The following is a 115,343-nucleotide window of genomic DNA, read 5'->3' on the forward strand; positions in this document are numbered from 1 at the left end:
GCGGTTTAAACTCTTTCGAAACCAGCAATTGGTTCAACATTCCAGCTTCATTGTTTGGAACTGTTGCAGGTGGGTTGACTCAACCTCTTTTAAATAACAAAAGAGTGAGAACGCAATATAATATTGCTGTCGCGGAAAGAGAAAAAGCGGTTTTAAGTTTTAGACAAGCTGTTTTGGTTGCGGTAAGCGAAGTTTCGGATGCTTTGGTTAAAGTAGAGAAATTACAACAGCAAGAAACTTTCTTAAAAGAAAAAGTAAAAACATTGCAACAAGCGATTAAAAATGCCAACTTATTGTTCAAAAATGGTATGGCAGAATATCTTGAAGTTTTAACGGCTCAGGCGAATTTATTGCAAAGCGAATTGGAACTTGCTGATATCAAAAGACAACAACTTACAGCCAATACAGATTTGTACCGTGCTCTAGGTGGCGGCTGGAAATAATACCTGTTACATTTACCCGTTAATTATTTATTTTTTGAGATGAAAACGCTGTGAGACCTTTGGGTTTCATGGCGTTTTTTGTTTTTTAAATTTGCTGCTAAGACGCTAGGACGCAAAGTTTTTTTTAAAAAGTTTCTCTTAGTCTCAATGTTTTTGGGATTGAAGATTAAGTGGATTTCTATCCTATTTTGTGTCCATTTAAGTACAATTGAAGGACATGAAAAGTAATCGCTAGAAACGACAGATCTTCTCTGGAAGCTCTAAACAGCAATTAAATCGTCTTGTCTAATTTCGTGCGATTTCTCTTTCTCAAAAAACAATAAATCTTAACTTATTTTCTTACTTTTGACAAAGAAAACTTAGTGTTTTAGCGCCTTCATGGCAAAAACTATTAATTAAACAAATTTAAACTAATGAAGAAAATAGCATTTTTTGCGCTTTTGGCTTTACTATTTACAAATTGCAAACAAAACAGTTCAGAGCAAGAATTAGAATCAGCTAAAACTCCAGCCGATACTATTACCAAAGAAAAAATAAAAGAAGAGACTCCAGTAGCAGACGAAGATTGTAAGGATATAGAAGTTGAAATGGGTTCTGGAAGAGAATGCATTATCAAAAATACAGATATTAATCAGGTTTATCTAAATATCATAAAAAACAAAGAAGTAGATGAATCAGAATACTATTTAACCACTCTTCCAACAGAAAAAAAATCTGTCGAAGTAAATAAAGATGGATTAATGTCTATTGATTATGAGATCACTAAAGACAAAGTAGCCATTTCGATGAACTATGCAGGTGGTGTAACCGAAGTAACGCTAGAAAAAATAGATAATACAGTTAAAAGAAGTATTTATCATTATGCTGATTAATGCAAATAATATTCTCTTAAGAAACCGCTATAAAGCTTTTTGTTTTTTAGCGGTTTTTTATTTTGCCACCAAGGCACTAAGGTTCCAAGTGTCTGATTCCTGCAGATTTCAAAGATTTAGCAGATTTATTTTCTCTCATTTATGTCTTTATGAGCGAAGCCGAAGGATCGTAAGTTAAATCCATTACAGTGTTTTTAACTGCGGAACTTTCAATGTGATTTATCATTTCTCAAATGACAAATTGAACTTATTTATTTATTTTTGAAAAAGAAAACTTTGTGTCCTAGCGCCTTCGTGGCAACCCTAAAAAAATGACTTTCAATAAAGAAATATACCTCAACAATCTAAAACAAACCATCGAAAGTTACTACCCGCTTTCCGATCAGTCTTGGAAACATATTGAAAGTACCACACATTTTCAAACGCTTAAAAAAGGAGAAACGTTATTGCAAAATGGAGAAATTGCTAAAAATCTTCATTTCGTTGCGAAAGGTGTTTTAAGAGCTTTTATAACAGATCTGCACGGGAATTTCTATAATAAAAATCTTTTTCTTGAAAATTATTTTGCGGGTTCTAAAGTTTCGTTGATGCTTCAAACTCCCTCTAATTTTACTATTGAAGCTTTAGAAGATTCTATTGTAATCAACATCAACTATAAAAAATATATGGAGCTGATTTACCAAAACGACGATCTCAAAAACTTTTATATTGCCCATTTGGAGAAAAACTGGATTATCGAAAAGGAACAAAGAGAAGTCGCCTTAGTAATGCAAAATGCTACCGAAAGATATATTAATCTTTTGGAGAAACATCCAAGTATCGCAGATCGAGTTCCGTTGCTGCATATCGCCTCTCATTTGGGAATTACGCCAACACAGTTAAGCCGAATCAGAAAAAGTCTAGAAAAAGATTTGTAAATCAACATATGTAAAGGTTTTTCAGGAAAGCTCGTTTTATCTTTGCTTTAGATTTAATTCGATATCCCAAAAAAAATGAAAAATACAGATCTCATCAAAGACAATATTGACAATCTTACCGCACTTTGGAAAACTGTTGCAACTCCACTCCTTTCCTATCATAAAATTGATCCATTCCAATTCAGTCAAATAAAAAATTCAGGCTGGCCAAATAGATTATGGTTTAGAGAAGATATTACCGAAAAAAACTTTCCGCAGATTATGGAAATCATGGATAAAAACCCAAGTTTGGTTATTCCATACTGGGATATTTTTGGCAGCAATTCAAAATCATTTTTTGAAAAAAACGGATTTAATATCCGCATTCAACTTGTAGCAATGGCTTTAAAATTAGGTGAAAAATTTACGCTTCAAAACAATCTTACTTTTAAAAGAGTTTTAAATGAAGAAGATGCCAAAACCTGGTCAGATATTTATCCGCTATCTTTTAGTTATATCATTAGCAAAGAAACACTGGTTCATAATTATGAAAATGTCAAATTTTATTTGGTTCATTTTGAAGGAAAAGCGATTGGAACGCTTACACTTTTTCAAACTGGAGATATAATGGGAATTCATGGCGTCGGTGTTATTCCAGAAATGCGTAAAAGAGGTTTTGCAGAAGAAATCATGAAATTCGCCATCAACGAAGCCATAGATGCTGATTGTAAATATGCGCAACTGCAAGCTTCTGCCCTAGGAAAAGGCATTTACACCAGATTAGGTTTTGAGGATTTGTTTACGATCACGAATTATCAATTGGCGTAAATTCCAAATCATATCGACAAACCTTTGTCAAATTTTAAAACTTTGACAAAGGTTTTTTTAATTCTATTCTACATTCTATATTCTACATTCTATATTCTACATTCTATATTCTACATTCTATATTCTATATTCTATATTCTATATTCTATATTCTATATTCTATATTCTATATTCTATATTCTATATTCTATATTCTATATTCTATATTCTATATTCTATATTCTACATTCTATATTCTATATTCTATATTCTAAAATCTTAAATCTAAAATCTTAAATCTAAAATCTAAAATCATCATCTTGTCCCAAATGCCCCCAAAATAGTCATAAATAGGTATTTCATGAAAAAATAAGAATAGTACATTTGTAATACATTAACTAATAACTATTTAAAACAAATACCCAATGAAGACAACAAAAATTATTTTTTGGACTACCACTATTTTAATCTTTTTATTCGAAGGCGTTATGCCCGCTTTAACATCTCAAACTGAATTGGCTAAGGAAGGAATCAGACATCTAGGATATCCAGAATATTTTGGAAATGCATTAGTTGTATTTAAAATTCTTGGAGTTTTAGCTTTAATCATTCCACAAGTTCCGGGACGAATAAAAGAATGGGCTTATGCAGGATTTGCTTTCGATTTTATTTTTGCTTCGATAAGCCATTTTGCAGTAGACGGAATAGATTTTCAAGGATTCTTCCCTCTAATCGTTTTTGCTATTTTAATTGTATCCTATGTAACATATCATAGAATACATCGTTATAAAAACATAGCACTCTAACAACCAAAACTTTATGATTGAAGTTTTTAAAACAAATGTTCAAGAAGCTACTCAATGTTCGATCCTCATTGAGAAGCTCCTTGAGCATTATCCAGACAGCTCGATCAACTTCGATTTAGAAGATTGCGACAAAATCCTTCGTATTCACGCACCCCATTTTTCGAATACAAAAATTATCGATATTTTAAATTCGCACGGTTATTTCTGCGAAGCGCTTCCTTAAAAAATTAACACTTCTCAAATACCTGATTTATAGTATTTTAATATTTTTTATTGTATATTTGAAGGAGTACCAGATTCCCTAATTCTATAAATTTAATTTCACAGATAATGTACTGAGGTTTTTTAATAAACCAATCGGTAAACATAAACTGTTGAATTTTCTATTTCTAAAAATCAAAAAAATGAAGAGCGCTATTCAAAATACCATACTGGAAACCTACACTAAATTGCACGATTTAGTTTCCTCTTTTTCAAAAGAAGAAATCAATATTGTTCCGTTTGAAGGGAGCTGGACTGCTGGTCAAACCACACAGCATATTATTCTGGCCTGCTCTGGTCTAACTATGCTTTTTGCAGGAAAAACAGAAAAAACAACTAGAGAACCCGATGAAAATGTAAAAGCTCTAGACGCTATATTTTTAGACTTCGCTACCAAATACCAATCACCAGAAAATATAAAGCCCCCTGATATCGAATATGAAAAAAGCACTCTGTTAGCTTCGATCAAAAAAATACAAAATGATTTGTTTGAAGCAGCAGAAACATACGATTTAACGCTTATTTGTCGAGATGCTAAAGTACCTGGATTTGAACATTTCACCATTTATGAATGGATTCATTTTGCTATTGTACATACGCAGAGACATACACATCAGTTAAAATCGATTTACGAATACATTAAAAAACAATAGAGCAGTATAATTCAAAACTATTTTTATGAGATCAAAAGTTAGAACCATTGTTTCATCTGGTTTAGTTGCAGGGACATTAGACATTACTGCCGCAATTTTGATTTATGCAGGAATATTACATAAAACAACAGCAGAAAAAATTTTACAATCTATTGCAAGCGGTATTTTTAAAAAAGAAGCCTACACAGCAGGAACAGAAATGACTTTTGTGGGCTTGGGACTTCATTTCTTAATTGCTTTTATTTTTGCTTGGTTTTATTTTAAGATTTTCCCTTATATCCCATTTTTTAAAATAAATACTTTACTGTCGGGAGTCTCTTATGGTTTTTTTATTTGGGTAATTATGAATCTAGTTGTTCTGCCAATTGTATTTCCAGTTTTACCTGAGAAGAATTTAGATTTTCCGCTTTTGCTTTCTATTCTTATTGTAATTTGCTGTGTCGGGATTCCGATTGCTTTTATAACGAGAAAGTATTACGCGAAATGGTACTGAAGTAAAGTTGTAAAAGAACAAAGGTTCAGAGTTACAAAGGCTAAACTTTGAACCTTTGTAACTCTGAACCTTTGAACCTTTAAAATTAAACTTTTCTTCTTCCTGTAATTAATGAAATGATAAACAGGACTAAAAAAATGAAGAATAAAATTTTCGCAATGCTTGCGGCTCCGGCAGCAATACCACCAAAACCAAAAATTCCAGCTATAATAGCAAGAATTATAAATATAACTGTCCAACGTAACATAGTATTGATTTTTTAAGTTCTTAATATGACTGTTTTATAAGCCCTCTTGTTTATTTCAAAGTTCTTTTATTCCTACAAATCTTATTAACTCTATACGCTTAATTGTTATCCCTATAAAATTAAACTAAAGCCAGAGTGCACAGCACTTTCACTATTATTTGCAAGCCTTACACAATTACCATGTTTATGCTTTTGAGTTAATTTTTTGATCGATTGGATTAATTGTCGCTTTTATACTAAAGTAATTTTAGATAAAATTTTTAAACATAATAATGGAAGCTAAAAAACATGGTGTCATTTTAGAAAAAACAGATCGAACTTTTGAAGAATTGGGTGTTTTAAATCCTGCAATTTATCAAGACGGAAATACTGTTCACATGTTTTACAGAGCTGCAAAGAGAGGGAATTTTTCGACTATTGGTTATTGTCGTTTTGAAGGACCAACCACTTTAGTTGAAAGAAATTCACAGCCGATTTTTGTACCAGATTATATTTATGAAATTCATGGTGTAGAAGATCCGAGAATTACCAAAATTGATGATAGGTTTTACATGACTTATGTCACTTATGACGGAATTAATGCCTGTGCTGCATTGGCAGTTTCAAAAGATTTAAAAGTTTTTAAAAAGAAGGGAATTATAACGCCAAAATTCATCCTTAACGAATTTACAAATTTGATTCGAAAGCATTTGCAGAATCCAAGTGTTGCTAAGATTTTGGCTTTTAATACAGAAAGAAATTATCCGCTGACGGAAACTATTAAAGAGAACCTGTTCGTGTGGGATAAAAATGTAGTTCTTTTTCCGAAAAAATTCAATGGAAAATTTGTTGCCTTGCATCGCATATTTCCATCTATTCAAATTTTTTCGTTTGAAAAGAAATCAGAATTAACAGAAGATTTTTGGAAAAACTATTTAAAAAATCTTCCAGATTACATTGTAATGGAACCTAAATATGATCACGAAACAAGTCATATCGGTCCAGGAGCCCCGCCAATAGAAACAGCAGATGGCTGGCTTTTAATATATCATGCTGCCGAAAGAAGAGAAAAAGGATTGGTTTATCACGCCGCCGCTGTTTTACTGGATTTAGAAGATCCTTCAAAAGTTATAGCGCGACTGTCAAAACCCATTATTACTCCTTCTGAATATTATGAAAGACATGGTTATGTCAATTATGTAGTTTTCCCGACAGGAACAGCCATTTTTGATGACCAACTATATATTTACTATGGCGCTGCCGATGATAAGATTGCGGTAGCCTCCTTGAACCTGAACGAGTTATTAACCGAGCTAAAAAAGAATCCTCATGAAAACAATATCAAATAAATCAAAAATAGTTTTTTTATCTACTTTTCCGCCAACGCAATGCGGCATAGCAACTTATACGCAAGATACCATAAAAGGAATTACAGATGTTTACGGTAAATCTATAAAATGTGAAATATGCGAACTGGTTAATGAACCAAAGGAGCATCCGACACAGGCATATACTTTAAACACAAAAAATAAAGCAGAATATGCTAAAGTTGCAGAAGAAATCAATAAGGATGAAGCTGTGAAATTAGTTCATATTCAGCATGAATTTGGTTTGTTTTCAGGAAATTACGGAGATGATCTTTTAGACTTTTTAAATGTTATTAAAGCCCCTGTTACTTACACTTTCCACAGTGTTATCCCGAATCCGAATGACGAATTGAGAACATTCGTAAGACTATTATTGAGTTACAGCAATTCGGCTTTTGTAATGACTAATAAATCTAAAGAAATTCTAATTAACGACTATGCTATTAATGAAGAAATAATTACTTGCGTACCCCACGGAACCCACATTGTAATATATGAAACTCCAGAAAAGGCAAAAGAAAAATTAAATATTCAGGACAGATTAGTTTTATCAACTTTCGGACTTTTGGGCGAAGGTAAAAATATAGAAACAGGCTTACAAGCTTTACCAAAAATCATCGAAAAGGCACCAAATGCTTTATATCTGATAATCGGAAAAACACATCCGAATTTAATAAAAGACGGTGTTGATGCTTATAGAGACAAATTAGAAGGTTTAGTGAAAGAATTGAATCTTCAGGATAATGTTCGTTTTATCAATCAATATTTAGATACCGATCAACTTTTAGAATATCTACAAGCAACAGATATTTATATGTTTACATCCAAAGACCCGAATCAGGCGGTAAGCGGCACATTTGCCTATGCAATGAGCTGCGCATGTCCGATTGTGGCTTCTAAAATTCCACATACCAAAGAAGTATTAACTCCAGATTCTGGTATTTTAGTTGATATTGGAAATGTCGATCAATTTGCTGAGGCGGCAATAAAATTGATTGGAGATGAGAATTTGAGACACGAAATGGGCATCAATTCTTTTACAAAAATGCGTGCCTCTTCTTGGGAAAATGCTGCAATAACCCATATGAATACATATAAAAACCTGATTAAAAATCCGTCAGAAATAAAATACAGCTATCCTCCTATTCAGTTAAAACATATCAAAAAACTAACTACCGAATTAGGAATTATTCAGTTCAGTAAGATTTCTATTCCAGATTTAGATTCAGGATATACTTTAGATGATAATGCCAGAGCTTTAATTGCGTTCTGTATGCATTACAAACAAACACAGGATAAAGACGATCTAGCTTATATTTTAATTTATTTGGACTTCATTCAGCGCTGTCAAAAACCAAAAGGAGACTTTATCAATTATGTCGATCAGGAAAACCGCGAACATATTGAGCAAAATGCCGAAGTAAATTTAGAAGACTCAAATGCAAGAGCTATTTGGGCGCTGGGAACCGTGGTTTCAATGTCAGATATTCTTCCTGAAGCTATTACCAAAAAAGCAACAAAATGTTTATTGAATTCTTTAAAATGGGCCGAAAATATTCAGTCGCCACGTTCTATTGGTTTTGCAACAAAAGGTTTGTATCTGTACCATTCTACAGTTCCTAATTTATATGTTGCAGCGATCATCAATAAATTGAATGCTAAACTTTTGGCAAACTATGAAGACACCGCAACAGAAGATTGGCAATGGTTTGAAAATTATCTGACTTACGGAAACGGAACTCTTCCAGAATCGATGCTGTATGCTTATTTAATTACCAATAAACCGGTGTATAAAAAAGTAGCTTTGGATTCTCTAGACTTCTTGATTTCTAAAACATTTATCGATGGAAACTTTAAAGCCATTTCAAATCAAAGTTGGCATCATAAAGGTTCAGAGCCCGATCAATACGGCGAACAGCCAATTGATGTTACTTACACAATTCAAACTTTAAATGCATTTTACAATGCCTTCAAAATACCAGAATACAAAAAGAAAATGAAAGCGGCGTTTAACTGGTTTTTAGGCAAAAATCATTTGAATCAGATTATGTATAATCCTGTAAGTGGCGGCGGTTATGACGGACTTGAGAAACACAATGTAAACTTAAACCAAGGTGCAGAATCGACCGTTTGTTACTTAACTGCAAGATTATTGATGGAAAAACTAGCCATGTCACAATCGCGTGTTATTCCGTTGCAAAAATCTCGAAGTGGCATTGCTATAAATTTATAAGAAAAAATATTGAAGCTAACCAAATACTTCACTTTTTAAACCCTGAAAATCCCTTTCTTAATGAAAGGGATTTTTTGTTTGCGAACACTAACGTCAAACTGTTTTAATTATTGTGAGCTTATGAAAATTATATAAGGCTGATGAAAAGTTGTGTAATATATTTTAACAAGTATTGGGCTAACTTTCCTATATAATTTAATGATTTGAAAAAACTGTTAAATAATTGATTTTCATTTCACATCATTCACCTTAAAACCAAAACATTTTGATCCTTGCTATTAAAAATACATTCGCCGAAATTGGAGAGACCACCTTATTCGCCAAAAGGTTTTTTAAGGAGGTTTTTATTCCGCCTTATGAGACCAAGGAGTTTCTAAAACAATGCTATGTTATAGGATATAAATCTTTGCCATTGGTTGCCATTACCGGTTTTATAATGGGATTGGTACTTACACTGCAATCGCGTCCGACTTTGGTAAAATTTGGTGCAGAATCGTGGCTTCCTGGTATGGTTGCGCTTTCGCTGATAAGAGAAATCGCACCCGTAATTACTGCATTGATTTGTGCCGGAAAAATTTCATCTGGAATTGGAGCCGAATTAGGATCAATGAAAGTGACCGAACAGATTGATGCTATGGAAGTTTCAGCCGTCAATCCGTATAACTATCTGGTTGTAACAAGAGTGCTAGCCTGTACTTTGATGGTTCCGCTTTTGGTATTTTTTGCCGATGCTGTCGGAATCATTGGCGGTTATGTAGGCATTAACATTCATGGCGATGTCAACTTCTATAGATTTTTAACCCAGATCATTCAATCCTTAGAATTCTTAGATCTCTTTCCAGCCACTCTTAAAACTTTCTTTTTTGGGTTTTTTATCGGAATGATTGGCTGTTATAAAGGTTTTAATGCTTCTAACGGAACAGAGAGTGTGGGTCAGGCTGCCAATTCTGCTGTTGTAACAGCGTCGTTGAGCATTTTTATTATAGATATGGTTGCTGTTCAAATAACCGATTTATTCTTTTAAAATGATGAAGGAAAAACTACATAAAGAACCCAAAACAAAAGAGAAAGATCAAACTCCGATTATCGAGATTAAAGATCTTCATAAAACTTTTGGAAAAGATAATGCTGTTTTAAAAGGCGTAAATCTCACTTTGAATAAAGGCGAAGATTTAGTGGTTTTAGGACGTTCAGGCTCTGGAAAATCAGTCACAATAAAATGTATCGTTGGATTGATTGAACCAGACAAAGGCGAAATTAAAGTTTTTGATGAAAACGTTCTTAATATTTCAAAAAGCGAGCTGAATGAAATTAGAGTCAGAATCGGATTTTTGTTCCAAAGTGGAGCACTTTACGATTCAATGTCCGTTAGAGAAAATCTCGCTTTTACATTGACCAAACACCAACGCGATTTAAGCCGAGAAGAAGTGGATAATGAAGTAATGGAAGCACTAGAAAGTGTTGGTTTGGCCGATGCAGTAGACAAAATGCCCTCTGAACTTTCTGGTGGTATGAAAAAAAGAATTGGTCTGGCGCGAACGCTAATCTTAAAACCAGAGATTATTTTGTATGACGAACCCACAACGGGTTTGGACACGATAACTTCAAGAGAAATCAGCGAATTGATCTTGGATATTAAACACAAACAAAAAACTTCTTCAATCATTATTACTCACGATATGGCCTGTGCAAAAATGACAGCCGATCGAATTGTGGTTTTAAAAGACGGTGTGATTCATGCCGAAGGAACATATGAAGAATTAGAAAAAGACGAAGACGAATGGGTGCGCTCATTTTTTGAATAAAGCAAAATAAATAATAGAAATCATGGAAAAGGAATCTGGATACACTTGGAAATTAGGAATGTTTGTAACGATTGGTTTACTGCTTTTTATTATGGCTGTCTATTTTATCGGAAAACAGCAAAATCTTTTTGGTTCAACCTTTCATATTAGTTCTCAGTTTAAAACTGTAAGCGGTTTAGAAGTCGGAAATAATGTTCGCTTTTCTGGGATTAATGTGGGAACAGTAGAACAAATTCAGTTGAAAAATGACTCGACTGTGAGAGTTGTTTTAGTAATGAAAGAAGAAGTTCGAAAATTCATTAAAACTGACGCCACTGCCAGCATTGGTTCAGACGGTTTAATGGGCGATAAAGTTTTGACCATTTCTCCAGGCGCTAAATCTCAAAAAGAGATTGAAGATAACGGGCAGATTGCTTCGGTTGATGGAATTGAAATGCACGATATTATGAAAAGCGTTAAGAAAAGTGTGGATAATATCGGCGTGATTTCAGACGAAATAGCCATTTTTAGCCACAGCATGAACAATGGAAACGGTGCTTTGGCAAGATTGGTTAAAGACGATAAAATGGCCAACAGCGTTTCGAATACGCTTTCTAATCTAGAAACAGGTACAAAAGGTTTCAGTGAAAATATGGAAGCGGCAAAAAGCAATTTCCTTTTTAGAGGCTACTTCAAGAAAAAAGAAAAAGAGAAAAAAGAGAAGCAGGAAGAAAAGAAAGAGAAGCAAGAAGAAAGAAAAGAGAAACAAGAGGAAAAGAAAGAAGAAGCTAAAAAAGAGAAAGAAGAAAAAGCTGCTAAAGAAAAGGAACAAAAAGAGAAAGAAGAAAAGCAAAAGCAGGAAGAGGCTAAAAAAGCAGAAGCAGAGAAAAAATAAAAAGATAATAAATCTCAAGTTTTAAGTTGCTCCGGCTGTTCACTATCTCCCGAGTCTAAATTCCAATTCTCATTTTATGTTCTCCTGAGCAATCCCGACGCTTCGGGAGGCTCAGGAGGACAAGCTTAAAAAAAACAAAATCCAGCATTTCACATTTTACAATTTACAATTAAAACTATATGCCCAGTTCAATCAAACATACCGCCTTAAAAGTTTTAAAAATTACTGGAATTACGATTGCGGTAATTTTGTTTTTGCTATTTATTATTCCGCTGCTTTTTCCTGGAAAAATTGCTTCGGAAGTGAAGAAAATTGCAAACGAGCGTTTGGATACTAAATTGGAATTTACAAAATCTAAACTTTCTTTTTTCACACACTTTCCATCATTGACTGTTTCGCTAGACGATTTGTCTTTAACCGGCTCTAAACCTTTCAGCAATGATACTTTATTAAGAGCCGATCAGGTTGCATTTGGAATTGATATCAAAAGGTTGCTTTTTGATAACGAAGTTAAAATCAACAAACTTTATGTTTCTGACGCTTTAATAAATGTAATGGTCAACACAAAAGGTCAGGCCAATTATAATATTTATATGGCACCTGAAGATCGAAACAAAAAAGAAGATCCGAATGCTCCAGAAGAAGGAACAGCAATTAGATTGGAACGCATCGATTTACAAAACTGCCATGTAAAATATAATGACCGTTCGGCAAAGATTCTAGTAGATGCAAAAGGCTTTAATTATATTGGAAAAGGAAATTTGAGCGAAGATATTTTTGACTTGGCAACCGATGCCAAAATTGATGAACTAGATTTCTATTATGACCGAACTGGCTACTTAAGAAAGAAAAAAGTCAGTGCCGATTTAATTACCCGAATCAATACACACGCACTTTCCTTTATTCTTCAGAAAAATGAACTTCACATCAATAAACTGCCTTTAAAATTTACTGGTCTTTTTACCATTTTAAGAGATGGTTATAAAATCAATATTAAAGCGGCTTCAGAAAATACAACGGTAAAAGATTTATTGTCTGTAATGCCTCCAGAATATTTAACGTGGCTGGATAGAACAGAGATTTCAGGACGTAGTGACTTACTACTCACTTTTAAAGGAGACTACAACGTTCAGAAAAAACAAAAACCAAACTTGGCTTTCAATTTAAAAATTAATGAAGGTTCGGTAAATTATAAAAATGCGCCCGTTCCTTTAACCGATTTTCAAATGGATTTAAATGCCATGCTTCCGTCTCTAGATACCGAACAATTGCTGGTTAATTTGAGAACCTTGAAATTTAAGGTGGGTGAAAAAGATTATTTTAATGCTTATCTGCACAGCAAAGGTTTAAGCGAAATGTCGATTAATGCGAGCGTGAAGGGCGCTTTAGACCTTGCTGTTGTTGATGCTGCTTTAGGATTGGAAAATATGGATTTGAAAGGAATTTTGAAAACCGATATTCAGGCTCGAGGAGTTTTTAGCACCACTAAAAAATTATTTCCTAAAACAATTGGCGGCATTTCTTTGAGAAACGGATGGCTTAAAACAAAATATTACCCAAATCCTATTACCAATATCACTTTTATAGCCAATATGCTGAATAAAGCGGGAACCTATCAGGATTTAATCGTTGCAGTAGCGCCTTTTTCTTTTGTTTTTGAAGGAAATCCGGTTTACGTCAATGCCACTTTATCCGATTTTAGCAATTTAGCTTATAATGCCAAAATTAAAGGAGAACTCAATGTAGGCAGAATCTATCAGGTTTTCTCGCAAAAAGGTTTGGATTTAACGGGTTACGCAAAAGCAGATCTTTCTTTAAAAGGAAAACAAAGCTATGCTACAACTGGCCAATATGATAAATTGGATAACAGAGGAACATTGCTGCTGAAAAACATAAAGGCGACTTCAGAATTGTTTCCAAAAGCTTTCTATATCAAACAAGGGAATTTCCGTTTTCAGAATGAAAAAATGTGGTTTGAAAAATTCAATGCTTCGTACGGAAAATCCGATTTTGACATCAACGGTTATCTGCTCAATACCATCAATTATTTCTTAGAATCAAAAGGGACTTTGAGCGGCAATTTCAACTTAAAATCAAAACTAATTAATGTTGATGAATTTATGGCGCTCGAAGAAGGCGAAAATAAAGATCGAAACCTAGAAGTTGAATATGCGAAAGAAGATCATCCGAAAATGAGCGGCGTGGTCATTATTCCGGAAAACCTGAATGTCACTTTAAATGCAAATGCTGACAAAATAGAATACAATAAATTGATATTTAACAAACTGAATGGAAAAATAGGCGTAAAAAAAGAAGGATTTTACTTAGAAAATATTACCTTTAATATCATTGACTGTATTCTAGGGATTAATGCACTGTATAAAGACGAGTCTCCGACCTCTGCCCATTTTGATGCTCATTTTACAGCAAAAGACTTTGATGTTCAGAGAGCTTATAAAGAAATCCCGATGTTTCATGATATGGTTACTGCCGCTGAAAAAGCGCACGGAATAATCTCTGTTGACTATAACGTAAGAGGAGATTTGAACGGAAATATGGGGCCAATTTATGAATCTCTGCAAGGCGGAGGAACCCTTAATTTACGTGATGTTCAAATTAAGGGACTGAAACTTTTCGATGGAATTAGTTCTAAAACAGGACAAAATGGTTTGAATAATCCTGACATGAAAGGAATTGAAATCAAATCGACTATAGATAAGAATCTTATAAACATTGAGCCATTTACCTTTAGTGTAGCCAGTTTTAGGCCAACTATTAAAGGAACTACAAGCTTTGACGGACTTCTGGATTTAAGAATGCGTTTAGGTCTTCCGCTTTTCGGAATTATAGGTTTTCCGATTGTTATTACCGGAACACATGACGCACCAAAAATTAAAATATTCAGTAAAACAGGACAAGAAATTAATCCAGCTGTTTATGATGAAAAGAAAAATAAAGTGATTCGAAAAGAAAAAGTTAGCAAATCCAAAACAAAATAGGTAATGAATTCAAAATCTCAACATAAAAGCAGTTCATTTGAGAAGTTTGCTTCAAAAGTTTCTAAAGCCGCTGGAAGCACGCCAGCTTTTATTGGAGCTCTTTTTCTTGTTATTGGCTGGGCTATTTCAGGGCCAATTTTCGATTATTCTGAAACTTGGCAATTGGTAATCAATACTGGCACAACGATCATCACTTTTTTAATGGTATTCTTGATTCAAAAAGCACAAAATAAAGATTCGCTTGCCATTCAGTTAAAATTAAACGAGCTAGTGGCATCCAATGATTTATCGAGTAATAGTCTTGTTGATATCGAAAATATGACCGAAGAAGAGATGATGATTGTTCAGAAATATTACCATCATTTAAGCCAATTGGCAAAAAAAGACAAAACGATTAGAACATCGCATTCTATTGCTGAAGCAGAAGAAGTGCATAGTCGTAAAAAAGAAAAAAAAAGTAAACCAGATAATACTAAAAAGACTACCAAAAACACCTCTAAAAAAATAACCAAAAAATGAAATTGAGCTCTACTGAAACGTATTGGCCATTAAAAAATGCCATAAAACAAAGTTATCCTTCAATAGATTCTGATATCCACACCGACATTTTGATTATTGGTGGCGGCATAACAGGAGCTTTAACAGCTTATAAATTATTAAATGAAGGAAAAAAAATTGTTCTTGTAGACCGCAGGGATGTCTGCGGCGGAAGCACTTCTGGCAGTACAGCCTTATTACAGTATGAAATTGATGTTCCGTTGCATCAACTCATAAAACTTCGTGGCGCTAAATGTGCCATAGACAGCTATCAAAATGGAAAAAAAGCTATTTTCGATCTTCGAAATATAATTGATACTGTGGGATGCAATTGTGGTTTTGAGTTTAAAAAAAGCGTCTATTTTACTACTCTAAAAAAAGATGTTCCTTTTTTAAAAAATGAATTTAAAGCTAGAAAACAGCATGGTTTCGAAATCAGCTGGTTAAGCAGATCAGAATTGCAAAAAATGGGATTGAATGCAATTGCGGGCGTAGAATCTAAAACCGCTGCTGTTATGGATCCGTTTAAACTGGCAACCGATCTTTTATTTCATTGCCATGAAAAAGGAATGCAGATTTTTGACCGAACTAATATCGCTTCTATTCAGCATCAAAAAGGCAAAATTATTGCAACTACTGATTCTAAATTTTCTATCACAGCAGATCATATTATACATTGCACAGGTTACGAAAGCACAGAAACGCTAAAAGAAAAAGTGGTTGATTTAAAAAGTACTTATGTTATCACTTCTGAAAGTCAGTCAGATCTTCCTGAGAACTTTAAAAACACCATTTTTTGGGATACAGCATCTCCTTATCATTACATTCGAACTACAGATGACAATCGCATCATAATGGGCGGCGGAGATGAAGATTTTAAAGACGCAGCGAAACGAGATAAATTGCTTCCTAAAAAAGAAACGTATCTTTTAAAACAATTCTTTAAAAGATTTCCTGATTTAAATTTTAAAATTGATTATTCCTGGGCAGGCACTTTCGGAGAAACCAAAGATGGTCTTCCCTATTTCGGAAAACCTAATCCGAGAAAAAACGAACATTACATTTTGGGTTTCGGAGGTAACGGAATCACCTTTAGCGTCATTGGAATGAATTCGATCTTGGATTCCCTTAATAATAAAAAAAATATAGATTTAGATTATTATCGATTTGGAAGGTAGAAAGTTACTAAGGTTCTAAGATACTAAGTTGCTAAGTTTTTTCTTAGAGTCTTAGCATCTTAGAACCTTAGCAACTTAAACAAGCACCAACTCCATCTGAATATTACATCTTTTATAAGGTGTTTCTAAACCGAAAACTTTTTCAAAACCTAATTTGTAATACAGGTTTATTGCAGGTTTTAAAATGGTGTTGCTTTCTAAATAAATCTTCTTTGCTCCGAGCTCTTTTGCTTTCTCTGTGATAGCTTTACCTAAAAGCCAACCAATGCTTTTTCCTTGTGCTTTTGGAGAAACAGCCATTTTTGCCATCTCAAAATCATATTCAGCATTATTCATTTTAATTAAAGCGCAGACTCCCACGGGTTCGTTTTCATACAAAGCCACGAGAATTTTTCCTCCTTTTTTCAGAATGTAATCTTCAGGATTATCGAGCGCTTTATAATCGGCTTCTTCCATTTCGAAATAAGTTGAAATCCATTCTACATTCAACGCCCTAAAAGCTTCCTGATATTCTGCTTTATAATCTACAATTTTTACGTCTTTGCTTTCTCTCTTTTTCTTTTGTTCGCTAACTCTCTTAATTAAAGATTTTTGCTCCAGTAAAAACTCCCATTCTTCTAATGCTGCCCAAAGATTATGTTTGCTTTCAGCAATTATTTCATCAATTGCAACATCAATATCTTGCAATTGCTGTTTGATTTTCTTTGAAATTGCAATTCCTTTTTCAGTAAGAATGACATTATTCTTTCTTTTATCCTCTGTTTTTGCGCTTTCTTCAATCAACCCAGCACCAATCATTTCCTGAATAATTTTGCTTACAGAGGGCTGAGAATGTCCAATTTCATTAGCGATTTCGGTAATCGTAATTTCGCGTTCTTCTGCCAAGGTATAAAACACCGGAAACCATTTCGGTACAAATTCAACCCCATACAATTCATATATTTTCGCAGCATCATCTGTAACAACAGCAGTCATTAAACGTAAACGGCTACCTAGAGCCGCTTTTCCAACTTTATCAAAAAAATCCATAACAAATAATTAATTATATAACTAGTTATGTAAATGTATAAAAAAATCTTTTTGCTAAAGATTTTTTAGGTTCAAAGTTTCAAAGGTGCAGAGGTGCAAAGTTTTTTCAAAAAAAAAGACTAAGATTTATAAATCTTAGTCTTTGTATATATATTGCTTAATAGCTAACTACATTACTTTGCAAAAAACTTTGTACCTTAAACTCTGAACCTTTGCACCTTCACTAAGCCGTTATTGCCAACGAATTCAAATTAAACTTATATTCTTTTGGGCTGCAGTTGAATTTTTGCTTGAATATTTTAGAGAAATAACTTCTGCTGGTAAAACCAATACAGTAAACAATTTCTGAAATATTTAGGTCGGATGTTCTAATTAGAATTTCGGCTTTAAGAACGCGCATGTGTGTGATGTAATCGTTTACTGTACGATTATGAATCATTTTGAAACCCTCTTGAAGTTTATTTGGAGACAAACCAGATCTTTTACTTAAGGCTTTAATAGAAAATGCCTCTTCTGGACTTGTTTTTATAAACTCTGATAGTTCTTTTATTTCTTCCATTTCTCTCAACGTTAATCCGTTTGATTCATTTGCAAAAGCATGCAAATCATCTGAATGCTGTTGAATTTCCATTGCCAAAATAATTCTCATAATTCCTTCTTTCAGCAAATTTCTCACAATTCCTTTTTGTGTAATGGAATTAAGCTGTTCAATTTTTTCTGCGATCTGCAAATTATACGAACCAATGTAAAAGAAATCAGTTACTTGATTATTTTCAAAAAAAGTATCTTTTACCTGCTGATTTAAAGAATGAGTTTGATTAGTAGCATCAATCTGAGTGCCAACAATAATTAATGTAAGTTTTGTCTTTTTACCTTTTTCAAAAAAGAGAACATTATCCTGGTTTTGCTTAGAGGTTACAATTGCGGTTTGAAACGTTTTTAATTTTCGTTCCTCACCATTTAATCCAAAACTATGCGAAAGGTTTCCTTTAGAACAATAAGCAAAATAAATAGGAGACGATTTTACATTTAAAAAATCCAATCTCACATCTGCAGAAAATGTCATATCAAACTGAACGTAGGAGATATTATCATTAAAGGAAGCGCCAATAATAGAACCTTCTGCAAAACTGTTTTCTACTTCGAGTGCATATTCGTCTAAATCAAAATTCACTTTTCCGCCAAAACTAGTCTGAAGTTCATCAAATATATTTTGAGTTTTTTCTGTATTTATAGTAACTATTTTCATGGTTTGCCGGATTTAAAATTATAATTTGCCAAACAGATTATTTTCTAGAAATCTGAAAGTCAAAGTTCGTTTAAAGACAAGCCAAAAATGTTATATAATTTTTCGGTTTTGTTTTATAATTCCTTATAAATGTTTATTTTAACATATCTATTTTTTCCAGCATGAAAAGTTTTTCCTTTGCCCCTATTAGTTCTCCAAATTCTAAAATTCTTATTTTAGGCACAATGCCTGGAACAAAATCTTTAGAGCTAAATCAGTATTATGGTCATAATCAGAATAACTTTTGGAAGTTTATGTTTCCCATTCTAGGCGAAGAGTTTTCTAATGATTACGAAATGCGAAAAAACTTATTAATCAAAAATAATATTGCGCTTTGGGATGTCTTACAATTTTGCGATCGAGTTGGAAGTTTGGACAGTGCCATAAAAAATGAAATAGCAAATGACTTTGAAGATTTCTTGGCAACACATCCTCAAATAGAAAGCATTCTTTTTAACGGACAAAAAGCAGCCGCATTTTTTAAAAAATATGTTCACTTAACAAAAGAATACAAAACATTTACACTTCCATCCACAAGTCCGGCCAATGCTGGCAAGACTTTTCAGGATAAATTACACGAATGGAACATCATTAAAAACCTATTATAAAGACCTGCATTTTATATAATTAAAATGCAAATATTGAAATCATGTAACTTTTTCTGTTTAAAGTATAACAAAAAGCATCCACTCTCAATGTAATTTTACATCAAAGAAAAATAAGCCATAGTGAAGATTTAATGAACGAAATGGAAAGGCTTTCTTCTTATTAAAATTGACAAAGCAAACTGTAAAAAGTTTAGTCTATAAAGAGAACATTGGTTATGTTAGTTTATTTTTGGGAAAAAGCTACTCTATAGAAATATAGAGTAGTTTTGTTTTTATAGGCTGCCATTTAAAGACAAAAACATGAAAATTCAGACATATTATAATCATATACGGTTTTATACTCCGCAGCATTTTATATATTATCCCGTTTTAATTTTATTCTTGGCTGCCAGTATTTATTTAGGCATTACGACAGAAGATCATTTAATATGGGCATTTATTAGCGTAGCTTTTGTATTTCTTTTTGCCCTCGCTTATATGCTGCGTCAGCATTATGCTTTGACACTGCAAAACAGAATTGTGCGCTTAGAAATGCGCTACCGCTATTTCACCCTTACAGGCAAAAGATTTGAAGAATTTGAATACAAACTTACAGACGATCAAATTTTTGCTTTACGCTTTGCGCCAGATGACGAATTGGTTCCTCTTGTTGAGGATACTTTAAAAAACAGCTTAACAGGTGATGCAATCAAAAAAGCAATTGTGCATTGGAAAGCAGATTATCATAGGGTTTAATAATAACATTGTCAAAAATCAATAGCAATTACAATAGCAAAGTTCAATAATAATATCAATTTTTAATTTTTAAAATTAATTATTGAATTTTGCCATTGACATTGATTTTTTGCCATTGACATTGACTTTTGACATTGACTTTTGACATTGATTTTTGACATTGACATTGATTTTTGCCATTGACATTGATTTTTGCCATTGACATTGATTTTTGAAATTGTTATTGAACTTTCTTTCTATTAAAAATAAGATAAAACAGAAATAACAGTGCGCCAACCGCAACAATTACAGCAAAATAGATTGCAGCAATATTGGGGTGCAAGAAATTGGGCTCGTAAAATAATTTATCTAGTGTTTTAAATTTTTCTCCTAAAGCTTTTCTATCAAAATTATTTCTAATTCCATTAAGCGGTTCGTCTTGATTTTCTCTATAGTGATATACATCTTGAGTCAGTAACTTCGGAATCAGGTTTGTTTCTATATTGTATTTTCTTAAAAGCGTATCTAATCTTTGAAAAGTATACGTTAACGAATCTTTCTTAGCATTGTATAGCAATTTATAGCGATCTACAGCCGCTTTATATTTTTGCTTATCTACAGAATCTCCTTTTACAGGATTAAATAGAGACTTATTTTCTAAGAAAATACAAATATCTTTATCATGTTCTGGATGCACAGCAACACTCTTAAAAATAATTTCTGTACTATCTCCCACAATTCTTTTTGAAATCACTCTTTTGTGCAATTCCTCTTTATCAAAACCAATAATATCAAAAATACTATCCGCTTTACTTTTCGTTTTATCAAAAGTGCTCGTTAAAGCTTTTATAGTGTCAATGCTATAATAATTGGTTTCTATAATCGGAAATTCACCAGGTACAATTGTATCGTCTTCCTTAATTACCGGATAAGGTTTTGGGTATAAAATATTCTCATAATTAAAAAGTTTTTCAGAACTATAAGAAGTATATCCGTATAAAAACGGATTTAAGACATTGATCAGTTTTTTGTCATTATTAAAATCATTTTCAGACAATTCTGATTTCAGTTTAGCATTCATTCCAAAACTATAGCTAATAAAAAACGAAAATGTCAGAAATGAAATAAAAAGCAGACAACCCGCAATTTTAAGCAGATTCCCTCCTTTATAGCCTTCTCTAGAATGATTTCGAATCAAAAAAATTAAAAAGAAAAGCAAAAACAAACCACTTACAAAAAAGTGCGAAATCGAAACATCATCGTAAAATTTGAATCGATAAAACTCGGTGTAGATGTTAATATTCTTTAGCCCTTTAAAAGTAAAATAACCGTATAAAAAGTACGCTAGATGAATTAAGGCTAATATAATAACTGATTTTATGAAATAACGTTTTAGATTTTTGGTCATTTTTAAAAGGTTCTAAGGTTTTGGGATGCTAAGATACTAAGGTTCTAATATACTTAAAATTTATTTTGCCTTTCATAAAAATATATTTATAAAATTAAAAGTAAAATCTGGGCGTGCCACCATTATAAAAAAAGGGCAAATAATAGCAACGCTTATTCGCCCTTTTTTTATAATGCTGTCGGGCTGTCCATACTGCTTCGGCAGCTTATTCCCATCCCTCACGCAATCACGATTACAAAACAAGTTTCCGAAACATTTAGTCATTTATAAACCCAATCGGCAATGAATTTCTGCCAATCTTTGGTTAGATGCACTGGAGTGTATCTCTGCAGTATAACTGAATTTGATTTCGACGAAAAAAACCTTATAACCTTATAACCTTATAACCTTAGTATCTTAGCATCTTAGCATCTCAGAACTTTAGCTCCTTTTATTTCGAAATATCAAACCCTTCCTTCACTATTTCGCTTTCCACTTTATCAATCAGTTTATTCGTTTTACCGGTAAGCCTTTCTTTCTTCCAATCGCCTTTTGCGTATATAATAACAGTGATTAAAGCCGTTACAACGGAAGCAATCGGGAAAGCCCACCAAATTCCGATTTTACCTAAAGAAGTATTATGTGACAAAATAAAAGCCAGCGGAAACTGTATTACCCATTGCGAAACCAAAGTCAGAATCATAGGAAGTTTGGTATTTCCAACGGCACGAAAAACACCTGTTAAACAAAGCTGCAGACCGAGAAATCCCCAAGAGAGGCAAGTAATTCTCAATAACTCCGTTCCGCCTTCGATAACCGCCTGATCATTTGGAACAAAAAATGCGATTAGATACGGTGCAAAAATAAAAGCGATAATTCCGAGACCTGTCAATAAGCCGAAACCAAGATACGCTCCTAGTTTTGAAATTTCGGCTGCACGATCAATATTTCCAGCTCCAATATTTTGCCCAACAAGAGTTGCAATCGCCATTGATAAACCCAAAGCTGGAATTAAAATGAGCTGAATCAAATTGGAACCCGCACCATAAGAAGCAACCGTCAAGGTACCAAAACGAACAATCAAAAATGTAATTGCCATCATTCCCAACGCACGCATTGACTGCTCGATTGAAGATGGAAATCCAATTTCAAAAGCCCTTTTAATATGTTTATAATCAGGCTTAAAATCGGCAATGCGAAGATGAATTCCATGTTTACCTCTAAACAAAATTGCAAATCCGATGATAATCGCCAGAAGCTGTGTGAATAAAGTTGCCAAAGCCGCACCTTTAACACCTAAAGCTGGAATAAATTTCCATCCGTAAATAAACAGCGGATCTAGGGCAAAATTCAAGATAACAGTTCCTAAAACAATATAAACTGGAAGCGTTACACGCCCAACTCCACGCATAATCGATTGGAAAATCATAAATCCGAAGCTAAAAACCAGTCCCACAAATGCCACACGCATAAAGCCTAACGCATCAACATAAACTGCAGGCTCTACCTTTAGCAGATACAAAAAGTACGGACTTAAAATATAACCTATAATAGACAAGAAAACAGAAACAATAATAACCATCGACAAAGTCTGTGCCGCCACGTGATTGACCATTTTCTGATTTCCTGCTCCAAAATATTGTGCAATTAAAATAGAACCAGCAATAGCCAGTCCAGTTCCTAAAGCAATGGTTAAAAATATTACAGGTGTGCTTATCGAGACCGCGGCAACGGCATCTCCGCCCAAACGCCCAACCCAAAAAGCATCTACCAACTGATATGCGGCTTGCAAAAGATTAGCAATCATAATTGGAACTGCTAATTTTAATAATGAAGAAAGGATTGGCCCTTCTAATAATTCGTTTTTTTTCATTTTTTCAAAATAATTATTCAAAAATCAGTTGACATATCAACTTTTAAAGTTCAAAAAAAATTAAAGAGTTTCTAGCTTGTCTGCATAAAATCTTACTGCATTCAACGCTTCAATTCTTTCTTTTGGAGAAAAAACGGACATTACTTCTTCTTCTGCCCTTTTCATCAGCGAGCGAATGCTTTTTGCTAACGAAATTCCTTCATCTGTAAGACTTACAATATTTTTACGTTTGTCTATTTTATCTTTTACCACCTCAACAAGATTCTTTTTTTCAAGTGCTGATATACTTCTTAAAATAGACGATTTGTCACGCATTGTTTTATCGGACAATTCTCTTTGCGAAAGACTTTTGTGATGCAAAATCATCAGCAATGGCAACTGTTCTAGCTGTAATGTGATTCCGGATTCGTTCATTAACGCATTTGTACGTCTGAAAATTGCACGTTTGATACGATGAATCTGAAAGAAGAAGCTATCTGATATTTCTTCTTTCCAAAAATTTGAAAAACTTTCTTTATCGGCATGTTTTTTTTCCATGATGCAAAATTACAAAAAAGATTGACATGTCAACTATTTTTAAAACAAATCCTTATTTTACTGATATACAATTCATTCACTAAAATAATTCCGATTAAAAAAGAAAATTGAACGATTATTTTTACTAACTTTAAATGTTAAATATTGCCTAATAAAAACTTAAAAATTACTCTGATGAAACAATTATTTATTTTTTTGGTAATGATGCTCCTTTGGATTCCGTTAAACGCTCAAACTGTTGCTGAAGGCAATAAAGAGGAAAGTTTAACAACTTTTAAAACTGAAAAAGACGATTTTCAAGATAGTTCTCTAGATGATCTTCCGTGGCACAATAGACGCTTTAAAGTTACTGCCGGTGGTTTTTTTCCTGTAAATAATACTCAGGTTAAAGTTGAAGGCAACAACGGAAATATAGGAACTGAAATTGATCTTGAGAGTGATTTAGGATTTTCTAAATCAACTGTATCATTTTTAGGGACATTTGACTGGCGTATATCCAAAAGATCCCGATTAGGTTTTGAATATTTTGTACTAGACAGAACTGCAACAAAAACGCTGCAAAGAGATATTAATTTCGGAGACCATACTTACCCTTTGGACGGAAGAGTTCAAGGTACTTTTAATGTACAGATTGCTAGAATTGCTTATGGCTACGCTATTTTATCTAAACCTAAATATCAAGCAGGTCTATTGATTGGGGCGCATGTTCTTTTCGCAGATTTAGGTCTACGATTAGATGCCAATACACAAACTGTAGAATATCATGATACTTTTGATTTTACTGCGCCACTGCCCGATATTGGAATTTGGGGCGAATTTGTTCTTGGAAAACGCTGGGGTTTATATGCCAACGTAAATTATCTTGCCGTAAAAATTAATGACACTGATGGCCGAATAATAAGCTACAATTTATCGGTTTTATATAATGTGGTTCAAAACTTTAGTCTTACTGCTGGTTACACTGGTTTGAATTTTAGAATAGATACGGTTCAAGACCGATTAAATGGTTTCTTAAAATGGGGATATAACGGCCCAACAATTACAGCAGTGTATACTTTTGGAAAGCACGTTAAAGTTACTAAATAAAGCTTCTGAGTTTTTTTTACCGCAAAGAGCGCAAAGGATTACGCAAAGTTCGCAAAGTTTTTATACAAAGCTTTGCGAATTTTATGTTTTTACAAAACCTCACAAAAAGACCATTGCGAAAAAATTTTGCGCTCTTTGCGGTAAAATTATACTCAACGTTTCTCAAACCTGAAACCTGAAACTTGAAACAAAAAAAAAAACCCGATAACTCTCCAGCTATCGGGTTTATTACCAAACTTAAACTTACTTAACTTAACTCAAAATAAAACTTAACTAATTTATTTTTCGATTGGAGTGAATTTTACCGCTGTTCCTCCTCCAGCTGCCAATTTGATATTGAGAACGGTTTTGTTGTTTACTTTTTGTTTAGAGATTGTAACTGGATACGGATTGGTTTTATAATTTGCTCCAGGTCCGTCTGCATAGATTTCTGCTTCGTATTCTTTGTTTTTATCTAAAAATGAAAGCGTTACTTTTAGGTCTCTCGCATCTCTATTGGTAATCGAACCTAAATACCAATTTTTCTCGTCCCAATCTTTACGGGCAATTGTTGCATATTCTCCAATTTTAGAATCTAAAACTTTAGTATCCGACCAAGTGCAAGGCACGTCTTTTACGAATTGAAATTCTGGTTTTTCTTCATAGTTTTCAGGTAAATCAGAAGCCATTTGCAACGGACTGAAAATAATCACATACAATGCCAATTGATTTGCCAAAGTGGTCTGTACTTTTGCTCCAGATGGTGTTTTGTAATCAAAATTGAAATTCCCTGGTGTGTAATCAAACGGTCCAGAAAGCATTCTGGTAAAAGGCAAAGTCGTTAAATGCTCTGGCGTATTTCCTCCATCTACAGACCATGCATTGTATTCCTGTCCTCTTCCGCCTTCTTGCGACATAAAGTTCGGATACGTACGCTGTAACCCCGTTCCTTTCATTGGTTCGTGGTTATCGATCATGATATGATATTTTGCCGCAGTCTCAATTACTTTTCTGTAATGACGTGCACCGTACTGGCTGTCATGCCATTCTTTTTTATCCAAATATTTATTTACGTAACCTGTTTTAACCGAATTCACTCCCATTTTCTGATACAGTTTGAAAGCCTCTTCCAACTGGTTCTCATAATTTTTGGTTGCGCCTGCTGTTTCATGATGTCCTATTAAACGAACATTTTTTACAGCCGCATATTTGGTAATTTCTTCCAAATTAAAGTCTGGATATGCTTTTACAAAACTAAAGGCAGAACCATCGGCAGTCCAATCGCCGTCCCAACCTTCATTCCATCCTTCTACTAAAACTCCGTCAAAACCATTTTTCGCAGCAAAATCAATATATTCTTTTGTATTTTTGGTTGTTGCACCGTGTTTTGGACCTTGTCCCCAAGTATATTTTTCCAAATGCATGCCCCACCAAATTCCAACATATTTTGAAGGAGTGATCCAAGATAAATCTTCAATTTTTGAAGGCTCATTTAAATTCAGCATAATGGTTGAAGTTGCTACTTGTCCAGGATTTTTTCCAACCACAATAGTTCTCCAAGGTGTTTTAAAAGGTGTTTCTGCATATACTTTTACACCATCTGCCCACGGCACCAAATCACTTTTGTATTGTTTGTCTGTAGTTTTTAGAAGCGTCATTGAGGCAAAATCTGTTAAATTGGCTTCGTGAATCGCTACATACAATTTGTTTTTGGTTTCAAAGGTTGCCGGAGTATTGATAGTATCTGTTTTACTCATTAACGTTTTACGGTATTCACTTTCGTAATAACTATTTTCACGATGAACAGGAATCCACCAAACCTCGTTATTATCTTTAAAAGTAAATTGTGTTACTTCGTTAGAGATTTTTACTTTTCCTAAATGAGGCTGTTTTGGAAACTCATAACGAAATCCTACTCCATCATCAAAAACTCTAAAGATAATATCGACCAAACGTTCCTCGCCTTTTGCTTCTTTTAAGTGAACAATCAGTTCATTATGATGATCTCTAACTTTTTTAAATTCGCCCCAAGGCTGTTCCCAAGTTTCATCTGCCGATTTTTCTTCGGTCGAAACGACTTCAAAACCATCCGTCATTTTAGCTAAACCTTGAAATTCAAATCCCATGAGAGATGGTTCAATAACCGATTTTCCGTTAGAAGAAAAACTATATTGAGGCTGTCCAGAAGGCGTTAATTCAAAAGTTAATTCAGAGATTTTTTCAGGAGAACTGATTTTATACGTTTTTTTAGTACTGCAAGCCATAACGAGCATTGTGGCAAAAGCTATTAGACAGTATCTATATTTTCTGTTTTTCATTATTTAAATTGTATTAATTACAGCTCTATTTTATTTCGCTTAATGTTTGTTTTGCTTTTGCTGGCTGCATAGAAACAAAATAATTAAACACTTGATCGAGTTTTTTCTGGGCTTCGACATTTCCTTTTTTCTGTACGCGTAAATCATACAATTTGCTAATATCTGGAAATACGCTTTCTGTATTTTTTACTCCAGCAAAAGCTTTGATTTTTTCGACAAAAGAATATCCAAATTCAACTGTTGGCTCAATCATGGTTCCTTCTCCGAAATCATTCCATGTAATCAGCTGCAAGTAATTTATATTGGCATTTTTTGCCAAAGTCAAAGTTTCGTCAAGTGTCGCTCCATTGTTATGTTCGATCGTCCATCCAATTGCTGCTCCACCTCCGCCTGCGGCATAAAAATCTTTAAAACCAGGATAAGCGCTACCCATTGCAACACCCAATTTTGGTTTTGTGTTGGTATAAAAATTAGTTAGATAACTATTGTCTTTATATACCCACGCATATTCTCCAGAAGCATTTTCTCCTGCCATTGAAGAGTGATCCCAAAGTGTCAAGAAAGTTGGTTTTGCTGTTAAAGTATTAAAGACATTTGTCCATTCAGCTGGGGTCTGTAGCACAATTGGTCCAAAATTCATTAACAGCGGTTTACCATTAATCTTAATATAATTAGCATCAGAAAAATAATTCTTCTCTACATAAGCCAAATCTGTTTTTGCTGCACTAGTTACCGAAATTGCTTTTCCAGCATTCACAACATTAGTCAAAAATCGGTCTTCGTATACAATAGCATATTCTAAACCTACTTTATCAAGCATTTCGATTAATTGATCAGTATTCTCTTTAATCATTCCGTAATCGTTCACATCATAAGTGCCGTACCAATCAATAAGAATTCCATCAATTCCTGAATATTTCATCAACAGTAAATGATTTTCGATCACATTTTTATCGCCTGAGTGATAAGGTCCAATCAGCGGATAATAGTACGATGCAATTTCTCTTCTTCCGTTTGCTCCTACGTTGTTCGGATTTTTATTGGCCATTGTCCAATGATATCCCCATTTTTTATCGGCACTACTTTCGTTGGTTTCAAACCACGGCATGTAATGCATATAAATTTTAGTGCTGTTGGTTTTCTCAATCGCAACAGGGTCTGTTTTCTCTGGTTCTACCGGTTTATCTGAACCTTTGTCATCGCTGCTGCAACCGGCAACCATGGCAATGCTCATCAAACCAAAAACCAACGATGTGATATATCTTTTCATACTGAGAATATTTTATTTATACTTAATAATTTAAACACATAGAAACATAGCTTTTGAGACTTCGTAAAAGGCGTTTCACTCACATACATACACATAGCTATGTGTGAGAAACTAGTTTCTTTCCTTCTCCTTTTTTACACATAAAAATCTATGTTTCTATGTGTTAAATATATTTTAAGCATTGTAGATCTATTTGAATGCAATTCTTAAAAACATGTCAGCCTTCCACGACTAACCAACATGGAAGACTGACATTCTAGTAACCTAATTTGGATACCCAGGATTTTGTTTAAGGTTTTTGTTAGTAGTTAAAACAGTACTTGGAATTGGAAAAATTGCTCTGTATTTCTCTGTTGTACCTTTTGACCACCATGGTTCGAAGAATGTTCCAAAACGAATATTGTCTGTTCTTCTTCTTCCTTCAAATGTAAATTCTTTCAACAATTCTTGATTTATAAATTCAAGGTCAATTGTTGCTGGCAACTCTTCACCTGCACGAGATGCTACTTGCTGTACAAATGGTCTTGCTAAATCTGGCGAACCTAAACGAACGTAACATTCTGCTTGCATCATCAAAATTTCTGAATAACGTATTAAAACGAAATCGTGATCACGCTCCCATTGTTCTCCTGCTTTCATTTCATATTTTGCCAATCGAACCCCTTCATTCTCCTTTGCATCTTCCAAACTTGTTAGATTCTCTGTATAGGTAAGCGGTTCTCCATTGTCCATCATAATTACAGTTCCTGTCGCAAGATTGATCTGATCACCTTCTAGCATGCATTTTTTTCTCTTGTCTGTGTCTGCAAATGCAGAATAAACTCCAGGCTGTGCGCACATACCGTTTGCGCTCCAAGGATAATTGTTTGGAATGGCAGAAATAGCTAATTTTTGATTATAATGACAAGACATTGAGTTCATGTAGTTTCCAACTGTTCCAGCTTTTGAATCGTAAGGAATAGCGAAAATAATTTCTGTTGAAGTCTGATTTTCTGTCACGAAATTCGAAAAGAAATCTGGTGTCAAACTGTATCCTGTAACCTTTTGGCACATATTGATACAATCTTGCCAACGTGGCTGACCGATAAACGCTTCTGAATTAAGATATAATCTAGCCAAAATAGAATACGCAACATTTCTAGTCATTTTAGAATACACCACATTTGGATTTAAATGCGGAATAGCGTCTGTCAATTCTTTTTCAACAAAATCATAAACCTCTTTTCTTGTTGAATTGGTTGGAAGAGCTGTATCTTCGAAATCGGTTACAATTGGCACATTTCCGAATAAATCTAAAAGATTGTAGTAGTAATAAGCTCTAAGTGCTTTTAATTCTGCATAAATTGGCTCTTTTGATTTATCACTAAGAGATGATTTATCGATTTGATAAATAATGGCATTGATCTTAGCAATTCCAGTATAATTGTAACGCCAAGCCGAAAGAATCATTCTGTTATCCGATTTCCAAGTATGCTTTTGCGCGTCTTGATATTGTCCGCCATCGTACCAGTTTGTACCTCTTGTTGGAATTGTTGCTTCATCTGAAACTACTTCATTCAAAAAGAAAACATACTCACAAGTTGGAAAATTATTTGAGATTGCATCAGAGAATCCTCTTAACGAAGAATAAGCTCCACCTACCAACGCATCAATCTCTTTGGTTGTATTTCCGAAATTTCCATCTTCTACCTGATCATACAACTGTTCGTTCAAATCAGTACAGGATACCGTAAAAAGCATGCTTAAAAGTATTGCTGCTGTTATTTTGATTTTCATTGTTAATATTTTATGGTTATCAATTCGCTTAGTTATTCAGCGTAAAATTTAATCCAACAGAAATTGTAGTTGGTCGAGGATAATTATTGTATCTGTCAATTCCAGGAGCTGCCAAACCAGTTTGATCCATTACTCCAGTCTGACCAATTCCGTCCTGAGCATTTAAACCAATCTCTGGATCTACACCTTTATAGCCTGTGATTACAAATAAGTTTTCGCCCATTACATACATTCTAAATTTCGATTTTTTGTATTTCAATGGTAAAGTATAACCAAAAGTCAATGTCTGAAGTCTGAAGAAAGAAGCATCTTCGATCCAGTAATCTGAATATTTTGGAGACGAAGTAATACCGCTGCTCAAGAAAGAATCTGGCACATTAAAAGCTGGCAATCTATTCGGATCGTTTAACATCATGTTTGTCGCATTTAATGCTTTTTGTCCAAACATTCCGTATCCAGAAAATCCAAGGTCAAAGTTTCCATACGTAAAATTCATCCCGATACCTAAAGTCAAATCTGGCTGAATATTTCCTAAATCTCTTTTATCAGCATCAACCAAAGCACTTTCAGCGACTACTTCATTTGCAGCGTTGTAGTACTGAATTTTCCCATCAGCATCTAAACCAGCATTTTTGAATCCCCAGAAAGTTCCAACTGGATATCCTTCTGCAATAATTTGAGAATATTGTCCAGACATACCTGCCAAACCATGAAGAGATCCGCTGTAGATCACGTCTGTTTTATACGTTGGGTTAGAAAGTTTTTCAATTTTCTGAACGTTATGTCCAAGTGTCAAATTAGCATTCCAGTTGAATTTATCCCCTTTAATGATATCTGCATTCAAAGTTAACTCTACCCCTTTGTTTGACATTTCGCCAACGTTAGCCAACATTGTTCCTACTAAATAAGGTGGCTGAGGCACTTCGTAAGTGTATAATAAATCTTTTGTTTTTTTAGAATAATATTCAAAAGATCCTGTGATTCTATTGAAAAGTCCGAAATCAAAACCAACATTAATTTGCTCTGTAGATTCCCATTTCAAATCAGGATTTGGATTTTGTTTTGGAGAATAAGCCAAACTCCAAGTTTTAGTAACTGGGTCGTAGTAACTGTCGCTTCCAACTCCTAAAATAGAAAGTGATTTATACTCTCCAATTCCATCTTGATTTCCTGTAACTCCATAACCAACTCTTAATTTTAAGTTGTCTAACCAACCTTTTGAAGATTCCATAAATTCTTCGTTAGAAATTCTCCAAGCTGCAGAAGCAGATGGGAAAGTTCCCCATTTATTGTTTTCTCCAAAACGGCTCGATCCATCACGTCTTACTGTCGCTGTCAATAAATATCTACCGTCGTAACCATAATTTGCACGAGCATAAAAAGAAACTAAGTTCGATTTTCCTTTGTATGAATACACGTCGGTTAAACGATAGTTATAACCCGCACCTAAATTATTATAACTAAAAGCATCTGTAACAAAACCACCTCTTTGTGCTCCAAAACCTTGATAAATATTTTCAAGATAAGAATATCCAGCCAAAGCGCTGATGTTATGTTTGTCTATGACTTTATTGTAATTTACATAAAGTTCTCCTTGTGCATTTGTATATTCTGCATAAGTTCTTTGTGCAAAACCGCCTTCTGTCTGTCCTTCCATAACCGCATAAGATGGTTTGTAAGTACCCGCTTTTACTGCATTGTGCTCTAGCGAAATATTTGCTGTAGCAGTAAAGTCATTCAAGAATTTTACATCTGTTTTAAAGTAACCTAAAAGTCTGTGTCTTTCATTATCAAAAGTTCTGTTGGTTAAAATCTCAACAGGATTCTGATACAGATTTCCTACTACTGCACTGAAATTTCCTTCTGAATCGTAAACCGGAATCGTTGGATTTAAGTTATAAGCTCTTTCAAAAATTCTGTAATCTATTGGGTGCCATTTGTCAATGTTGGCAAATAATCCCATATCAAATTTCACTTCTTTGTTGTCTCCAAGAAATTGGTAAGCGCTAACATTCCCGCTTAATCTTTCTAATCCAGATTTTTTAATTACTCCTTCATTATTTAAGTATGAAAGTGAAGTTCTAAAACCACTGTCTGCTTTACCAGAATTGATACTTAAGGTGTGCGATTGAGAAATCGAAGTCTGCTCGATTGCTTTTTGCCAGTTTGTATTTCCACCATAATCTACTGCATCTGCAATTTGATTCTGGCGCACATAGCCTCTCCACTGATTTGCTGAAAGAAGATCTAAGTTATTATTGACATACCCTATACCTGTTTGTCCGTTATAAACAACAGAAACACCTTTTGTTCCAGATTTTGTAGTAATCATAATTACTCCATTTGCTCCACGAGAACCGTAAATTGCTGTTGCCGAAGCATCTTTAAGAACATCAACCGATTTAATATCTGAAGGTTGAACTACGTTAATATCAACTCCCGCAATACCATCTACCACAATTAACGGACTGTTACTTGCTGTTAAAGAAGTTCCTCCACGAAGACGAATTGTAGAAGCTGCAGCTGGATCTCCAGAAGGACGAATAATGCTTAATCCTGCTACTTTTCCTTGTAAAACCTGCTCTGTAGAACCAATAGTTCCTTTTAGCAATTCGTCTGCTCCAACTGTAGAAATTGCTCCAGTTAAATCTGATTTTTTCACTTTTCCGTAACCTACAGAAACTACTTGTACTTCTGCCAAGGCATATCCGTCATTTTGCAGGCGCACTTCGTAATTAGAAGTATTGGCTGTAATCTGAACTTTTTGTGTTGTCGAGCCGATAAACGAAACTTCGATTGCACTTCCTACGGCTACATTCAGGCTAAATTTACCATCAAAATCTGTTGTAGTTCCGTTTTTAGTTCCTACTTCAATGATAGAAGCTCCTGGCAATACATTCCCTGTATTGTCATAAACAGTTCCTGATATCTTTTTCGTCTGCGCGAAAGAATTGGCAGTAAGAAAAAGCATAAAAATCATCAATACCGCTGCCTTAGCAGTCCACATTTGATGCAGGACGCTTTTTGTATTTTTACTATTCATTAGAATTGGTGTTTTAATTTAATAGTGATTATTTATCTAAAGTTTTTAGCGGAATGGTCGTATCCGAAATCGTTTTGTCTTTATTGTCTTTTACCAAAACATGGATCTCAGTTAAGCTCGGAACTCCATTAAGTTCTGAAACTAGATTGACAAAACCTTTAATCTCTGCAGTTCCTCCAGTAAACTCACCCGAAATTGTTTTTGTACCAGCTGTAATCGTGTAGATTAATTTGTTTACACCTGCCTCGTTATTTTTTCTTGACATTCCAAGAAAATCTTTTTGACTGATTTGTGATGGAAAGAAAGCAAAACTTGGCGGCGGTGGCGGAACAAATTCTCCTGCGTAAATAACCTGATCGCCAGAATTTGCTGTCCAATTCTCCGCTACCATCAGAAAATTTATCTTTTCCATTACAAAATCATCTGGAGCATCGAAATACTGCTTAGGAACAAAATCCATTTTATAAAAACCGTTACCTAGATCTTTCAATTTTGTTTTTTCGGCAATTTCTGGTTTTGCAGCTTCATACATTTGCTGAATGGCCCAGTCATTCAAACCACCATGCATATGTACACTTGGAGTGCCAGCAAATGCAGGATTAAGATTTGCATTAAAAACAATACTTACCGGTTTATCGATTAATGGTTTTGATGGATATGATCTAAATAATTCACCTGAAGTATAGAAAGATGAAAAATCAGTATAAGCCACATTAGCAACATCACTTTGTTTAGATCCGTTTTTGTTTTTCAAGCGAAACCAGAATCCATCGCTCTTCGCTATTTCTTCTGGAGTTTTAGAAAAATAAACAGTCGGAGTCAAAGTAAAACTCCAGATTCTGTTTCCTTCGTATTTCAGTTTTGCAAAATCTGATGAATTTTCCCAATGTCCAGCATCTGGTTCAGATGGAGACCAAATCCAGATGTATAAATCTTCTGTTTCAGCAAATGTCGATGCCGACATATCAAAATACCAAGTAACTTGTTCATCATATTTGTAAACAACAGGAAATGATGATATTGGCCCTACAGCTCCAGCAGCTTCTTGTGCCTGAATAAAATTAGGAGCCATCAACAAGGCAAGTAAAATTGTATATATAAACTTTTTCATATTACTTTTTAATTAATAGCATTTAATTTAAACACATAAGAAACGAAATCTACACCACCAGAAGAATGCGCCAATTGAATCTGCATTTCTTTGCTTTTACCTGGAACTGAAATCAATCTAAGTTCATCTGTTTTTTGCGTTTTCTGTGCGTCGCTGTACAGATAGATTTTCGTTCCAACACCAGTAGTCGATTGAAACGCTGAGCTAAGTGCCCAATACCCCTTAGGAGCAAATAAAGGAGGAACATCTCCCGTTACTTCATAACTTGTAGGATTATTTTTTTCGTCTACGTTAAATTTGATTTTAAAATCTTCGTAGTTAAAATAAGTACTCAAGTTTTCTTCGTTTGGTTCGATCTTATTTGCTTTCGCAACTTCATCAACCATTTTCAGATTTGTTAATCCCCAATTCCCATTTACTTTTTCATAAAGGGTAATCGGTTCTACGTAGCTTCCGTCATCTGTGTTATCGCATCCGATAGCAAATAAACACATCATAAAAGCTAGCCAATAAAGACTTTTACATTTCATAAATTTTTGGTTTTCGTTAGTTTGTTATCCCCTTCAAAAGGATACAGCGAAACTAGACCTTAAATAAATCCAAAAAAAAAAATCTGAAAAAAATCAAGATGAAATTCAAACACAAAAACAAATAAATAACTAATAATCAGTATTTTAACAATTTAATTAAACGTAAAAAATCAAGACGCTGTTTAGATAAAAATAAGTCGTTTTTATATGGTGAAAATGACAATATGTAAAATAAAAAGCATATTTTTTTCACTATGTATATATATAACCAGTTTTTATTGTATAATTGCAAATAAATTACCTGTTTTTAACACTTACAGCTTATTTTCACTCCGAAAATCATCTTTTAAAGCTATGTTATTAAACATTTTACAAGATTCTTGAAAAACAGGTTTAGCTTAATCTCAAACTTATTCTTAATTTTAAATCGAATTAACTCACTATATCTATCAACCCACTTTTCCCTAAACCAAAACCAAATCATGCGAAGAATATTGATGCTACTTTTCTTCTTAGGAGGTTTTTCTCTTACTGCGAAAGAGACGAATCCTTATTTAGAAGAATTAGATCAGGTTCTCTTGAAAAAAGAGATTTATCTAAAACAGAAATATCGAAAAATAGAAGCTTTAAAGAAAAATGTATCTAAATTTACGCTTAGTCAGAATAATGAAGAATTGTACAATTGTTATATGTCATTGTTTGATGAATACAAATCTTTTAAATATGACTCTGCCTATTACTATTTAGAGCAATCTAAAATCAAAGCCAAAATCCTAAAAGATCCGAAGTATTTATCTAAAAGCCGAATAAAAGAAGGTTTCGTACTTTTATCTTCTGGGCTTTTTAAAGAAGCTATTGACACGCTAAATGTTATTGACGATACTAAACTGGATCAAAGAAACAAATTTGAATATTATAACATCAAAGCCCGTGCTTACTATGACTTGGCCGATTATAACCGTGACCAGCGCTTTAATATTCATTATGTACAACAAGGAAATCATTTCTTAAAAAAAGCTCTAGAATTAATAGGAACCAATACGAATGAATATTGGGCTGCAGAAAGTTTAAAACGATTGAAACAACAAGACTGGCGAGGTGCCGAATTTGCCTTCAGTTATTGGATTAACAACTACAATCTGCCTCCTGATTATTATGGAATCGCCACTTCGAGTCTCGGATATATCTATTCTGAACGGGGTTATACAAAAAAAGCAATCCAATATTTAGCTCTTGCCGCAATTGCCGATGTTAAAAACGCTACGAAAGAAACCGTTGCGCTCAGAAATTTGGCCAATGAGCTATTTAAAATGGGTTATTTGGATAAAGCAAACGAATACATCAATATTGCAATGGATGATGCTACTTTTTATAATGCAAGGCATCGAAAAATTGAGATTTCGTCGATTCTGCCTATTATAGAAAAAGCTCAGTTGAATAATGTAAAGGATAAAAATGATAAACTGGAGAAGATTATTATTCTCTTGACGATTCTTACGGTTATCATTTTCGTTTTCCTTGGCATCATTTTCAAACAATTAAAAGAAAAGAATAAAGCAAGAAAAATCATGGCCGATTCGTACTTGCAATTGCAGGAAATGAATGTGAGTTTGAGCGAAGCCAATGCCATCAAAGAAGAATATATAACCTATTTCATCAAAGCAACTTCGGCTTTCATTAATAAAATCGACCATATTCAAAAAAGTACGCTGCATAAAATCATTACCAAAAAGACCGATGAAGTTATCGCAAGTCTAAAGCGTTACAATGTGAAGGAAGAGCGCGAAAATCTGTTTCATCAGTTTGACGAAATCTTCTTGAAATTGTTTCCGACATTTGTAACCGATTTCAATAATTTATTCCCAAATGATCATAAATGCATTGTCAAAAAAGGCGAACTTTTAAATACCGAATTGCGAATTTTTGCTTTGTATAGATTGGGTATTCAAGACAGCAGTCAAATGGCAGAATTCTTAGAACTTTCTGTAGCTACAATTTATACGTACAAAACCAGAATTAAAAGCAAATCTGATTTTAAAGATACTTTTGAGCAGAAGATTATGGAGATCAAAACGATTTAATTTTTTTCGCCACGAATCCACGAATTTTCTTTTTCCAATCAATTCGTGCAATTATTGCGTACAAATTTCACGTATCATTTTAAATAAAAATTCGTGAATTCGTGGCTATTTTTAATCAGCATTTTCCAACTGCAAAATAGTATTCTGATATATTTTACTCAATGAAAATAACTGCTCCACAAAAATCATAATCGCAATTGGTACAAAGAAAAACACCAATAAATCTTCTTCATATAAAAAGTAAGTCGAAATCATGGCCAGACGAGTATATTCTAAATAGTAAATCCATTTTCGCTGTTCTAATAAAGCACCGCAATTGATTAAAGTGATGAGTACCAAAGAAAGTACAAACACTTTATCATACAATTCTAAATAATCAAAATAATAGGTAAAAACCGTTAGAATCAAAGTACAGATTCCTAATTGTATATAAAGATAATTTTTAAATCGAAGCCTCTGGTTTGGAGCTGCTTTATCCTGTAGAAAACGCTTTTCTAGAATTGGACGAATATCTTGATCCATATCGGCTGGACTTCCAAAAACAGCATTCCATCTCGCTTTGAATCCGCTTGAACGTTTCCATAATTCGTAAATTTCGAAGTAATAATGAAAATGCTGCCACAAGAAACTATAACTTTTTAGCGGATGAGTCAATCCATATTTTGGTTTTTCTTCTTCGGTTTGGAAAGTCCCAAAAAGTCGATCCCAAAACGTAAACATATCACCGTAATTTTTGTCCAAATACTTTTCGTCAGAAGCATGATGGACTCCATGAACAGAAGGAGTTACAAAAACATATTCCAGCCATTTTACTTTACCAATAAGCTGTGTATGGGTAAAAAAAGAATAGGCGCCATGAACAATAAGCATGGTAATCACCATACTTGGATGAAAACCAACAAACGGTAAAACACACCAAAATCCCGTTCGAATTATAGCCTGAAAAGTAGTAATCCTAGCGGCGGCAGTAAAATTAAATTCTTCACTGTGATGATGCACAATATGCGCTGCCCAGAAAAAATTGACTTCATGTCCTAACCGATGATACCAATACCAGACAAAATCGGTTGCAAGAATAAGGGCAAACCAAACCAAAGCATTACTCGGAATATCAAAAAGTCTATAATCATCATAAATTAAATAATACAGCTGATAAAAACTGGCTGCAATAAATAAGTTAATCAAACGCTCTGCAATTCCGATGGAGATATTGGAAACAGAGCTTTCATAGTTAAAAATTTCAGGCTTTTTTCTGCGTTGAGCAAGCTTATATTCCAAAAACAAAAAAAGAAAAAAGGCCGGCATGGCAAATGCTAGAAAATTGATATTTTTCATTTTGTATGATACTTTTCGATTCTAAAAATTATAATTAATAGTTCAAACGAAAAAGACACTTCCATCAATTACGTTCTTTGCGAGAGACAAAAAACGTAATCAACGAAAATGATCTTTTTACGAAGTAAACCTGATTTTTAATTCTGCTTAAATAAAGGCGCTTCCAAGGCAACTTCTTTAACTGACTGCGTTTCGGCCACTTTTTTCAACGCAATTATATAAGCGGCAATACGAGGCGTTACATTATGTTTTACTGCAACTCTAAAAACAGTATCAAAACCTTTTTCTAAAATATCCTCCAAACGTTTGTTTATCTGATGGATTCTCCATGACTCCAAAAGCGAATTCTGAAGCCATTCAAAATAAGAAACGGTAACACCGCCCGCATTGGCTAAAATATCAGGAACAACTAATATATTTTTATCATGCAGAATCTGATCTGCATCTGAAGAAACGGGTCCGTTCGCACCTTCCACAATAATTCTGGCTTGAATCTCTCCTGCATTATGCTTCGTAATAACATCTTCCTTTGCCGCAGGAATCAATACATCAACATCTAAAAGCAATAAATCCTCGTGTTTTATTGCAATTGAATTTGGGTAGCCTTTTATCGTTTTGTTATTTAAGTTATAGTACAAAATCAGTTCTGGAATATTAATCCCATTCGGATTGTAAAATGCCTCAGAAACATCGCTTACAGCTACAATTTTCACTCCTTTTTCATGAAGAAATAACGCAGAATGCAAACCAACATTTCCAAATCCTTGAATTGCAGCGGTAGCTCTTGCTGGTCTGATTTTTAGTTTCTCCAATGCTAGAAGTGTAATAATGCTTACTCCTCTTCCTGTTGCTTCTACTCTGCCTAAAGAGCCGCCAGAGTGAAGATGTTTTCCTGTTACAACTGCATGAATTGGTCTTCCATGCAATAATGAAAATTCATCCATTAACCAGCCCATTTCGTCTGGACCTGTCCCCATGTCTGGTGCAGGAACATCTTTCTCTGGCCCGAAAATATCAGCCAAAGTTTTGGTATAAGCCCTTGTAATTTTTTCTAATTCTGTTTTAGAATGCTTTCTAGGATCGCAAATAATGCCGCCTTTTGCTCCACCAAAAGGAATTCCAGTTACAGCAGATTTCCAGGTCATCCAGGCGGCAAGTGCTTTTACTTCGTCCAGATTTACAGCAGTGTCATAACGAATTCCTCCTTTTGAAGGGCCTAAAGCAGTGTTGTGAATGACACGGTATCCTTCAAAGTTCTGAACGTTTCCATTATCTAATGTAATAGAAAAATTTACTGTGATTTGTTTTTCTGGGCGCTGCAATTTTTGTTTGATAGAATCATCTAATTTTAAAATATCAGCAGCGATATTAAAGCGATCAATCATGGATTGAAACGGATTATGTTTTATAATTTCTGAACTCATAATATATAGTTTTTAGGTTTGGGTTACTTTTTATGTTTGTAATCTTCTTCGGTAAGAAGATTTACTTTCTCTTTTAATCTTCAAACTAGATGCAACACGGAATCTTGATCAGGCAACGGCGCATCAAAATTTTCATATTTCTGTTGGTTCTCATATCTTGATTTTTAAACAATTCAAAAAAAAGCCTTTCATGGTGCAATGAAAGGCTAAAAAAAAAATAACTAACAAGTACTTTCTCTATTAACGCCATTTCAAAACGTAATTCATCATACAGCACATCGCAAAGCTGCATGGAAAAGACGTCATAATATTTCGGCTATAGTTTTTCATTGTTGAGACAAAGCTACAAAAATATATTCATAAATTCTATAGAATTAGTAGAGTTTATTTTAATTAATTAAAACAAAAACATCAAATCAATTGAAAATAAAAGGATTAACGTCTAAAAAAAATCACTTTAATTGCGACAAAACGATAAAAATAACAGCGACCAAAGCCAAAACCAAACCTAAAACATTGATTTTAGATAATTTTTCTTTGAAGAAAAAAGCACCAATAAGAGTTCCTAAAATAATTACTCCCATATTCATACCAGCAAAAACTGTTGATGGATTTTCTGCAAATGCTTTGTGCGCTTTTAAATAGAATAATATATTTCCGAAGTTGAAAATTCCGACTAATATCCCAAAAGGGATGCTTTTTAAGACAAAATTTTCTTTAGCTATAAACAGCTTATACAATACTATTAAAATAGAAACAGTAAAAGCAATTAGAAAAACAAAGAATAACGATGTTGTATAAGGGACAGCAGTATATAAAGCTATTTTCTTAAAAAGAATATCAATAACTCCAAAACCCAACAAAACTGCTGCTGGATAAATCCATTTGTTTTCTGTCTGGTTTGATGGCTTTTTTAAAATGAATAAAAGTGCCGCAAAACCAATCAAAACCCCAATAACTTTATAGGTATTAAATCCTTCATTAAATAGCAACCAAGCTGCCAAAATCGGAATAAATAGGGATAACCTTTGGGCTGCATCTGTTTTTGCAATTCCCATATATTTTATAGAAAGTGCCAAAAACAAAAATAAGATCGGAAGCAAAATTCCAACTGAAGTGTAAATTTCTAATGGTGCATTATGATCTAATGCATTAAGATCTGGAGTAAACGTAAAATAACAAAGCGTTATTGCAGCGATGTAATTAAACGAGATAATTTGTGAAGGATTAGCACTATATTTTCTAGAAATCTTAAATATAACACCAACAATAACACTGCAAAGAATACTTAATATAAGGAATAACATAAATTTATTTTAGGTCTGTAAAAATAGGTATTGCAAAATAAAAAAGTCCAGCCGGTTTAAAAAAACCAGCTAGACCAGATTAAGTATCATTGTAAACTGAATAAAATTTTAATTTAAACACATAAAAACATAGATTTTTACTGCCTCTTTTTAAGATTACAAAAAAAGCAAGCTTTAACACATAGCTGTATGTTTTGATATTAGTGAAACGCCTTTTTCTAGGCTTTCAAAAACTATGTTTCTATGTGTTAAAAAATTACTCGAAAAGGGGTTTTTAGAATTTACTAATATAACTTCCGTAAATATCTCTAAACTGACTTCCTTTTGCAAAGCGGTCTTTGCTTAGTTTTTTATATTCTACCAATCCCCAAAGAATGAATTCTTTCATAAAATACACATCTTCTTTTGCTAATTGGGGCTGATATTTTTTTAATAATTCATCCAATGGAGTTACTTCGTCTAGAATGTTTTTATATTCTTTATCTGAAGCATCATCTAATAATTCGAAACCGCTTTCGGCAAAAAACCATTCTACCAAATCAGAATATGGTGTTTTCTCATCAGGTTTTTCTAATTTTTCAATTTTTGGGAAATATTCTGGAAATAATGTTCGAATGGCAGAACCAATCAAACTTTCAGCCACAACATCGGCTCCCTCCTGCTCTCCTTCGTAAACCAATTCGACTTTTCCTGTTATGGCTGGAATAATTCCAACAAAGTCAGATAAACGAAGCGTAGTTTTATCAACTCCAGAAATCAAAGCTCGACGCTCTGCCGTACTAATTAAGTTTTCGAAAGCCGTAATACTCATTCTAGCACTTACACCGCTTTTGTTATCGATATATTCGCTTTCACGAGCTTCAAAACTAATTTGTTCCAAAATATCTCTTGCTAAACTTGGAACATAAACAACATCAGTCTGATTTTGATCTAATTTAGATTCTTGCTCTGTAATGGTTCTCGCAATCTCGATACTTTCCGGATAATGCGTCAAAATCTGAGAACCGATTCTATCTTTTAAAGGTGTTACAATACTTCCTCTGTTGGTATAATCTTCTGGATTTGCGGTGAAAACAAATTGCATATCTAAAGGCATTCTTAATTTGAATCCTCTAATTTGAATATCTCCTTCTTGCAAAATATTAAATAATGCTACTTGAATTCTGGCCTGTAAATCGGGTAATTCGTTGATTACAAAAATACAGCGATTCGCTCTCGGAATCATTCCGAAATGAATTACGCGGTCGTCTGCATAAGACAATTTTAAATTAGCTGCTTTTATCGGATCAACATCACCAATTAAATCGGCAACCGTTACGTCTGGAGTCGCTAGTTTTTCGAAGAAACGATCGTTTCTATGCAACCAAGAAATCGGAGTTTCATCACCTTTTTCTGCAATTAAATCTTTTGCAAAACGAGAAATCGGGTTTAACGGATCGTCATTAATCTCTGAACCTTCCACAAACGGAATATATTCGTCTAATAATTCAACCATTTTACGCGCCAAACGCGTTTTTGCTTGTCCGCGAAGTCCTAGTAAATTAATATTGTGACGAGATAAAATCGCACGTTCTAATTCTGGAATTACCGTATTTTCAAATCCGTGAACACCTTCAAAAACAGGCTTCCCCGATTTGATTTTCTCACGAAGATTATTGCGTAATTCGTCCTTTATGCTTGTAGTTTTATATCCAGCGGCTTTTAATTGACCTAATGTCTTTATAGTATTTATTTCCATTGTATTGAAATATAGTTTGTTTATTTATTTTTTATGACAATATATTGTGTCATTGCTGTGTGTAGACGCACTGCAGTGCGTCTCTACGTAAACGCGACGTTTATTTTATCGTCAGAAACCTTTGCATCTTTGCACCTCTATTTAATCCTCTTCTTCCTATTTGCTTCGTAATCTTCAAAAATCATTTCGCCTAGACCTTTAATTCCGGTATAAAATGCTTTTCCTTGATTTGCTTCAGTAAACTGATTCACAAAACGCTGTAAATACGGATCTCGCGCAATCATAAAAGTGGTAATTGGGATATGAAGTTTTCTTGCCTGTTGCGCTTGCGTGTAACATTTATCTACAATATATTCGTCCAGACCGTTACTATTCATATAATAAGAACCATCACGTTCTCGAACGCAGCTTGGTTTTCCGTCGGTAATCATGAAAATTTGCTTGTTAGTATTTCGCTTTCTGCGAAGAATATCCATCGCCAATTGCAGACCAGCAACCGTATTGGTATGATAAGGGCCAACTTGCAAATAAGGCAAATCTTTGATCGGAATCGTCCATGCATCATTCCCAAAAACCAAAATATCTAAAGTATCTTTAGGATATCTTGTTGTGATTAATTCTGCTAAAGCCATAGCTACTTTTTTTGCAGGAGTAATTCGGTCTTCTCCATATAAAATCATACTGTGGCTAATATCAATCATCAGAACAGTACTCATTTGTGCTTTGTACTGTGCATCTTCTACGACCAAATCATTTTCGGTCAGCATGAAACTTTCGACACCGTTATTAACTTGAGCATTTCGAAGGCTTTCGGTCAAAGAAATTCTTTCTAAGCTATCGCCAAAATTAAATTCACGAAATTCCCCTGTATGTTCGTCACCATTTCCAGCATATTTTGTTTTATGGTTTCCAGTTCCAGACTTTTTCAAGTTTCCAAAAATCTGATCTAAAGCTTGCTGTCTTATTGCTCTTTCTGTTTTTGCAGTTATTCCAAAACCAGAACTTCCATCACCTTTTACTTCATCTCTGATGTATCCTTTTTTCTTCAGGTCTTCGATAAAATCGTCAATAGTATAATTTTCGTCGGTAAGTTTGTATTCTTTGTCCAGCTCCCGAAGCCAGTTGATTGCTTCATCAAAATCGCCCGAAGTATGGGTGATTAACTCTTTAAAAATCGTAAAAAGTTTGTCAAACGGAGACTGAAAAGGAGCTTCGTAAGTCTTAAAATAAAAGCCTTTTTTAAATTCGTTTTTCATAAACCTAAAATTACATCTTTTTAGAATTATGAAAAACGAATCATTTATTAATTTTTAGTTAAAATATTTAATCAAAATTCTCAACTAACAGTGTTAGATATAATAATTATTCAAACTTTCCGTCTAAATAATACCAAGCATCATTTTCGAATTTAAAAGTCGAGAATTCGTAATGTGTTTGAGGTTTATTATCTGAATCTAAAAAGTACGCTTTGAATTCAACTGTGTTTTCAGAAAAACTCAAAATTTCCAATTTCTGCCATTTATTAGAAACGGCCCATCTTAAAATTTCAGATTTCGAATAATATTTTCTTTCGGAAATATAAGTCGTTTCCATAAGATAATCGGCATTATGAATTGCATACGCTGAATATCTTGACCGCATTAAAGTCAATGCCGAAGGCGCTTTTTGATTATCATTCAGATATAAACCGCAGCAATTTTCAAAAAGCAATCCTGTGTCGCAGAAGCATTTTTTACTCTCCATCGACTGGTTCTTCCCCATTAATTTTAACGTGAAGCTGATTTAATAAAACTTGATAACGCGTTATTTCGCGAACTTCTTCATCTTCCTCAGCAAAATCAATCATTTCATCTAATGTTTCACTTACTTCCAATAATTTGTTGTTTGCCTCTCTATCGTTTTTTGCAGCGATTAAGTCGATAATTTCTTGTACGCTTGCTTTTAAGTTTTCGAATTTGCTATTCATCTGTGTTTTTTTGTTTCAGGTTTCACGTTTCAGGTTTACTGTGTTATCTTATAACATGAAGCCTGAAACTTGAAATTATTATTTACTCTTCGTTTTTACTTTCGTTGAATTTCTTTACTATTTCTTTTAATTTTTCTTTGCGAGCAACTTCAGCTTGTTTAGCTTCTGCTTGGGCTTTATGCAATTTATCATTGTGCTTTTTGATGTTTCTTTCGTTATTTCTTCCCATTACACCTCTCTTTTAATTTGTTCTAACGTTTTTTCAGTAAAAATCAATTCGCTGATAATTTGTTTTCTTAAATCATCTATATCGTCATAATCAAAATGTTTTGCCCAATTGGTCAGCTGCTGTAAATTTCTAATCTGTTTTAATCTTTTTGCGGTTTCAAAACTTGTTCTTAAAACTGCTTTTCCGTCATACTCGGGATTGTTTTTATGCTCATAATTAGCAAGATTGTTTTCGAAATCCGCTTTTATATAGTATAATTTTTCTTCGGCATTATCTGGATAAAACTCTTCCCATTTTGCAAAACCAATTTTAGTTTTCGATTCCGTTTCTGGATTTCGAGCAATTAAACGCCATTTACTATTGGCCAATCTACCCCAATGATTCGAAACACGGTACATTCCTTCTTCCGTATAATAATAGGCACTTCCCGCTTTGCTTTCAAATTGCTTTTTCAATCCTTGAATTGCATCTGGAAGCACTTCATTAAAAGCACAAAACGTATTTTTAAAAGAATTAGGATGTGGTTTAAAGTTCTTTTGCATTGTGCAAATATACTCAGATTACAGCGAACTCCCTAAACCAAACATTAATTGCTTACCTTTGTTGCTTTAATTCAAAACAAAAAAATCATGTCTAAAGATTTAGAACAAAAAATGCCTCAAAAAGGAGTTTTTACAGGCATTATCGAAAAAGATGAAAACAATAATTATTTCTGTGGAGAATATCTTTTAGACTATAAAATGGTTCAAACCAAATTTAATGTCGGCGATTGGATTACTATAAAATCTGTTATTGAAAACCCAAGCGACATGAGCTACGATAAATATCCTAAAAAATCAAGAAACTTTGATAAAGCGAATCATAAACCGGAGTAATTTTGTTTCAGGCTTCATGTTTTCTTGTTTCAAGTTATTTGTTGGGAAGCATTTTTTACCGCAAAAACGCTAAGATTTTTTATTAGGAGTCTAAGCATGTCTTAATATTAAGTTCGCAAAGCTTTGTCTAAACATAGCTTTGCGAACTTTTCATTTTTAATGATTCTCAAAAAAAACTTAACATTCTTTGCGTACTTTGCAGTTAAAAAAAAATCTTAGCGACCTTTGCGGTTAAATAAACTTACAGTTAACTTTTCTCAATATTTTTTGGATGAAAACTAAAAAGTTAAAAAAAAGTGTACCTTTGCAAAAAATTTGTCGATTTGAACTAAAACAAAACGATTTCAAACTAATAGACAAGTAGTTACCTTTTATTTATGAAAAAAATAGTTGAATACCGCAAGTTACTAAACGTAGAAAAAACTGCAGAGTTAAAAGATTTAAAGACAATTTATCGTAATGCGATGAAAGAATCTCATCCTGATAAATTTGTGGGAAATGAAGCTGGTTTAAAAGAAGCTGAAGAAAAAAGTAAAACGATTATCGAAGCTTACCACTTTTTAGTAAGTATTCACCCTGATACTATCAAACTTAATTTACCTGAGTACACAGAAACAATTTCAACTTGTTCTATCACAGACTATAAATTTGTTGAAGGTCGTTTGATTATTGACTTTTCTAACGGAAGCGTTTACGAGTACATTAGTGTACCAAAAGCAACTTACGTGAAAATGGTAAATGCAGATTCTCCAGCAAGATTTGCTAAAAGACATATCTTAAACTCTTTTACTTGGAGAAAGAAAACAAATCAAGAATAGTTTTATACTACTATATTTTACAAAAAAGCACTCTAAAAAAAGAGTGCTTTTTTTATGCCCTAACTTCAAATATTTACATACGGGTAGCTCAAATAACCATCTCAGTAATAGTATTTGATCAAATTGAACCAATAAACATGCTGATTTTATGCATTTTAAACTAAAAAAAACTATAACAAAATTTTAGGTTGCAAAATTCTGTAAGTTTTATAATTTTAGATACTTTTGTTGCACAAATCAATTAACTAATTAATTTTTTATAATGAAAAAAATACTTTTTGTACTTACGGCTTCTGCAGCTATCATTTCTTGCAGCAAAGTTAAAGATGGAGAATACCTTATTACAGGTACTGCTACAGGGATTGAAAACGGAAAAACAATCATTTTACAAGGTGCAGATCCTGCTACAAGAATGCCTGTTTCTCTTGATACAGTAAAAGTTGAAAACGGAAAATTTGAAATAAAAGGAAAAGTTACTGAACCAGCTTTCCACACATTAATATTACAAGGTGCTAACGGACCAATCCCATTTATCCTAGAAACTGGAGAAATTAAAATTGCTATTGACAAAGACAGTATCCATAAATCTAAAGTATCTGGAACTTACAACAATGATGAGTACGTGACTTTTATGGAAGACATGAACAAAACTCAAAAAAGTTTAATGGATTTCCAGAAAAAGAACAATACTAAAATGCAGCAAGCTCAGCAAGCACAAGATACAGCGACTATCAATGGCTTGATGAAACAATACATGGAACTTCAAAAAGAAGTTCAAGAAGGCAGCAAAAAGAAATATTTAGCTTACGCTGAAAACCACCCAAAATCTTTTATTACAGCTTTAATTATTCAAAGCTTATTGAATGATCCAACAGCTGACACTAAAAAATTAGAGAGCTTATACAGCACTTTGGATGAGTCTTTAAAAAATACTGCTCCAGGGAAAGAAATCAAAACAAGATTAGGTCAAGCAAAAATGCCATCTGTTGGTGCTACAGCTCCAGCGGTAGGCAGCGCTAAATGAAGAGCTGATTTTTCGGCTCCAAATCCAGAAGGAAAAGTAATATCGCTTAAAGAAAGTTTAGGTAAAGTAACGATTGTAGATTTCTGGGCTTCATGGTGCGGACCATGCAGACAAGAAAATCCTCATGTTGTGGCTTTATACAAAGAACTTCATTCTAAAGGATTAAACATCGTTGGAGTATCTTTAGATAAAGATGCTACAAAATGGAAAGAAGCTATTGCAAAAGATGGATTAACTTGGACTCAGGTTTCTAACTTAAAATTTTGGGAAGAGCCAATTGCAAAACAATACAATGTTGAAGCAATTCCTGCTACTTTTATTCTTGATGCATCAGGAAAAGTGGTAGCCCAAGATTTAAGAGGCGCTGAATTAAAAGCAAAGATCTTAGAATTGTTAGCAAAATAATTCTATCTCTTATAAAAATAAAAAAAATCTCCCTTGTGGAGATTTTTTTTTGCTCAGTCAGAAATTCAAAAATGGATTTTCATCAAAAAGAATTAAAAATTGAACTTAAAAAAAATCATTAAGCCAAACGGAAAACCATATTAAATGGATATTTTTTAGTCAATAATCTTTTAACTTGTCAATGAAAGCAATATCTCACGTCTTAATCAAAGATTAGATCAGAGTAAAAACTATAGATAATTATAAAAATAATCTTACTTTTAAAAATAATTTAAAAAAATGCATTTTTAAAGTTTTTTATTTTATTCAATTCCAACGAATTAAAAAACAACTTTAAAATAACTTAAAATTAAGTCATTTTTTTGTTTGGAAATGTACAAAGAGTTCCTATCTTTGCCACCGCTAAGAACAATAAAGCACAACAAGCTGAGATCGGGGAGATACTCAAGCGGCCAACGAGGGCAGACTGTAAATCTGCTGTGTGAACTTCGCAGGTTCGAATCCTGCTCTCCCCACGGAAAGGCTGAAAAGCCGGAAAACTGCAAGTTTTCAATCTTTTCAAAAAGCCTTAAAAAATGTCTTAAAGCCAGTAAATCCGATGATTTACTGGCTTTTTTGCTTTATTGGTTGTTTTCAATATTTATAAATGCTCACAAAATTAAAGGTGCAGAATCGGTGCACTTTCCAGCGTGGAAGTGATACCTTTTTCGCGACTAAAAGCTTAGGCAGTATCTATCGGATGTAGTAAAAAATGAAGATATATAGCCTGAAAATTTCTGACTGGCGGCTAACTTTATTTCCGCTAAATTAAACGGCATGAAAAATACTAGGAGAACCTTTACTTTAGGCTTTAAGATTCTGGCCGCTTCGATGAGCATCCACTGTGGAAGAGTCCGCGACGTGGCAAGAGAACTCAACATCAGTACAAGTACCCTTCTGCACTGGAAGAAGCTTTACCAAGAAGGCAGATTTACCATAAAGAAAACTTCAGCTGAAATATCCCATAAAAATGAGCTGCAGAAGCTTCGGAAGCAGATAAAAGAATTAGAAATTGAAAGGGACATCCTAAAAAAGGCTCAAAATATCTTCTCCAAGAGCGGCGGGTGAAATATGAATTTATTAGAGAAAATACTGAAGTATTTCCTGTCGAGAAGATGTGCCGGATTTTTCAGATTCACAAGAGCAGTTTCTTCCGATGGAGGAAAAGAACACCCACTGCAAAGTCAGTACGGAAAGCCTATATAATAAAAGAAATTATAAGAATTTACCACTGGAGCCAATGCCGATACGGAAGCCCTAGAATTGCTAAAGAATTAGATTCCATCGGGATAAAAGTTTCCAGAAAATTTGTCGGGCAGATTATGAAGGAAAACCATCTGAGAAGCATTGCCAAATATAAAAAAACTACAAGCCCACCCCGTAATAACAGATCAGCAGAAAACAGATTAGAACAGATTTTTAAGGCAGCCAGAAGAAACGAAATCTGGGTTTCTGATATAACCTACATCGAAACAGATGAAGGCTGGATCTATCTCACTGTGGTAATAGACCTTTTTGACCGTAAAGTGATCGGCTGGTCAATCAGCGAAACAATGAGAGCAAAAGATACCAGCATCACCTCTTTAACGAAAGCTCTTTTAAATCGTCCAATAGAGAACAATCAGGAACTACTCTTTCACTCAGACCAAGGAAAGCAATATGCCTGCCGTGAGTTTATTGCTTTATTAGCCACAAATAAAATAACCCAAAGTATGAGCCGAAAAGGAAACTGCTATGATAACGCAATAGCAGAAAGCTTCTTCAAGACATTGAAGGTAGAACTGGTATACCAAAATAAATATAAGACTAAAGAGAAAGCAGAAAAATCAATAACCGATTATATCGAGAACTTTTACAACACCTGCAGAAGACATTCTGCACTCGGAAACTTAACGATCGAAGAGTTTAAGAATCAGCAGGCAATTAAATAATAGCTTTTTTTATGGTGCTAGAGTTAAACTGGGTGCACAATAGATGCATTTAGATTTAACAAAAACTTATAATACTGTATTAAAAACAATTTGAAGGCTCAAGTTCGAAACATTACTAAACATCAAAAACTGTTATAACAATTAGCCATCAGAAATTTGCGGCAAAATCGTGGCACACGGTGTTTTTGAAAACTAGAAAGTCAACAAAATAAGGTACTGACGAGTTTAGGTTCGAATCGTTATGTAAACTTCACTAATTATCATTTTATTTAAGATACTGAATTTCTTTCCACATTTGAGTAACAGATTCATTAAAATCTCAATAACTTCTTTTTATTTCTCATTTAAATTGTTTTCGCAATATGCTTCCAATTCAGGTGACGCTAGAATTTGGTTTATTTCTGAGTTGATATATAAGAGGATTTAAAATAGCAAGTGTGTAAAAATGCCCCTTAACTATGTCTCCAATTTTCGTTAGCATATTCAAAACAATGAATAATAAACAAATTTAAGTAATATAACAGTATTAAAAATGATCCTGATCAATTTGAAAAGTGATAAAAAACATTTTTATATGCAGTGGAAATTCTTACTTTTAAACATAGTTAAAGAAACCCATTTAGGTATTAGCAAAACAAAAAACGCCAAGGTATCTTTCCGATTTTCAATCCATTAATTGGATAAACAAAGACATAATATCAAAATTTCCAGTTATAATTATTAAACATAACCCAATTTAGAAAGCACATGAAAAACTTGATTTTATTGCTTGCTTTTTCCATTTTTATGGTTTCTTGCAGAGAAGAAGTAAAAAAAACTGATAATACTGGCAAACCCTCATCTATCAGTACAGTATATTACAACGGAGATATTCTAACCATGGAAGGCGAAAACGCTACTTACATCGAAGCAGTAGTGGTAAAAGACGGAAAAATTACTTTCACAGGAAGTAAAGACGAGGCGATGAAACAAGCCGGCGAAGGCCATACCATGGTCGATTTAGAAGGGAAAACGATGATGCCGGGTCTGATAGACCCGCACTTGCATCCCAATCTTGGTGCTATGATTTTGAACACCAAATTTGCTGCACCTTTTGACTGGGTTTTTCCTTGGGGAAATGTAAAAGCCGTGAGAGGACATGAAGCATTCATAGCCAAAGTAAAAGAATATGAAGCTGAGTTAAAAGAGCCTAAAGAACCTCTTGTCGTTTGGGGTTTTATGGAGCCTTTTCACGGAGACATTTCACGTAAAGAATTGGATGGAATTTCTACAACACGACCGATTATGATTTGGCAATATTCTGCACATGTAATGTGGTTGAACACCGCAGGTTTGAAGTATTTGAATATTACCGAGAAAGATACCAAAGGAAACAACCAAATTGATTATGCTGCCGGAAAATTTGTAGAAGCTGGATTTTTCAATGTCGTTGTTCCTAAATGGGCACCGACCATTAGAAATGATGAAGTTATGAAGATCAATATGTTAAAACTTCGTGACCTTGTACATATGGGCGGACTAACTACCATTGGCGATATGGGTACAGGTTCATCGGGAGAACTTTGGGGCGATTTTAAATACATGAAGAATAATCTGGAAAACGATAAGACACCTTTCCGTATGCAATTTACCCCCGATGTAAATACATTGAACCTGGTAAATGGCGGTGATTTTGAAAAAACGTTTGCCGATGTAAAGGAGTTTGGCAAAAAGACTTCGCCACATATTATAATAGATCATGCCGTAAAACTTTATGCTGATGGTGCATTTTTTGGTCAGAATTTTCAAGTTTTACCTCCAGGATATTTGGACGGGCATAGCGGTGAATGGATTATGACCCCTGAAAATTTAAACAAAGCCATGAAATTTTGGTGGAAGAAAGGTTATCCTATCCATATTCATTGCAATGGCAGCATGGGATTAGAAACCATCTTGGATGAACTAGAAAAATTACAAAAAGAATTGCCACAATTAAAACAAAGACTCACCATAGAGCATTTTGGAGAATCTAAACCTGAGCAGTCTGCTCGTATTGCAAAATTAGGAGCGGTGGTGTCTGCTAATCCCTACTATCTCTATTCTATGGGTGATAAATATGCAGCCAATACTGTTCTTGGTAAAGAAAGAGGTTCAGAAATGGTTCGTTTGGGCTCATTGGTTAAAAATAAAGTGAAGTTTGCCCTGCATTCCGATTTCACGATGGCTCCTATTCAGCCATTGCTGCTAGCTTGGATAGCAACTAATCGTGTAACGGCCGATGGTACTTTGATGGCACCGCAAGAAAGAGTATCGGCTTATGATGCATTGAAAGGTATCACGATTGATGCGGCTAATTTAATGCAATTGGATAAAATTACGGGATCCATAAAAGTGGGTAAAAAAGCGGATTTCGTCATACTTGCTGAAAACCCTTTAAAGATAGACCCTTTAAAAATGAAAGACATTAAAGTGTTAGAAACTGTCTTTGAAGGCAAATCATTTCCCTTAAAAGAGTAGTTAACAGATTATTTAAATAATAATTTTTAATCAGGTTCTGTCGCATCTGTCAGAATCAAATATAAGAATTTAAGTAATTTAAAATTTAGGCCGCCAATTTACAGAATGATTTAAACATAGTTATCCTTGGTCTAACCATTTGATTCTTTCTCAGCATATACACAACTTCAATTCCGCTCAATGTTCGTCTGGCCGATTCAAAACTTTTAAAACCTAATCCGTTTTGTATACGCCACTTTATAAAACGATGATCCTGTTCTACAATATTGTTGAGATATTTACACTGTCGGATTTTAATCTTTGAGAATGAGCGTTTGTTATAGACTTTGATAGCGGCAGTATTAGAACCGCTTTTATCAATGTTTACTACTCTTGGTCTGTAGTTATTACTAATTGCTTTAATTAGAAATGACTGCGCACTCATTCTCTGTCTTTTTCTGGTCAAAAGAAAGTCAACCGTATTGCCTAATTTATCTACTGCTCGATATAAATAACACCAAATACCTTTTACTTTGATGTAGGTCTCATCCAATCTCCAACTCGCCCACACTCTGCCTTTTCTCTTCTTCATCTCTGCCTCAAGCAAAGGTGCAAACTTATAAACCCAACGCTGAATCGTGGCAGATCCACAATGACTCCTCTAATCTTCATTAGTTCTTCAACATCACGGTAACTAAGTGTAAATCTTAGCTTGAAATATACTGCCTGAAGAATTATGTATTTTGGATAACAATGACCTTTAGTATTCATATTTTGATTGGTTTAAAATTCTAAAGATAAAAATTATTCCCAGATGCGACAGAACCTTATTGTTGCTCTAATAAGCTTAAAAATTGATCTATCTCATATTCTCTATAAGAGATTTTTTGCGATGCATCATTGTGCTTTTGCCCTAACTTGAGTTTACCAAAAAATTCAATTTCTATTCTCCCCACAAAAAAGTCCTAATTTTCATTAGGACTTTTTTTTAAACTCTTTTCTATTTTTTAAAATTTATATTTTACAATCATTACTATCTCTTCCAGAAACTCTTTATCATCTTCTGATACAGAAAGTGTAAATGGAGTATCTAAATCAATATTAGAGCTAATGCCTTTGCATAGTTTTAATTCGTCAGCTCTGCTAAGATTTAGTGGTGCATCGTTTATTTTGATGGTAAAAGATACCGGATTACCAGTAACTTTTGCGACAAAAATAACATTCTCGATTTCTACTGAGTCAAAAGGCTGTGCCATATAAGGCAGTCTGAATTTATCAATTGTTAAATCTACCGTACCATTTTTTTTCAATAAATGCCACTCATTAGTTTTATCATGTTTTAAGTTAAGAGCAATGTGCAGGCCATTTCTGTTAAGTCCTTGCTTGATTAGTTCAAGCTGGTCTTTTAGAGTAGTATTAGCAGCTGTTTTTAAACTCGATCCACCTTCTCTCGCAGTATATTTTACATGCAAAATCACATCTGAAATCGTATTATAATCAAACTGTCTGACTTCAGTTGGGAGCTCTAATCTCCAACCACTGATTGCTCCGGTTCCTTCAAATGGCAAATAGCGGTCATCTCTAAAATTTAATTCAAAAACACCACTGTCGCTTTGGGCATTGCTTATCGCTATAGATTGTATCGAACCCACATTGTAAACAAAACGATTATCACCAGCCATAATATCTTCGGCATAATTTGCTGCATCTTCAGTATTTTTTCTGTATCTATTATTTACTAATGATAATTTGGCACTTACTGATGTGTAAGGTCCTGCAATACAAGGAAGACTTATACTTACGGATTTTAATCTTCTAAAATATTGTCCCGAATGATCCATATCGTATAAAACTTCCGGAATTTCGAAATCGCAAATACCAGTCGCTTTTAATCGTATCAATGCCAGCGGATCTAACATTGCTAAGGAAACATTTTTAGTTATTTCGTATTCTCGTTTGTTTTTATCCAAATAACTGGTTTCCATTCTTTTTATATCATGAATAAGGCGATCAGCACTTTGAAGTCCTTTTTTCTTGCTGTCCCAATAACCATAAGAAATAAAAGAATCGTCGTTTCCTAATTCAAATTTATAACTGCGTTCTGCTTTTTTAGCAAAATCATGAGACAATTTATAAGCGCTGAAATAAACAGAACTAATTTGTCCTATCATCCAATCATACAATTCTTTGTTAGTAAATTTAGAGCGCATGAATTCGTCTGTTTTCTTTGCATTTTCAATTTGAATATCATGATTTCTAAGATCAGTTTCTGAGATTTCTTTGCGCAATTCAGCAGCAGATATTTGTTTTTCAATCGAACTAATTTCTTTTTCAGCCAACCTTTCCTGAAGTTTCCAGTCATCATTTCTTCGTTCATAACTTCCCATAGTTGAAATTCCCGCCGCAACTTTATCTACAACCTGAGAACCTAAAAGGATTGCCTTAGCAAATGTGCTTATTGATGATGATATTTGTTCACCACCAGTAAGTTTACTTGTTGCTAAAGGCGAGCCTCCAATTCCAGCGGCACCTACTGTAACATCAGGTACTAATGCTGTAGCACCAGCGGTAAGTTCCATAATCGATCCAACCGTAAACCCTATAATTGAAACACCGTTTAAAATTAATGTGGTTGTTTCAAGTGCATTCATATACTCAATTTCCTGATAGTACTTATGCCTTTCTTCTGTAACTTTTTTAGTTCTTTTTAGAACTTCTATTTGTTCTGCAGCCTCTCTTATTTGTAGTGTTTTAATATCTCTTACTGAGTTTAAAACTTTCATTTCCAGCTGATTTCGCAAAAGTGACATTGCCTCTCCATCTTTTTTCTCCAAAGCACTTAATAAAGAATTCCCTAATCCTCTGACTTCCTGAGCCAATTCTGTTGATTTTTGTGATAAAACATTGAATCTATAAAACGGAGTCGGTGCGTTTAAACCAGCAATAACCGATGAAATATCCATTCCAGAAGCAGCCGCTCTGACCAACATTGCCGGATCTATTGGTGGGGCAAATAATGCCAGACTGCGCTCTACTCCATCAATATTCTGACAATGACGAATTTTGAATAATCTATCTGCAATTTTTGCCCAGTATTCGAGCATTTTGTCATTTTCTGGTATACAGAAATAAAGCATGGACAATGTTACTGGCGATGGTGGCAACTCAGCGCCTCCTTCTGGTAAGAGTTCAAATTCCGGAATTAGATTTTCAAGATCGATTAAAGCATTTCCAAAACTATCCAATTTTCCTTTGATCTGATTATATGTCTGATATGATGGTTTTACTACTGGCGGTACAGTCAGCGGTTTTGGCCCTAAAACTTTATCGCCTATTATATACATTTGTGTCGCCTGTGCAACAGATTCCATTGTATCTTGTCTAAACAAATAATCTCCCCATTCTATTAAATTATCCAGATACTTCATTAATAAAGTTTTCTGATAAGCAACAGGTCTTTTTCTGGCAATTACGTCCGGCATGAATGGTTTTTCCCGCCATTCCATAATAGCTTTCTCAGCAGTGCCCGAACTGGCATTTTTAAAAAGCAGATTATCTATTCGCTGTTCATTATAATGCTCATCCTGATTTAAATAAAAAGGTTTTGTTACCCAATATTTTTGCGGAGTACTTCCTGATAATGCACCTGTGGGATTAAACATATAATGAAACCATGTCATCGATTCCTCAAAACGTTGATTTTGAGTCAATTTCACAGCAATCATTAAGGGTACATGAAAAAAAAGTTCCCAATTATAACAGCTATAACTTCCCTCAGGGCTAAAATCTACATCTTCTATTGGGTAAGACCATTTTTGCGAACCATCAGGAAATGGTGTCAAAGACGTAGGTATCATCAAAGGATTTGGTACATAGTACGATTTAAAGTCAAATCCTGTTTTTTTCATTTGAGTTTCTCTTTTCATCAATTCTGGTATGCCTTTATTGTAAAAAGCAGCTCGGAGCGGACAAACTAGAGGATGGTACATATTTTTGAATTGCTCGCCATAAACCAATCCGTTTTTTGCTTTAATCTGCTGCAAAACAGTATCAATTTCAGAATTGTTAATTATTCCTATCATAAAAGCATAAGCAGTATCAAATTGCTCATAAGCTCCTAATCTTTCGGTTATACTTGTAAATTCCTGATCTAAAATCATTTCATGAACAAATGCAACATAATCTACAGGAGGAGGCGTAGGTATTGCATCATGCTTTAATTTCAATTTATTGAAAAAATTCTGAATGTCATCAATCAGCATTAACACATCTGTTGCGGTTCTTTTATCAGAATCTGTAAAGAAATCATCATCTGTATAATTTCTTATATCTCCCTGTTTATAATAACCAGGAATAATTACATAAGCATGATGGCTGTTTTCTTTAAAATAAGGAAGAAGTGTGCCCATTGGTATTTTAAACCTGTATCTTTTTGTATGACCAGAATAGGACGACATATTATTCATTTGTGCACTGTTGTTTACAAGATTGGACAACAGCTGAAAAATAAGAGATACAAAATCAATTTTTGTAAACTGATGCGGATATGATATTCTAAAATTTCCTGGCGTTTGTCGTAAAAGCATTGAATAAGGAGAACCCGGCTTAAACACTGTAACACCGTTTACAACAGAAAGATCATCGTTTGGAGCATCTTGGTTTTGTTCAGCATATTTATTTTTAAGAAACTGAGTATCATTAAAATCAGGCAGAAAATCTGGAAAACCAACTTGTATACTATCTTTAAATATTAATTCAGGATAACCTTTACAGCCTGCGATACTGAATATTCCGTTTAATGTCTGTGGTCCTTCTGAATTTTGAGGTGCTTGTTTAAAAAGGCAAATTACATCGCTGATTGGAAAATTATTGATCTTTGGCAACGCAAAATACGTAAGATAATATACATCTCTTCGCAAATCATCTTCATCATCGGTATAGCTATTTGGAGTTAAAATACTATCTGTAGAAACTTTTTTAGGTTGCCATTTTGTATTGGCCAATTCGCTAACGGCAAGCTGAATTTTTAATTTTCGCTTGCTTTTATCCATTGTTACTTTCTCGCCAGGATTTTCAGTTGGCATTGTTGCCTGAGGGCTTGGATCAAGTTCGTCTGAAAAAATCGGCCAGGCAAGACACAATCTATTATTGCGCACAAAAGCTGTTAAATGATCGCCTGTTATATCCAGTTCGACTTTCTCCCAAGGTGTCCAACTTAACTCTTTTTCGAGTTTTCTATAATAATAAATATACGGATCACCACCTTTGCTTCTGGCAAAAACATGCATTGTTTTTATATCTGTCTGATAATAAGAAGCTACAACTTCAAGAAAAGCAATTGCATCTAGTTTTTCTAAATAATTTGCCAATGCCTGCTCTGCAGAAAAATCAGTCAATTCGCTTTGTTGCAATTCATTTTCAAATTCTTTAAATAAATACGTTTTATCATCGCGCAATTCTGGTTCAATCCAATTTTCTGGGTATAGAAAAATTTTACGGTTAGCTTCCCAAACACGATAATTTTTCATCCATTTCCATTGATTCCAGTTGACATCGGTTTCTAAATCTGCAGCCGCTTTGGGTTCTAATCCCATTAGACATCGCTGTACAAAAACCTGAATTGCATTATGAGCCTGAACAATTCTTGAAGAAGGCATGCAGGATTCCATCTCGACATCGACCAAAAAGTAATCAAATAAATCATTTTCATCTTTCATTTCTTCATTTACGGCAAGTAAATAAGCAACCAGAGCATTACGTTTTTGCGGACGAATAGAATTCATTATTTCTTTTAATGTTTCAAGCCAGGTATCTTCATCATATCTTGATTTTAATGCCGTACGCAAATTAGCAACATCAATGGCGTTTAAAACCGGTTTAAGATATGCTGTGATCTGCGAAACTTTGACACTCAATTTTAGCAAACACTGGATACAGTCTAGAACTCGATACCAAGTTTTGGCAACATTATAATGCTTAACATTTGCAGTTCCCGGAAATAAAAAAGAATCTAAAATTTGTAATTCTTGTTTGTCGAAATTAAGTAACAATGCCAGCTTTTCTAGAAACTGACTTTTCTGTGCTGCGGTTACAGTCGAGAGTTTTCCAAAATCTTTCAATAATCCTAACATAGAAATAGGCACTTCTGGATCTGATGGATTTATGACCGGATCAAACTGACTCAGTAAGTCTATAATTGAAATAAAATTACTGTATTCACTATAACTCACCCTAGTTTGTGCCGCTGCAAAAGGAATATTATCAAAGGCAAACCAATCTAAGTCTTTGCTGTTTTGAAAAAACCATTCGATTTGAACATTATTTAGCTTGAAAACACTTATTAACGGTAAAATTTTATTTAATAAGTTTAATGCAGCATGCTGTTTTGCAGGTGTTGTAATTGTTATTGCCGGAAGAGCCGGTGGTAAACCAATTTTTATATTCAAATCATCAGCCAGCAAAATTGCTTCCAGAAACTCGTTTCCTGGAGCTGATTTTTTTAGCTGTGCATATTTTAAAATAACTTTTATCAGCTCTGAATCGGCCTTAAATGCTGTGCTCAAATTCAATTCAAGTGCATTTCGCTTGCCATCAGCAACATTAAAAGCAGAAACGACATCTAAGATTTCTTTAACCAAATTTTTACGAATAGCTTCAAATGCGTCTTGAATATTTTTTACAGCCAGAGAAGTTGCGGTTTCATTCGCCTGTGCAATTAATAACTGTGCTTGCGCCGATGCTAAATCACCAGGGTTTGTCGCTTCGGCAACTGCTTGCTGTGCGAGTTCTATCGCTGCAATTGCACTTGACTGATTCGTATTTGCAAGGATCAAATTACTATTTGCAGTATTTAAAGAAGAGAAAAATGCCGTAATCGAATTAACATTAAAATAAGAAGCTAATTTTGTTGTAAGATATAAATCTGCTCCTGCAAAATCAGTACTTGAAACCTCAGCACCAGCTTCATTAATCCATTTAAAACTCCAACTACTGTCAATAAAACCGGTAATGATTTTAGTATCATCTTCGCTTATAACGGGCAATTTTTCCAATGTTGTTTTTACCGCTTCTTTTTGTTCATCTGCATTTAAAGAAGCATCAAAAGGGGATTTGTTAGAATCAATAACGACTTGATATTCTTTTTGAAGTTTTTCTAAAATCTGTTTTCGTTTATCATCAATATTCGGGACTTCAGGCGCCTGATGCCATAACATGTATTTTACTTCGGCTGCTTTCAATGGCGATTTTTTAAAATCAAAAACAGAAGTAATAAAATCTAATGTTGCTTGTGGTGATGCATTAAAATCAATATCAAAAAGTTCCCTTAAGATTATAAAATCAGATATTTTTAATTTTAGTTTTTTAGCAAGCTGTGTCGCCGCATACAAATAACTCAAATTTGAAAAACTGACTTCCTGATTAGAAAGCAATATTAATAATTGATCTAATTCTTCTTCTTTAATCTGAAGACAAACTGCAATTGAGGTTTTTACATTCGAAATTGGTTGTCCTGTATCAACATTTTCAGGTTTTAATCCATTATCGATAAATCCGTTTTTTGCCTTGTTTAAAAAGACTTGATAATACAACGGTTTTGGCAGATTATCCGTAATTATTTCATGCGGTATTTCTCCATAAAATCCAACTAGCTGATCGATTTTAAGTCCTGTTTTTGATGCAATTTCAAACAAGACAGACAGCACAATAAGGCATTCCTCGCCATTTGTAATTCCGTTGCTATTGTCATCATTTGCATCCAGTTTTCCGCGTCCGAGTTTGGACTGGCTGATAATTTCATCCAGTAATTCAAGCTTTAAACCTGTTTTTTTCTGTAAACGCAAAAACCTGTGAATACGATCCAGCGCAGCTAAATCTAAGTTTGCTATTTCTTTTTTGGCTGTATCACACGATATAGTAAGTTCAGTTTCTCCCGGAAGCAAATCATCATAATTGTGTTTTATAAATAAATTTGCATTCTTGTCAATAAAATTCAATTTTAAAAGCAAATCTAATTGGTCGAAACTTAGATTCGTTTTAACTAGAAAATGATCAACTTCTTTTAGATAATTTACCACATTTCCCGGTGCAGGAACATTCCAGTAGAGTTGCTGTGCGGCATTATTGTTTGGTGATGGAGCTGCAGAAATTAATTTTCTTTCTGAATCATTTAGTCCTAATTTTTCTGTTGCTATAATTGCTTCGTGCGGAACTGTGACTACTTGAAACGTTTTCATTAAATCCCCGCGATTTAAGCCAAAACGATTAAAATACGCTTTTGCTTCGGTATGATTTAAATCAAACGGAAGCTGGAAAGCAAAAGCATTTTTTTGAAGTTCATGATACGCTGTAATATTTACATATTCTGGTGCAGCATCCAGTTCTTCTGCAGTACCGAAAGTCTGTTTTAATCTGTAGATTTTATATTGTTTTACTCCCGAAATTGTTTGCTCATAAACGATTTTGAAAACAATTTTTTTATCCCTTAAATAATAAACCGGTTTTGCACCTTCAAATATTCCGGTATCGATTACAAGAGCCTGATTGGTAATTTCATAATCAGCAGGAACAAAAACTGGATCTCCAGTTGTAATATCTGTCAATTCTGTCTGGGCATTTTGTATGCTTGCAAGCAAATCTGCCGAAATTATGCCTTCGACCGGATTGGAACCATCCGACAAATTGCCCGAATACTCGAAATGAACACCTGGAGCGATTGCTTCTTCGAGGATTTCGCACACTAAATCAATATATTTTACTGGTGTATTTGCATTCTCGCACCCTAAATCTATTTCGCCTAAATCAGGTCGGCGTTTAAAAAGTTCATCCTTGGCCAGATTAGAAGTTGTATTCGATATCGTGTCTCTTACTGTTCTTTTGCTTAAAAACTCGAGTATTTCAACGAGATATGCTGCCGGACTGTAAACGGAGCGGCAATGTTCGCAGGCGCAATTGTCTGAGAGTTTAAAAAGTGATTTTAAATTCGGAAAATCCTTGCTTACTGCTTCTAGTTTTTTTGCCAGAGATGCTGTTTCCAGCGAAGAGATGTCCATTGCACGCATTGTATCCTGAAGCTCGCCCGCAATAAGCATTGCTGTTGTATTTATATTCTCGGCTTTTCTAAAAATAAGATTTGCTTCTTTTTCAGATAATCCAACTTTTGGAGCAATTTCTTTTGTAAAACGGGTTTTGCCTACAGAAGCAATACCTTGAGCCGAATTTAATTCTTCGCCCCTAAGCGCATTGGTTTTAGTATAATTAGGAACTAATTTAAAAATACGCTGTACCGATTTTAGTTCTTCTTTTACAGCTTCGCTTTCCTTGCGAGGTATTTTCTTTTGCTTTATATAATGTTCAATATTGTCTTCTTTCAAATCAAAATCTTCATTTTTATTTAGAAAGGCAAGTATGCTTTTTTGATTTGCGAATAATTGCTTTTTTTCTCTGGCCAATTGCGCAGTAAATGCAGTTGTTGGAAATTGGTTTTCTAATCTTCGCACAATATTCGAAGCAAACAAATTAATATTGTTCTTATCTTCTTTAGTTATTTTTTTGCCTTTTGCAGCGGTGAGTTCTGTAACCCATTCAGATTTATTTAGTCGGGCTAGTTTTTTTATGTCTTCAGGTTTTGTGATTTTTTTTGATTTAATGATGAGTGGCATCATTTCATTGCCAAAACCAACAATTTTCTGAAGCTCTTTTATCGTTTTATCTTCTTGGCTTTTGTCTTCTTTATCAGAAAAAGAAAAATCTTCTAACTTAGAAAAAAAACTGCTTAAATCATTTTTGTTTTCTTCAAAAAGCTGGCTGACTTGTTTTATTTTTCCTGATTGAATAAAATTTGAAACTTTTTCGAATGCCTTTTTTGGATGTTCATTTTCAAAATAATAGCCAGCTTCTTTTTTATATTGTTGCAGTATTTCGAGATTTTGTTTTGTCTTTTTTACGGTTTCTTTGTTTACAATCAATCCTTCTGCAGCTTCGCGAACATCACTTTGAATTACTTTAGGATCTGCCAATGCCGCCAAATACAGGACCGACTGAATGTCTGTGTCAATATCGATAAAGAGTGGTTTTGTTATTACTTCTGACTGTAAATTTTTCAACAAAGTATTTTTAGAAAGAAGCGCGTAAAAAAATGGAGCATCGATTCTTATCTTCTTCTCAAGTCGATTGGCAATTATTAAATAATTAATTTTAGAAGCATCTGTTTCTAATTCTTTATACAAAAAAGTAACATCTGGCTGTTCTTTTGTTTCCTGAAACTCCGCTACAGGTATTTTGCCTGCCAAAAATGTAACTTCTTTCAATAAATAATCATACTCAATTATCTCATTTTTAATTGGATTTTTGATAATAATATTGATTTCTTCCTTTGGTGATGCATTAAAACGAACTTGATTTATGTTTGAAGAAAAAAGCAGCGTTTCTTTTTCCCTCGTAAATACTTTTACCAAAATATCAGCTTCTTTTTTTCCTCTGCCCGATAATTGACTATGAAGCCATGTTGTTTTATAAGTACCGTCTTTTAGAGTTACTGTTTCTGCAAGTAGTTCTTCACTGCGCATGTCTTTGTCGTAAATTACTACTTTTAGGTTTGCTAAAGTTTTCCCGCTGTTATCGGATACTTTACCAAAAACCATATTTGGGTTTTGAGATTGAGCTGCCATAATGGTTAATTTTGATTGTTTAATTAAAGAGGGATTTCTATTTCTTTGGTTTTCATTTTTCTTTATTAATTTCAAGAATAATTTCGCGAATTTTGCCGATTGCATATGCCCAGTTATGGCACTTAAAACTTCGTATATTTTCGATTTTTGAACCGCAGTTAAAACAACTCAAGTCTGCTATTGCGCTTGGCGCTTCAGTGTTTATAAATTTCTGCTCGCCCAAGACTACTTTGACAATCATTGCATTACTGTGTACATTTTTAGTCGCCGAGTTTACAATATCAAGCCAGTTAATTTCTCTTTTGCATTTTGGGCAGTTTTTGTGATCGCCACTAAGCCATAACGGAGCACCAATAGCATTTTCCGGAATTCCTAAAACACGTTCTATTTTACTTACATCTTCATCGGTCGTAACCCATTTGAATTTTCCAGGCAATGATGACGGAGCATCATATACCATTTTAAAAACCTCATCACTTACGGGAAAAGTCTGCCGTTTTGCTCCTTCATTTTTATTATCTGATTTCATTTTTATGTTTTTTTAAAGTTTTACCAATACGAGCCTATAAATCCACCGATACCACCAGCAACACCGCCTATAACCGCTCCGGCAGCTGTACCCAAGCCCGGAACAACAGATCCGATTGCGGCGCCTACTAAAGCTCCTGTTGCCGCTCCGGCTAATGTTCCTGACGCTACTCCAACTTCTCTGCTTCCTGTTGCCGCTGTTACATGTTGTTCGACAACATTACCAACAAGTCCTCCTGCAACGCCTGCAACAACCGCAGTACCCACAGCTGCCGCTGGTGCAGCTGCAACTGCAGAAGCCACGCCTCTTGCCGCTGCTACTGCTGGTTGAACGGCTGCTCTTGCAACAACTCTTGCGCCACCTAATGATCTTACGGTAGCAGCTGTATCCATTACTTCTGCAGCTCCCGGAACAAACGTTCTTATTCCGACACTTACTGCCGCTCTTCCAAATGTTGCTGCTCTTGCTGCTGTACTGGCAGCCCCAGCTCCAATTGCCGCACGATTTCTAGAGATAAATGAACCGGTTGACGAAACGGCACTTCTTAAACCGCTTCCTATTCTTGCTCCTAAACCCGGACTTACAGAAGGTGCCGAAACACTTGGTGCTGATACTGCTGGCACGGAAGGTGCACTTGGTAAAGAAGATGCACTTGGCAAAGAAGGAGTACTAGGTAGAGAAGAGGGAGCAACAACGCTAGGTGCAGAAGGTGCGGAAGGAAAAACTGGAGCAGTTGGTGTTGATGCTGTCACACCATTTATTGTAGCTAAAGGAATTCCTGTTGTGCCATATTTTGGGTTTATTACTCCTCCTCCGTATTTTATATCTCCAATTAATTCAATATTCGCAGGAGTAAAAGTGCTACCAATAGTAATCGTTGATCCTGGTCTTGCCGCAACCAAATCCATATTAAATGATCCTCTAGGCCCTCCCGGCGTACCTCCAATTCTTGTTACAATTCCTCCAACAGTCCTAACTTCGCTATATATTCTATCTGATCCTAAAAATCCTGCCTGCTGAACTCTCCTCAAAACATCAGTACTAGTTGCATGCGCCGCGGTTCCAAATGGACTTGCTGAACTGCTAAGAAAAGATAATGGTCTTCCTGCTCCAGTTTCAAAACCAGCTTGATTTCTTATAAAAGTCATTAAATCTAAATTTGAATTTACAGGTGGGCCTGACTGCATACCGCCCTTATCCGTTTTTGTAACTGGATTTCCTTTACAATAAGCATATACATTCACTCCATCTCCTACTCCAATGGGATCTGAATTGAGCCATCTGCCTAACCAAGGCAGATAGTATCTGGCGCTATGATATTCAAGACCAGTTTCTTCATCACGTTCCATTCCTGTAAAGCGATATCTTTTTGCAGCAGCTTTTATTTCCGCACTATTCGCCTGATAAGAAGTTGTTCCAAAGGGATGATATTCTTCGTAACTGATTACTTGCGCATCCTGATCTAATTCTAAAAAAGATGAACCTAAATGATTGTGAAGCTGAAAACGTATAAGCCTCTCTCCTTTTTTATCTTCTGCAGGAGGTGACGAAACTGTGTTTTCTTTTACCGTATCAATCATTGCAAACCTATTTCCTTTGTCAATAAGGCTTAATGTCTCTCTTTCAAATTGTATTACATTATTTTGATATTTCCTAAAAGTCTCGTAACCTGAAATATAAATTCTTTCATTTTTTATGGTTGGAATACTTCCTTGAATTGCAGCATTTTCTGTAATTTTTCGAATGCGCTGTCCTTGTCCGTCATATTGATAATAAGTGGTTTCTGCAGTACCGTTTAATGGGTTTACTTTTTGTCTGATGGTTTTTACCAATTCTTCTTTAAAATTCCAGTCCATCTGCTCCAAGTGAGGCATTTTTGTCATGAAACCATTTTCAATATGATGATCATAGACATAAGTTTCTGAACCAATTTTTGTGCTTTGCAAACGATTATTGGCTGTTTCATAGGTATAAAGCCTAGTCCAGTTATTGCCGGCTGTCGATTGATGACGCATTTCCTTAATATTACCCACATCATCATATTGATAATTTTGAGTATAATTTCGAACACTCATTGTGTCCCCATTATTATGCGTCTGCATAAAAGGCTGGTCATTCCAATTGTCTTTATTGTTAAACGAAAGAGCTGCATTATTCTCTCGTCCTTTAGCTTCAACCAAACGGTAAAGCGCGTCATAGGTATATTCTGAATCTCCAGTTACTTTCTGATTATCAAAAAATAAAACGGGTATATTTTTATCTTCTATATGAATAACATTGCCAATTGCATCAAATGTATAGTACCAGTCTTGCAATGGATCGTTGTTTTTTCTAGTAGTCTGAATATGATTAATTTGAAATGTTTTTTTATCATAAAAGAATTTAGAAATGACATCATTGCCATAAATAATTTTGCTGCGCTGGCCTTTTTCGTTATAATCTATATTTTTTATATAAACTTGATTTAATGCCGGAGAATTATGAAGTATTTCTTCACCATTTAGTAAACCTGATTCATTATAAGAGGGAGTAATAATGCTTCCGTCCGGAGCGGTCTGTTTTTTGATTCTGCCCAGTGCATCCATTTCTGTTATGAAAGTGAATCCTGATCCCAATTCTAAATCATTAATTAAATTAGCATCTGTCCAGTTTGCTGTTTCCTTATATTTTTTGAATAATTTGCGCGTAGTATAAATGGGCTGCCCTTTAAAATCATATTCGAGAGAAAATATTGCGCCGCCAGTATCATAATGTGTTATTACCTTTCCTAAAATATTAACGGTTTGTAAATTTGTTTCGTTGATGCGGCCAGATAGTAACAGACTTTCTCCATATAGGTATTTTTCAAATATATTATCAAGTGGCAAAATACCATCTCCTCCTAAAACTTTGCTAAAAATAGGCCGATGCGAAGAATCATAAAAATATTGAAACTCATGGTCACGCTGGTCCCAAGTTCGCAATGGATTCCCTAAAATATTGCTCATCAACCATCTTTTTCCTGAGTCTGTACTATCGTGATATACTAAATTGCCTAGCATATCGTATTTGTATTGCATTATGACATTTCCGAGATTACTGTTTTCCAGAATTTCTCTGGCATCTGTAACCGTTCGCAAATTGCCTTCTGTATCTAAATATATTTTGGTTTTATGAAATTCTTCATCATTAGTTATTGGATTTATGTTATGCTCAACTGATAAAACTGGTCTTCCCAAAGTATCAAAATGCAATACATTTGGCGTGTTGGCATGTTTTGCAGCTTTATCGGCAGCTACTTTTTCCTTTGCAGGGTCTTTTCCTTCTTCTATCAAAATAGCATCAATAAGCCTTGCTGTACGATTTAGATACCACGGTGATTTTAGTACTGTATCATTAGCATCATAAACGGTTTGTTTCCAGGAATCAAATTCAACTTTTGTAAATGTTTCATCTGGCATGACTGTTTTTGTTAGTCTGCCTGCAGCATCATAAAACAATATAGGCGTAACTCCGGTTTCGACTAGTTCTTTATAATCTTCATAATGCCACGTTACAGAAAAATAAGGTTCATATTGCTTTACAGCATTGCCTTTATTGTTTTTTATTGTTCGCCCGTTGCCTATCCATCGAAGCTGTTTTGGTACAAGTGCCGAAGTATTAATTTCGTTAATAACAATGGTATCATCTGGATTTACAATAACTTGTTTTGCATTACCGGGTTCTGCCTGAGTTTTTTTCATTACAACTTCGCCAATTCCGTTAGAATATTCAAAACCTATCTGAACGGGTGAATTTGGATTATTTTTAAAATGCTCTTCCCGGGCGAAAGAAGCTATTACTGCTGGTTTTCCGGATGTAACATAACTGTCAAAATCAAAAATAAATCTTGAAGAGGCATGCTTCAGCAAATTTTTTGCATTGGACGTTAGTTCAACTGAATTTAGTGACTGAAAAAAACTTTGAATTAATGCTGTTTCTTCATCATCAGTACTTTCAGAAATCCCAGTTAAATCATCAGCTTCAGCTCCTTTTCCCATGACCGCAATTGCTTTTACCAAACCTAATTCATCGCTAATTGCCTCAGAAAAATTCCCGTTTATATCTTTCATTTTTCTTGGCGAAAGCGTACGGAAATTAAAATTTTCAACCTTCGTTTTATTGCCAAGATTATCTTCTGTTTCTTCTACAAAAAGGAAATAAGTACTATAATAACTAACTTTTGTTTTTGCACCAAAAGGATCTGTATAAGAAATTGGCGTGTAAAATCTATTTTGGGCATCAGCCTGATTTTCGGACACGGATTTAAATTGCGTTGTTCCGGAACGAATCCACCAATTTGCATCGCCTTCGCTATTAGTAAATTTTCCCTCTAATAATAAAGCATCCGTTACTCTGGATTCAAAAATATCTGTTACTAATTCCGGCGTATATGCCAATTGATAACTTTCAAAAGGAATGCCTAGCGAATGCAATTCTCCTAATGCCAATGCATCATTTAAATTATTATTGTAATATACAGACCGTGTATGTTCTATTAAACGTTTTTGGGTTCCAGCAACCGGAGGATTATTGTATTGATGATATGGGATTTCTACAGAAGAAAGGAGAATATTATACCCAGTTTCAGGATTATCAAAATCGGTTATTTTAAATAAGGTTGTGGGATTTTCAAAATTATTTCCTTTTATATCATAAGTTTTTGCCTCTGATGGTAAACGCAAACGGTAATTGTCAGCTACATTTATATCATTTGTAAAATCATTTTTGGTGTAAATAATTATCGTTTTATCCTGTTCTTTTTGAGTTACTAAAGGAAGATTTGTATCTGGTAATAAACGCGGATAAACTACTGATGCAGAGTCTAATACGTTTGAGTATTCGTCTAATTTAATATTGAGACTGTGTGAAATTCTTGGGTCTTCGATATTGCGCTCATAATTATAAGTAATTGCTTCGCTTTCTTTGACAATAAATACGGCATGTTTGTTTTGGCCTTTTGGCTGAAGCAATTCGATGACACAATTATGTGCGCTTACAGAAAACGGGGTTAATTCTTTTTTAAGGCCTTCGTCAATATCTTCAAATTTTAGAGCATCTTTTGCAAAAATCTCTGAGCGAAGACTCATTCCTTTACAAGCTCTCAAAGCTTCGCGGTACACTTCTGCCGAAAGGTTATTCAGGAGAGGGTCAATTCCCGGAGCCAGAATTATTTTGGCATCAGGAAGTTTTGTTTCATTATGAAGAACTGCAATATTGAGCTCTCTCTCCATTTCATTATACCAATATTCTTTTTCAAACTGATCTAAAATTTTATCATTCCTTAAAAAAGCTCCGGTATGATTCCAGCTTTTAGAAACGACCGGTTCCTGATGTAATTTGGCATCTGTGATATTAGAAGCACCGCTTTTGATCCAATGTTCGAAGGTTTCAGAATCTTTTTGCTCTATCATTCCAAAACCTCTAAATTCTCTTTCCTCATGATCAAAATAACCGTGATGATACTTGTATTCACTAACAAACTTGCAACCCGATATTTTGTCTTCGGTTATTGTTTTTGACACACAATAAACAGGAAAATGAAGCTTTGTGATCCAAGGTTTGCCTTCCAATTTATCTTCTAAATAAAATTTTGTCGATGGTGTATATTCTACAGAAACCTCTTTCCCCATATTATTGGCATGTTTTATCATAATATGAGGTTTTTTACTATTCATAAGATCAATATAGCGAAGCGGCGTGGCGGCATCTTTGTGCAGCAAACCTGACCAGACAATACACGCTAATCCGTTGCCTAATAAGTCTGTTACTGTAATTTTTGCCTGAGAATGAATTTCTAGAAAAGGATCAATTTCAAACGGAATTGTACTGAAGCGATTACCGTTTAAGTTTTTCCAACAGCTAAATTTATTTTTCCCCAAATAAATAATATCAGAAGTTCCAGAACCGTCGATATCGGCAAGATGAATGTAAGATGAATGTAAGATGGGTTAAAATGATCCGGAGTATCAAAAACAGGAGCATTGTCTAATGCTACTTTGGCTCCAAATTCTCCATAACCTAAATTGGGCCAATAGCAGATTTCACCATTTCTGATTCTTAAAATATCGGTCATGCCATCACCAGACATGTCTGCTAAATAAATTGTCTGTTTTTCATCTGCAAAAAGAATGTTGGGTCCTGTTTCTTCATCAAAAGATTTGGGTGTTTTTCTTGCTTCTGCATATCCCTCTCGCCCTTTTGATTTGTACCAGGTAAAAACCTGTTCTTCAGAAATAACGACTTCTGGTTTCCCGTCACCGTTTAAATCAAGCATTCTCGTGTTTGCATCACCAAAATCAATATTCGGCAAAGCTTTAAAAGAGCGCATTCCAATCCATTCATTGTCATCATCTAATTCAAAATATCCTTTTATATTCGTTTTAAAACTTACGAGCTGTTTGCCTCCATCAGCATCTAAATCAGATAATTGAAATTGATTTCCTAAACCTGTAAAGGAAGGTTTGGGCGAAACTAATTTTGCTTCTTCAAACGTTCCATTTCCTAAATTTTGTTTATAATACCAGCCGTTTGCCTGTTCAGTCAAAACCCCAGATAAACCTTCATTGTATAAATCGGTAAACTGATAAAGCTTTTCGTCTAATCCAGCTGGAGAATGAACCAAATCTTCAGTAGACATTTCCTTTATTTCAGAATTCCATTCATGTTTTTGATAATGAAATTCTAGTGGAGGCATATTTTTTTTAGAATAAGAACCATCTGTTTTTTTAATACAACCAAATGCAGTAACTTTTTTCAGAAACGTAAAATCCTGTTCAGTCCCAGTATCATAGTCAAATTTTAAATATTTAATAAGTGTTTTTTTATCCGATTTATCAGGCTTTATTGCCAATTCGTTAAAGACATGAAATAACAAAACTCTTTTGCACAAACGTGTTGTCCGAATCTCAAAACCGGTTTTATAGTCTGAAAAAGCATCAAGTCTGAAATCCCACGAATTTATTTTGTCTAAAGGTTCGTTTACGATGTCGGTTGTTCCATAATCAAAAACAGTTTGAAACATAAAATTGGTTTCTGGTGGAAAAGCATCACCGAACTGTTTATAAGGAGTTTTATTTCCGTATAATACTTTTTCAAGATAAAGATTTGTATAGGTAATGAGTCCTGATTTCAGACGATTGCGATTGTGTATTGTTAGGTGGTCTATGCCAGTTTCGTCTTCTTTTTTATAAATGTATTCTGAGCAGTTTCCTTTGTCATCAAAAACAAACTCTGGAAACCAGGCATAAATTTTTGTGGGATCATTTGGATTGAAAATTATCGAATTATCTGTCCAACCAAAAAGCGTTGAGCTATTATCTTTTGTTATTATACGCCATTTAATTCTTCCGTTACTTTTTTCGGTCCAGCGTTCAATTCTTGCAAACAATCCTTCAATTCTGGGTCTGAAATTTTTAATTGTAAAGAGCTCGTCATCACTGTCTGTTTCATTAAATACATATTCTCCGTCACTGTTTGTTATAAAATTTCCATCAGTATCTTTTTTGAATTCGGGCACAAGATCTTCGGCATCAGAAAAAAGGAAAGTATCAGAATCTATACTGTCTAAGTATTGCGGAAGTTCTTTGTCTGTTTTTCTTTTTATAGACCCAATGTTCAAATTCCATCCTAAACCAAAAGTACCATTTCCGGAACCGGAACTGTATGAAACTTCTAGTTTTGGAGAAGCGCCTCTCGCAGGAGAAAAAGGGAGCGAAACTGCAAATGAAGAGGTTCCGTTTACAGCATTTACAGAAAATTTTTCATCAATGCCTTTTATAGCGCCGCCTCCTTTAGGAAGAGAAACAGATGGAATTTCTATTGCATTTGATTTGGTTTTTCCTCCATCAGTTTTAAGGAATTGATTCTCAGAATTGTTTTTAGTTTGTTCTTTCATTTCTTCTTTTTTTTAACGCATTGGTGTAAAAAGCAAATGAGGACAGGATTGAATAGGCTTATAGCTTGGATTATTATGCTTACCTTAGATAAATCGGATATTAAGTATCAAATCTTAGATTACAATTAAATTAAAAATAACATTTTGACTTTTTTAATTCGTAATCAGACTCAAATATACATATTTAGTCAACAAAAAAATCAAGTATAAATACTTGTTTTACAATTAATTACACTTACAAAAAACTAAAACCTGCAAATCGTAAGATTCGCAGGCTTTTTCTTTTATAGTGCTTTCAAATTTTTTAAAACTGGATAAAATCTTTTTGGCAGAATCGTAGGACATGTTTTTTTTAAAGTAAAAACTTAGCAAAACAAAGGTTGGCAAAATTTAGATTTGAATTTATTAAAGAAACGTTTAAACAAAACATATTCGGACGTTTAAACAAAGTAACTACGTTTTGTATCATTTAATTTTGCTCCATTAAGTAACTTAAATTTAAAAAAATGGAACAGAATAATTATCAGGGAAAACTGCAGAAAGCGACCAGCTCGGGATTTGATGCTAAATCTACATCAAAACAAGTTATAAACGGCATTGATCTTACAGGGAAAACTGCGATTGTTACCGGCGGAAATACTGGCATTGGTCTAGAAACGGTTAAAACACTTTCAGAAGCTGGTGCAATAGTGATTGTACCCGCCAGAGACACAGAAAAAGCGAAAAGAAATCTTGATGGGATTGCAAATGTAATGATAGAAAAAATGGATTTGATGGATCCAGATTCTGTTGATGCTTTTGCAGAAAAGTTTTTGCATTCAGACAAAGCGCTACATTTACTCATCAACAATGCAGGGATTATGTGGGTGCCGTTACGAAGAGATAAGCGCGGTTATGAATCGCAGTTGGCAACCAATTATCTGGCTCTTTTTCAGCTCACGGCAAGATTATGGCCGGCATTAAAAAAAGCAAATGGCGCAAGAGTAGTTAATGTATCTTCGGACGGACATCAATTTTCTGATTTTAATTTTGAAGATCCGAATTTCCTAAATCGCGACTATGAAACTTTGCAGGGATACGGACAGTCAAAAACAGCCGTTAATCTTTTTTCTTTGGAATTAGACATGCGCGCAAAAGAATATAGTGTGAGAAGTTATTCCTTATGTCCTGGTGCTGTTGGGGAAACAGAATTAGCAAGAGAAGCGCCGATTGATTTGTTTCAAAAACTAGGTTACAGTGATGCTGAAGGAAACATACTTCCAGAAGTTGCTGCCTCATTAAAAACCATTCCGCAAGGCGCGGCAACAACTGTTTGGGCATCAACTAGCAAATTGCTTGACAATATTGGCGGTGTTTATTGTGAAAATGCAGATATTGCGACATTGAGTTCAAATGAAGCAATTATTGGCGGTATTAAAGCTTATTCATTAGATGAAAAAAATGCAAAGCGTTTATGGAAATTAAGCGAGGAGATGACCGGAATAAAATTCGATCTTTAATATTTGATCTTTATACCACACAAGCAATTATGGATTATCAGGTAAATTATATAAACCCGGAGATTAAACTTTCTAATTACACCGGCAGGCTGTTTAAAACAGAAGCTGCGTTTAATGACCATTTGCTTGTGTGGTTAATTTCAGGGGAAACGAAAATTATTCAGGCAGATGAAAGTTTCGTATTTGGTCCAGGCAGTACTTTTTTAATTCCAAGAAATCAATTGGCCACCATCATCAATATTCCAAAAGATGGATTACCGCACAAAGCAGTTGCGATGCATTTATCGGTTAAAAGACTGCGAGATTTTTATGATCACCAAAATGTAACGCCAAAAACGGCAGCATCAAGAATACTCAGTTTTCATAAACATCCGTTGCTCGAAAGCTGTCTGGCTTCGCTGATTCCTTATTTTGAAATACAGGAAAATTTTCCCGAAAATATCGCTTCTTTGAAAATTATCGAAGCAATTTCAATTCTTAGAAATATTGATCCAGATATCGACTCGATATTAGCCAGTTTTGACGATCCTAATAAGATTGATTTAATTTCTTTTATGGAGAAGAACTTTATGTTTAATATGCCATTGGAAAAATTCGGGTATTTAACAGGCCGAAGTCTGACTACTTTCAAGCGGGATTTCCATAAGGCTTTTAACATTACACCTCAACGCTGGCTCACCAAAAAAAGATTAGAACTAGCCTATTATCAGCTTACAGAAAAAAACAAAAAACCTGTTGATATTTATTATCAAACCGGATTTGAGAATTTATCGCATTTTTCCTTTGCGTTCAAAAAACACTTTGGTCATTCACCAACTGAATTGCAAAGAATAAAAACACAATAAAGTCAGAGTACTTTCAAACAGAAAGATTTGGAAGATAAATCCAAAAAGTTGTTCCTTTTCCCAGTATACTTGTGAAATTAATAGTCCCATTGTGGTTTTCTATAATACGCTTGCACAAGGCTAGTCCTATCCCATTTCCGCTGTACTGATCCCTTTGATGCAGACGCTGGAACATATCAAAGATACGGCCTGAATATTCACTGTCCATTCCAATACCATTATCTTCAATTGAAATGACATGAAAGTTACCTGACGGAGCTGCAGGATCAAAAGCCCTGTCGCTTTGAGCTGAAATTATACGAGAAGATATATTTACTGCTGGGTGTGCTGAATTAAATTTTAACGCATTATTTATCAAATTATAAAACAGCTGGCGCAGCTGCGTATCAAAACCATTGACAGCCGGAAGCGAACTTAAATTTATAACGGCTTTTTTTTCTTCTATGATAAGACTCAGATCTTCTAAAGTCTGCGCGGCGATATCATTAAGATCAATTTCTGCTGTAAATTTATCATGATTATTGGCACGGGAATAATTTAGCACATCTGAAATCAAATTAGATAACCTGCCGGCTGCCAAAGTAATTTTATCAAAATAATAAAGCGTTTTCTGCTGTTCTGTCAGATGTTCCGCTGCTCTTGAAATCATGATCATGATTTTCCGAAGCGGCTCCTGCAGATCGTGACTTGTTATAAAGGCAAACTGTTCCAGTTCCTTGTTTTTGAATTTCAACTTTGAGTTTGCATTTTCCAGTTCAAGCTGAATCTTTCGCAGCTCTGAATTGTCCTTTAAAGCTTCAACAATCATTTTCTGGGCATTATTATTTACAAAATAAATAAGCCAGCTGCTAATAGAACCGTCTTCAGATTTATTTGGCATAATAGAAACGTTATGCCATATAGAATTATCCTCTTTTTTAATTCGAATATCGGCAGAAAAATCTCTTTTGTTTTTTTTTGTATGATTCCATCCTTCGATAATTAGATCTACATCATCCTGATGTATAAAAGTTGTGAGGCTTTTTTTATCAAAAACCATTAAAGGAGCTTTTACATATATATCAAATGCATTATTTGCTAAAAGCACATTGTTTCGGTCGTTGACAATGCAGATTAAAACAGGAATTGTGTCAACCAGAGTCCTATAGCGGTTTTCACTTTCTCCCAATTTTTCTGATAGTGCTACAAGCTCGATATTCTTTTTTCTGATTTCATCATAAGCAGAAATTGGCGGCTCATACTTGAAGTAATCAACCAGAGTATTTATTTTTGCATCTGAAAGAAGTCCTGGTGAAGGCACGCGATGGCTTAAAGTTGTTACCGATTTATTGTCAGCATAAATGTATTCTATATTTCCTGATATTTTGGCTGCATATTTATAGGCTTCGGGATTGCATTTTCTAAGATCAATTTCATCAGTAAGGACAGCCAGTATTTCTTTATGGCTCGCTCTAATGGTATTGATTCCCAAGACCAGCACAGAATTTTTTCCATTAGCTATGGAGCATCTGGCTATTTCCGAAACAGCCGTAGAAAAACGGGTCTGCGACGGGATAGGCATGCCGCACATTTCAGCAATTTTCATCGAACGTTTATGAGCCAGTATGAGGTCCATTTCATTGTCCAGATTAATTTTTACAATTTCCTTCATAAAGCCTTAAATTATTTTTCCAACCAAAATTGTGGCATCATCAGTTCCTCTCACATTATCTTTATACAAGGCAGAAGCAATAATGGCCGGACTCTGTTTAATTATAGAATTCAATTCGCTTAAATTCCATCTGGTTCTCAGTCCGTCGCTATGCATCACAATAATCTGGTGTTTCTGGTATGGAACAATAGTGCTGTTTATAGTACGGGGAATATTATGACCTATAATACCATTATATGGTGTATAAGTTTTGTTGTCAAGCCCGTTATAAATTCGTGTGTTGATATTACCGATACCGCATATATTCCAACTTTCTCTTTCATAATCAACAGTTGCAATAGTAGCAACAAGTCCTCTACTTTTTTTAACGTATTCATGAACATAGCGAAGCACTGCTACAGGGTCATTTTCAGCGCACTGCTTAAAAGCTCTAATTGCCTGTTCTACCGCTTCATGTGCATTTGCTCCATGTCCTAATCCGTCTCCAACAAAAATCTGAAAACCTTTTCTAGAATATTTAATGTGATATCCGTCTCCGCATACTCGCTCACCCGGATAATTGACGCTTAATGCGGATATATCCAGTCCTGTATTGGAACGTGGAATAGAAATATCAGCTTTATCACAGATTTTAATGTATTGGACAGTTCCCCATCCTCTCATGGAATAAATCTGAAAATCATTGCTTAATCTCTTAATAGCACCAATACCCTGACCAAGTGTACTCGAGGTAGAATAGCCGTCTTTCATTATCTTGGAAATGTTATCAATACCAGTTCCTTTATCAAGGCAGTATATTTCTATTTCATTACAGCTTCCGTTATGATTTGCCCTGTAAAGCAGATCGCCACCGCCAGCATATTTAATAAGATTAGAAGTAAGTTCGGCAATAATAATATCAGTTTCAGCTGCTCTATGCGGTTTGAAACCTAACTGAAGTGCTAAATTATGAATCTCTCTTTTAATAAAAGCGATAAGACTCCTATCGTCAATTTTGTAAACGGAAAAAGTATTATCCATTTTTCCATTTTATTATAGTTACGGTTGTACCGTTTCCTAATTGTGTTTGTATATCAAATTCATTTACCAGCCTTTTTGTGCCCGGCAGTCCAAGGCCTAAACTTTTTCCGGTGCTGTAGCCATCCTGCATAGCCAGAGAAATATCTTTTATACCTGGCCCATTGTCAATAAAAGTTACGCGTACACCCAGATCTCGTCCGTTGGTTACAGATTCTATAATAACCCTTCCTCCTCCTCCGTATTTGAGAAGATTACGCACAAGCTCACTAGTAGCAGTAATTAACTTGGTCTGGTTTAAGATACTCATTCCAATTTTTACACCATACTCCTTTACGCGATTACGCAATGGAACCACATCCTGCTCTTTTACAATAAGCAGTTCTTCTTTATTGGTTGCTGTCGTCATACACCTGCTCCTCGTTATCGCCATTGTACATTTTCGCGCGAAGCAAATCCATCCCTTTTTCTACATTTAAGGCACTTATAACACCGTTTAAAGATAATCCAAGCTCTACAAGAGTAATAGCAACCGCAGGCTGCATACCAACTACTACTGTCTGGGCATCCATAATTTTTGACATAACGGCAATGTTCCCTAAAATTCTTCCCATAAAGGAATCAATAATAGAAACGGCAGATATATCAATTAAGACACCCTTTGAATTATGTTTGTTAATAGTATTTATTAAATCAGATTCAAGATTTTCAGCCAATTGGTCATACAGATCGACCTGTATGGTAACCAGCAGAAAATCTCCCATCTTGAGTATTGGAATTCTTTCCATGTCCGTAATCTAATTCGTTATTTTCTTTTCACAACTGTAAGCTGAAGCATATCAAAGGCTGTTTGAAGAGCACTTGCAAGTGAAGCTTTGGTAATAATTCCAGTAAGATCTATTCCTAAGTGAACTACAGTTTGTGCAATTTCAGGGCGGATACCGCTGATAATACACTCTGCTCCCATTAGACGGGTCGCACTTACAGTTTTTATAAGATGCTGGGCTACCAGTGAATCTACTGCCGGCACGCCTGAAATATCAAGTATCGCAATAGAACTTCCTGTATCCACAATCTGCTGTAAAAGATTTTCCATAACAACTTGTGTTCTAGAACTGTCTAGTGTACCAATAATAGGAAGTGCCACAACACCATCCCAAACACGAATAACAGGAGTCGAAATCTCGCTGATCTCATCAATCTGTCTTGAAATGACATCTTCTCGTCCTTTCATATACGATTCAAAAGTCAGGATTGTCATATTATCCAGCAGTTTGCTTAACTCTAAATTAGCGCTGTATAATTTTGAAGGATCAGACTCTATTTCTGAAAGAATTTTAGAAGCCGCTTCCTTAAAAGCAATCAAGTATTGGGCATTTTCACGAGGTGAAAAACCGCGTCTGCCCCTCGAACTTGAAATTCCGATTAACAGATCATGAACCTTTTCAAATTCGTCTGATTCAGTATTTCCATTTGAATGCTTTAAAGCATCCAGTAAAAGAGCCGCGAACTCCTTTGATTCTTCTTCTTCTGTTGCTCCGTCAGTAGAACCGCTTGCTTGTAAAAGCTGAGACCATGTAGTCAATAATTTGTTTTGGTGCTCTTTCAAGCTTGCCAGGAGATTGTTCTGCATTTGTTGTGATATTTGGATATTCATGTAAATATAGACAATTAATGTTAGCAAAACTGTCGAATTTCAGAAAATACTTGTAAAAAAAACACCTTTAATTTCTGTATACATAACCTACTTTAATAGCAAAATTATTCTCCCGTCTGCATATGGGGAGCATCTACAGGTTTAGACTGAGAAGAACCTATCTGTCTCAGATAAATGGAAAAAATAACTATAGCAGATACCGACAGAAATTCGCTCTGCCAGTTCTGAAAAGACTCAAACCAAAATCTGGAATCTCCAATGTATTCCGAAGCAGTTTCAAGCTGCAAACCTTTTAATGCCAGCTTTTCATTTTCATCTTTCAAACTCCCATAAAAATGTGCGCCAAAAGAAATAAAAAACAATAAAAATAAGGCAATACTGAGAGAATGCTTGTAGACAGATAATATCCATCCACCTTTTTTAACCGGCCACGGAACATTTTTTCTTTTGGATGATGGCTCTCTGTCAACTTCTTCTTCTTTATCGAAATCTTTAGACTCTGAAGAACCTTTCTGCTGTAGAAAAATAGTCAATACCACTAATAAACCCATTTGAAGAAATTCGCTTTCCCAATTTTCAAATGTAGATTCTATAAAATGTCCTGTAGAAAAATAAGACCCCAAACTGATTGTTGAGGCTCCGTCTTCTAAAAGATCTTTATTGTGTTCTACAAATCCAAATAAAACCTGTCCTACAAAAGAGATTACAAATAATAGAAAAAAAGAAATCGAAAGCCCATTATTGCGCAAAAATTTTTTCATGATTTCAGTTGTAAAAGATTGCAGACTATTGTTTTTCTAATTCATCTTCCGCAGGCAGTAATTGAGATTCCATAAATTTTCCTTTTACAATAGTTCCTTCCTCATCTTCCCATTCTGTTATAACGTTCTCTATCAAATCGGGTTCAAAACCAACAACCTTCATGACCTGTGTACCAAATTCCTGCTGTACCTGTTGTCCTTCTTTATACATAATATTTTATTTTTTTACTAATTAAAAATTTGCTTATTTCTCCTTTGGGAATAAACCATTATGCTGTTTAATTTTAAACTAAAGGTATAGAAGCTCTAGCGGACTACTTTATATCATTGTTATACTTTATTTATATTATTCCCCTTAAAAAACAAAATAAACCACCGTAGACCAATTAGAATTCTTTTCCAGAGCATAAATCAGCCAGATATAATTTTTCTTTTGTCTGATTTAACAAAAAAAGATGAGCAGTAATGCTCATCTTTAAATATTCCTAAGATTTGTTCAAATTCAAAAGTTTAGAATTCTAAAATCTCATATCATTAACTTTGAAACACTACACAATTACATACTGTTTCCTATTTTTTAGATTTAAAATTTGATTAACCTTTTGGAGCTATAATTTGGTAGTTTCCACTCAGATGCATTAAACTAAAGAGATACATTAATCCATCATAATATGGATCAAAATAACCGTCTTCATAAGGCTCTAGCTTGGCATTCCAAACAGCATGAACAAAATCGATACTTGCTTTGTCTTTATTTACTAATGATGCTGTAGCTGCCGTTGCTACTAATCCGATCGAATGTCTTAGTTTTTTTACCGGACCTGCTTGAAGAATAAACTCTGGAGTAGAACCATCCAGATTGAACTGGTCTTCATAAGTATCTAATCCTTTAGACCTTAAGAAATTTTGAAATCGCTTCGCATAATCTTCCTGCCATTCTTTATCTTTTCCGTACCAAGTATAATCCATGGCAATGTTCATAGGAACTCGCCAAGAATCATAACGGAATCCCGGAGGCATCCAAGGTGTCGGATGCGGTTCTCCATTAAATTCTGTATAATCTGAATTTAGCCCCGTCACAGGATGGCAGGCTTTATGCAAAAAGTTACGCGAAACATCGGCACATTCTTTATAAAACTGCTCGTGTCCGTCTTTGGCATACAATGCCCATATTTCATAAAAGGCAGGAACATGGTAAGAAGGATCTGTCCAGTTGTAGCCTCCTCCTTCTGGAACAAAAGTAATTTGCTTATGTTCTGTATTAATAATATTATGCACATTACCAGTAACATCTTTCTTCCACATAGCATCTAGTATTTTCCTTGCTTCTTTGTAATAGTTTATTTCTGTATCATTACCCCATTTATTAGAAGCGAAAAGCAGACTTGTTATATAGTACAATTCTCCATCTGAAGCAGAACCTGGAGAATTTTGTTTTTTAGTCTCTGGGTTTACGCTCCATGCAAAGTATCCTTCTCTTGGCCCATCTTGATGCTGCATGTATTTTACGGACCATCTCCATAGACGATCAAAAACATCTTTTTTATTAAGCTGAACGGCCACCATCATACCGTATGACATTCCTTCTGTACGGGCATCTTTATTTTTGATATCAGAAACGTATCCTAGAGTATCCCCTTCTTCAAAATAAACTTTATTTGGTCCTTCAAAAACATCATAATAGGCTTTGGCCAATTTCTTGTCGATATCAATTTGGCTGTAGCCTGCTTCTTTAAAAAGATTACGGTATTGAGGCCTTTTTAATTCTGATTTATCCGCTTTCTTTTTATTTTGACTAATAACTAAAAATGGAATCATCACTGCAAAAATCAATCGTAGAAGTCGGGTTCTAATCAGGTAATTAGTTGTAAAATCTTTAGCTATAACCATGTTCATATTTTTATTATTTTACTAGTTAATTCAAAAAAGGTGCACTCTGAAATCTTTCGCTTCATTAGAAAAATTAAATAAGCTTTTTATTTGATTCTATTTACTCCTTCTGCAGTTTGTATTATTTTTTGAATGGTTCCATCTTTATTATAATGCATATAATCTACACAGATGGAACGTCTGTAGCTGCCGCCTGTTGACAGACTTCCGTTATGATAAAAGAAGTATGATTTTCCTTTATAATCTATAATACCAGGATGTGTGGTAAAACTATTGTGCACATTTTCCTGAATAATTCCTTGATACGTCCAAGGTCCCGCAATATTTTTAGCTGTGCAGTATTCTATCATTTCAGGTTTTGTACCTTCACTGGCATATACCAAATAATAAAGCCCTTTTCTTTTATAAACCCAAGATCCTTCAATATAGTTTTTAGGCTTGAAGGTGGTAATAGCTCCATCTAGCTCTATCATATTCTTTTTAAGTTTAACCCATTTACAGCTTCCGTTGCCCCAGAACATATATGCCTGCCCATCGCCATCCACAAACACAGTCGGATCAATATCATCCCAGCCATACTTCATATCGGTTGTCATTTCGTTTATTATAAGTGCTTTTCCAATCGCATCTTTAAAAGGGCCTGTAGGACTATCTGATACCGCAACGCCTATTGCTGCACCGCCTTGGCTTACCTCATCTTTTTTATGAAATGTCGAAACAAACCAATAAAACTTTCCGTCTCTCTCGATGCATTGAGCGGCATACGCATCGCCCGTTGCCCATGAAAATGTGTTAGGCGAAAGCACCGCTCCATGATCTTTCCAGTCTTTCATATTTGTTGTCGAAAACACATGCCAGTCAGCCATTTTATAATTAGTATCTTCCGTAGTGGCTACATCGTGTCCTGTATATAAATACAAGATTCCCTTGTGTACAAGAGGAGCAGGATCTGCTGTAAAGATGTCTTTAATAATAGGGTTTTGTGCTTCTATGTTTATTGTAAAAAAACAAGAAATGATCACCAATAAAATTTTACTTATATTTTTCATTTTTTGATTGAATTAATTCAAAATTCCATTTGATTTTTTCTTCGATAGTATTTCTCTAAACAATAAACAGCGCAGTAAATGCGCTGTTTATAAAAAACTAACTTAACTTAAACTAACCAAAATTTAAAGCCTTAATAACCAGGATTATTATCACTAGGCTTTATTTTAGGATTAGACGAGGTTTCTCTGTTTGGTATTGGCCATAACTCGCTTTTACCAGCAGTAAAACCTGTTCCTTGTAATACAGTATTTGCTATACCCCATCTTATAATATCATCAAAACGAGATTGTTCTCCGGCAAATTCTACTTGACGTTCGTGAACAATTGCTGCAAAAACAGCCTCTTTTGTTGGAGCAATGTTAGTTGTCAGGTTGGCTCTGTCGCGTACCTCTTTGATATATTCTATTGCTGCTGTCTGCGAACCGCCATCTCTTTGGTTTTCGCATTCTGCTTTCATGAGCAGCACATCCGCATAACGCATTACTTTAAAGTTAATGCTTGATCTTGTTGCTTCATCTTCTCTATTGTAATAGTTTTGATATTTTTTCCACCCTGCTCTTCTAATACCTGCAGAGGTAGTAAAATTACTTGCTACCATTACCTTGGTTCCTTTTAAATAAGATGATCCTGGCACATAAAAAGTATCTCCAAAGCGGTTATCACCTGCTTCATAAGAATCTAAAAGATCGTCTGACGGATAAACATTATACCAGCTAAGATTTCCATATTCCTGACCTCTTAGTGTCGACTCCTCAAAGCCTGTTCCTCCACTATCACCAACAGCCCCCCATTGATCACCGGTTCCATTTTTTTCATCAAACTCAATTTCAAAAATCGATTCTTTGCCATGCTCCGTTTCTTCCATAAAGTTGTTGTAAAAATTCCCTTTATCTTCAAGACTGTAACCCGTCACATTATTAAGCGCTACTAAAGCTTCAGTATATTTCTTTTGATATAACAATACTTTACCCAATTGCGCATAAGCGGCTTCTTTATTAGCTCTTCCTGCAGATTCTGATCCTTTTGGCAAAAGATTTTGAGATGCAAATACCAGATCCTCTTCAATCAAAGCATATACCTCTGCTTTAGGGCTTCTTGCATTTCCGACAATAGTACCTGTTTTATAAATCGGCAAATCACCAAAACGTCTTACTAGTAGAAAGTAATAGTAAGCTCTTAAAAAATGAGCTTCTCCTAAATATTTGTTCTTTTTTTCCTGAGATAAAATAGAAGCTGGAAGAGCGTTAATTTTCTGTTCATTATCTAACACAAAATTCGCTCTGGAGATTCCCATATAACAAGATTCCCAGTAATATTGAATAATATCATTTCCTCCGTTAAAAGAAAAATCCTGAAAAGGTTTCTTATTACCTTCTAATTGCGGATTCCCTAAAGCGTCATGCCCCATAAGATCCATCGCAAAGAAGAGATTTCTTCCATAAAGTCCTCTGGTCTGAAGATTTGCATAAGAAGCATTTACAGCAGACTGCACCTGTGCTTCAGTTTTAAAGAAAGTTTCAGGCGATAAAGCATTGGGATTATTCAATTCTAATTCGTTCGTGTCACATGAAGTTATGCTTAAAACTCCAGACAGTACTATAAGTATATATTTAATTTTTTTCATCGTCTTTAAATATTAAAATGTAACATCAATTCCAAAAATTACCGATTTTGGCTGTGGATACCTTCCTAAATCAAGACCTGCTGAGTTCGCATTAGCATCTGCACGAGCAATTTCTGGATCTAAACCTGAGTAATTTGTTATGGTAATAAGGTTCTGTCCGCTTACGTAGAATCTTGCTTTTGAGAAATAGCTTTTAAAAGCATCTCCAGATAAGGTATATCCTAAAGCGATGTTTTTTAATCTCGTAAAAGAGCCATCTTCTATATAACGCTGGTTTGCTGAAGACCAGTTAATATCTGCCCCTTGAGCTCTTGGCAATGTTGCAGAAGGATTTGTAACAACTCCATTTACAACATTTGCTCTATCTAAAACATCTGTGCTGGCATTAAACAAACGGTTCATTCCTTTTAGATCAAAAGTATTGGCATTGTAGATGTCGTTACCCGCCACACCAGTTATAAAGCAATTGAAATCAAAGTTTTTATAAGCCGCACTAAGGTTTAAACCATAGGTAAAATCAGGATATGGATTTCCGATGTTTGTTTTGTCATCTGAATTAATCACTTTATTTCCATCACGATCAACAATTTTGATATCACCTGGTTTTACAGATGTCTGGCCTGGTCCAAAAACAGCATCTACTTCTGCTTGATTTTGATAAATTCCGTTGGTCTGATATCCGTAAAAGTAAAATAACGGCTGACCTACTTCTAATCTTGAAAAATTCTCTAAACCTGCTCTTGGTGAAGGTCCGCCTAAAACGCTTGTTACCCCTGGAGCTAAACTCACCACCTCATTTTTACTGGTACCTAAATTTGCCACAGCAGACCATGTAAAGTCTCCTTTTCTGTCGTTGTATCCAATCGAAACTTCAAAACCGCTTACTTTTACGTCAGCAATATTTTGAATCTGCGTTCCACCGCCTGCAGATCCAACAGAAGCTGCAAGAGGAACTGCAAAAAGAATATCACTACTCTTGTTGTTGAAATATTCAAATGAACCCGTTAGCTTTTCATCAAAAAATCCAAAATCAATACCAATATTTCTATCCAATTTTGACTCCCATTTTAAGTCTGGATTAGCTGCCACTCCCAAAGAAACTCCAGGTGCATTCTCTCCTCCAATTGGATAATTGTAATTTGCTATTAAAGTAGCGCTGTATTGGTAATTGTCTATTCTGTCATTTCCTGTTGTTCCTGTACTCGCTCTAAGTTTTAATGTGCTGAAAATAGAATTTTGCATGAAATTTTCCTTCGCTATATTCCAACCTGCAGCAATAGAATAAAAATTACCCCAGCGATTATTTGATCCAAAACGAGAAGATGCGTCTCTACGTCCTGAAACTGCCAGCATATATTTATCATCGTAGTCATAGTTAATACGAACAATATACCCTAAGTTTTTTTCTTCATAATTTGCAGAACCCAAACTTCCTTCATTATATCTCAACTGATCAATTTCATTTGAAATGTAGTAACGGCTGCCAGCTGCAACACTTTGCGATTTTCCATCAATTTTAGTAATAACTCCTAAAACTTCCAGATTATGTTTGTTGGCAATAGTCGTTTTATAAGTTAAACTATTATCAAAAACGATCGTCTGTCCTTGAGAATTTGTTTCGTTTGTTGAAGAAAACGCCTGCTTATGGTAAGAACCATCCTGAAAACTTGGAATGAAAGTATGATCTTTACCTGTATAATAATCTAAAGAAACTTGTGATCTGAATTTTAACCCCTTGTAGATTTCCAGTTCAGCATAAATGTTTCCAATGATCGATAAGTTATTTATTTTCTGATATCCTAAATTAGCTACACGAACAGGGTTTTCTGCGTCATTGCCATCAATAGCGCTAGGTCCTTGGTAACCGCCTAAATTATCTTGGTTATATATCGGTAAATAAGGTGCCATTTTTATAGCATGTTCTAATAATGTTCTTCCTCCTGCAGTACGTTCTGGATTAATGGTACTGAAAGAAACACCAATATTGCTTCCTACTTTTAATTTACCAATATCCTGCGTGTTATTAGCTCTAAAAGAATAACGTTCGAAACCTGTATTAACAATGGCTCCTTCCTGTTTCATATATTCTGCAGAATAACGGCTTGTAGAATTTTCTGTACCATTTGAAAAACTCAAATTATAATCCTGCATAAGTCCTGTTTGAAAAATCTGGTCTTGCCAGTTGGTATTTATGTTTCCAAACTCAGCTGCTCTAGCGGTTAAATCACTTCCTAAATCTTTAGCATACTGAAGGTATTGTTGTGTATTTAAAACATTATACCTTTTTGTCACTTCCTGTCCTCCAACGTAAGTGCCAAAGCTTAACTGACCTGGGCCTTTTTTACCTTTTTTGGTAGTAACCATAATAACACCATTAAAAGCTTTAGAACCGTATAAAGCTGTAGTCGAAGCGTCTTTCAAAACAGAGATGCTCTCAATGTCATTAGGGCTTAAACCAGAAAGATTTCCAGTTAATACTCCGTCAATTACATAAAGCGGAGCACTATTTCCCATTGTAGCCAGACCGCGAATACTAACTGTAGGATTAGAGCCTGGCGCACCATTTACAACGGTAACCCCTGCCGCGCGTCCTTGCAGTGCAGATTCAGCATTTGTAATAGGTACAGCGGCAATATCTTTTGAGCTTACCGTTGAAACTGCACCAGTAACCTTAGTTCTCTTTTGAGTACCATAGGCTACTACAACTTCATTTAAATTTTGTGTAGATTGAACAAGAGTTACATTAATCGAGCTTCTTTCTCCCACAGTAATAGTCTGTGATACTAAGCCCACATAAGAAAAAGTTACTTTATCGGTTGGATTAACTCCTTTTAAAGAGTATTTACCGTCAAAATCTGTTGATGCGCTATTCTGCGTTCCTTCTACATTAATACCGGCACCAGGCAACGGAAATCCTGAGGGGTCGGTAATCACGCCATGAATGGTCTTTGATTGTGCCATTATACTATGACTGCTCACGATCAGCAGTCCGATTAGTGCAATTTTGAGTTTTAAGTTCATATTAATAGTTTTTTGTTTGGTTTAAATAGTTAATGGTTTGTGTAATTTAATTGTAATAAAAGTTCATTGGTGGTATTTTTATTTGGTTATTTATTTTGAGTCTTACTTATTTTGAAAAAACTGATTCCTGCACATTGTAATTATTTCGGTAACAAATATAAAAAAACAACCAATAAAACAATCGGTTGCATTGTATTTTATTTAAAATATAAATAAAAAAACATCAAAATAAAAACATTAAAAATATTTTTTAGTTTAAAAAAATAAGAATAATTTATTTTGAAAATAAATTTGAAAATAAATTGTAATAATTTAGTAGCTAACTGACAGATTTTCTACAGAAAATATAATATAAGAAAAATCAAATATTTTGTTTTAAAAACGATAATAAAATAAGTAATATAGTACTAAAATTAGTTAAAAAGTATTCTTTTACAATTTATCTTATAAAGAAAAAAACTCAAAAAAGACAAGAAAAAGGAAAACAGCAATCGGTTGTTAAAAACACTAAACCTTATTTGAAGTTATTTGTTGATGCTGCTCAAAACAAGAAAGCCCGATGCGATTTAGTTCCATAATCTGCATCGAGCCATAAATTTTTGACAAGTTTTTTACGTTTATCACAAATGACAATAGAAATCCTTTTGGGCATAGGTTTTATCAGTCTAAAGTCTTATTTAGTTACTTCATAAAAAATGCCCCAAATAGCATCTAGCATTCTGGGGCACTGACTTTTGATCAAAACAAATCTGATTAACTCATTTTAATCATAATAATTAAAATTGTTTTAATTGACTATTACAATCCCTCCATTGCGAGGTATTTTTATTTCTATTTCTTTGTTTTTATTTATTCTCAGCGCATTTACTTTTCCATTAAGCTGATCATCATCTGTGTAATAATTTACCGCTGTCCCAGAAGAAAACATGTCTAATTTTAGTTTGGTTTTAAGGGTTTTGTTTTCCGCATTAATTCCAGCGATATACCACTTTGCTCCTTTCCTTCTGGCCAGTAATACATATCTGCCTGGATATCCATCCAAAAAGCGAACCTCATCCCATACTGTAGGCACTTCTTTCATAAATTTTATAGCCCAATCTGGAGCATCATATAAATTATTTGGCGCTAAGGCAAAATGCTGGACACCGCTTTGAAAAAGTACTGAAGTCGCTAGAGCAAACACATCAGAAGTCATTCTTTTTGAACCTTTATTTGCAATGTTGTCACTGTTATAGAATTTATTCAAAGCACTTCCTCCAAAATCCATGCTACCAACCGTATTTCTAATAAAAGTATGTGTTGCTGCATTTACAGCTTCATCATCACAGCTTTGCTGCCCAAAATGCAAATTCTCACTTGCCAAAACCGCTTCGCTAGAGGCAAAATTAGGATACATTCGTTCCCAACCTCGCGGTAAGGTACAGCCATGAAAAATGACCATAATTCCAAAATCATTCGCATCTGTTAAAATATCTTCGTACAATTTCATGGTGACCTGCTTATCACCTCCAAAAAAATCAACTTTAATGCCTTTTATTCCAATGCTTTTCATCCATGCCATTTCTCTGCGTCGAATAGCGGCATTATCCATTAATCCCTTCGGGCCCTGCGGAGCATCATTCCAATATCCATTTGAATTGTACCATAAATAAAGTCCTACGCCTTTCTGCGAGCCGTATGCTGCTAATTCGGCTATTTTATCACGGCCTATCTGCGTATCCCAAAGCGCATCAATTAAAATGGTTTCATATCCCATTGAAGCACTAAAATCAATATACTGCTTCTGTACTGGAAAAGTGGTATTATTATCCATTTTCATAATCCAGCTCCAAGTGCCTTTTGTGTACTGATACTCTTTAGACGCTTCATATTTTGGCTTAACTAAATCAAACGGAATAGTGGTCTCCACAATAGGCGCAAGTGTTTCGCCAATCGTAATGGTGCGCCATGGCGTTTCTCCTGTAAGAGATATTCCTGGAGAAGTTGTCCCGTTTCCGTTATTTTCTCCCGGCATTGGAAATCCAATTTTGTATAACCCGTTTTCATGCCCAATTAACCTGCTTGCACAATATCCGCTGTCTACACCTGTTTCAGAAATTAAAAGCCATCCGCTGTTACTTACTTTAAATAAACATGGAAATGTGTAACCATTTCCTAAGCCATTCTTTCCGACGGCATCATCTAGTGTATATGAGGTTTCATAACTCGGAGCTGTTCTGGCAAATCCTGTCATTGGATTACTTTGCGGACAAAGAAATGTCGTAGTTTCTTTTGGGAATAAAAACCCTGAAACTTCTTCTTGAACCACACAAGAAAGTGTTTCTTTCTGTGGATATAATTTATACTTAAATGCCACATTATTGTTGCTGACTCTAAAAATCACATCAAGTACAGATGTATTCTCTTTTGTGAATGAAAAAATGGCTTCGTTTGCCATATAATGAACGCTGCTTTGCTTTATGTTGCGCAATTGGTAAGTCTCGTCTATTTTATTTTCTTTCACATTTCTTTCTAGAGACAAGCCAGAGCTAAAATCTCCTGCATTTGTCTTTAATCCTAAAGGAGATTTTTCGATAAAGCTCTTTTTATTGTATGTAACGCTATACAATGGAATTCCATTACTTATAGAAACCGAAACTATGAGCTTTCCGTCTGGACTTTTTACTATTGACTGAGCGTTTAGTTTTAAAAAGCTAACCAAACATACGAGTATTAAACTTTTAAGATTCATAATTGTTAGGGATTTATCTTTTGCTAAAAGAGTTTTTATTTTTTTGTTTGAAGATAGAACTAAAACAAATACTTAATTTAGATATATTCATGTTTTAAAGCGTTTTACGGTACAAATAATTGGCGTTTTTTCTTCAAGAGTTAATATTGAATTACTTACTTTCTGAAATTTTCTCTTCTACACGGAAATAATCAAAATCTGCATAACCTCCAGTTGTTTTTGAAGCATAATTAAACAACCCAAATCGATAGCCCATAAAATGAGGAAGTGTGTATGGCATCATTATAGTTCTTCCGATGCTAATCCATTTTTTGCCATCTAAACTGTAATAGAATCTTCCTTGGTCGGCTTGGTTTTTAAAATTGCATTCGGCTTTAAAATAGATTTTGTCCTGATTCAATAAAACACTTTCTATTTCTTTTGGACTTCCATTTTCAGCATTTATCATGATGATTTTTTTCTTGCCATTCTCGACTTTTATTCCAACTAAACCAAAATCTTTTTGCAGCAATGAAAGTCCTGCAAAATCTCCTTCTTTCATATTAGAAAACTCTAGCATTGTAGATCCCGAACATACAGGACCAAAAGTTCTTTGTGTCAAAATATTTTTTACCTGCGTAAAACTGCTGTCTATTCTAGAGGTTCTTAACCTTAAATAACCTTTTCTCTCTTTAACAGACCAATATGTATTATCTGGATTATGATTCCATTGCCAAACCAGCGGCAAATCATTTTCTCCATTTTTACGGATAAATTCATCTGAGTTTACAATTCCCGGAATCAGGCTTTTATGGGCTGGAAGGTCTAGGTTTTCTGGCACTTTACCATTTTCTCCCAATACAGGCCAACCGTCTTCCCATTTTACAGGAACCAGATACGGAATACGGCCAACACCTCCAGCATCTCTAAATAAATAAGAAAACCATCTGCCGTCTGGAATATCAATAAGTCCGCCTTGTGCAACGCCTAAATCCTGCAGTCCTATTTTTCCTTCCCAAGGTCCTGCAATCGAATCAGCTCTATGTATGATTACAGTGCGCATACCGTTTTTGGGCCAGCAGATATTAAATAAATAATATTTTCCATTGATTTTAAAAAGCTGCGATCCTTCAGCCGGCAGCATTATATCGCTTTTCGCAGGTTCATTGGCATTTTCTATTAAAACTTTTTTGGTCTCTTCCTTTACTTCTGATAAATCTTCTTTTAATTCAACTATTTGAATCTTTCCGCCGCCCCAAACAAGATAAGCTTTACCATTATCATCAAAAAAAAGGGAATGATCGTGATACGAATTGTTTAAAACAGTTTTTTTCCAAGGTCCGTTTTCAATATTTTTTGTAGAAAAAATATAAGTCTTGCCCGTTGTTCCCGAAAAAGTGCTCACATAATACATACCGTTATGATAACGCAGACTGCTTGCCCAAGAACCTCTGCCGTAATCATTTTTTCCATGATTTAAATTCAGTCGATCATCATTATCTTCTAAAGTTTGATAAGCATAATTTACCAGATGCCAATTCACTAAATCTTTAGATTTCATAATTGGAACACCAGGATTCATATGCATTGTGGTGCTGCTCATATAATAGGTATCCTTAACTCTAATTATAGACAAATCAGGCACATCTGCAAAAATAATAGGATTTTGAGCTTTGTCATTTTGAGCCTGACCTGCAAAAATGTTCATTATAATGGCTAGAACAGCATATATAAAATTTTGTGTTTTTATCATAATTTCTTTTGTCGGTATTTCTAAAAAATATCTGATAGGAATATGATGCTAATTGAATAATAACTGTGAGTACATCAATAAATCATGTCTCCATACTGGCCATGTGTGTCCGCCAGAATATTCGCTATAGCTGTATTTAAGACCTAGCTGATCAAACTTTTTTAACATTATCTGACAATTCTCGTAGGCGATGTCTTCCTTTCCTCCCATCGAAATCCACAATTTTTTTAGATTACCATTAATAGACTGCGCATTGTTTTTTATAAACTCATATTGAGGATCAGCTAATTTTGAATTATTTGCCCACCAGCCCGAACTGAATACGCCGAGGCTTGAGAATAGTTCCGAATTTTTAATTCCCGCATAAAGTGTCTGCAGTCCTCCCATTGACAAACCGGCTAAAGCTCTATTTTTACTATCAGTTGCAACTTTAAAATTACTTTCTACAAAAGGTATTGCACCATTTTTCAACTCGTTTTCAAATGCTTTTAATGTTTCTTCGCTAAAACCGGCAATACCGCCTGTATTCCCCATATTTCCATCAAGCATTACAATGAGCATTTTCTTTGCTTTGTTTGCTGCAATGAGATTATCTAAAATTAAATTTGCTTTTCCTTGAGCGCTCCATCCTCTCTGGTCTTCGCCTCCTCCATGCAGAAGATATAAAACAGGAAATTTTTCGGTCGCGGTTTCATATTCTGGCGGTGTATATACATACATTTCACGCCAAGAATTAGTTGCTTTCGAAAAGTATTTCATTGTTCTTACCTCACCATGCGGAACGGTTTTCAATTCATAAAAATCTCCATCTCTTTTAGGAATTTCTATTCCGCTTGCCATACGTCCCATTCCATAAAAGGTTTCACTTGACGGATCTGCAACTGCTACACCATCAATCAAAAGGGAGTAATAGTTAAACCCTCCGTTGATTACATCGGTTGTCACATTCCATACTCCATACGCGTCTTTCTGCATATCGTACTTTCGTCCTAGATCTATCTGCACTTTCAAAGCTTCAGGCGCGTTGACTTTAAAGATTACCCTATTGTCAGGTAATACCTGAGGATACTTAGCATTACGAATATTCGTTTCGGGTGTGGTTCCTAAAACAGTATATTTTGCAAAACTCGATTCGTCAACGGGCTTAAACAGTAATTGTGAAAACATGTATAAACTGTTTTTCCATACTTTAAAATCATGAACTCCAGGCTCTAGATAATAAATGTGTGGCACATTGTTTTTAAATAAATAATCGTGGGTGCGTTTACTGTTTTCAATCAGCCAATCATTATCTCCGCAAGAAATCCAAAGGAGTTTCAGTTTCTTTTTAGTTTCTTCAGGATTAGGCACTAACTCTTCTGTTTTCTTCGTATTAGGGGCAGATGAAAATCCCCCTATCCAAGCAAATTTATCTAAGTTCTTTAAACCGAAATTCAGAGACTGTCCGCCTCCCATAGATAATCCTGCAATGGCACGATGTTCTCTGTCTTTGAAAACATTATATTTTTTTTCAACAAAAGGAATTAAATCATTTAATAGATCTTTTTCAAAATCTGCAAATGCCTGTACTTTGTCTGGTGCCATAATATTTCCAGAAGCGCTGTCATCTTTCATGGCTCTTCCGTTTGGCATTACCACAATCATCGGCTGGAGTTTTCTTTCTGCATAAAGGTTATCTAATATAATCTGCGGACTTCCTCCGTTCAGCCATTCTTTTTCGTCTCCTCCAATTCCATGCAAAAGGTATAAAACTGGGTATTTTTTATTTTTTGAAAACCCTGGCGGTGTATAAATAGTTGCTTTTCTGACTGTTCCCACTGTTTTCGAGTTATAACTTATCGTTTCTACTTTTCCTGCTGGAATTGTCGTGTTTATCTGATCAAAACCTACTGGTGCCTGGACTATAAAAGGTTCTGTTGAATTGTCTGCTTTATAACCTAATAAAGAAAGCATCTTTTCTGCATAGCGATTTCCTAATTCTTTATATCCAGCCGCATTAAAATGCAATAAATCTGAAGCAACTGCACAGCCTTTTGATGAAATTACGTATGACGTTGGAATGGTCTGAGGCAATGTTGCAATGATTTTATTCATACTTGCACATTTACCGTTTTGGTCTTCATGAACCGTTTCTCCAGAAAGCAGCGGCACTTTCTTAGGGTCTAAATTCAAATCTTTCATCAAATTGTCGTATACAATTTTGACCTTTTTGGGCCAAAGTGTGTCGCCTGTATTTGATTCTCCTTGATGCAGTAAAATTCCCTTTATAACGCCGGTCTTTTGCGCAATTTTTGCCATTTCAACAAGTCTTGCATACGGACTCCCATTATATTCTTTAATCATTCCCAACATCCAGTCTGGTGCTGTTTTCATGTAGTTTTCGAAATTATCTTTATCAAAAAGCTCAATTTTACAACCTCCAACTGCAACATTTACCACTCCTACTTTTATGTTTTTAGTAAGATGAGCAACCATTGTTCTTCCAAAAAAATCTGTTAGTGTTAATCCGGTTTTACATCGGCATAATGGCGGAACAGCGGTGTACCATTTGCCTATCTCGCGATTTAATTCTAGACAGTTTACCGCTTCCAAAACCTGAAAACGAGGATCTACATTTGCCTTATCTTCAGCTTCTATTGGCGCTGCGCCTTCCATATTAGACTGTCCAAAACTTAAATAGACATGAAAATTTGGATCTTGAGAATATCCATTTTGTCCAATGAAAAAAAGAACTGTAACTGCGAAAAACTTAAGTATTGATTTCATGATATCGTGTTAAATATGCTTTAATTAAATAAGTTTAAATCTACTGTTTCCCTGATTCTTTGGTATCCTAGAATCAGTTTCTGATGCCATTTCTTTGTGAAAATTAATTATTGCATCAAAGTTGTTTTTCGGATCCATGAATTTGAGCCCGATTCCGTAATCCTGCTGCGGTTTTTATATTTTATTTCGGGATTGCATTATTGGATGCAGTAGCATACAAACCTACTAAAGCACCTGTAAATCCTCCCGCTACATTTGTTGAAAGGATATCTCCTGAGACTGCGCTTCCCAGATTTTGAAAATCGGCACCATTTAAAGCATAACTAAACTGATAATTATCTCCTGCAGCTTTAACTTGCAGACGCATTGAACCATTGATCTCAATTTTTGCACTAGCTATGATTTCTGATTGGCCATTTTCTGTTCTTTCTAGTAGCACATAAGTATCTTTTCCTTTTTTAGTTACTCCAAAAACATAATTAAATTGTTCATTTTGAAGGCATACTATTCCTGCCAAATCTTTTTCGGAGTTAGGTATATAGTCTAATGTGGTTTCAAAAGAAAAAGTGTTGTGCTGCTGTCTGTAAAATAATGTTGAAGTTGGTCTTAATTCTTTGATATTTACTGGAAACGGATTAATCTGCAATCCTTTTTTAACAATAGAAATAAAATGCTCTCTCGGACCTCTTAATCCTATCCATCTGTAATCTAGTTTTTCTGAGGTAAAATTCTCTGTAAATGTAAAATTGCCATTAGGAAAAAAACCATCTTTACCCGTTTTATTTACTACACCTTTTGGCATTTTTAATTTTGGCTTCATTGGAACTAGGCCATTTTCAAAAACAGGAAAAGTCCCAGACCAATCTACGGGCAGCATAAACGTTTCTCGTCCAGCATTTACTCTGTCTTTTTCATTGGGACGAATTGCTAAAAATACGCCATAATATTTATTATCAGGACCAAGCACTAAATCGGCATGTCCTGCCCAATCTACTTTATCGGGCCTGTTTTGAGGAAAATATCTTTGAGTAAGAATCGGATTATTGGATGCTGGCTTAAAAGGGCCTTTTGGACTATCACTAATAAAAACAACTTCACTATGATTACCGCCTGTACCTCCTTCGGCACACATTAAATAATAATGATTGTCTTTTTTATATAAATGAGGAGCTTCAATCCATATTGGTTTCTTAGAAAGATCAACTCCGCCATCGACTATAATTTTATCTGTTCCAGTAATAACCTGATCTTTCTCTAGATCGTATTCCCATACTTTAATCACACGATGACCTTCGTATAATTCTTTTCCTTTATCTGGAGCATCGTTGTGTACCACATAACCTTTACCGTTATCATCGAAGAAAATGGAAGGATCAATTCCGTTAAAAGCCAATTTAATTGGACTTCCCCATCCTTTTTTCGGATCCTTCGTTTTTACAATAATATTTCCCATATTTCCGGTAAATGCCGTTACAATCATATAGAAAGTATCATTGTGAGGATTATAAGTAATTCCTGGCGCATAAACCCCAGCACTAATCCCTGTATCATGCGGATTAAACTCTGAAACATTATTCAATACCCCTCCTAAATCAGTCCAGTTTACTAAATCTTTAGAATGAAAAATGGGCACTCCTGGAAACATGGCAAATGAAGAACATACCATATAGTAATCGTCTCCTTTTCTTGTAATGGCTGGATCTGGATAACATCCCTGCAGAATTGGAGAATAAAATTCATCTTCGTTTAATGGATTATTTTTAAATATCTGGTCATCTCCCCGATATACCACATTCGAAAATATAGGAGCTTGTTTATTTGTTTTTTTCTTTGAATTTTTCTCCTGAGCTGTTAAAGAGAAAACACATAAGAATCCTATTAGGAATAAAAAGGGTAATTTTCTTGTAGTCATTGTTCATTGTTTTTGGTTTCTTTAAGCTAACACACTTTGAGGTAAAAATTGGTTTATATTTTATAAGTGTATTTTTAACAAATATAAAGAAATATTATTCAAACACAATCGGTTGTGTAATATTTATTTGCGTAGTATTAAAAAATAAAGCCAAAAAAAAGAACTTATCATATAATTAAGTCTAAAAAATTGAATTTAAATCAAACACATCTGCGTGATTACAGACATATTTGCCAAAAAAATGTATTTATATACTATTCATAAAGAAAATATAAAAACACCTAATTGGTTTATTTTTTAAAAATAACTTATTGCAAGCTTTAACACCATCCTCTTAAGTTAGTGGCTTCAGAATATTAATTCCCTATTATACAGCATAAAGCACCCAATAAAACACAATATTTGTCATAAAAAAATATTGATAAATCACAAAAACACCATTTTTAACAAAATAAAAATTCCAGATTAAATATATTTTTCTTTTCTTTATGCAATCGGTTGCATTTAAAAACCCTCTTAGTGCTTCAAACAAAAAATCATCATTATGAAAAGAAAAAAAATAAAATATCAGATTCTAATATTATTCTCCTTTTTGTGCTCTGCCCAAAATAACATAGCAAAATTTCCTTTTCAAGATACTAGTCTCACTTTTGAAGAACGAGTCGAAAACTTAGTCAGCCAACTAACATTGGAAGAAAAAGTAGCACAAATGCTAAATGCTGCGCCCGCAATACCAAGACTTGGAATTCCTGCTTATGATTGGTGGAATGAGACTTTACACGGTGTGGCAAGAACTCCTTTTAAAACCACAGTTTTTCCGCAGGCTATTGCAATGGCCGCAACTTTTGATAAAAATTCACTTTTTAAAATGGCGGATTATTCTGCCTTGGAAGGAAGAGCTATCTATAATAAGGCCGTTGAGCTTAAACGAACAAATGAACGCTATTTAGGACTCACCTACTGGACTCCTAATATCAATATTTTTCGAGACCCAAGATGGGGCCGCGGACAGGAAACCTATGGAGAAGATCCTTATTTAACAGCTGTGTTAGGTGATGCTTTTGTAAAAGGTCTTCAGGGAGATGACCCCAAATACTTAAAAGCTGCCGCCTGCGCAAAACATTATGCTGTGCATAGCGGACCAGAATCTCTGAGACATACTTTTGATGTTGATGTTACTCCTTATGAACTTTGGGATACTTACCTGCCGGCCTTCAAAAAATTAGTAACTGGATCCAAAGTAGCTGGGGTCATGTGCGCCTATAATGCATTTAGAACACAGCCCTGCTGCGCAAGTGATATTCTTATGAATGATATTTTGAGAAAAGAATGGCAGTTTGACGGATATGTCACATCGGATTGTTGGGCTATTGATGATTTTTTTAAAAATCATAAAACTCATCCTGATGCCGAATCAGCTGCAGCAGATGCTGTTTATCACGGAACTGATATAGATTGTGGAACCGATGCCTACAAATCACTTGTAGCGGCTGTTAAAAACGGAAAAATAACTGTCGAACAGATTAATATTTCTGTAAAACGTCTTTTTATGATCCGTTTTAAATTAGGAATGTTTGACCCTGTTTCAATGGTTAAATATGCACAGACTCCAAGTTCTGTTTTAGAATGCGAAGAACATAGCAATCATGCTTTAAAAATGGCTAGACAATCTATAGTCCTTCTTAAAAATGAAAAAAACACATTACCCTTAAGCAAAAAACTCAGAAAAATTGTTGTTTTAGGACCAAATGCAGATAATTCCATCTCCATTCTTGGAAATTACAACGGAACGCCGTCTAAGTTAACCACAGTATTACAGGGAATAAAAGAAAAAGTAAGTACGGATACAGAAGTTGTTTATGAAAAAGCCGTCAACTTTACGAATGATACATTATTGGTTTACAAAGATCTTAAAAGTCAATATTCATACGAGGGAAAACAAGGTTTTAAAGCGGAATATTTTAATAATAAAACATTATCTGGCCCATCAGAAACCACAAGAACGGAGTCTGAAATAAACCATTCATGGCAGGAAGGAGAAATGGTCACCCAAAAAATTAAAGCAAATCATTTTTCAGCACGATATACCACCAATTTTAAAGCGGATGAAAATGGCTCAATCACTTTTGAAATTCGTGCAGATGATGGCTACAGATTCTTCATTGATGGGAAACCAGTCATAAATGCTTGGGAGAAAAACCGATGGGGAGAAAAAATCTATAAACTGCAGACCAAAAAAGATACAGTATACAAATTAGTGCTAGAATACTGGCAGGGTGAAGGAAAAGCCGAAGTGTCTCTGCAAACAGGAAATTTTATAAAAACCGATTTCAATAATTTAATTGAGCGTCATAAAAATGCAGACGCATTCATTTTCGCAGGCGGTATTTCACCTCAGCTAGAAGGTGAAGAAATGCCAGTAGATGCGCCAGGATTTAAAGGAGGAGATCGTACTTCTATCTTGCTTCCTGAAATACAGACACAACTTTTAAAAGCCCTTAAATCTTCTGGGAAACCAGTAGTTTTTCTGATGATGACAGGTAGTGCAATAGCGGTTCCGTGGGAAGCGGAAAACATTCCTGCAATACTTAATATATGGTACGGCGGGCAATCTGCTGGAACTGCCTCTGCTGATGTTATTTTTGGCGATTATAATCCTGCCGGAAGGCTTCCCGTGACTTTTTACAAAAGCGACTCCGATTTATCTTCATTTATTGATTATAATATGGATAACAAAACATACCGCTATTTTAAAGGCACTCCATTATATGGCTTTGGCCATGGTTTAAGTTATACTGAGTTTAAATACAGTGAATTAAAAATCCAAGACAGAATCAAAAAAGGACAGCCGGTCACTATTTCTGTTAAGGTGACCAATTCAGGAAAAATGGAAGGAGAAGAAGTCTCGCAATTGTACTTGATCAATCAAGATTCAGCAATAAAGGCACCTTTAAAAAGTCTTAAAGGATTTGAAAGATTTAATTTGAAACCAGGCGAAAGTACTGTCGTAAGCTTTAATCTTTCTCCAGAAGACCTTTCCTATGTAACCGAAGATGGAAGCTTAAAACAATATGAAGGTAAGATTCAAATCGCTATAGGAGGCTCCCAGCCCGATGAAAAGAAACAGGCAAAAAATAATATAATAACTCAAATTCTAAAAATAGAAAAATAACCATTCACTATACTGCTGAACATTTTAATCTTAAATTTAAGCACATTATTAAGTATTAAAAAAGAATAGGAAATACGCGGATTCGAGGTTTAAAGTTGTACTTCTGTTCTCCGTACAAAAAAAGTAAATAAAGCCAAAAAGAAAGTTTTTTCGATCTTTTCAAAAACTCGCAAAAAAGATGATAAAACCTGCAAATCGTAAGATTCGCAGGTTTTTTTCTTTTATACTGCTTTTCAGATTTTTTAAAAGACTTCTTCACAACAAAAATATTTGAAACCAGTATTATTTTCATTTTTTTTAGACTATCAAAATAATACTTTATCGCATTTTAAATCCTAATCATTTTACTTCGGAATTTTTGCATTTTTTTTTACAAAAAATCATCGTCAAATTATACCCTTAAAAGTTAAAAAAGTAACACTTTAAGACTAGAGTAAAAAACTTTATTTACCTTATTTTCAAATAATTAACAATTAACTTTCTTTTATTATATAGTCAAAAATATTTATTTATTTTTGGGGCCATTTCATAATAAAAAACAAATAATTTCTTACAATGAATTTACCGTCTACCGAAGAAAATCTTAAAGAAAAAATTAAAGAGCTTACTTGTCTTTATGAAATTTCTAAGATTATTTCCAAATCTAATTCTATAGATATTCAAACACTTTATGAGATTATTTTTAGCACAAAAAAGGCGTGGCGTTACAATCTGGATGCCGTCGTAGAAATTCATATTTTAGATTACCATATTTCAACATCTGAGAAAAAAAATCCTACTATTTTTCAGTCCAGTACGCTGCAAATTAAGAATATGGATCCTGGATATATTAAAGTTCATTATCCCTCTGCAAAATATACACAGGATGATTTTAATGAAGATGAACAGAAACTTCTAGATACTATTGCAATAGAAATCGGAAATTATATCGAAAAGTTTCAAACACTGGAAAGAAAAGCAGTATTAAGAAGAACCATCGAACGTATGGAACGTCTTTCCTTGCTTGGCGAAATGACCGCAGGAATAGCCCATGAACTAAATACACCATTAGGCAATATTTTAGGTTTTGCAGAACTTATAAAAGAGCAAAATTCCGATCCCGAAATTAGTGCCGATATTGAAATTATTATTAATTCAGTTATTTATTCTCGGGAGATTGTCAAAAAACTCATGTTCTTTTCTTGCGAAATGCCTCAAAAATTAGAATTACAAGAATTAAAGCCTATTATTGTTTTTGCCTTGTCTTTTCTAAAATCTAATTTTCAGAAAAAAGCAATTAAACATGAATTGATCTTTAAGGATGAAACTATAATAACAAAGGTCGATTCGGTTCAAATTACCCAAGTATTATTTAATCTGCTAATAAATGCTATTTATGCCTCGCCAGAAAAAAGCACCATCAAGATAATCGTAGATCATGACGAAACTAATCTTTATCTCAAAATAGAGGATCAAGGAACAGGAATTCCAGATGCTATAAAAGAAAAAATATTTGAACCATTTTTTTCAACCAAGCCTGTCAATTATGGCTGCGGACTTGGTTTAAGTGTAGTTCATGGCATCATTAAAAATCACAATGGAGAGATTACTCTTCAAAACAATTTTCCAAATGGATCGATTTTTATCATTCGCATCCCTTTATCTTAAAACATAATGACTTTTAAAAAAGAAAATATACTGGTTGTCGACGACAATAATGATATGCTGGATTTAATTCAAAGACAATTAAAATCTTTCCATTATCGAACTTACAAAGCCTCTTCTGTAAATGAAGCCATTGAAGTCTTAAAAAGCTCAGATATACACTTACTGATCAGCGACCTCAATATGCCCAATATAAGCGGACTTGAACTATTAAAATATGCGGAAGAGCACTTTCCAGCAATACCAAAGCTTGTAATATCTGGAATTCCATCTGTGTATAATGTTGTAAACGCAATGAAATCGGGCGCATTAGATTATTTAACAAAACCTTTTACAAGTGAAGAACTTCATAAAACCATTTTAGATTCACTTAAGAAAGGGGCGAGTATTTCTAAAACTTCAACTAATTTTCCAGACCTAGATAATGAAAAATCGTACGCAGGTCTCCATGGAAATTCGAGTCATTTTAGAGATTTAATTGAAATAATAAAACGCGTAAAAGATACAAAGGCAAATGTTCTTATAGAAGGAGAAAGCGGTACTGGAAAAGAAATGATTGCAAGAGCTATCCATTTTACCAGCAAACTTGCAGACCAGCCCTTTATTGTAGTAAACTGCGGAGGAATACACGAAAATCTAATAGAATCTGAATTATTTGGACATATAAAAGGTTCTTTTACAGGAGCTTCAGAAAACCGAGTAGGCTTATTTCAATCTGCCTCCGGAGGCACTATTTTTTTAGATGAAATTGGAGACGCTCCTTTGTCTGTACAGATTAAACTATTGCGCGTCATTCAGGAAAAAGAAATTCTACGAGTTGGCGCAACAAAACCAGAAAAAATAGACGTAAGGATTTTATGTGCCACAAACAGCAATCTGGAAGATATGGTTCTAAAAGGTACTTTCAGAGAAGATTTATATTATAGAATAAATGTTATTTCTATTAGAACTGTTCCTTTACGAGATCGAAAAGAAGATTTATTGACATTAATTTATCTTTTTATAGAAAAGTACTCTCATGAATATAATAAATCAAACGTTCAAATAAATGAAAAAGCAATTGAAGTTCTAATGAGATACAATTGGCCAGGAAATATAAGAGAACTTGAAAATGTGATTCATAGATTGGTTATTATGAGCGATGATACTATCACTTTGGATCATATTCCGGAAAATTTAAAATATCATATCCATTCTTCAGATACAGTTTTTAAGTCTTTAAAAGAATATGAAAAAGAGCAAATATTAAAAGTCTTAGCCGCCGTAAATAATAACAAAACAAAAGCAGCACAAATCCTGCAAATTGACAGAAAGACTTTAACCCAAAAAGTTCTTTAAAAACGGGTACATACTCCTCACCCGTTCATAATCTACCCTAGGCAATTTAAACGTTTTAAAACTAACGATAATACAATTTACTGATTTACAAATTAATATAAAAAGAGGCATACTGTTTGCCCCAAAAAGCCTAAAATGTATTAAAATAAATCAAATTAATTAAAAAACGGTCTAAGGTGAAACAAATATTAAACTTCATTTCGATTACATATTGCCAGCATGTTAAAGAAATTGAGAATAGATTCTCCAGTAAATTCAAGTTTATATCTTTAGTACTCCCACAAATTATAAGTGCAGTGTTTTTATTAGAAATAAAGAACCAAACAGCGTTGTAATACAGATTGGCTAATTGCAATTTTTACCGCATACCGCTTGGTGTTTTACAAGTTATTAACAATTACAACATCACTAATTATCAATAACTTATAAAACAAAAAAGACATTTAATTTCTTAAAAAATCTTAACTTTATAACACAAATCCACATTTCCATGAAAATAATTAAACATTATTACGATGCAGATCTTTCTTGGGTAGAGCATTATACTGCACAAATTGGAGGAAAAATTGAAGGAAACTTTATCAGACTCCCTGAGGATTCCCAAACGGGAACACGATATTTTTTAGACTGTGGCGATGGTATTCTAGCCTATTACATCAATGTAGAATATAAAAGAAACTACCAGTTAATACAACAAAATTTGAATCAAGATTTTGTTGGATTTTATTACAACTTAACAGAAGGGGAAGCTACCGTAAACACAGACCACTTTATGTACAATGTCGGCAGATGGAATTACAATCTTGCGGTTATTGATGGATCGTTGGACTCAGAATATAATGTCAAGAAAGGGAGTAAAACTTTTGCCTTATGTTTTTTTATCAAAAAAAGCATGTTAAAGGCTTTTACTCAAAAGAATGGTATTGCAATTCAGAATATCGACTCTCTCCTTGATCCAAAAGAAAATACGATAATTCGGTTTGACAGAATAACCAGCGAAAGCTATCATATTTTAAATGATTTGAGAAAGCTGCCAGTTGGAGGATCTATTTTCGATCTGCACCTAAAAGGCACTGTCCACTTATTAATTTCAAATTACCTAAAAAAATTAGCTACAAAAAAAATCATCGCTCAAACTGTTAACAAAGAAGACTTAAATCATATTATTGCGATACAAATGTACCTAATTGAGCATATTAGAGATCATTTTCCAAGTATAACACAGATGGCCAAGATGGCTAATATGTCTGAATCAAAATTTAAAACCTTATTTAAGAAAATAACAGGAAATACGGCCAATGTTTTTTTCATGGAAAACAAATTATTACTCGGCAAAGAACTTCTTGAAAATAAACAGCTGACGATTTCTCAGATTTCAGATGAACTAAATTTTACTAATAACTCTTATTTCGCATCAAAATTCAAGGAACATTTTGGCTTGTCTCCTAAAGCATTTTACAAACAAATGTAAAGCAGTCCCAATAATTAATCGTAATAAATAGTCTATGAGAAAATTTACGCATTCCTACACTTTAACTCCAGAATGGCAATATGATTTAGTTAAACAATTGGGTACAGAGCTATTAGATAATAAATTGATTATTGTGCCCAAAGATATAGGCAAAGGCTTTTTTTATTTTTCTCAAGTAACGGAGGGTATTTCAGTGGTGTACGCCGATTTAACTGCAACAGTACCTATCAAACTAACACGGCAAAAATCTGAGAATGAAATTTTCATTTTTCATTTTGATTTAAGCGAGCACATCAATCTTATTAAGATTAATAATATCGATTATGAAATAGGTTCTTTTAATCAATTGGATCTTGCAATACTTGACAATGAAATCGAAAGTACTTTTAAGCCTTCAGTGAATGAAAGAACAATAGCTTTAAGATTATTAATTAACAAAAAACTCTTACATGATTTTATTCAAGAGTTTGAAAAAAAAGAGAGTTATTTCGTAAAAAGCAAAACAAACAAAAAAACATTCTATCACTATGGCAACATTGACAGCAATAGCATATTGTTAATTCAATCTATAAAACAGAAATCAGTTCGAGATTTGGCTTTTGATTCTTTTATAAAAGGCGTTTCCTTAAAAGTATTAGGCAATTTTTTTAATAAATTTTACGAAACAAAAAATAAAAATGTACCTCTTACCGAAATTGAAAGCGAGGCAATTGAGAAGACGAAGAACTATTTACTAAATAATTTATACGGTCCATTTCCTTCCTTAACTTTCTTAGCAAGTATGGCAGGAATGTCTGCTTCCAAATACAAAAGCCTTTTTAAAACGCGCTACAACAATACGCCAAAAAATTTATTCATAGAAGAAAAAATAAAACTTGCTCAAAAGCTCCTTAGAAGCGGAGAATATACTACTCTAACTGCAGTTATGTATGAACTTAATTATACCAAACTCAGCTATTTTTGCACTAAATATTTTGAACAGCTCAAAAGAAAACCAACTGATGATTTTGTAAAAAACCACCAAGCTTCAATAAGAAATGAATCTTAAAAATATATAATTCTAACAAAAAAAATGCTGCTGTTAATATTCTTATTAAACAGCAGCATTTTATAATTCAGAGATTATTTAAAATTAACAATAAACTCTGAACGTCTATTTAGTTCGTGTTCTTTTTCAGAACATTTTACACCGTTTGAACAATGGTTTAATAATTGTGTTTCACCAAATCCTTCTCCACTGACTCTTTCTTGTGCAATACCAGCATTTACAATGTAATCAACTGTTGATTTTGCCCTGTTTTCAGAAAGCTTCATGTTAAATTCATCTCTACCTTTACTATCTGTAAAAGAATTTACTTTTACAGATAAGTTTGGACGATCCTTAAGCAAAGACACTACTTTATCTAATTCTTTCTTAGATGATTGTCTAATGTTATAACCATTCAAATCAAAATAAATAGGATTTAATTTTAATTTGCCTGTCAAATCATCTCCATCTTGAATTTTAACCTTTTCGCCCTCTACGACAACTTCCACTTCTTTAACTATTTCAAAACTGATTTCTTTTTTCTCCAAAGGTTTAAGAAGTCCAGTATTTACTGTTTTATCTGCATAAGATGTTTTTGTATATAATACACTATAATCTATATATGGATTTACAGCAATTTTGTAATTACCAGAAGCATCTGTTTTTGCTGTACCGATATTTTCATTATTAGAATTGAATAACTGAACATTAAAATCTGAAAGAGGCTTACCATTTTCTGAAATAGTTCCAAAAACAATTGATCTGAAATCAAAATCAAAAATTACTGGTGAGTTTTCTGTAAAACTATAAATATCATCATTTCCGCTTCTGTTTGAAGAAAAATAACCTTTTTTACTTTCGCTATTCACTACATAGGCAAAATCGTCTGAAACCGTATTAACTCCATCACCAACATTCACAACATGATATTTTCCTTCACTGTCTTTCATTGCCGCAAATACATCTAGTCCACCAAGTCCAGGATGTCCGTCTGAAGCAAAGTATAGAATACCATTATTGTCCATATAAGGATAAGTTTCTCTTCCCGGAGTATTAACTTCGTCGCTTAATTTGGTAACGTCATTACTAACAAGATTTCCTTTCTTTAAACTTACTACATATAAGTCTGAATTTCCAAAGCTATTGTTACGGTCAGACACAAAATAGAGCTGCGATTCGTCTGGACTTATCGCTGGATGCGCTGAAGAAAAACCATCGCTATTTATTGGATAAGGCAATTCTTTTACATTTTTCCACTCTCCTTTAACATTTTCTGCAACGTAAATTTTCAAGAAATTAGTGCCATTTTTATCTGATCCTAACTTGCCATCTATAATATTATTTCTGGTAAAATACATGTATTTACCATCTTTTGTTACTGCTGCACTACTCTGATGGTATTTGGTATTTACATCACCTTTAATTAATACCGCATCTTCTAATCCTCCATCTGCAGTAATATTAGCTGAATATAATTTCATAAATGACTTTTCATTCCAGCTGTGCTTTCTTTTGATTACTACTCCAGTATCTTTTGCTGATGCAAATATTACTTTATCTTTCCCATCAAAAGCAGTTCCAAACTCAGAAACTGGTGTATTGATACTAACAGGTTTAAAGCTATAACGTCCTGACTCTTTTTGAATATCGGCCATTAATTTTTGCTCTTTCCAATTTTCACTAAGATCCTTTTTACTCGATACTGCATAATATTTTTTTATGACAGCATTAGCTTCATTGTACTTTTTTGCATTATTTAGAGCCTGAGCGTATCTAAAATAAAATTCTGAATCTACTGATTGTCCAGAATTAAAAACTTTTGAGTAGGCTTCTGCAGCTTCAGGGTATTGCCCATTAAAATAATAGCAATTCCCTAATTTTGTATAAACCTCTAATGATGTACTTCCTTTATCTGCTAGATTCTTATACAATTTGGCAGCCTCAACAAAAGCAAACTTATCATAAGTTTCATTTGCTTTTTCAATCTTTTTATCCTGTGCCTTAACAATTCCTACTTGCATTAAACAAACACAAAGTACTGTTAGTATAGTTCTTATCTTTTTAGATATCATTTTTTTATCCTATTTTATGGTTATTAAAAGAATCTTGGAGTAACAAGTCTGTATTTGGTTCCAGAAAACAAGTCAAAACGAAGAAAAATTTCATGTGATCCTGAGTTATAATTTCCGATTTTTTGTGTGTCATAATCATAAGCATAACCAATGTTCAAACCTGAACTAACTTGAAAACCGGCCATGGCACTTACAGCTGCATCCCATCTATAAGCTGCTCCTAAAGTCAATTTTTCATTGATTAAGAAATTGGCAGATAAATCGACTGCTATAGGAGCACCGCTCACCATCTTAACCATTGCAGCTGGTTTAAACTTAAGATTATCGTTAAGATCAAAAACATAACCTCCCATTGCATAAAAGTGCATTCTTTTTGAAGCTATTGATGTTTTAACATCATCATAAAATTTTGTTTCTAAAATCATTGGTACCGATAAACCTGCGTACCATTTTGAAGAGTGAAAATAGATTCCTGCTCCAAAGTTTGGAGAATTCTTTGTTAAATTTCCGGAAAGAAAATGATCTTCTGGTCTTTCAACATTAAGCTTATTGTAATCAATCTGCATAAAATTACCACTTGCACTAATCCCTAAAGATAAATGAACATCAGCCGAAAGCTGGATTGGATAAGCATAACTTGCAGTTAACGTAGTTTCTTGCGACGGTCCAATTTTATCACTTACTACAGATAACCCTAAACCTTGTCCGCTCTCCGTAATTGGCGCTTCTATAGAAAAGTTTGCTGTTTTAGGAGCTCCATCCAATCCTACCCATTGTGTTCTATACAATCCAAAAATGCTTGGTAAACCACGGGTTCCAGTATATCCTGGATTAATTGTCATCGTATTATACATATATTGTGTATATTGGGATTCCTGCTGGGCCGAAACCCCAAAAACTCCCAAAACAAATATTGTAATTACATAAAAAATTTTCTTCATTAGTTCTAATTCTTAAATACTTAAATTATTCCTATTATTATTGGTTATTGATATATAGATAACCTGCTTTTTGCTCGCCTTTTCCTTTCTTGTTATATTTCAGAATATAAAAATAGGTTCCTGTTGGAAGCTTGTCTCCTCTTTTTACCGTTACACGGCCATCAGAATAACCTTTAAACATATTATCGCTTTCATTGTAAGAAACTGCATCAAATACTTTTACACCCCAACGATTATAGATTTCTACTGTATTATCTGGATATTGATCTATTCCTTCAATGCGGAAAGTATCATTTATACCATCATCATTTGGTGAAACTGCATTGTAAACTATAACATCACCTAAATCGCGGTCATTCGTTTTCTTAACTAATGCCATAGTAAAAATTCCGTAGCCGCTTACTGTTCCTGTCAATAAATTAGAATAAGCTTCTCCTGCAATATCTTCACTTAATATTCCATGCTCATTAACCCATTTTGTTCCGTTCCAGCGTACTATTGCCAATTCTGTTTCATCGTTTTGAACAAAAAAGCCTGATGGTGTTGTATCGTGATCCAAGGTTAGGCTTAAAACAATATTTTCACTTCCCTGATCCTGTGTTATTACCCAATATTCTTTATCATTTATAGTAACAATGTCTTCGTCTTTACTATTATGAGAATATTGCGGATGAGAATTTTTATAGAAATATTGTGTCGTATAAACATTTGCTAACGAACTATTTGCTGCATGGTAAGAAGGTCTAAAAAATAACTCGTTCCCTACTGGAAACTGAAATTCTGCATTTCCTCTTTTTTCTACTTTTCCGTCAACAAAACTCTGATCTCCGGCAGAGGTATGGGCTGCATTTTCAAGAAAAATCATTTTACCGTTCTCATACAATGCATTGATGATTCCGTTTTTGTAATCTGAATTTTTCCCCACAGAGATTTTGGTTGTCAGGTCAAAAGGAACTAAAGCGCTTACATTATCATAAATGATGTTTTGGAAGTCTGCCTGTTTTGTACCTTCAATAAGCTGCTGCTGTTTTCCTTCAAAATAGGTTTTACCGTTTAAGGCAGGAGTATAACTTACTTTTCCGTCGTTGTTCCAGTTTTGAAAAATGTAGGTTTCACCATCATTAATAAAATCACCAGATGTACCATTGCTGTAATCCATATAAACTGCCATTATGGTTTTATCAGCAACTTTTACCTCTCCATTATTTACCATTTGGGCATGTACCATATTACAAGTAAACAGACCTGCAAATAATCCCAAGGCATATGAACCTTTTTTATTTACCATTTTAAAATCTGACAATTTTACTTTATATAAATCTTTATTTTCCATAGAATTGGTATTGGTTACCACATTAAATTAAACTTTTAATTAGTTGATAAAATTAATTTATCAATCCATCCTGCTTTATCCCTAAAAGTTAATACTATATCAGAATAAGGTATTTTTCCTATAAAAACCTAAGTCTTTTTATCTTAGGTTTTTAATTAATGCTTTTAACTCTTCTATTTCTTTTTGCTGCATTGCCTGATTATTTTGCAGTTCTTTAATTGTAGCATTAGAAGCACTTATTTCTTTCTGCTGTTCTTTTACTGCTTCTACTAATACAGGAATAAGCATAGTATAATTTACTGTGTAAAAACCTTTGTCATTTTTGCTTACCGCTTCTGGAAGAATTTTTTCGATGTCTTGTGCAATTACTCCCAATTGGTGTTTATCATTAAAGTTCATTTCTTTAAACTCTTCTTTTCTCCAATTGTAACTAACACCCTGTACTTTTTCTACAATACTCAAAGCATCTGTAATTGGCGCAATATCTTTTTTGTAACGACGGTCTGAAGTAACATTAAATGCTGTACCATTAGCATCAACACAACTTATTGTTCCGTATACCGTAAGTTTATCTGCTGTTGGCAGACCATTTCCAATAGAGAAATTATTCGTTGTTCCGTCAATTTGGAAAATTCTTGTAGCTACTCCTGGAGAAATAGCCAGGTTCGGATTCATATAGCGCGTACGGGCAATGCTGAAATTATTACCACTTGTGCCGTCAATTGCTGTACCTAAATAATATCCTGTTGAACCTGCTTTGAATAATAATTCATTGCTGCCCTCTGTAGAAGTACTGTTTTCTAAGACCAATTGTTTACCATCATTTCTAAAATGCGATATACCTCCTTCTACATTAAATCTTGTATCTGGCGCAGTAGTTCCTATACCAACATTACCTACAGTATTTATAGACATGCGCTTTACATTCTCTGTCCAGAAATCTAAACCAAAACGATTTGAACCGCTTGTAACTGAAGTTCTGTTAGAACTAATACCTGCCTGTGAAGACACACTTCCAAATACAAGACCTGAATTTGCAGGAGAAAGCGTTCCATCAGAAGTTCCGTCTGCGTCAACAATTATCGCATTAGCAACATGCATTTTACCATTACCATAAATTCGCGCTAATTCTTTTGAACCTGTTGCACCAGTTCCTGCATTAAAACTAAAACCATTTGCTGTTGTTGGAACCTGTAACTTAAATTGGGCGTTGTTTACACCTAACCCATAAACCATATTATCGTTGTTTCCATTTTGATACAATACAATCTTTCTATTTGCAAAAACATTTTCAAATTGTAATGGTGCATTTGGAAAAGCTGTACCAATACCAATATTTCCCATTTGGTAAATATTTTGAGTATTTTCTGTAGCCTGTTTATTTGTCGCTGTATTAAACCAAGGTTCTTTAACCACTAAAGGAGCGTCTACCCAAGTTGGCGCCGTACCGACAGTCTGCATAATTTGATCGGCTTTTCCTGCAGTTAAGCTAATTTCTGTATCTTTAAATGCATTGTTTGCTCCGTTTGTAACTGTTATTAAGTTTGAACTTGTTACAGAACCCGCACCAGTTGTTGGCGGCGCACCAGCTTCTCCTTTTTCTCCTTGAATTCCTTGAGGCCCCGTAGCTCCTGGCTCTCCTTGAGGTCCAGCAACTCCTTGTTCACCTTGAGATCCTTGAGGTCCAGCAACTCCTTGTTCGCCTTGAGGTCCTTGAGGTCCAGCAACTCCTTGCTCGCCTTGAGGTCCTTGTGGTCCAGCAGCTCCTTGTTCTCCTTGAATTCCTTGAGGCCCCGTAGCTCCTGGCTCTCCTTGAGGTCCAGCAACTCCTTGTTCACCTTGAGATCCTTGAGGTCCAGCAGCTCCTTGTTCGCCTTGAGGCCCTTGAGGTCCAGCAACTCCTTGTTCGCCTTGAGGTCCTTGAGGTCCAGCAGCTCCTTGTTCTCCTTGAAGACCTTGAAGACCAGCAGTTCCCGGTTCTCCCTGAGGCCCTTGAGGTCCAACTGCTCCCGGAATACCTTGAATACCTTGCATTCCCTGTGGCCCTGCTTGGCTTAATAATTGTAATACGTTTGAAACTCCTTTTTCATCTATGTATGTTAACTGATTATTCGTGTTATCATAATGTAATGTAGTTAGTGTTTCCGTAAATTGAACCGGATCATTTCCTTCAATCATTCTAGACCATTTACTTCCATCCCAGTAGTAAAATCCTGGGGTAACATCATTTACTGTCGCTGTATTATAAACCAGCAGACTTTTTGCTATAGCTCCCGTAACAGGACTTTGATCTGTAGTTTTTGTTAAAGCTATTCTAGGCATAAGTACTCCTTTATTTGAAGAAGTAATGTCTAGCTGCGCTGAATTATCTGGTGTAAGTGTACCAACTCCAACCTGAGCTTGAGCATTGTCGAACCCAAATAGTGAAAGAATTACAATTATTCCGTGTTTTAAATGTTTCATTTTTATTTTTATTAAAATTTTTATTAAATCATCGATTCTGCCTTGCAAAACGAAGTTTTTTTTAGGCGGGCAAATATCCAACAGAACAGAAAGCAAAACAGCCACTAAAAGTTTTTAATTTATCAGATTAGGACAAACCTGTAACTAATATGCTCCGAAATACTGCAAATACAGCAGTTTGTAACATAGTCAATTGGTGTTGTTATTCGAGAGATCTTTATTTTTAATAGATAATAACTTACAAATAAGGTTTTAAAAGACAAATATCAGTAACTCATTGACAGATAATGATGTACAAATTACTTCGGTATTCGCTAGAAAGGCTTGTCTATTCTTTGCGACGTTACTTGTGGAGATTTCGATCGCGAGGCTTCGGGAGAGAAATCTCCGCGAGAAGCTCTACAAAGATTGGAACAAACGGGTAAAAAAAAGAGGAAAACTAAGTTTTCCTCTCTTTAAAAAAAATTATGAAAAAGTAAATAACCATTTACTACTGTACAGACATTCTAACTTTGTCTGTTTATTGTAACGCTTACTAAGGTTTTAAAACTTATTAAAACGCGAGAAGTTTATACTTGCTCTTTTAAACTTTTTTATCATGCGTTTAACTGCTTATAATGCAGGAAACGGTATAACAATTGTACCTACAAACGCACCATCTTCATTATACAGCGGTACTGTAGTATCACCTGCTTTTACCCATGTACCCGAAAGAGTAAAATCTAGGGCAACAATACTACCAGGAGTTGAAGTAATTCTACTTGAGTTAGTAAAAGTAACACCATTGGCTGTACCTTTAATAAAAACTGGTCCTTTAGTATTTACTACAAATCCGGTTACTTGAATAGTCTTATCTAAAGGAATTGGCTTGTTAATATCTAAAAAATTAGTAAGTGTATTTATAGCATTACTGTCAAGTGTTAATGTTGAAGACGAAAAAGTTGCCCAAGTTGTATAGAAACCAATTGCAAGTTCATTTGCACAAATAGGTGGACCGTAATTGTTAACAGAGCTTCTGTATGTTACACCTTGACTCTGTGAGGCAGGATAGTCTACAATTCCTTTCCCTTGTAGAACAATTTCCTGAATACCTGTTTTTGTAAAAAAAGAACTATTAGATAAAAATTGCAACCCAAATTTTTCCGATGCAAAAACGGGATAGTTAAAATCATATGGCCCTGGCTTAGTTACATTCACTAAAATTTTAATAGCACTTTTAGAAACATCATCACCATTCATAAAAAAGTAAAAATTATCAACATAATGCATGCCTTCTAATTTAAAATCACAGCTTACTACTTGAAATTCTGCTACAGAAGCCATTACCTGAACTTTTGCACTGCAACCCAAACTTGCACCTGTTTTATTCAACAAAGGTAAGATCACTAGTCCATTTGTAGCAGTATTCCAAGTAGGGTTTCCTGACTTAGCAGGTACAATAATTTCGTATGTTCCTTCATAAACTTCGCCGCTTCCTTCAAATGCAATACCGTTTACTGTATTGGTTTTAATATAATATGTACCTGGTTTTGTCACTGTTACTTTTACTACTAATGCCTGATTGGAAAGCGGAATACCCTCTACAATATTGCCTTGCAATCCAGTAGTAGCACAATTAATTGTAAAAGTTGCTTTATTATCTACTACCGTTGTGGTAAAATTTGCATTGGCAGTACAAACTGCTGCGCCTGTCATATCAAACAAATTGTACGTAAAAGTTCCTGATGCTGCTGGTACTCCTACCGCGGGAACTTTAATAAGCTGCGGTGTCGTGTTGGCTTCTGTAAAAACAGAGCTTAGATAAAAACGCACACCATTTTTGGTTTCGCTGTAAAATGTAAAAGGTCCTGGTTTTTCTACTACTACAGATACTTCCATGTATTCGTTTTCGGTTACTGGTTTATCTGTAAAGTATGATCCTTTAATGGCACTGCTTACACAATTATAAGTAAGCTTTGAGCCAGAAGCACTGCCAAGACAGTCTGACCATTTTGTGCCCAGCCATGTTTTGATACAGTTTTCGTCTGTATCGTAAATTACAAGTCCTTTTGACGCTGTCGTTAAGCTTGCCGCTTTCGTTGTCGCCTGTGCTGTTGTAAAACGTGGCGGCATAAAGCCTTTCGTTCCATTTTTAGAAACTACTTCTACCGCTGCATTGGCATCGCCTTTTTGCTTTCCGCCTATTACAACTGTTTCGTTTACTTGTGCAAAAGACTGCACCATAGTAAACATCATTATTATGAAAGTAAAAAATATTTTTTTCATTGTTATTTTTTTAAAAAAATTAAGTAAAATAATAAACCGGCCTTACTTAAAAGGCCTGTTTAATTATATCATTAATTGATTACATATTATATGTAATCACATACCAACTAGTACCATCTGATTGCAATGTCACTTTTGCACTTCCGGCAGTTGCTCCTTCAAAAATGCTTCCTGCTATATATGCCACTGAAACACTATCTGAGTAAATAACATTTGTATTGAATTTTACTGTTACTGGAGTTTTGCCATCTGCCAAGAGTGTATTAAATTGGTTGATTACTAGCAATCTTCCTTTGTTTGCCGTCGCATCTGGAAGTGTTATTGTAATATCGCTTCCTAAATTTCTGGCAATAATGGTGTAATCTGTAGCGGTGACAGTGTAATTACTATTAATTATTTTTATTTCCATAACATTTGGTGCTACCGCTGCTTTCCATCCTACCACTCCTGCTGCGGTAGTTGTTAAAACTTCGCCAACATTTACAGATGGTTTAATATCTACTGATGCAGCAGCCAATGTTGCTCCTGTTCCGCTTACTTGTAAGACAGTGCTTGGTGTATTTGTTGTAAGATTTGCTTTTGTTGTAATATCTCCAGCATCTACTGCAGGTTTTTTCCATCCTACAACACCAGTTGCTGTTGTTGTCATTACTTCTCCAACAGTTGCTGATGGTTTAATATCTACTGATGCAGCAGCCAATGTTGCTCCTGTTCCGCTTACCTGTAAAACAGTGCTTGGTGTATTTGTTGTAAGATTTGCTTTTGTTGTAATATCTCCAGCATCTACTGCAGGTTTTTTCCATCCTACAACACCCGTTGCTGTTGTTGTTAAAACTTCTCCCACATTTGCTGATGGTTTGATGTTTACAGATGCAGCTGCCAATGTTGCTCCAAGTCCATTAACTTCCAAAACAGTATTTGGTGTAGTAGATGAAAGGTCGTATTTTGTGATCAGATTGGATGGTGCTATTTTACGCAGTACTCCGTTTGCATCTGCCACTACTATATCATCTGTGCTGGTTCCTGTTTGTAAACCTAAAATAGCTAAGGTATAAGCACTCGTTGTTGTTAAAATTGAAGGTTTTGTTAAGGCTCCCCCTAACTGAATATTACCGCTGGTAATTGTTAAACCATTGTCTGCTGTGCCAGGGGCGCCAGGGTAGAAAGTTACTTTTTTCCCATTTGGAGTAACAACGGTTTCGGTCTGCGCCATCATAAATCCTGATTGGATAAATAACAACATGCATATTATTTTTTTCATATTTAGTTCTTATGAGTTTTTATAATTTACTTATTTGAAGGCCGCACACTCTTTTTAATTAGAGTGCGCAGCTTCAAAAAAAAACTGTTTTTATTTTAAATAATCAATCATTACATTATCATTAGCCATTAATACATATGAACCATTATTGGCAGGGATGTAAGTAACTGTCTTACCACTAACAGAAATAGCATCTTTATCGATACGCACCCCATTGATATACAATTTCACTTTAGAAAGCGCAGAAGGTACTGCTGATAATTCAAAACTACTATCACCTGCGGCAGCTGTAAATTCATCTATTGCTTGTTGAGGAACAATAGCATTTACCACATATGCATCGTCATCAGTACCTGCTCCAGTAATCACAATGTTTGCACCTTGAGTTACTTTACCGCCTACTCCGTCAGCTCCAGTTGCTCCTTTTGCTCCGGCAGTTCCAG

The 115,343-nt window shown here is 34.4% G+C and carries 81 protein-coding genes, 1 tRNA gene and 1 pseudogene (2 of these 83 running past the window's edge); 35 read left to right on the forward strand and 48 right to left on the reverse strand.

Annotation, left to right across the window (positions count from 1 at the left end):
* The 8 genes from M0M44_RS20220 to M0M44_RS20255 form a co-directional block, all read left to right on the forward strand.
* Window positions 1-443 carry the 3' end of a TolC family protein gene (locus tag M0M44_RS20220; protein ID WP_248727337.1) on the forward strand. The gene continues 976 nt to the left of window position 1, outside the view, so 443 of the gene's 1,419 nt are visible here — the last part of the coding sequence; its start codon lies off the left edge, out of view; its stop codon occupies window positions 441-443.
* A 413-nt stretch (window positions 444-856) separates the two neighbouring features.
* On the forward strand, window positions 857-1,315 hold the full coding sequence (locus M0M44_RS20225) for a hypothetical protein (protein WP_248727338.1): 459 nt from the start codon (window positions 857-859) through the stop codon (window positions 1,313-1,315).
* 311 nt (window positions 1,316-1,626) lie between these two features.
* Window positions 1,627-2,232: a Crp/Fnr family transcriptional regulator gene (locus M0M44_RS20230; protein ID WP_248727339.1), complete on the forward strand. Its 606-nt coding sequence runs from the start codon at window positions 1,627-1,629 to the stop codon at window positions 2,230-2,232.
* Window positions 2,233-2,307: 75 nt separating this feature from the next.
* A complete protein-coding gene (locus tag M0M44_RS20235; protein ID WP_248727340.1) occupies window positions 2,308-3,039 on the forward strand; it encodes a GNAT family N-acetyltransferase in 732 nt (243 codons plus the stop codon).
* Between the two features lie 404 nt (window positions 3,040-3,443).
* Window positions 3,444-3,824, forward strand: coding sequence for a DoxX family protein (locus M0M44_RS20240; protein WP_248727341.1), 381 nt, complete (start codon window positions 3,444-3,446; stop codon window positions 3,822-3,824).
* A gap of 13 nt (window positions 3,825-3,837) precedes the next feature.
* Window positions 3,838-4,047 (forward strand): hypothetical protein, encoded by a 210-nt coding sequence (locus M0M44_RS20245; protein ID WP_248727342.1) that lies wholly within the window; start codon window positions 3,838-3,840, stop codon window positions 4,045-4,047.
* 181 nt (window positions 4,048-4,228) lie between these two features.
* A complete protein-coding gene (locus M0M44_RS20250) occupies window positions 4,229-4,738 on the forward strand; it encodes a DinB family protein (RefSeq protein ID WP_248727343.1) in 510 nt (169 codons plus the stop codon).
* Between the two features lie 25 nt (window positions 4,739-4,763).
* Window positions 4,764-5,231, forward strand: a complete 468-nt coding sequence (locus M0M44_RS20255; RefSeq protein ID WP_095931613.1) for a DUF1440 domain-containing protein — start codon at window positions 4,764-4,766, stop codon at window positions 5,229-5,231.
* An 85-nt stretch (window positions 5,232-5,316) separates the two neighbouring features.
* On the opposite strand, the gene M0M44_RS20260 is transcribed toward M0M44_RS20255, so the two are convergent.
* Entirely contained in the window at window positions 5,317-5,478 is a 162-nt protein-coding gene (locus tag M0M44_RS20260; RefSeq protein ID WP_129747735.1) for a DUF1328 family protein, read from the reverse strand.
* 272 nt (window positions 5,479-5,750) lie between these two features.
* On the opposite strand from M0M44_RS20260, the gene M0M44_RS20265 reads away from it, so the two are divergent.
* The 8 genes from M0M44_RS20265 to M0M44_RS20300 all read left to right on the forward strand — a co-directional run bounded on the left by M0M44_RS20265 (window position 5,751) and on the right by M0M44_RS20300 (window position 16,450).
* Window positions 5,751-6,806, forward strand: coding sequence for a glycoside hydrolase family 130 protein (locus M0M44_RS20265; protein WP_420842745.1), 1,056 nt, complete (start codon window positions 5,751-5,753; stop codon window positions 6,804-6,806).
* Complete coding sequence (locus M0M44_RS20270) at window positions 6,787-9,057, forward strand: glycosyltransferase (protein WP_248727344.1); 2,271 nt, start codon at window positions 6,787-6,789, stop codon at window positions 9,055-9,057. The genes M0M44_RS20265 and M0M44_RS20270 overlap by 20 nt, the downstream gene beginning before the upstream one ends.
* 265 nt (window positions 9,058-9,322) lie before the next feature.
* The gene (locus tag M0M44_RS20275; RefSeq protein WP_248727345.1) at window positions 9,323-10,081 is read left to right on the forward strand and encodes an MlaE family ABC transporter permease; all 759 of its coding nucleotides are present in this window, start codon (window positions 9,323-9,325) and stop codon (window positions 10,079-10,081) included.
* 1 nt (window position 10,082) lies between these two features.
* Window positions 10,083-10,862: an ABC transporter ATP-binding protein gene (locus tag M0M44_RS20280; RefSeq protein WP_248727346.1), complete on the forward strand. Its 780-nt coding sequence runs from the start codon at window positions 10,083-10,085 to the stop codon at window positions 10,860-10,862.
* Between the two features lie 22 nt (window positions 10,863-10,884).
* Complete coding sequence (locus M0M44_RS20285) at window positions 10,885-11,736, forward strand: MlaD family protein (RefSeq protein WP_248727347.1); 852 nt, start codon at window positions 10,885-10,887, stop codon at window positions 11,734-11,736.
* 179 nt (window positions 11,737-11,915) lie between these two features.
* A complete protein-coding gene (locus tag M0M44_RS20290; protein ID WP_248727348.1) occupies window positions 11,916-14,735 on the forward strand; it encodes an AsmA family protein in 2,820 nt (939 codons plus the stop codon).
* Between the two features lie 3 nt (window positions 14,736-14,738).
* Window positions 14,739-15,254, forward strand: a complete 516-nt coding sequence (locus tag M0M44_RS20295; RefSeq protein ID WP_248727349.1) for a low affinity iron permease family protein — start codon at window positions 14,739-14,741, stop codon at window positions 15,252-15,254.
* Window positions 15,251-16,450, forward strand: coding sequence for an NAD(P)/FAD-dependent oxidoreductase (locus M0M44_RS20300; protein ID WP_248727350.1), 1,200 nt, complete (start codon window positions 15,251-15,253; stop codon window positions 16,448-16,450). Before M0M44_RS20295 ends, M0M44_RS20300 begins: the two co-directional genes overlap by 4 nt.
* A gap of 75 nt (window positions 16,451-16,525) precedes the next feature.
* Here M0M44_RS20300 and M0M44_RS20305 read toward each other — a convergent pair whose 3' ends face one another.
* Both M0M44_RS20305 and M0M44_RS20310 read right to left on the reverse strand, forming a co-directional pair.
* On the reverse strand, window positions 16,526-17,479 hold the full coding sequence (locus tag M0M44_RS20305; protein ID WP_248727351.1) for a bifunctional helix-turn-helix transcriptional regulator/GNAT family N-acetyltransferase: 954 nt from the start codon (window positions 17,477-17,479) through the stop codon (window positions 16,526-16,528).
* 223 nt (window positions 17,480-17,702) lie between these two features.
* Complete coding sequence (locus M0M44_RS20310) at window positions 17,703-18,728, reverse strand: helix-turn-helix domain-containing protein (protein WP_248727352.1); 1,026 nt, start codon at window positions 18,726-18,728, stop codon at window positions 17,703-17,705.
* A gap of 161 nt (window positions 18,729-18,889) precedes the next feature.
* Here M0M44_RS20310 and M0M44_RS20315 point away from each other — a divergent pair, with 161 nt between their 5' ends.
* Both M0M44_RS20315 and M0M44_RS20320 read left to right on the forward strand, forming a co-directional pair.
* The gene (locus M0M44_RS20315) at window positions 18,890-19,375 is read left to right on the forward strand and encodes a DNA-deoxyinosine glycosylase (protein ID WP_248727353.1); all 486 of its coding nucleotides are present in this window, start codon (window positions 18,890-18,892) and stop codon (window positions 19,373-19,375) included.
* 300 nt (window positions 19,376-19,675) lie between these two features.
* Entirely contained in the window at window positions 19,676-20,110 is a 435-nt protein-coding gene (locus M0M44_RS20320) for a DUF6526 family protein (protein WP_248727354.1), read from the forward strand.
* A 220-nt stretch (window positions 20,111-20,330) separates the two neighbouring features.
* Here the strand turns inward: M0M44_RS20320 and M0M44_RS20325 are convergent, their stop codons facing one another.
* The 3 genes from M0M44_RS20325 to M0M44_RS20335 form a co-directional block, all read right to left on the reverse strand.
* Window positions 20,331-21,497, reverse strand: coding sequence for a hypothetical protein (locus M0M44_RS20325; protein WP_248727355.1), 1,167 nt, complete (start codon window positions 21,495-21,497; stop codon window positions 20,331-20,333).
* A gap of 430 nt (window positions 21,498-21,927) precedes the next feature.
* Window positions 21,928-23,349, reverse strand: a complete 1,422-nt coding sequence (locus M0M44_RS20330) for an MATE family efflux transporter (RefSeq protein ID WP_248727356.1) — start codon at window positions 23,347-23,349, stop codon at window positions 21,928-21,930.
* 60 nt (window positions 23,350-23,409) lie between these two features.
* The gene (locus M0M44_RS20335) at window positions 23,410-23,886 is read right to left on the reverse strand and encodes a MarR family winged helix-turn-helix transcriptional regulator (protein WP_248727357.1); all 477 of its coding nucleotides are present in this window, start codon (window positions 23,884-23,886) and stop codon (window positions 23,410-23,412) included.
* 174 nt (window positions 23,887-24,060) lie between these two features.
* Here M0M44_RS20335 and M0M44_RS20340 point away from each other — a divergent pair, with 174 nt between their 5' ends.
* Complete coding sequence (locus M0M44_RS20340) at window positions 24,061-24,972, forward strand: hypothetical protein (RefSeq protein ID WP_248727358.1); 912 nt, start codon at window positions 24,061-24,063, stop codon at window positions 24,970-24,972.
* A 278-nt stretch (window positions 24,973-25,250) separates the two neighbouring features.
* Here the strand turns inward: M0M44_RS20340 and M0M44_RS20345 are convergent, their stop codons facing one another.
* From M0M44_RS20345 to M0M44_RS20370, 6 genes are all read right to left on the reverse strand, one after another.
* A complete protein-coding gene (locus M0M44_RS20345; RefSeq protein WP_248727359.1) occupies window positions 25,251-27,269 on the reverse strand; it encodes a glycoside hydrolase family 97 protein in 2,019 nt (672 codons plus the stop codon).
* A 25-nt stretch (window positions 27,270-27,294) separates the two neighbouring features.
* The gene (locus M0M44_RS20350; RefSeq protein ID WP_248727360.1) at window positions 27,295-28,539 is read right to left on the reverse strand and encodes a glycoside hydrolase family 99 protein; all 1,245 of its coding nucleotides are present in this window, start codon (window positions 28,537-28,539) and stop codon (window positions 27,295-27,297) included.
* Window positions 28,540-28,803: 264 nt separating this feature from the next.
* On the reverse strand, window positions 28,804-30,315 hold the full coding sequence (locus M0M44_RS20355) for a RagB/SusD family nutrient uptake outer membrane protein (protein ID WP_248727361.1): 1,512 nt from the start codon (window positions 30,313-30,315) through the stop codon (window positions 28,804-28,806).
* Between the two features lie 28 nt (window positions 30,316-30,343).
* Entirely contained in the window at window positions 30,344-33,358 is a 3,015-nt protein-coding gene (locus M0M44_RS20360; RefSeq protein ID WP_248727362.1) for a SusC/RagA family TonB-linked outer membrane protein, read from the reverse strand.
* Window positions 33,359-33,386: 28 nt separating this feature from the next.
* Window positions 33,387-34,469 (reverse strand): hypothetical protein, encoded by a 1,083-nt coding sequence (locus M0M44_RS20365; RefSeq protein ID WP_248727363.1) that lies wholly within the window; start codon window positions 34,467-34,469, stop codon window positions 33,387-33,389.
* Between the two features lie 8 nt (window positions 34,470-34,477).
* Window positions 34,478-34,999: a DUF5004 domain-containing protein gene (locus M0M44_RS20370; RefSeq protein WP_248727364.1), complete on the reverse strand. Its 522-nt coding sequence runs from the start codon at window positions 34,997-34,999 to the stop codon at window positions 34,478-34,480.
* 482 nt (window positions 35,000-35,481) lie between these two features.
* Between M0M44_RS20370 and M0M44_RS20375 the strand changes: the two genes are divergently transcribed.
* Window positions 35,482-37,080, forward strand: a complete 1,599-nt coding sequence (locus M0M44_RS20375) for a DUF6377 domain-containing protein (protein ID WP_248727365.1) — start codon at window positions 35,482-35,484, stop codon at window positions 37,078-37,080.
* A gap of 111 nt (window positions 37,081-37,191) precedes the next feature.
* Here M0M44_RS20375 and M0M44_RS20380 read toward each other — a convergent pair whose 3' ends face one another.
* The 9 genes from M0M44_RS20380 to M0M44_RS20420 all read right to left on the reverse strand — a co-directional run bounded on the left by M0M44_RS20380 (window position 37,192) and on the right by M0M44_RS20420 (window position 45,621).
* Window positions 37,192-38,415, reverse strand: a complete 1,224-nt coding sequence (locus M0M44_RS20380; protein ID WP_248727366.1) for a sterol desaturase family protein — start codon at window positions 38,413-38,415, stop codon at window positions 37,192-37,194.
* A gap of 137 nt (window positions 38,416-38,552) precedes the next feature.
* On the reverse strand, window positions 38,553-39,839 hold the full coding sequence (locus M0M44_RS20385) for a Glu/Leu/Phe/Val family dehydrogenase (RefSeq protein WP_248727367.1): 1,287 nt from the start codon (window positions 39,837-39,839) through the stop codon (window positions 38,553-38,555).
* Between the two features lie 452 nt (window positions 39,840-40,291).
* A complete protein-coding gene (locus M0M44_RS20390; RefSeq protein ID WP_248727368.1) occupies window positions 40,292-41,146 on the reverse strand; it encodes an EamA family transporter in 855 nt (284 codons plus the stop codon).
* A 274-nt stretch (window positions 41,147-41,420) separates the two neighbouring features.
* A complete protein-coding gene (locus M0M44_RS20395) occupies window positions 41,421-42,884 on the reverse strand; it encodes an AAA family ATPase (RefSeq protein ID WP_248727369.1) in 1,464 nt (487 codons plus the stop codon).
* A 137-nt stretch (window positions 42,885-43,021) separates the two neighbouring features.
* On the reverse strand, window positions 43,022-44,140 hold the full coding sequence (locus M0M44_RS20400; RefSeq protein WP_248727370.1) for a vWA domain-containing protein: 1,119 nt from the start codon (window positions 44,138-44,140) through the stop codon (window positions 43,022-43,024).
* Between the two features lie 106 nt (window positions 44,141-44,246).
* Window positions 44,247-44,627 (reverse strand): YchJ family protein, encoded by a 381-nt coding sequence (locus M0M44_RS20405; RefSeq protein ID WP_420842791.1) that lies wholly within the window; start codon window positions 44,625-44,627, stop codon window positions 44,247-44,249.
* Window positions 44,617-44,850 carry a hypothetical protein gene (locus M0M44_RS20410; protein WP_248727372.1) on the reverse strand — a complete coding sequence of 78 codons (234 nt, stop codon included), beginning with the start codon at window positions 44,848-44,850 and terminating at the stop codon, window positions 44,617-44,619. Before M0M44_RS20410 ends, M0M44_RS20405 begins: the two co-directional genes overlap by 11 nt.
* Before the next feature lie 82 nt (window positions 44,851-44,932).
* On the reverse strand, window positions 44,933-45,079 hold the full coding sequence (locus M0M44_RS20415) for a hypothetical protein (protein WP_248727373.1): 147 nt from the start codon (window positions 45,077-45,079) through the stop codon (window positions 44,933-44,935).
* Window positions 45,079-45,621 carry a hypothetical protein gene (locus M0M44_RS20420; RefSeq protein ID WP_248727374.1) on the reverse strand — a complete coding sequence of 181 codons (543 nt, stop codon included), beginning with the start codon at window positions 45,619-45,621 and terminating at the stop codon, window positions 45,079-45,081. The genes M0M44_RS20415 and M0M44_RS20420 overlap by 1 nt, the downstream gene beginning before the upstream one ends.
* 87 nt (window positions 45,622-45,708) lie before the next feature.
* Between M0M44_RS20420 and M0M44_RS20425 the strand changes: the two genes are divergently transcribed.
* From M0M44_RS20425 to M0M44_RS20460, 8 genes and pseudogenes are all read left to right on the forward strand, one after another.
* Window positions 45,709-45,954, forward strand: a complete 246-nt coding sequence (locus M0M44_RS20425; protein WP_248727375.1) for a hypothetical protein — start codon at window positions 45,709-45,711, stop codon at window positions 45,952-45,954.
* Window positions 45,955-46,331: 377 nt separating this feature from the next.
* Window positions 46,332-46,772, forward strand: a complete 441-nt coding sequence (locus M0M44_RS20430) for a KTSC domain-containing protein (RefSeq protein ID WP_095931645.1) — start codon at window positions 46,332-46,334, stop codon at window positions 46,770-46,772.
* 262 nt (window positions 46,773-47,034) lie between these two features.
* Complete coding sequence (locus tag M0M44_RS20435; RefSeq protein ID WP_248727376.1) at window positions 47,035-47,796, forward strand: DUF4369 domain-containing protein; 762 nt, start codon at window positions 47,035-47,037, stop codon at window positions 47,794-47,796.
* Between the two features lie 18 nt (window positions 47,797-47,814).
* A pseudogene (locus M0M44_RS20440) lies at window positions 47,815-48,201 on the forward strand (TlpA family protein disulfide reductase); the annotation flags it as partial.
* A 434-nt stretch (window positions 48,202-48,635) separates the two neighbouring features.
* Window positions 48,636-48,716: transfer RNA gene (locus M0M44_RS20445), tRNA-Tyr, on the forward strand.
* A gap of 301 nt (window positions 48,717-49,017) precedes the next feature.
* Window positions 49,018-49,308 (forward strand): transposase, encoded by a 291-nt coding sequence (locus tag M0M44_RS20450; protein WP_248727377.1) that lies wholly within the window; start codon window positions 49,018-49,020, stop codon window positions 49,306-49,308.
* Window positions 49,305-50,171 (forward strand): IS3 family transposase, encoded by an 867-nt coding sequence (locus tag M0M44_RS20455; RefSeq protein ID WP_248727378.1) that lies wholly within the window; start codon window positions 49,305-49,307, stop codon window positions 50,169-50,171. The genes M0M44_RS20450 and M0M44_RS20455 overlap by 4 nt, the downstream gene beginning before the upstream one ends.
* Window positions 50,172-50,918: 747 nt before the next feature.
* Window positions 50,919-52,667 (forward strand): amidohydrolase, encoded by a 1,749-nt coding sequence (locus M0M44_RS20460; RefSeq protein WP_248727379.1) that lies wholly within the window; start codon window positions 50,919-50,921, stop codon window positions 52,665-52,667.
* An 85-nt stretch (window positions 52,668-52,752) separates the two neighbouring features.
* Here the strand turns inward: M0M44_RS20460 and M0M44_RS20465 are convergent.
* The 5 genes from M0M44_RS20465 to M0M44_RS20485 all read right to left on the reverse strand — a co-directional run bounded on the left by M0M44_RS20465 (window position 52,753) and on the right by M0M44_RS20485 (window position 71,757).
* A protein-coding gene (locus tag M0M44_RS20465) for an IS6 family transposase (RefSeq protein ID WP_420842746.1) occupies window positions 52,753-53,417 on the reverse strand; the annotation gives its coding sequence in 2 pieces (ribosomal slippage) (window positions 52,753-53,291 and window positions 53,291-53,417; 666 coding nt in all).
* 236 nt (window positions 53,418-53,653) lie between these two features.
* Window positions 53,654-63,313: a Tc toxin subunit A-related protein gene (locus M0M44_RS20470; RefSeq protein ID WP_248727380.1), complete on the reverse strand. Its 9,660-nt coding sequence runs from the start codon at window positions 63,311-63,313 to the stop codon at window positions 53,654-53,656.
* A 52-nt stretch (window positions 63,314-63,365) separates the two neighbouring features.
* Window positions 63,366-63,842 carry a hypothetical protein gene (locus M0M44_RS20475; RefSeq protein WP_248727381.1) on the reverse strand — a complete coding sequence of 159 codons (477 nt, stop codon included), beginning with the start codon at window positions 63,840-63,842 and terminating at the stop codon, window positions 63,366-63,368.
* Window positions 63,843-63,862: 20 nt separating this feature from the next.
* Window positions 63,863-69,742: a toxin TcdB middle/C-terminal domain-containing protein gene (locus M0M44_RS20480; RefSeq protein WP_248727382.1), complete on the reverse strand. Its 5,880-nt coding sequence runs from the start codon at window positions 69,740-69,742 to the stop codon at window positions 63,863-63,865.
* The gene (locus M0M44_RS20485; RefSeq protein WP_248727383.1) at window positions 69,706-71,757 is read right to left on the reverse strand and encodes a SpvB/TcaC N-terminal domain-containing protein; all 2,052 of its coding nucleotides are present in this window, start codon (window positions 71,755-71,757) and stop codon (window positions 69,706-69,708) included. Before M0M44_RS20485 ends, M0M44_RS20480 begins: the two co-directional genes overlap by 37 nt.
* Window positions 71,758-72,263: 506 nt before the next feature.
* Here M0M44_RS20485 and M0M44_RS20490 point away from each other — a divergent pair.
* Together M0M44_RS20490 and M0M44_RS20495 are read left to right on the forward strand one after the other, a co-directional pair.
* On the forward strand, window positions 72,264-73,256 hold the full coding sequence (locus M0M44_RS20490; protein ID WP_248727384.1) for an SDR family NAD(P)-dependent oxidoreductase: 993 nt from the start codon (window positions 72,264-72,266) through the stop codon (window positions 73,254-73,256).
* A 29-nt stretch (window positions 73,257-73,285) separates the two neighbouring features.
* A complete protein-coding gene (locus tag M0M44_RS20495; RefSeq protein ID WP_248730020.1) occupies window positions 73,286-74,101 on the forward strand; it encodes an AraC family transcriptional regulator in 816 nt (271 codons plus the stop codon).
* A gap of 13 nt (window positions 74,102-74,114) precedes the next feature.
* On the opposite strand, the gene M0M44_RS20500 is transcribed toward M0M44_RS20495, so the two are convergent.
* The 15 genes from M0M44_RS20500 to M0M44_RS20570 form a co-directional block, all read right to left on the reverse strand.
* Window positions 74,115-75,752, reverse strand: a complete 1,638-nt coding sequence (locus tag M0M44_RS20500) for a sensor histidine kinase (RefSeq protein WP_248727385.1) — start codon at window positions 75,750-75,752, stop codon at window positions 74,115-74,117.
* A 6-nt stretch (window positions 75,753-75,758) separates the two neighbouring features.
* Window positions 75,759-76,772: a SpoIIE family protein phosphatase gene (locus tag M0M44_RS20505; protein WP_248727386.1), complete on the reverse strand. Its 1,014-nt coding sequence runs from the start codon at window positions 76,770-76,772 to the stop codon at window positions 75,759-75,761.
* A complete protein-coding gene (locus M0M44_RS20510) occupies window positions 76,765-77,178 on the reverse strand; it encodes an anti-sigma regulatory factor (protein WP_248727387.1) in 414 nt (137 codons plus the stop codon). The genes M0M44_RS20505 and M0M44_RS20510 overlap by 8 nt, the downstream gene beginning before the upstream one ends.
* On the reverse strand, window positions 77,159-77,557 hold the full coding sequence (locus tag M0M44_RS20515; RefSeq protein ID WP_248727388.1) for an STAS domain-containing protein: 399 nt from the start codon (window positions 77,555-77,557) through the stop codon (window positions 77,159-77,161). The genes M0M44_RS20510 and M0M44_RS20515 overlap by 20 nt, the downstream gene beginning before the upstream one ends.
* Window positions 77,558-77,574: 17 nt before the next feature.
* Window positions 77,575-78,402, reverse strand: coding sequence for an STAS domain-containing protein (locus M0M44_RS20520; RefSeq protein ID WP_248727389.1), 828 nt, complete (start codon window positions 78,400-78,402; stop codon window positions 77,575-77,577).
* Window positions 78,403-78,530: 128 nt separating this feature from the next.
* Window positions 78,531-79,187, reverse strand: a complete 657-nt coding sequence (locus M0M44_RS20525) for a DUF6766 family protein (RefSeq protein ID WP_248727390.1) — start codon at window positions 79,185-79,187, stop codon at window positions 78,531-78,533.
* A 25-nt stretch (window positions 79,188-79,212) separates the two neighbouring features.
* Complete coding sequence (locus M0M44_RS20530) at window positions 79,213-79,398, reverse strand: hypothetical protein (protein WP_248727391.1); 186 nt, start codon at window positions 79,396-79,398, stop codon at window positions 79,213-79,215.
* 383 nt (window positions 79,399-79,781) lie between these two features.
* Entirely contained in the window at window positions 79,782-81,083 is a 1,302-nt protein-coding gene (locus tag M0M44_RS20535; protein WP_248727392.1) for a family 8 glycosyl hydrolase, read from the reverse strand.
* Between the two features lie 80 nt (window positions 81,084-81,163).
* Window positions 81,164-82,126, reverse strand: coding sequence for a glycoside hydrolase family 43 protein (locus M0M44_RS20540; protein ID WP_248727393.1), 963 nt, complete (start codon window positions 82,124-82,126; stop codon window positions 81,164-81,166).
* 131 nt (window positions 82,127-82,257) lie between these two features.
* On the reverse strand, window positions 82,258-83,751 hold the full coding sequence (locus M0M44_RS20545; RefSeq protein WP_248727394.1) for a RagB/SusD family nutrient uptake outer membrane protein: 1,494 nt from the start codon (window positions 83,749-83,751) through the stop codon (window positions 82,258-82,260).
* Window positions 83,752-83,763: 12 nt separating this feature from the next.
* Window positions 83,764-86,772, reverse strand: coding sequence for a SusC/RagA family TonB-linked outer membrane protein (locus tag M0M44_RS20550; protein ID WP_248727395.1), 3,009 nt, complete (start codon window positions 86,770-86,772; stop codon window positions 83,764-83,766).
* Window positions 86,773-87,559: 787 nt separating this feature from the next.
* Window positions 87,560-89,503 (reverse strand): glycoside hydrolase family 97 protein, encoded by a 1,944-nt coding sequence (locus M0M44_RS20555; protein ID WP_248727396.1) that lies wholly within the window; start codon window positions 89,501-89,503, stop codon window positions 87,560-87,562.
* Between the two features lie 151 nt (window positions 89,504-89,654).
* Window positions 89,655-91,235: a glycoside hydrolase family 43 protein gene (locus M0M44_RS20560; protein WP_248727397.1), complete on the reverse strand. Its 1,581-nt coding sequence runs from the start codon at window positions 91,233-91,235 to the stop codon at window positions 89,655-89,657.
* Between the two features lie 48 nt (window positions 91,236-91,283).
* Window positions 91,284-94,001 carry an alpha/beta hydrolase-fold protein gene (locus M0M44_RS20565; protein ID WP_248727398.1) on the reverse strand — a complete coding sequence of 906 codons (2,718 nt, stop codon included), beginning with the start codon at window positions 93,999-94,001 and terminating at the stop codon, window positions 91,284-91,286.
* Window positions 94,002-94,182: 181 nt separating this feature from the next.
* Complete coding sequence (locus tag M0M44_RS20570) at window positions 94,183-95,913, reverse strand: glycoside hydrolase family 43 protein (RefSeq protein WP_248727399.1); 1,731 nt, start codon at window positions 95,911-95,913, stop codon at window positions 94,183-94,185.
* Between the two features lie 544 nt (window positions 95,914-96,457).
* Here M0M44_RS20570 and M0M44_RS20575 point away from each other — a divergent pair.
* From M0M44_RS20575 to M0M44_RS20595, 5 genes are all read left to right on the forward strand, one after another.
* Window positions 96,458-99,085 carry a glycoside hydrolase family 3 C-terminal domain-containing protein gene (locus M0M44_RS20575; RefSeq protein ID WP_248727400.1) on the forward strand — a complete coding sequence of 876 codons (2,628 nt, stop codon included), beginning with the start codon at window positions 96,458-96,460 and terminating at the stop codon, window positions 99,083-99,085.
* Between the two features lie 555 nt (window positions 99,086-99,640).
* On the forward strand, window positions 99,641-100,732 hold the full coding sequence (locus tag M0M44_RS20580; protein ID WP_248727401.1) for a sensor histidine kinase: 1,092 nt from the start codon (window positions 99,641-99,643) through the stop codon (window positions 100,730-100,732).
* Between the two features lie 6 nt (window positions 100,733-100,738).
* Window positions 100,739-102,067 carry a sigma-54-dependent transcriptional regulator gene (locus M0M44_RS20585; protein WP_248727402.1) on the forward strand — a complete coding sequence of 443 codons (1,329 nt, stop codon included), beginning with the start codon at window positions 100,739-100,741 and terminating at the stop codon, window positions 102,065-102,067.
* A gap of 490 nt (window positions 102,068-102,557) precedes the next feature.
* The gene (locus M0M44_RS20590) at window positions 102,558-103,538 is read left to right on the forward strand and encodes a helix-turn-helix domain-containing protein (protein WP_248727403.1); all 981 of its coding nucleotides are present in this window, start codon (window positions 102,558-102,560) and stop codon (window positions 103,536-103,538) included.
* A gap of 34 nt (window positions 103,539-103,572) precedes the next feature.
* The gene (locus tag M0M44_RS20595) at window positions 103,573-104,586 is read left to right on the forward strand and encodes a helix-turn-helix domain-containing protein (RefSeq protein ID WP_248727404.1); all 1,014 of its coding nucleotides are present in this window, start codon (window positions 103,573-103,575) and stop codon (window positions 104,584-104,586) included.
* 74 nt (window positions 104,587-104,660) lie between these two features.
* Here M0M44_RS20595 and M0M44_RS20600 read toward each other — a convergent pair whose 3' ends face one another.
* The 7 genes from M0M44_RS20600 to M0M44_RS20635 form a co-directional block, all read right to left on the reverse strand.
* Window positions 104,661-106,637 carry an OmpA family protein gene (locus M0M44_RS20600; protein WP_248727405.1) on the reverse strand — a complete coding sequence of 659 codons (1,977 nt, stop codon included), beginning with the start codon at window positions 106,635-106,637 and terminating at the stop codon, window positions 104,661-104,663.
* A gap of 23 nt (window positions 106,638-106,660) precedes the next feature.
* Entirely contained in the window at window positions 106,661-107,578 is a 918-nt protein-coding gene (locus tag M0M44_RS20605; RefSeq protein ID WP_248727406.1) for a PorP/SprF family type IX secretion system membrane protein, read from the reverse strand.
* 37 nt (window positions 107,579-107,615) lie between these two features.
* Window positions 107,616-108,911, reverse strand: coding sequence for a T9SS type B sorting domain-containing protein (locus tag M0M44_RS20610; RefSeq protein WP_248727407.1), 1,296 nt, complete (start codon window positions 108,909-108,911; stop codon window positions 107,616-107,618).
* Between the two features lie 138 nt (window positions 108,912-109,049).
* Window positions 109,050-111,374, reverse strand: coding sequence for a tail fiber domain-containing protein (locus M0M44_RS23845; protein ID WP_275981820.1), 2,325 nt, complete (start codon window positions 111,372-111,374; stop codon window positions 109,050-109,052).
* Window positions 111,375-111,986: 612 nt separating this feature from the next.
* Window positions 111,987-113,639 carry a hypothetical protein gene (locus M0M44_RS20625; RefSeq protein WP_248727408.1) on the reverse strand — a complete coding sequence of 551 codons (1,653 nt, stop codon included), beginning with the start codon at window positions 113,637-113,639 and terminating at the stop codon, window positions 111,987-111,989.
* 79 nt (window positions 113,640-113,718) lie between these two features.
* Entirely contained in the window at window positions 113,719-114,900 is a 1,182-nt protein-coding gene (locus M0M44_RS20630; RefSeq protein WP_248727409.1) for a hypothetical protein, read from the reverse strand.
* 90 nt (window positions 114,901-114,990) lie between these two features.
* Window positions 114,991-115,343, reverse strand: the 3' end of a protein-coding gene (locus tag M0M44_RS20635; RefSeq protein WP_248727410.1) for a collagen-like domain-containing protein. Its footprint extends 5,959 nt past the window's final position; 353 of the gene's 6,312 nt are visible here — the last part of the coding sequence; its start codon lies beyond the right edge, outside the window — the gene reads right to left on this strand; it ends in the stop codon at window positions 114,991-114,993.

It is taken from the genome of Flavobacterium humidisoli, assembly GCF_023272795.1.
GTDB lineage: Bacteria > Bacteroidota > Bacteroidia > Flavobacteriales > Flavobacteriaceae > Flavobacterium > Flavobacterium humidisoli.

Bases quoted from the DNA above. Each gene is read 5' to 3' on its own strand.
- M0M44_RS20280 (WP_248727346.1), top strand. From the start codon at position 10,083: ATGATGAAGGAAAAACTACATAAAGAACCCAAAACAAAAGAGAAAGAT.
- M0M44_RS20390 (WP_248727368.1), bottom strand. From the start codon at position 41,146: ATGTTATTCCTTATATTAAGTATTCTTTGCAGTGTTATTGTTGGTGTT.
- M0M44_RS20555 (WP_248727396.1), bottom strand. From the start codon at position 89,503: ATGAATCTTAAAAGTTTAATACTCGTATGTTTGGTTAGCTTTTTAAAA.
- M0M44_RS20530 (WP_248727391.1), bottom strand. From the start codon at position 79,398: ATGTATAAAGAAGGACAACAGGTACAGCAGGAATTTGGTACACAGGTC.
- M0M44_RS20305 (WP_248727351.1), bottom strand. From the start codon at position 17,479: ATGGATTTTTTTGATAAAGTTGGAAAAGCGGCTCTAGGTAGCCGTTTA.
- M0M44_RS20350 (WP_248727360.1), bottom strand. From the start codon at position 28,539: ATGAAAAGATATATCACATCGTTGGTTTTTGGTTTGATGAGCATTGCC.
- M0M44_RS20380 (WP_248727366.1), bottom strand. From the start codon at position 38,415: ATGAAAAATATCAATTTTCTAGCATTTGCCATGCCGGCCTTTTTTCTT.
- M0M44_RS20365 (WP_248727363.1), bottom strand. From the start codon at position 34,469: ATGAAAAAGTTTATATATACAATTTTACTTGCCTTGTTGATGGCTCCT.
- M0M44_RS20475 (WP_248727381.1), bottom strand. From the start codon at position 63,842: ATGAAATCAGATAATAAAAATGAAGGAGCAAAACGGCAGACTTTTCCC.
- M0M44_RS20505 (WP_248727386.1), bottom strand. From the start codon at position 76,772: ATGGATAATACTTTTTCCGTTTACAAAATTGACGATAGGAGTCTTATC.
- M0M44_RS20265 (WP_420842745.1), top strand. From the start codon at position 5,751: ATGGAAGCTAAAAAACATGGTGTCATTTTAGAAAAAACAGATCGAACT.
- M0M44_RS20400 (WP_248727370.1), bottom strand. From the start codon at position 44,140: ATGAAAAACGAATTTAAAAAAGGCTTTTATTTTAAGACTTACGAAGCT.
- M0M44_RS20435 (WP_248727376.1), top strand. From the start codon at position 47,035: ATGAAAAAAATACTTTTTGTACTTACGGCTTCTGCAGCTATCATTTCT.
- M0M44_RS20565 (WP_248727398.1), bottom strand. From the start codon at position 94,001: ATGAAATCAATACTTAAGTTTTTCGCAGTTACAGTTCTTTTTTTCATT.
- M0M44_RS20250 (WP_248727343.1), top strand. From the start codon at position 4,229: ATGAAGAGCGCTATTCAAAATACCATACTGGAAACCTACACTAAATTG.
- M0M44_RS20520 (WP_248727389.1), bottom strand. From the start codon at position 78,402: ATGCAGAACAATCTCCTGGCAAGCTTGAAAGAGCACCAAAACAAATTA.
- M0M44_RS20510 (WP_248727387.1), bottom strand. From the start codon at position 77,178: ATGACGACAGCAACCAATAAAGAAGAACTGCTTATTGTAAAAGAGCAG.
- M0M44_RS20580 (WP_248727401.1), top strand. From the start codon at position 99,641: ATGAATTTACCGTCTACCGAAGAAAATCTTAAAGAAAAAATTAAAGAG.
- M0M44_RS20370 (WP_248727364.1), bottom strand. From the start codon at position 34,999: ATGAAATGTAAAAGTCTTTATTGGCTAGCTTTTATGATGTGTTTATTT.
- M0M44_RS20585 (WP_248727402.1), top strand. From the start codon at position 100,739: ATGACTTTTAAAAAAGAAAATATACTGGTTGTCGACGACAATAATGAT.
- M0M44_RS20460 (WP_248727379.1), top strand. From the start codon at position 50,919: ATGAAAAACTTGATTTTATTGCTTGCTTTTTCCATTTTTATGGTTTCT.
- M0M44_RS20625 (WP_248727408.1), bottom strand. From the start codon at position 113,639: ATGAAAAAAATATTTTTTACTTTCATAATAATGATGTTTACTATGGTG.
- M0M44_RS20240 (WP_248727341.1), top strand. From the start codon at position 3,444: ATGAAGACAACAAAAATTATTTTTTGGACTACCACTATTTTAATCTTT.
- M0M44_RS20295 (WP_248727349.1), top strand. From the start codon at position 14,739: ATGAATTCAAAATCTCAACATAAAAGCAGTTCATTTGAGAAGTTTGCT.
- M0M44_RS20570 (WP_248727399.1), bottom strand. From the start codon at position 95,913: ATGACTACAAGAAAATTACCCTTTTTATTCCTAATAGGATTCTTATGT.
- M0M44_RS20425 (WP_248727375.1), top strand. From the start codon at position 45,709: ATGTCTAAAGATTTAGAACAAAAAATGCCTCAAAAAGGAGTTTTTACA.
- M0M44_RS20360 (WP_248727362.1), bottom strand. From the start codon at position 33,358: ATGAATAGTAAAAATACAAAAAGCGTCCTGCATCAAATGTGGACTGCT.
- M0M44_RS20320 (WP_248727354.1), top strand. From the start codon at position 19,676: ATGAAAATTCAGACATATTATAATCATATACGGTTTTATACTCCGCAG.
- M0M44_RS20300 (WP_248727350.1), top strand. From the start codon at position 15,251: ATGAAATTGAGCTCTACTGAAACGTATTGGCCATTAAAAAATGCCATA.
- M0M44_RS20430 (WP_095931645.1), top strand. From the start codon at position 46,332: ATGAAAAAAATAGTTGAATACCGCAAGTTACTAAACGTAGAAAAAACT.
- M0M44_RS20550 (WP_248727395.1), bottom strand. From the start codon at position 86,772: ATGAACTTAAAACTCAAAATTGCACTAATCGGACTGCTGATCGTGAGC.
- M0M44_RS20315 (WP_248727353.1), top strand. From the start codon at position 18,890: ATGAAAAGTTTTTCCTTTGCCCCTATTAGTTCTCCAAATTCTAAAATT.
- M0M44_RS20345 (WP_248727359.1), bottom strand. From the start codon at position 27,269: ATGAAAAACAGAAAATATAGATACTGTCTAATAGCTTTTGCCACAATG.
- M0M44_RS20560 (WP_248727397.1), bottom strand. From the start codon at position 91,235: ATGATAAAAACACAAAATTTTATATATGCTGTTCTAGCCATTATAATG.
- M0M44_RS20600 (WP_248727405.1), bottom strand. From the start codon at position 106,637: ATGATATCTAAAAAGATAAGAACTATACTAACAGTACTTTGTGTTTGT.
- M0M44_RS20545 (WP_248727394.1), bottom strand. From the start codon at position 83,751: ATGAAAAAAATTAAATATATACTTATAGTACTGTCTGGAGTTTTAAGC.
- M0M44_RS20575 (WP_248727400.1), top strand. From the start codon at position 96,458: ATGAAAAGAAAAAAAATAAAATATCAGATTCTAATATTATTCTCCTTT.
- M0M44_RS20375 (WP_248727365.1), top strand. From the start codon at position 35,482: ATGCGAAGAATATTGATGCTACTTTTCTTCTTAGGAGGTTTTTCTCTT.
- M0M44_RS20355 (WP_248727361.1), bottom strand. From the start codon at position 30,315: ATGAAAATCAAAATAACAGCAGCAATACTTTTAAGCATGCTTTTTACG.
- M0M44_RS20490 (WP_248727384.1), top strand. From the start codon at position 72,264: ATGGAACAGAATAATTATCAGGGAAAACTGCAGAAAGCGACCAGCTCG.
- M0M44_RS20255 (WP_095931613.1), top strand. From the start codon at position 4,764: ATGAGATCAAAAGTTAGAACCATTGTTTCATCTGGTTTAGTTGCAGGG.
- M0M44_RS20410 (WP_248727372.1), bottom strand. From the start codon at position 44,850: ATGAATAGCAAATTCGAAAACTTAAAAGCAAGCGTACAAGAAATTATC.
- M0M44_RS20590 (WP_248727403.1), top strand. From the start codon at position 102,558: ATGAAAATAATTAAACATTATTACGATGCAGATCTTTCTTGGGTAGAG.
- M0M44_RS20245 (WP_248727342.1), top strand. From the start codon at position 3,838: ATGATTGAAGTTTTTAAAACAAATGTTCAAGAAGCTACTCAATGTTCG.
- M0M44_RS20485 (WP_248727383.1), bottom strand. From the start codon at position 71,757: ATGAAAGAACAAACTAAAAACAATTCTGAGAATCAATTCCTTAAAACT.
- M0M44_RS20385 (WP_248727367.1), bottom strand. From the start codon at position 39,839: ATGAGTTCAGAAATTATAAAACATAATCCGTTTCAATCCATGATTGAT.
- M0M44_RS20290 (WP_248727348.1), top strand. From the start codon at position 11,916: ATGCCCAGTTCAATCAAACATACCGCCTTAAAAGTTTTAAAAATTACT.
- M0M44_RS20340 (WP_248727358.1), top strand. From the start codon at position 24,061: ATGAAACAATTATTTATTTTTTTGGTAATGATGCTCCTTTGGATTCCG.
- M0M44_RS23845 (WP_275981820.1), bottom strand. From the start codon at position 111,374: ATGAAACATTTAAAACACGGAATAATTGTAATTCTTTCACTATTTGGG.
- M0M44_RS20405 (WP_420842791.1), bottom strand. From the start codon at position 44,627: ATGGAGAGTAAAAAATGCTTCTGCGACACAGGATTGCTTTTTGAAAAT.
- M0M44_RS20470 (WP_248727380.1), bottom strand. From the start codon at position 63,313: ATGGCAGCTCAATCTCAAAACCCAAATATGGTTTTTGGTAAAGTATCC.
- M0M44_RS20285 (WP_248727347.1), top strand. From the start codon at position 10,885: ATGGAAAAGGAATCTGGATACACTTGGAAATTAGGAATGTTTGTAACG.
- M0M44_RS20230 (WP_248727339.1), top strand. From the start codon at position 1,627: ATGACTTTCAATAAAGAAATATACCTCAACAATCTAAAACAAACCATC.
- M0M44_RS20260 (WP_129747735.1), bottom strand. From the start codon at position 5,478: ATGTTACGTTGGACAGTTATATTTATAATTCTTGCTATTATAGCTGGA.
- M0M44_RS20540 (WP_248727393.1), bottom strand. From the start codon at position 82,126: ATGAAAAATATAAGTAAAATTTTATTGGTGATCATTTCTTGTTTTTTT.
- M0M44_RS20225 (WP_248727338.1), top strand. From the start codon at position 857: ATGAAGAAAATAGCATTTTTTGCGCTTTTGGCTTTACTATTTACAAAT.
- M0M44_RS20535 (WP_248727392.1), bottom strand. From the start codon at position 81,083: ATGAACATGGTTATAGCTAAAGATTTTACAACTAATTACCTGATTAGA.
- M0M44_RS20235 (WP_248727340.1), top strand. From the start codon at position 2,308: ATGAAAAATACAGATCTCATCAAAGACAATATTGACAATCTTACCGCA.
- M0M44_RS20525 (WP_248727390.1), bottom strand. From the start codon at position 79,187: ATGAAAAAATTTTTGCGCAATAATGGGCTTTCGATTTCTTTTTTTCTA.
- M0M44_RS20500 (WP_248727385.1), bottom strand. From the start codon at position 75,752: ATGAAGGAAATTGTAAAAATTAATCTGGACAATGAAATGGACCTCATA.
- M0M44_RS20270 (WP_248727344.1), top strand. From the start codon at position 6,787: ATGAAAACAATATCAAATAAATCAAAAATAGTTTTTTTATCTACTTTT.
- M0M44_RS20605 (WP_248727406.1), bottom strand. From the start codon at position 107,578: ATGAAGAAAATTTTTTATGTAATTACAATATTTGTTTTGGGAGTTTTT.
- M0M44_RS20420 (WP_248727374.1), bottom strand. From the start codon at position 45,621: ATGCAAAAGAACTTTAAACCACATCCTAATTCTTTTAAAAATACGTTT.
- M0M44_RS20335 (WP_248727357.1), bottom strand. From the start codon at position 23,886: ATGGAAAAAAAACATGCCGATAAAGAAAGTTTTTCAAATTTTTGGAAA.
- M0M44_RS20325 (WP_248727355.1), bottom strand. From the start codon at position 21,497: ATGACCAAAAATCTAAAACGTTATTTCATAAAATCAGTTATTATATTA.
- M0M44_RS20595 (WP_248727404.1), top strand. From the start codon at position 103,573: ATGAGAAAATTTACGCATTCCTACACTTTAACTCCAGAATGGCAATAT.
- M0M44_RS20330 (WP_248727356.1), bottom strand. From the start codon at position 23,349: ATGAAAAAAAACGAATTATTAGAAGGGCCAATCCTTTCTTCATTATTA.
- M0M44_RS20310 (WP_248727352.1), bottom strand. From the start codon at position 18,728: ATGAAAATAGTTACTATAAATACAGAAAAAACTCAAAATATATTTGAT.
- M0M44_RS20415 (WP_248727373.1), bottom strand. From the start codon at position 45,079: ATGGGAAGAAATAACGAAAGAAACATCAAAAAGCACAATGATAAATTG.
- M0M44_RS20630 (WP_248727409.1), bottom strand. From the start codon at position 114,900: ATGAAAAAAATAATATGCATGTTGTTATTTATCCAATCAGGATTTATG.
- M0M44_RS20450 (WP_248727377.1), top strand. From the start codon at position 49,018: ATGAAAAATACTAGGAGAACCTTTACTTTAGGCTTTAAGATTCTGGCC.
- M0M44_RS20495 (WP_248730020.1), top strand. From the start codon at position 73,286: ATGGATTATCAGGTAAATTATATAAACCCGGAGATTAAACTTTCTAAT.
- M0M44_RS20610 (WP_248727407.1), bottom strand. From the start codon at position 108,911: ATGGAAAATAAAGATTTATATAAAGTAAAATTGTCAGATTTTAAAATG.
- M0M44_RS20515 (WP_248727388.1), bottom strand. From the start codon at position 77,557: ATGGAAAGAATTCCAATACTCAAGATGGGAGATTTTCTGCTGGTTACC.
- M0M44_RS20395 (WP_248727369.1), bottom strand. From the start codon at position 42,884: ATGGAAATAAATACTATAAAGACATTAGGTCAATTAAAAGCCGCTGGA.